The sequence below is a fragment of the Flavonifractor sp. An10 genome (assembly GCF_002161215.1).
GTDB classification, from domain to species: Bacteria; Bacillota; Clostridia; order Oscillospirales; family Oscillospiraceae; genus Flavonifractor; species Flavonifractor avistercoris.
The window spans coordinates 112,781-228,123 of record NZ_NFMB01000001.1 but is presented as its reverse complement, the minus strand read 5'-3'; the positions used below and the strand labels follow the sequence as shown (position 1 = coordinate 228,123).

The window sequence follows — 115,343 nt, the reverse complement described above, 5'->3', positions numbered from 1 at the left end:
CTGCATGATCTGCCTCCTGTTGCTGTGGCAACCGACAAAGTAGAATGGATTTGTTATGGTTAGCAATAACTAACCTATATTATACCGCTCTCGCGCTAAACTGTCAAGGAGCGGGAATGGAGGATCTGTATGAACGGAATCGGTCTGGACTGCGGGAACACCACCGTCAAACTGGTACTTCTCTCCCCGACGGGAGAACTGCTTTGGTCCAAAACCGCCGCCCACCGGGGCAGCGCGATCCCGGCGGCCCGCCGGCTGCTGGGGGAGCTTCTCCAGTGGGACAGCGGGGTCTGCGGTTGTCCGGTGGTCCTTACCGGCAGCGCCGGGGAGCGGCTGCTGGAAATCTGTCCCGGTCTCTCCAATCTGGGGGATATCCCCGCCATCCACCGGGGGGTGATCCTGCTGGCGCCGGAAGCCCGGTCCGTCATTGAGATTGGCAGCCAGAGCGCCCGTTTCCTCACCGGTTTTGGGTCGGAACTTCCCCCGCAGTTTGCGGTCAACGAGCACTGCGCGGGCGGGACTGGCTCCTTCTTTGAGGATCAGATGTCCCGGCTGGGACTCCGCATCGAGGACTACTCCAATCTCGTGGCCCAGGCCGAGTCCATCCCCCGCCTGTCTGGCAGGTGCGCAGTCTTTGCCAAGACCGACATCATCCACCGTCAGCAGGAGGGCATTCCCACGCCCGACATCCTGCTGGGCCTCTGTTACGCCATGGTGCGTAACTACAAGGCGGTCATCGTCCGGAGCCTCCCGGTGGAGAGGCCGGTAGCCCTGTGCGGCGGCGTGGCCCAGAACGCCGGCGTGGTCCAGGCTGTCAAAGCAGTATTCGGCCTGGAGGAGGAAGATCTGATTATTCCGGATCCGTTCCTCCATGCTGCCGCTGTGGGAGCCGCCCTGGCCGCTCAAGAGGCAGAGACCTGCTCCATGGGGGAACTGCTGGCCAGCCTGTGCGGGCAACCGGCTGCAGCGGGTCGGCTGGTGCGGCGTTCCCCCCTATCCCAGCCCGCCGGCGCTTCTCTGACAGACCCCGCCTCCTCTGGCGTGATCCCGCTGGAGGGCTGCGCCCTGGGTATCGACGTAGGATCCACCAGCACCGACCTGGTGCTCATGGATCCCGACGGCGGCCTGATCGACTTTCAGTATCTCCGCACCGCCGGGGACCCGGAGGGGGCGGTGCGCCGGGGACTGGAGCATCTCCGGGAGCGGTTTGGAGAACTTCCTCTTCTGGCGGTGGGCGTCACCGGCTCCGGCCGGGAGCGGATCGGCCGGCTGATTGGCGCGGATGCGGTGCGGGACGAGATCACCGCCCAGGCCCGGGCCGCCGTCCACTGGGTACCGGACGCAGATACGGTGTTTGAGATCGGCGGGCAGGACTCCAAGTACATCTCTCTGCAGGGCGGTCAGGTGGCGGATTTCCAGATGAATAAGATCTGCGCCGCCGGCACCGGCTCTTTTGTGGAGGAACAGGCCGCCCGCATGGGTATCCCGCTTGAGGAGTTCGGCCCTCTGGCCCTCACCGCCCAGGCGCCAGTGGAACTGGGCGAGCGGTGTACCGTATTCATCGAGACAGCCATCCAGTCAGCCCTGGCCCAGGGAGCCTCCCAGGCAGAAGTGGCCGCCGGACTGTGTCAGTCTATCGTCCGCAACTACCTGCACAAGGTGGTGGGCAGCAAGCTGGTGGGGCGGCGGATCGTCCTCCAGGGCGGCGTGGCCTACAACCCTGGGATCGTGGCCGCCTTTCGCCAGGAATTTGGGGACCGGCTCACCGTCTCCCCCTGTTTTTCCATCAGCGGGGCTTTCGGCGTCGCCCTGCTGGCCCTGGAGACAGCGGAGGGTCCATCCCGTTTCCACGGCTTCACCGGCCAGGGAGAGGAATCCCCCGCCCTTTCTCCAGAGGTCCAGCGCAACATCGCCTTCTACCAGCGGGGACCGCAGCTGCTTCTGGAGGGGTACGATCCCGCGCCGGTCCCCAGGCGCAAGACGGTGGGGGTACCCTTTGCCCTGATGATCCACAAGTTCTTCCCCATGGCCAACGCCTTCTTCCGGCATTTGGGGTACAACGTGCTCCTCTCCCCACCCACCAATGAGGAGATCATCCGTCTCTCCCAGCAGACCGCCCAGGCGGAGACCTGCTACCCAGTGAAACTGATCCACGGCCACATGGCCTGGCTGGCGGAGCAGGGGGTGGACTACATCTTCCTCCCCTCCATCCACACCATGAAGCATGAGACCTCACGAGTGGAGCACAACTACGGCTGCGTATATATGCAGACCGCACCCCGGCTGGCCGCCCGGGCGCTCCGGCTGGAGGAGCGGGGCATTACCCTGCTCAATCCGGTATTTGACCTGGATTTTGGCCAGGAGGCCATGGCATCCGCCATGCTGGGCCTTGGAAAACAACTGGGCATTCCCAAGGTGCGCTGCCTTCCCGCCCTGATGTCCGGCGCCCAAGCTGTACGGCGGCACACCGCCGCAGTGGAGAAACAGGGGCGGGACTTGCTGGCCTCCCTGGGGCCGGAGGACAAGGTGCTGGTGCTCATCACCCGGAACTACGGCCTCTCGGACCCGGTTCTGAATATGGGCATCCCCCGGCTGCTGCTGGAGCGGGGGTACAAGGTCCTCACCCTGTCCCATCTGCCCGCCCACGACCTGGACCTGTCGGCGGATCACCCCAATCTGTACTGGCCCTTTGGCCAGCATATCCTGTCCGGGGCCAAGCTGGTGGCCCATCACCCCAACCTGTACGCAGTCTATCTCACCAACCACGGCTGCGGGCCGGACACCACGCTCTCCTACCTGTTCCGGCAGGAGATGGGAGACAAGCCCTATCTGCACATCGAGGTGGACGAGCACTTCTCCCCGGTGGGGGTCATCACCCGGATTGAGGCATTCCTCCAGAGCCTGGAGAGCCGGCCGGTCCGGCCGCTGCCCGAGGGGTTCCGGCTCACGGCCGTCCCGTCCCATCCCACTACCGTGGCTACCGCGCCGGATAGGGCCCGTGGTCCTCTGTATGTGCCGGACCTTCCCCCATTCACTCCCTATCTGCTGGACTACTTCCACCGCGCCCACGGGCTGGACGCCTGCGCCATGCCCCTGGGGGGCCGTTCGCTGGCCCTGGGACGGGCGGAGACCTCCTCCAAGGAGTATCTGCCCTTCCCTGCCCTTTTGGGCGGAATTTTAGACATTGTCCATCGGGAAGCCGGCCCCTTCCAGGCGCTTCTGCCCGCCACCCAGGGGGCGGAGGCCGACGGCCAGTACCCCTGGGCGGCGGAGGCGGTGCTGCGCCGCCGGGGACTGGAGCGGGTGACGCTGGCCGCCCCGGTGCTGGAGCGGCTACCGGAGACCGCCTTAGATCCGGACCTGCTGCTGCGAGCGATCCTGACGGGGGATGTCCTGCTGTGCGCCCCGCCTGACCAGCGAATGGAACTGGAGCCGGCCCACATCCCAACTTGGGAGGAGCTGGAGACCCTGGCCCAGGGGATCGGCGCCCTCCTGCCCTCCGGACGGGCGTTGGCCGCCGTAGGCGAGCCCTTCACCCTCTTCGCCCTCCACGACGGGGTGCTGGACACGCTGGAACAGGAGCACTGGCAACTGCTCCGGGCGCCGCTGGGGGAATATCTGTGGTTCCTTTGGCGGGATGCGGGCAGTGCTCTGGCCGGCCTCTGGGCCAAACGGATGGCGTCCCTAGGCCCGCTTCTTGGTGCGAGGAACAGTTTTTCTCCGGATCTGGAGGCTCTGCGCGAAGAGGCGGACCGGTTGCTCCCTGGATTTGCCGGGGCCAACGGGCGCTATCGTATCGCCAAGGCCCTGGAACTGGGTCGCCGGTCTTCCGGTGTGCTCACCCTGGCTCCCCGGTATGAGAATACTGCCGCGTTGCTGGACATGACCGGCGCGCTGGAAGGTATCCCGCATTTCCATCTGGCCATGGACAACGACTGGGATGAAGGGGCCTGGTCCCGTCTGAATTCCTTTTTGTATTATCTGAAGTAAACCAAGTTGAACGTCTTGACCACCGGTAGATGTCTTTCTGACGCATCGCTTGCCCTGCCGTCTCGAAACGGGTATCCCCGTTCTGACCATTGCTTACCTCTGTCTTAAGGTTATCGTTGGCGCGATGGTTAAATCAAATTTTCTCGTAAGATCACTCTACCTGCAGAGCCGGTGTCCATCCTTCCTTAAAGAGCAGCAGCGGATGGACAAAGCCATCCGCTGCACGCTGTTATTGCGCCTGTCGAAAGAAATCTGCCAGCGCCGAAAGAACCTCCTGGCTCTCCGGAAGGTCTGGGTCAACTGCGCTGAAGGCATGGACCAGCCGTTTGTCTGCGGGATAGTCCACCAAGCGGTAGGCTGCGCCGGACCTCTCCAGGGCGCCGGCAAAGTCTACTGTATACTGGTGGAGCATATCATTTCGGCTGGTTACCAGGAGGGACGGCGGAAAATCTCCCAGGCACGTCCACTGCCCCGGGTCCAGATAGGGTGCAAACGCACCCTTCCTCCAATCGGGGCCGTACAGGTACCTGGGCATGGTGAGGCCCACCTTGTCCCGGCGGGTGGTGTAGAACATCCCGCTGATAAGGCCAAGGGCCCGGATCTCCGCTTTAGGTGCCTGAACGCCAGCGGCGGCCGCCATAGCTGGACACCGCTGCATGGCTGTGAGGTAGGCGATGAGGTAAGCGCCGGCGCTGTCGCCCACCAGGAAAATGCCGCCGGGCTTGCCGCCAAAGTCCGGGGCCAACCGGATTGCCTCGTCCATGGCCGCAGAAATATCTGCACAGGCGTCAAAGACCCGGTGCTCCGGTACCAGGCGATAGTCCGCGCTATATACCAGAAACCCTCGGCGGCACAGTTGGGCATTGAACCAGCGATTGTACGTCTTGCTGCCCATGGCCAGGCCGCCGCCATGGACATCCAGCACCACCGGCAGCGGCCCATCCGTCCTCTTGGGCCGATAGACATCCATGCGGTGGGCAGGCTCGGTATCCGGCAGGTAGGGGATGTCCCGGATCTCCTCCACATCTTCTGGAAAGGACCGAGCCGTCTGCAATTCCCCGCAGATCCGGTCAAACTTTGCTCGTTCGTTCAAGAGCAGCCGCGCAATGAGCCCCATGGTGTCTTCCTCCCCAACCTGACTTTACTGTTATCATAGCACGGATGTCAACGAAATGCGATGGTTTTCCCTTGCGGATTTGTCTTGAAATCGGGTTGCCGCCGCCGGAAAACCGTGGTATGATTGCGGAAAAAGGAGGTGGACGGTATGCCGCAGACAGAGCCGGCTATGGCATCAAAGGAAACAGTGCTTCTGCCGATCCGTCATGCGCCATATACCAAACTTCGGGATATTCTCCAGTTGAAGACCGTTGCGGAGCTGCGCTCCTTGGCGGGGCTGCATGGCGTCCGGCGCATCTATCAAATGCGGAAGGACGGCCTGGTCACTGCGATTTTTGACGCCATGCTGGTTCAGGACCGCATGGAAAACATCCTCTTTCTGTTGGACAGCGCATCCTGGCGACGGCTGCTGAAGATCGCAGAGTGCGGTTCATGCGAGAGCCGTGGTTGCAGCGTGAATAACGATACTGTTCTCCTCGAACTTTGCTACCTACAGGCATTTCTCCAAGATAGCGTGGTCACCTATGTGATGCCAGACGAGGTACGCTCTGCTGTGTTGGTTCTGACTGAGAACGGGTTCCAAGCCCGCAAGGAACGCTCCGATCTGATACATGCCTACGCGATGGCCGCAATCAATCTGTACGGTGTGATTGCAAAGGATGACCTGCTCAAAATCTTCAGTATGCAGAATCGCCCGGCGCTCACTGAAGAAGAACTGGACCTCGTCCTGCTCCGGCAAATCGCCCGGGAGTGCGGCTATGTGCTATTGGGGTCTGAGATCGCCAGCGAGGCGTTTTCCTACAATCAGTATCGAGACATTCCGGATCTTCTGGCCCGGGTCGGCAATAAGCCAAGGTATATTCCCACAAAGACGGAGTTCTTAAAATATGCCAATTCGGATTACTATGAGCCGACAGCATACACACAGGAATTGGAGCAGTATCTGCGCACTTCCTGCCATCTGGATAGACAGCGGCTGTCGGAATTGATGATAGAACTGCATTATGCCATTGTCCTGGAGGCGCCAATGCAGCGCCTGCTGGATCTTTTCGTCGAGTATGGGGTCGAGTTGTCGGCGGGTGAACTGCATACGATTTCCAAGTTGCTGGTGGAATTGTCCAACCACACAAGGCTGTGGTCCAATAACGGACACACGCCGTCGGAACTGGCTGGAAGGCCCCCGGTGGTCGGGCGTGCAGATCACAAAAGCAAGAAGATCGGCCGCAATGACCCCTGCCCCTGCGGAAGCGGCAAGAAGTACAAGCGGTGCTGCGGCAGGTAAGCGCGTACTTCTGCGCACCAGGAACGCAATACAGCGGGGTGCTGTGCCTGGTGGCACAGCACCCCGCTGTTGCTCTCTTTATGCCCGCAGGCGGAAGGTCTGCGGTGCGAATTTATAGACCAGGATGCTGGCAATAATGGAGTACACCACGCAGAAAGCGATGCACGCCGCGCCGAACACCAGGATCGGCAGCCGGACATTGATCAGGGCGTAGCACACCACATAGGTGAGTACCATCACAATGCGGTAGGTCCCGCTCTTCATCTCCGTCCCGGCCGTGTAGGGCTGCAGCAGGTAGTAGACGGTCAGATAGTGGATGGAGAAGAAGGCGCTCATGGCCAGAATCGTGACCAGCAGCACCACATAGTTGAGGGGATTGTCCGTCCCGCCGGATACATAGAGGATCAGCGCCAAGCCGCACCCGATCACCAGGGCCGGTACAGCGTTGATCTTCACGATCTCCCGCAGCCGGATCTGGAACAGCTTGAGGACGAACCCGGGCTGCTTGTAGAAAGAGTAGGTCAAAAGGCTGTGGTCGCAGTTCATAAACAGCGCCTGGGTAAAGCTGGTACCCCGGTTGATCAGATACATGATGAAAGCGAAATACGGCAGCCAGGTCATGACCATCTCATTGATGTCCGCCTTGGTACCAGGCTGCATCATCATGAGCAGCACAGCGCCGCAGCAGATGATCGTGCACACATAGGTGATGCGCAGGGCGGATTTCCAGAGGATCTTCCGATGCCGTTTGACAAACAGGTCGTTGAGGAACTCGAACCCCTTCTTCCGGCTGGTGATGGAGGTGTCCGCCGAGATATTCTTTTCGTTTGCCGTCTTGACCGCCGCTCTGGCCTTGTCCATTTGGCCGGGGATCTGGGAGAGCAGTTCCTGATTCATCTCCCGGTAGCAGAGGAAATTCACTACCCGCCGGAGGCTCAGAAGACCGGCCGGGATCCAGACCAGGAACAGGGCCGTCGAGGCCCAGAACGGCAGAACAAATCCCACCGCGGGCGGCACATAGGCCAAGACCAGCAGGAGCGCTGTCAGGAACCAGGCTATCTTCTGGAGGTTGTTTTCGTTGCGGACATAGCCGTGTTTCTCATAGTCACGCAGAGAATCGGCGGCCACCGTTATTTTCACGCCGGCGATACAGAACGGGATCAGCAGGCACAGCCACAGGGGAACGCCCCGGTCCATGCCAAACAGGATGGTGAGGGGCAGAAATCCCACCACAACTTTCAACAATGCGTAGCCGTAGTTGGCCAGGGTGTAGGACCGGGCATTCATCCGCAAAAGGATCATAGCATAGTACTTGTCCCTAGTGGGATTGAAGATGCTGGTGTTCATGTAAGAGCCGATCAGCGTCAGGAAAAACAGGATGTGCAGGAAACTGAGGCCCGCCGGCGCCCGCTCATAGAGGAGCCCTACACCGCAGACCATGGTGAGGAAGTACAGGAACTTCCCCAGAAAGATGGAAACGATCTCCCACAACACCGAGATGACGTTGGCAAAGATCTTCAGCCCACGCACCCGGTAGAGGGTCTCCGGCAGCACCTGTTTCAAAAGCGGGATCTGCTTGAGAGAGTGAAGGATGCCGTTGACCCGGTATGTATTTTTCAGGGAGAATGAGATACGCAGTGTTTTAAGCATAGTTCTCCTCTTTCAGCGCCGCGATGATCTTCTCCTTGAACCCGTGGTCGTCCAGGTTGGACTTCTCCACCACCTCCAGTTCCCCATGGCTGAGCAAGACGATCTCATCACAGAGATCCAGGGCCAGGTCCAGGATGTGGGTGGAGAAAATGGTGATCCGCCCGTCCTTCAGGGACCGGAGCAGGTTCTTCATCTCCTCGGCCACCACCACATCCAGGGAGGTCAGCGGCTCGTCCAGGAGCAGGATGTTCGGCTGAGCGATAATGTTAATCAGCATCTGCATCTTGTTCTTCATGCCGTGGGAGTAGTCCTTCAGGAGCTTGTCCCGGTCCTCTGGAGCGATACTCATTTCCTCAAAATACCCATCCAGGGGCTTTGGGTTCCGGATGGATGCAGAGTTGATGTCCATGAAGAACTTGAGGAACTCCCGGCCGGTGAGAAACTCCGGCACCGTGGGCGTGGAGAGGACATACCCGATATCCTCTGCTGCCACTTCCCTGCGCACGCCGTTCTCCTCTATGGAAAAGCTGCCGCTGTCGGCCTTGATGTCCCGGTTCAGGCAGTTGAAAAGCGTCGTCTTACCGGCGCCGTTTCGGCCCAACAGGCCGTAGATCTTCCCCTCCTCAAACGTAAAGTCGATGTCCTTCAAAACCTCTTTATGCTCAAAGCGCTTGGCGAGGTGCTCGATGATAAACTTCATGGTTTACTCCTCAATGTAGATTTTGTCCCAGCGACGGCTCACTGGATTCGGAAACCGTTGGAGGTCTTCTGGAAGACATATTCCAGCATGGCGTCGTGGTCAGGAAACTCCACCTCCTCAAACCCATCCTCCAAATGGAAGGATACGATATGCTCCGTCCAGTTGATCCAGAGCAGTTGGGGTATCTGCGCATCAGGGTCATCATCCATACTTATTTTTCTCCTTGTCCTCTCTTGTTCCCAAAAATACTTGGCTTGGCGTATCCGTCTACATGGGCACGCTGCCCACCAGCCGCTCAATCTCCTGCTGAAGGCCGTCCCGCTCCTGCTCCGCCTGTTCCGTCATCTGCCGCAGGCGGTCCAGGACAGCACAGATCTGCGCCCGGGTGGACTCCACCTGTGCCTGGGCCTGATTGATCCGGTCCAGCACCGCCCAGTCGGCGAAGATGCCGTCAAAGATATAATCGGCCACCCGGAGGAAACCATCAATATTGACCTGGAAATCGGCGCTGATGGTCACGTCGGCCAGTTCCGTCCGGAAGGTGCGCAGCTGCGACTGCAGGTACTCCACCGACTCTTGGGCGTCATCCAGACGGCTGTGCTTGGCCAAGTCGGCAATCAGGCCGCCGCCCACCAGGTCCCAAGTGCCCCAGTTTTCCGCGCTGTTCAAGCTCTCCAGGATCTGATCGGCCGTCATCAATGCGGCATTGCCGGCAGCGGCCGCCTCCCGCAGTTCCCGCTCCTGGCTCTCCAGATAGGCAGAGCGCTCTTCCAAAGCGAGGATCTGCTCGGCCACAGCGCCGCCGGCGGCTTTCACCGCCTGGGTCTTCTCCCGGAGCAGCGCCGCATAACGCTCCTCGCAGCCATCCAAGGCTTTCAGCTCCGCCTGGCACCTGCGAAGGTCCTCCTCCACGCCGGCCAGTTCCCGGGCCGCCGCGTCATACTGCACCCGGGCGGCATAGGCCTCCTGTCGTTCCTGCGTCAACTTTTCATCCATCTTTCCTACAACATTGTAGAAGAAGGCAGCCAGGCTCCGGCCCTCCAGCCGGTCCACATCCGCCTGCTCCTCCTGCATGGCCTGTTTCAGTTCCTCTGCTCTTGCGGCGTAGGTATCCCGCTGGCGCAGCAGTTCCGCGGCCGAGGCCTCCAGTTTCCGTTTGCGGGCGCACTGGGCGAGCAGTTCCTGCAGCTGCTGGTCATAGTAGTTCATCCCTTATCGCTCCTTTCCCTTTCCAACGCCTCATGAAATGCCATCACAGCTGAGAATGAAAATATAGTCTGTGCGTTAACCGAAGGATTTGCTAAACTGAATACAGCAGGCGTAGTCCGGTTGCACCTTGGTGGATTTTCACCCCGTTTGTTCAACGTGGACGAGTTGCCCAAGAGAACAGCAGTATGTTGCGTCACATAAGTGAAGAGCACGAGTAGCAAAGTTCGGATACCCACCCGGGCAATTCCCAGCCTGCATAATTCAGGGAGGGATTTGATGCAAGACATATTGACCTGCGCCATGGGACTGGATATTCATCGTGACGTTATTGTTGCCTGTCTTGCCAAAGGTGAACTGGGCACCGATCCGGAAATCGAGATTCGCTCCTTCAGCACACTTATCCCGGAAATGCGGAAACTGCGGGATTGGGTGTTGGAAGCAGAGTGCCGCTATGTCGCTATGGAGAGCACCGGGATCTACTGGCAGCCTATTTACGAAATGCTGGAGCCATGTTTTGATGGGCAGATCAGCATTCTGGTCGTGAATGCCCGCCACATGAAGAATGTGCCTGGGCGCAAAACGGATATGCGGGACGCGCAATGGATCGCCACATTGCTCCGTGCCGGATTACTAAAGGGAAGTTTTATCCCAGATAAGACCTTCCGGGAACTGCGGCATCTGACCCGGTATCGTAAGAGCATCGTTCGCGACATTACCGCCCAAAAGAATCGCATCGATAAATTTCTGCAAAGCTCCGGTTTCCGCTTCACAGCGTTTCTGTCGGACGCATTTGGCGCTTCCGGGCGAAACATCATCCGTCATCTCATGGAATACGGAAATATTTCGCGGGAAGCTCTGGATCGGTGTCTGAAAACACAGACCCGGAAACGTATCGACGAAATACTGATTGCCTTGAACGGTTCGCTCTCGGAGCACCAGCGCGGCTTTCTTCGCATGATATTTGGGCACTTGGAAGCACTTGAACAGCACCGGCATACTGTGGAGGACGCTATTACGAAAGAGATCATAAAGCACGAAGAGGCATTGAGCCTCCTGTGCTCCATACCGGGTATTGATGTAACTGCGGCAGCAGCCATTATCGCGGAGATTGGTACCGATATGAGTGCCTTTCCGGATTCCCAGCATATATGCTCCTGGGCCGGTTTGAGTCCCGGTAACAACGAGAGTGCCGGAAAACGCAAGAGTGCTCACATTAACAAAGGTAATCCGTATCTGAAGAGTATGCTCTGTGAGGTGGGATGGGTCATCTCCGGAAAACGAAGCTTGTACCTCTCCGGTTGGTACTGGAGGATAAAACAGCGGAAGGGCGCTAAACGTGCAACGATTGCTTTGGCTCGCAAACTGCTGGCGCTGATTTACACGATGTTGAAGACAGGTTCTCCATACAACGAAGACTGTTTTGAGATCCGCAGAAAACAAAGTGAGCGCAAACGGGCCAGCCGTATGGTGAACGAACTGCAAAAGCTGGGGTACTTTGTGGTGGCACCAGGCTGATTCCCACTGTACCATACTTCGGCCGGCGACAGGTTTTGGCCTGCCGCTTTTTGTGCTGCGATGGTTTTTCATGAGGCGTTGAAAGCCTGTTTGTCAAGGTTCACGCCCTCGCTACTTATTTTCGTAGCAAGGTACAGTTCCATTTTGCAAAAGAGGGCTTCACCCAACTGTGAAGCCCTCAGCCGCCGCATTGGATCGGGAGCCCACCCCTTCAGGTAGATCTCTTGAAGGTCACCTGGACACCCAAGACCTGGGCATAAGCGGGATTCTTTCGGAGGTTCTCCATCAGGCGGATCGCCAGGAGTCTCGTTTTTGGAGCCATCGCCGTCACCTCGCTGCTGAAACTTCACAGGAGCGTCTGCTCTCTCTGCTTACTGGTATTCTATCATCCCGCCCCTACAGCTGCCAGAATCAGATTGACAAAATAAGATGCGCTATTTCCACTGCCGCGGCAAAATATCCGGTTCAATCCCGCTCCTGCTCCGCACGCTGGCGCTCATAGGCCTCATATTGCTCGGCGTTGATGGCGCCAGTGGCCAACATCCGTTCCGACCACAGCTGCAAGGTCTCCACCGCGATGGAGATGCGCTCCAGCTCCTCCCGGATACGGATGAAGTCCTCCAGCTCGTCATCACTGATGACGCCGTCGGCGGTAATCTCGATCAGCCGGTCCTTGCGCCGGTTCATGGAGTTGAGGGAGGCCAACATCTCCAGGACGATCTGGGAAAGGTCCTTGATCTTCACCTCCGGCACATACTCCTGCCCAATGGGGCACTGATTGGCGCAGTAGTAGTTGCACAGGCCGGGCTGCTTATACTTCTCCGCCATGGTCAGCACCTCGTCCGGGTGTGGCAGGGAGCGCTCATTCTCGATCTTCTCAATGCGCTCCGGCGGGATCGTCTCCAGCAGCTCGCTGGCCGTCTCCCGGGTCAGGCGCAGGGCCTCCCGGGTCGTCTGATAGATGTTCTTATTCTCTTTCGTGGATGCTCTCCCCATGGCTGGAACCTCACAATCCAAAATCTAAGTGCCATTATATGTGGTTCCGGCCGGAAAAGCAATTCCCACTTCTCACCTGCCTGTCAATCCAACTCGCTGAGCATTTTTCGGGTCCTGGCTACCCACGCCGTCACATGGTTTGCCGGTACACCGAACCGCTCCCCGATCTCTCGGTTGGTATATCCATCCATCAGCATCCGGATCGCCTGGAGTCCTTTGGCTGTCACCCCGGTGGCCTCGGTTTCTGCCCGCTCCAACCGCTGCAGTAGCGACATACATGCCTCTCGCTGTTCTGGTACATCATCGTCCAACACCGTGCAGGGCAGTTCAGCAGGGTCAGTGGCCACCTCCCGCCCCCGCCGGGTGGCACGCTCCAACTCGGTATAGATCTCATTGCGGATCAGACGGTAGGCGTAGGTGGAAAAGGCCACCGTGTGCCCCGGCTTATCTGTTTGGGCCGCCTTGCACAGCCCCAGGCACCCGATTTGGAACAGGTCGTCATAGCCGAACATGCTCCCCGCGCCCAGTGTATGAACGCAGTCCTGGATCACCTTGCCTACCAGTCCCATGTTCTCCTCAACCTTGATCCGCTGCTCCTTCGTAAGCGGCGACAGCATATTATGCACCTCCTGATACTTTCCTCAATTTGTTTTGCTGCTCCATCCGCTCCTGGAGCAGTTTCCGGCTTTCATCAATAACCACCTGGCAGTAGTAGTCGCCCAAATGCCCGATGTGGGCATGGGACATGGGTGCCTGCACGACCACGCTCAGCCACAGGTACGCGCTTTTTTTGCTCATCAGTCCGGACTCGTAGAGCCGATTGAACTGCTGGTGCGCCTCATACCGCAATCGTCTCAACTTAGAGCCTGCCAAGCTGCCCATAGGCTCCAGCGTATCCGGATGCGCCATCACAAAGGAATCACAGGCGGGGTACCTGGAACAGACATAGGCCATGGCGCCGGGCCGGTGTGTCCTGCACAGGCCCTCCGCGCTGCGCAGGATTGCGGGGCTGCCGCAATGACAGCGCAGCCGGCCGGAGCCTGGCAGCACACTGCTCCTGCCGTGTTTTGATTTCTTGCTCATCTAAAAGCCTCCTCGCTTGGAAAATATCTCTGTGGTCCATACTCGTACTGGTCGTTCAGGGCCGGATGAAAACAAAAAGGCCGGAAGACCGCTGAAAAAAGACAATGCAGAGCCAAGCGCTGGAATAGTGGTGTCGCATCCAGCCATTGACTCTGCACTGTATTTCAGCGGCCTTCCGGCCACATTCTTTTCAGACAAGACCTGCGCGTTGTGGAGCCGCGGGACAGCGGCTCCGTAACGATTCCCCGCACTGCTCCGGCGGGTCTGACGCCCGGGCGCCCCGGCGTATCGAAAGCCTGAACGCAGTATCTTGCTATGGTGAAATTATAGCAGAAAACGCCTGAAAAGTCAACCGAAATCCTTGATTTTTCGATGATTTCAGTCACTTTTTTGCCAAACCCAGTTGTGGGGGATCAAACCCAGTATCGGGGAGCATGGTGGGGCTCAATAGTCCTCGTCCTCCTCATCTTCCTCGTCCCACTCTTCGTAAACGGGCTGCCGACGGCGCTTGGACAGGTAGAGGGCGATCAGTCCGCCTGCGGCACAGGCCAAGCCAAGGAGGAAGATAATCAGTGTCCCGATGGGGATTCTGCCGGACGAATCTGTCTGCTGCAGTGGGTCTGAAACGGTTGCCTGGCCGTCCTCTGCCGCCTGCTGAGGGGCAGGGGATGCGTCCTGGGCCGGGTCGGGGATGGGGACGGTGGAGTTGATGCAGCTGAGGGTGTAAGTAGTGCTGCCGCCCAGATCCATGGTCAGCACGCCGTTTTCATCCACCACAATTGGGGCAGGGAATACGCCGGCATCCGTGCGCAGTTCAAACTCCACACCCGCCCAGCGGGTGCCCAGCTGCAACACCAGCTGGTCCGGCTGTTGGGTAATCTGCGGCTCGGTGCCATCGGTGTCGGCCTGCGATGTGGGGCACAGCGTGGCCATCAGCATCACAACGGCAAGCAGCGACAGGCAGATACGGCTGGCCCTCTTCGCGTTTCTTCTTTTCATTCTCTGACTCCTTTACACAAATAAGCCAGGGTGAACGCGATTCCTGCGCGCTCACCCTGGCTCCAAACGGTATCCAATTTTACAGCATTTCGCCGTCCAGCAGAAAGTCCATCACATTCACAATCTTAATCCCGTTGATATCGGTGTCCAGCGGCTGATCCATCGTGATGACGACCTTTTCGTAGTTGTCCTGTACAGCTATCAGCGGTGCGAGTTCCCGCTTCCGCGTTTCAGGCGCGGCCATGGTCTCTGTCACCTGGATATACTTTTTGGGGCCATTGCTGGTTGCAATAAAGTCAATCTCTTTATCGTCCAGTTTTCCTATTGCCACTTCGTACCCGCGTCGAAACAGCTCCAGGTATACGATATTCTCCAGTAAATGGCCGGTGTCCCCACCCCGGTCGCCCAGCAAATAGTTGCGAAGGCCGGTGTCCACGATATAATACTTGCCCAATGTCCGCAGATAGTCCTTCCCTTTGACGTCAAACCGCTTGACCTCATAGAAGATATAGGCGTCCAGAAGGGCATCTATATAGGCCGAGATGGTCTGCACGGCGGGTCTGCTCTTGCGGCGTTCCTCCTCCAGAACCCCTTCTGTCACAAGCGTATTGCTGATGGAGCGGATGGAGGTATTGTTCCCGATATTATCAGCCAGGAAGAGGATGATTTTCCGTAAAAGCAGTGCGTCTGTAATGGCCCGCCGTTCCTTTCGGTGGCCGCGCTCCAGAATGTCGCGCACCACCACAGCGGAGTAAATGCCGTCCAGCAGCATATGGACCTTTTTTTGATCGAGGCCGGTTTCCGCGATGGCCGGCATCCCGCCGAAGCGGATGTATGCCCGGAACAGCTCCTGCAGATCCATCACCTGGCCCTGTCCATCGATGGCCCGCTTCCGCTCACCACCGGCAGGTGAACGATAGGTCTCCACCGTATACCTTTGGAAATCAAGGAACTCAGCGAAGGAGAGGGGCAGCATCTTCACCTCCACATACCGTCCGGACAGGTAGGTGGACAACTCGGATGAGAGCAAAAAGGCATTGGAGCCGGTCACATAGATGTCGCAGTCCAAGTCGACTCGAAATGAATTGATCGCATTCTGCCACTGGGGGACCTTTTGGATCTCATCAAAAAAGAGATAGAGCCTTTTCCCCTCCAGCTTCCGTTTCATCACCGTTTGGTATAGGGACTTGCTGTCCATATCCGCATATTGCATGGACTCAAAATTCATGGCGATGATCTGCGCCTCGGTCACACCGCTGTCCCGGAGATGGGCTTCCATCAGTTCTAACAGGCTGGATTTCCCGCAGCGCCGGATTCCGGTGACTACTTTGACAAGATCTGTATCCTGAAACGCGATCAGCTGCTCTAAATATCGTGTCCGCTTTCTGAGTTCCATAAACTCACCCCCAGCCATCATCTTACCACATCCCTCCCAAATTGTAAACTTGATAATATCAATGTGACAAACTTCGATATTTTATTTTTTTGTCATATCAATATTATTATCGTACCGTAGACATATGCGTGATGACGCCCCAGATGCGGTTGCTCTCGTGGTTGATGCCGAGGATGCGCACGGTGGCTCTGGCGCCCCGGGGTGGCCGGCCGCGCTTGGGGTAGGTACACAGGCAGTCGACGCCGCCGTCCATGGATACGAACACGCCGTTAAGATCCACCATGCTGACGGTGCCCACATACCGGTTGCCCACCACATACTTCTTCAGTGCCTTTTCGTAGGGATTTTCCATCGCCTGCTTGACCGATGCGGTGACTCTGGGGTGGCTGCGGTCGCTGCGGTTCACCCCCAGAACCTTGACCAGGACACGCTGGCCAGGCTGGTAGTGCTGTGCGGCATCCACCCATCGCTGGTAGGAGAGCTCCCGCAGCGGGATGTAGGTCTCCGCACCGAACAGGTCCACAAAGATGCCGGCTCGTATGACGGAGATGACGCGCGCCTCGGCTCGGATCCCCTCGTAGATCTGATAATTGCCGTCCCGGTCGGTGCGGAAGTAGTACTCCCTGCGCTTGAGGGCCATGGCCTCCAGGCGGCTGGCGGCCACCACATTGTTCTCCTGGTCAATCCCCTTGACAATGTAGTCCACCTCCGCGCCCAGCCGCTTGTTGAGCAGGTAGTGGAGCACATCGCCTCTGGGCTGGCCCCGGTAGTCCTCCGGCTCCTCAATGGCCTCCAGTACCGGGATGATGACCTTGAAGTCGCCGTGGTAGATGACCGCGTAGGACATCTCCGGGTTGTCGGCCAGCCGCTCCACGCCCTGGATCGTGCCGGTGAGGATCCGCTTGCTCTTGAATGACTCCACCAGATCCAGCAGGTCGCTGCGTAAGCGATCCGTATCTGTCTCCACCGTGCGCTCCGCATCAATGGAGACGACCCGCTGGCGGCGCCGACCGGGCATTCGGAGCTTCTGGGGCTGCCCGACGTCGCTCTGCTCCTCCTCCGATGGCGTTTCTGTCTCCGTTTCTGCGTCCGCTTCGGTTTCCTCCGCTTTCTTGCGGGTGTTCCGACGGCGGCGCTTTGGCGGCTGAGCATCGTCGGTGTCCTCAGTGGGCACCGGTTCCGTTTCAGACGGCATCTCCGGCTCCTGCGCAGGTTCCAGTTCTGGCCGCGTGGGCTCACCAGGCAATTGGTCCAGTTCCTGATCCATTTCCAGCCCAGTCTGGAGCACGGGCTCCGCATCTGGTTGAGTGAGGTCAGAGGGGGGCTCACCTGCTTCAGACCTAGTCTCGGGCGCTGGGATCTGGTCATCCATCGGTCCGCCCAGATCCAAGTCCGACTGGGGCGCATCTGGATCCAGCGTATTGGTCGCTTCAAGCTCCAGGTCAGCGAGGGCGGGCGGCAGCCGTTCCAGGTCAGTCTGGGGCACGCTCTCCGACTCGATCAGGCCGGTGTCAGCCACAGCCTGCTCCTCCTCGGGGACCTGGTCCTGCAGTTCCTTTTTCGTTTTTGCCATGGTGTTATGTCCTCCTATCATCTGTTGTTAGGTGGATCGATCCACCGTTAAAAATCAACTGGTGGGCGGCTGCTCTCATAGAGGGTCGTCGGCCGCCTGGCGGGTTTGGACGGTAATTCTGACGGCTGACTGGCAGGCGGCGGTTCTTTTGACTCAGGCTTTGAGTCAGCCGCTTTCTGTTCCGGCTTGGGGGCGGATGCCTCTGTGGGCACTGGCTCCTCTGGTACCTGCGGCCCAACCGGTTCTGACTGAGCAGCTTGCTGTGCAGGATGTGACTTATACTCCTGAATCCGACATCTTACGCACTCTTTTGCATAAGGGTGCGCAATGAAGTCAAATTTCTTTGCCTTGAGGATCTTCTGGCCGCGGATGATGATGAGTAGCTCGTCATTAGGTATCCGGAGTACCTCATCCGGTGTCAGCACGCGGCGCCGGCCGATGCCCTCGGTATAGCGGTACTGGGGGATGACCTGGGCCAGCGCGAGACTCTGGCGGGTGGTCATGGTGGAGTTGACCTCCACCGTCATATCGCCACTGCGGGCGCTGAAGTACTCTGCTGACACATCGTCCGTGGCGCCCAGCATAATTTGGGTGTCAGCATTGCCCAGCAATTCCGCCCAGAGGTTATTGGGGTACCGGTTCTGTAACTGCGGAAGGCTCTGGCAGACCATGATGATCTGTATAGCTCTGGAGCGGACCGTGCTCAGCCGGCGTCCAAAGTCGGGAATTACACCGATGTTGTTCATCTCATCAAGGATGATATTGACCGGCACCTTACAGCGTTGCTCAGGTGTGCTGTCCGCATAGCGGACGAGCCGGATGAACAGGAACGCAAAGAAAAGGGACGACAGGAACTCCAAGGAGGAATTCTGGTCGTCCAGGATGACAAAGTATGCGCACTTGCTCTTGCCAGGTTCAGCCAGGTCGATGTCCGACCGGCGAGTGATACGGCGTACTGACTCAGATTGAAGGACCTGGAGCCGGGTGCCAAGCCCCAGCACGACGCCAGTCCGCACGGTATCGCTGCCTTGGCTGAACAGGTTGTATGGCGCCCTGGCCGGATGATCCAAGGGCAGCCGGTCGAAGAGCATGGTCAGCTGTTTCTCAGTGTGCTGGGTGAGCATCTGGTAGACGGCGGCCAAATTCCTCTCATCCGGTGTTCGTGTGGTGTCCAGATCCACATAGAGGATCAGGCTCTTGAGCAGGTTAGCCTCGCCGTATAGTGATAGGTAATCCTTTGAAGTTATCGCCAGATTTTCCCCCACTCCACACCGGACATGCGGCTTTCACCGCATCCGGCGTTCCATCAATTGTGTTATCAGGCATTTAATCAATCACCAATAGAAAGTTGTTCAGATTGCCGCTAATTTTGCGGCAGTACGCAGATTGTTGATTTCGGTCAGTTGTTTTCTTGTTACAGTCAGTTGTTTACAGATACTCTTGAGAGCGGCAGCGTCCTGGTTGGTCAGCAAAGGGAGATACCGCCTATGAAGCAGCACCAGATTGCTGTATCGCTCCTGTCCGCCTTGCTCCTTTGGGACTTTCATGTGACACACGATGCTGTCCGGCTGCAAGAAACATTCGCTGCTAATGGCGCACTTGCCCTTCTGGGCAGACAGCAGGGAAAGCCTGCAATCAGCATATTCCAGGCTGTGGCCCTTTGGCGGATGTTCCCGCAGATATGCAAACAGGGTCGTATCCATCTCCAGATTATCGTGTATCTTCTTCCGACCCGTTGGAGAAAAGCAGCAGACAGCGGCGCTGATTCCGATTGCGGTTTTATACTTGATGAACGCAATGGGATAGATTGGCCGGTTGATACCAGACACATACCGCACCATTTGAGAAGCGCCGAAACGCTCCTTTTCGCTGTCCGTCATGGCACCGCCCTCCCGGACAAGCTGACAGCCGCTTTCCGTGTTCAGACGGTTGGTCAGCACTGTCATGACTCTGCGGTGGATTTTCCGGCAGTCCAGACTGATGCAGGTAGCAATCCTGTAGTAGTTCTGGATGCCCAACACCATTTCGTCAAACAGGCCGATTTCCTCTGACTGCGTTCGCCCTTGGGCTGGCTTTACAATGCGCTTTGCCTGCTCTCCGAGCTTGCTTTCTTCCAACTGTAGCTTTTTGTCACAGATATGGGACTTCACGACATATTTTCCACCCTTGCGGTACACCATGATTTTGAAGCCGAGAAACTCGGAGTAACGCTTTCGCACATTGACAATGCGTGTTTTCTCCGGGGAGACCTCCAACTTCAACCGTTCGGTAATCCACCTTGTGACAGCTTCCATGGTCTTCTTCGCGTCCTCTCGGTTCCGGCAGAAGATACGGAAGTCATCCGCATAGCGCACAATGAACATTTCTTTGAGATTGCTATTCCGCATTTTCTGGTAGCCCTTGCTCTTGTCAAAGACCTCGGAGGTGCGGATGGTGCGCCATGTTCCGTAGCGGTTTGCCACGGGGTGTTCCGTCCATTGGCTGTCGATCCAGTGATCCAGTTCATTGAGTACCACATTGGCCAGCAGCGGGGAAATGATTCCGCCCTGGGGCGTTCCCTTTGTCGGGTAAACGGTGCTGCCGTCCGGCATACGGATAGGAGCCTTCAGGATACGCCTGAGGACAAACAGAAGCTGTTTGTCCTGGATGCCCAGCGCCCAGAGCTGCTTGATGAGCTTGCTGTGGTTCACATTGTCAAAGAATCCTTTGATGTCAAACTCCAAAACATAGTGTAAATGCGCCCGTTGCAGCAGGGAGTAAGTACGGGAAATTGCGTGCTCCACTGACCGATTCGGGCGGAACCCATAGCTGTTGTTGCTAAACTTTGCCTCACAGATGGACTCCAAGATTTGTTTGATGCATTGCTGCACCAATCTGTCCCAGATGCAGGGGATACCCAGCGGCCTGGTTTTGCCGTTTGGCTTTGGAATGTCTTTCCGGCGCACTGGTTTGGGACGGTAGCCGTGTTCGCTGCCTGTGACGATTTTTCTGACCTTACCGATGACCTCAGCCGGTGGAAGCCGTCCGATGTCACCGATATTCTGCTTATCTGTTCCTGCTGTGTAGCTGCCTGTGTTGGCCTTGATATTCCTGTAGGCCAGCATGATGTTGTCCGGGCTTAATACCAGTTCCATCAGGCCGGTGAAAGTTTCTCCGGCTTTGCTTTTGGCGTACAGTTTGTCAAATGTCCGCTGCATACCGTAATACTCGGCGTGCCGCTGGGCGTCCATACACAGGACTTTTTTCCTTTCTTTTGGCATAAGGCATCACCTCCAATTTGGAAAAGTGACCCTTTTGGTCTTACTCGAATCCTTATGATTGGATTGAATAATGCCTGTTTCCACAATTCGACTTGTGACCATTCCTCCATCCTCATTACAGGGACTTCTTCGGTTCGATCACTACTTTTCAGCAGCGGTTCACCCGCTTATTGTTCTTCGCCGGGTTCTTTCTTACGAAAGCCGCTGCCTTTCCTCGTTCCGGTAATTCTATTTGTGCATCTATACCTTTAGGTTTCCGCTATGAGCCTGCCGGCTGGGATGTGCCTGTAACACAACATGGTCGTTCGTAGGGACAATTTCTACTAAACCACACCGGCTGCGCTTGAACGCACCCATACATTTCTATATGGTCTTCTTATAGACCCGTACATTCGCGGATTCGTCAGTCCGCCCGCTACGGCGAACATTCTAACCATGGGTATTTTATAGACCCTTGGCCTATAGGCAACACAGTCTGCCTCCAGACCGCTTTCGGCCACCGTTGGCGGCGGTTACGGTTGCTCTCAGCCGTTGTCGTGGGGCTTCGTACACCGGATTTGCAGCCGACGCACGCCCACCGAGGGCAGGCGTTTCAGGGCGTTACCCCGTCATTCCACCTGTCGAATTACCAGTTATCCAAACAACGCTATTTGTTGTTTGTCCGCTGACTTTTTACCGCCAGCGAACGAGTCGCACTATCCCAGAAGTGATCTCCCTTGCCATCCCCCTTGGTGTTGGCAATGATCACATCGGTCAGCACCTGAGCCATCAGAGTGTCGCCGCCCAGATCAAACATACAGTTCCAGGAATCGCCCCATTCTGGATTGAGCAGATTGTAGACCCGGACGGTGTAGCCGCGCTTTCGGAACAGCTCCGCTGTGTCGGCGTACATTTCCGACTTTGGATCCGACACGATCACCGACTCACCGCGCCGGATGCTCTGGAAGATCGCTGGGCGGATCACGCCTCTGGACTTCATAGTTCCGCTGGCACCGAATACAGCGATGTGCTTGTTGAGCCGCGTGTCCTCCGGCAGGCAGATGACGGAGCCCTGCTCTGTTTTTCCAAGGATGATCCCCCGGGCCTTTGCAACACTGGCCACCTCCAGGACCGACCTCATCTCCTTGTCGCTCATCCAACCGGATGTGCCATAGGTGCCCCGCTTGCTGCGGGTAAAGTTGCGGGGATCATAGTCCTTGCTTCTGAAGCGATCCTGGAGTCGGAGAAAGAGATACAGGCCGCCGGCCAGCACCGCCAAAAAGAGTGTGCATATCAGGCCGTTTATGGTCAGGGCGCTGCGCCAGCACACCAAGGGTGAAAAGAGAACGGGCGTCATGGTGGCGTTGCCGGCGAGTCCTCTGTCCGTCAGCCACTGCTGGTAGCCGAGATATACCTGGCTGACCAGCCCGCCCAGATAGAGCAGCGCCGCCGCACCGAGCAGGATGGCCAGTATGATCCCGGCGATTCGGACATATTTGGATTGCATCGCATCATCTCCTTCGTAGGTCATTCTCCTCCGGCAGCCCGAGACCCATCGCAAACTCCAAATCGGACATGGGAACCTCACGCAACTGCGCTCGGCCACCCATATATCCATTCACAAACTGGCTCTGCCAGGGGTAGCACAGGATCTCATACGGCGCGTCACTGTGCTCCAGCGCCTGCCGCACCCGCACCAGCCTAGCGATGTCGCCGTCCAGATGGGAGAGAATGAGGGTATCCCCGTTCTGAGCGTCGTATTCCATCACGCCCGGCCGCGCGGCCCGCATCTCCTCCGGGAACACCGCGGACAGTACTTGTTCCTTCCAGTCTGGGAGCGTCAGGATTCTCATGAGCCGAACGCCGTGCTCGGTCATCGGGATGAAATGCACATGAGGATAAATGCGGTCAAAGCGCAGCTCCATGCGCTTGCTTCTGTCGGACTCCAGCAGGGTCTGCAGGGCCAGCTCCATTCGCTCCCCAAGCAGGAGAGCATGGTCTGCCCGGGCTTGGCCCGCATTCATGCGAGTCAACTCCTCCAGGTGTCGGGCGGTTTTGAACTCGCCCATACCGCTCCACCGCATGACCGTGTTCCTCGTGTTGTAGACGGCGTAGCAATAGCCGGGTGTGAAGATCGCACCCGTGACCCGCGTGAAGATGGTCTTGCTCATCTCCGTGTGGTCCAGCTGCTTGACGAATCTGGCCGGGTAAAAGCAGGCATAATCGGGTACGACCTGACGGATTGTCCGTTTCTGGAGCGGAGGCAGCAGAAAGGCGCGCATCTCCACACCGGCCGTCAGACATATCGCCACCGACTCGGCAACTCGGTGGTTACGCTCCACATGTCCCGCACTTCCGGAAAAGCGGTGTCCGCCGGTGAGGAGCATATAGTGTGCAAGGGCTGCCGGGTGGATGGCCTGCAGGAGTGGAAGCGCACCCTTATACAGACGGATGGTCCGCCGGTCGCCCCTTCCGCTTGTGGTGAGCATTTTACAGGAGCCAAGGTCTGCCCCAGAGGGTAAGCGAAAACGCTGCACATTCTCCAACCGCCTGACCGTATCCTCCAGCGTCCGGCTGCTGCCCAACAGGTGCAGGGAGCGCATAGGGTATTCCCCGGTGACAGCCAGCACCAACAGCAGTCGGTACGCATGACTGCCCGACCGCAGCGTAATCATCTGGACTGCCCGGTGCCTTCCGATTTTAAGGCATGGCTGTTCCTCTCTTTGCCGCAAAACGGCTCCCGGTCGCGGCGGGGAACGCCTGATTTTTCAGGAATTTTCCGGCGCTTCGGATTTGCGTGGAAATGGGGCGTGAAAACGGGCTCAAAATCCCGTATTTTTTTAGCGCCATATTTTGCTCGTTTCATACAGCGTTTCATCCTCCAAATCGTCTGCCTGCTCCGCCTCAAGCCACATGGGGAACCTGCTTGCGGGAATCACATAGACCTCGGTTCTGTCCTCCGGCCCGGCGGCGCTGCAGTAGTAGTGGGAACAGTGGGTTGGCGCGTCATCCGGGAGCAGGTACAGCGTGATGATATCGGTCACCATATTGACCTCAATGTTGTCGTGGTCACGATAGGCGCGCTCCGGCCGGTCACGGCAGTACACATGCCGGTAGGCCAGTACGCATCGCTGGTACAGCGCCGGCGGCTTCCCCTCGAAGTACCGGCGCAGGGCGGGATAGAGGTATTGCTGGATGTAGACGGGAGATCCAGACTCCTTCTTGGGCAGCAGTGCCGGAAATTGCAGCCGGAACCAGCCGCGCCCGGCATAACCCATCTCCACCGGGATGGTCTCCTGCAGCATGCGCTCAGTGAGTTCCGCCGCTTTGGGATGGCCTGTATAGGCCGGAAGCGTCCTGGCCAGCAGGGTCAGCTTCTCCGCCTCTGCCGAGAAGGCAAAGGCGGAGCCAAATGTTCCTGCCATATCGCCCTGCTCCAGCAGACGGCGGGTGCGGGCCAGCGCGCCTGCAGCGCGCTCCAGCCGGCGCTCGGCCCCATCCAGGGCCCGGTTGAAATCAGACTGCGGCACTCCGATTCCCCCTTTCCTCTGTGAAAAACCGCACTTCGGGCACCTCCTGCCCATTGTAGTCCACGGTGGCGAACAGACAAGGCACTGAGGGAAGCACCAGCTCCTGCGCCATTCGGATATGGGGCAGGACGAAGATATACCGCAGATCCTCCTGGGGCTGAAGCAGACGAGTCAGGTGCTGCTCTCCCTCATAGAGGACAACAATTTCGTAGCCCATATCCTCCTTGAGGAAGAAAATCTGAGACGGATAGGTGGCGGGGTAGTGCGCCATAGGATCCACCTTGTCGATAAACTGCAGAAGTACCCATACCGCGAGGATCATACGCTGGTCCGGCTGGCACATGGGGTCCACTCCCAGATAGTAGCCTCCTGAGATCTCGTGGAGCATGACATTCCGCTTTAGACCTCGGATGATCTTCTCCGCTGTCTGGGGCGGCTTGTCCTTCAGGAGCCTGATGATTTGTGTTTTGGTCAGCGCCCCATACTCCGTCAGCCAGTGAATGATGTACTGTTCCTCTTGTAAAAGCATGGATGGAGGTTCCTCCTTCCTCTATGCGTATAATTTCCTTGAATATGTATTGCCCTGTTTATGCGTATTTCGCCCGGATAAAGAGCCAGCACCTGTTCCATGTGGTCCAGCAGAAGTCTGACGATGTCACCGTCCAGCTCTACATCGGCCTGCTCGGTCAAATAGGTGCGTATGCGGGAGATGCCCCAGGGTTGCTTGTAGGCACGGGGGAAAATCAGGGCGTCGAAAACATCAGCAACAGCAACCAGCCTGGCATGGGGGTGAATCTCACTGCTCCGCAGGCCCAAGTAACCGCTGCCGTCCAACCGCTCATGGTGCTGCAGTGCTACAACAGCAGCGGTTCGCATTGTGCCGTGGGTTCGGGTAAGGGTCTGGGCGCCGATAGCGGTGTGGGTCTGGATAATCTTCCGCTCGTCCGAAGACAGCGGGCCGGGCTTATACAGGATAGAGGGCGGAATCGCTGCCTTGCCGATGTCATGGACAAACGCGGACTGGGTAATCGTCCTGACCTCGGGTTCTGAGCAATCAGCCAGCCCTGCCAGCAGCTGAGACAGTGCCGCAGTACGGCGGCAGTGTGCCAGTTCAGCGGGAGACAGGGGAAGTGGGAAACACATAGTTCTGACCTCCTTGGTTTATTTGTGTTATCACCCAATGTGAGGACTCAGCTCTCATTTGGGCTATCCGCCGGTTCTGGTGCGGTTCCGCACTCCATCTCCTTTTCTGTTTCGGACGGGACCTGGGCCGAATCGGCTGCATCGGCCACAGCTTTCAATTCATTCAGCATGGCTTCCAGTTCAGCCCGGTCGGTGGTGATCATCTGCTGCTCTTCGCGGGAGGCCTTGATAATGACCGGAACTTTATTGCTGTTGCTGGATATCAGTGCCTCGCCGCGTTCGAACTGGGTGATGCTGCGGATCTCGGTGCGGGTCAGTTTCAGGACATCCTTGACGTACTCTGCCTCGTCCGGCTCCAAGTTCAGGATGATCTTTGTCTTGGAGTTGTTGAGAATGGACCTTCCGTAGCGGCCATCCTCCAGCCCGAAGAAGTCGGACAAGTCCTGTGTGGCTGCAACAGCGCCTCCGCCATAGCCGCGGATGATCTTGAAAATCTCCAAACAGAACTCGGCCGCCTGCTTATTTGCCGAACCGCCGATGAGTTTCCATATCTCGTCGATAAATACCATCTTCTTTTTGGTGCGGTCGGCCTTCACCTGGTCCCACACATAGTCCAGCGCGATCATCATACCCACAGGGAGCAGCTTTCCCTTGAGTTCGGAGATGTCCAGGACAACGTAGCGATTTCGCAAATCGATGTTCGTCTGGCGATTAAAGCTCTGGGCGCTGCCGGTGACGAAACGGCTGACGATAGTGGCCAGGCGGGTGGTCAGCGGGTTCTCCTTGAGGATCTCATAGAGGTCGCCCAGAATTGGCATAGTCTTGATCTTCCCGCCGGCCTGATCTTCATAGACAGAGCTGTTATCGTGGGTGATGCCGAATTTGGCGTAAGTCTTGACCAGGGCCTCATCCAGCATCTGCTCCTCTTCATTGGACATATCAGGAATCAGGAGAGAGAAGAAAATCATCAGCTGCTGGATCTTCCTGGCCAGCATGGAGTCGATGTCACTGTAATCCATCTCATCGATCAGCTCCATCTCTGGCGTCAAAGTGGGACGGATCTCCATGACATTGATACAGGCGCTGGAGCCGGGCGCCAGCTTGATATAGGTGCCTCCAATCTTGTGGCAGGCACGCTTGAACTCATGACCCTTGAGAGGCGCCAGGATAAAGCACTGGACGCCGCGCATCCTTAACCTCAACGCCATCACCTGCATGGTAAAGGTCTTACCAGCGCCCGAGGTTCCGCAGATGGTGAAGTTGGCGTTCTTATTGACCTTGGTATTGAACGGGTCCACGATGCACAGCGAGTTGTTGTGCCGGTTGAGGCCCAACAGGATGCCATTGTCATCGGAGAGCTCGAAGCTGGTGAACATGTAGGTGGAGGCTGCGCCGGATGTGAGCACATTGCGCTTGGCTTTCCGCTCCAGGCTGGGATCGATATAGAGAAACGGCATGGTGGAGCGCAGCGCAGCCTCCTGCTGGAACAGGCAGTCGCCCACCTGGATGTCCATGGACTTCATCAGGTCGGTCATCTGCTGTTTGCGCCACAGCAGTTCCTCATAGGTGGGGGCGGACACGGTGATGATCACCGTCATATAGAACAGATCCTCATTCCGGCTGGAGAGCCCCTGCTTAATGGAATAGCCGGCTTGGATGGAACCGGCCAGTTCCTCGTAGTCAGTTGAAGTGTCCTGCAGTTCCCGCAGTTTTGTGCGGTTAAGACGGATGCGCTGGGCAACTCGGTCAATGGTCTTGCCGCGGATCTCGCGGCGCAGATGCAAATCCACATCCACGCCCTCGCCCGCGTTGATGAGCGAGGACATCCAGCCGCCCCGCACCTGCTGAGGGAAGCCGTTTTTGCGTATGTATAGGTAGGTGTAGTAGATCCCGTCCATGATCAGATAGCCGGGGTGGGTCAGGTCGAGGCCGCGGGGCGCCACGAAGTTGACTGTCTGGATTTTAGGCACCGGGTCGATGCCAACGACCCGCTTTTTTGCCGCCATGGCGTCTACTACCACGCGGTTGAGCCGGTTCTGGAAGGGGTCATCCACGCAGGAGCGGCGGTTGAAGTACATGTATAGGATCTCAGCCACAAAGGCGTCCTCGTCCTTGGGCTGCACGATGCTGTTGCCGCACTGCGCGAAATAGGCCCTGGCGTTCTGCGCCGCCGTCTGCAGGGCGGCATAGACCTCGCCGTAGTCGTTCTCCGACTGGCGGTGCGCGGCCTCATACTGGAATATGAGGAAGAACCGGCGCGTCAGCGCTTCCCGGCTGCCCTCCTCCCGGATGAACCGAATGGTGCCCCGGCCCAGTTCACGGCAGGCCGGGACATCGTCCTGTTCGATGTCCGCCTCCAGACCGCCCAAGTACTTGTCGGAATCCGCCTTGCGGGTAACCGACTTGAACTGTAGGCGCATGGGAGAGATCTTCAGCCAACTGGCGAAAGTGGAGATGATGCCCCACTGCTCCTCATTGGAGCGGAGCAGGAAGTTGATGGGCTCAATCTCCAGGATTTTGATATACCGGCCATCGGTGGTCTCAACGATGCCGTTTCGGAGTTCTTTGATTGGGATGTAGTCCTGAACGAACTCCAGGTGCTCGGCCGCCTTTGGCCGGCGGCCTGGATCCGTTCGGAGGCGTGCGTTTCCTGCGCGTATTTGTTGTGCCATAGTGATATCCTATCCTCCTGAAATGAAGCCGGCGGCGCCGTATCCAGAACAGGAACATACGGGTGACGAACTGGAGCAGCGAGTCGCCGCCCAGCCCCATCAGGGCGAAGACTCCCAGAGGCAGCAGGGTCATGGTCATGACCACGACCTTGGCTGTGGCCGGGATATGGAGCCACATCAGCTCCGGATAACCCACGAGCAGGAGCAGAATGACCGCCTCTGCTGTGTTGCGGGTCTCCAGCATGCCGCCCAGCAGCTTGCCGGAGTCGGTATAATTGGGCGGAATGGTGTAGACATTGCTGTACTCCCTGTCATCCATCGGCTCCCGCCTCCTCTGCTGCGCTCACGGCCGGGGCCAAATCGCCCTCCAGGTCGATGTCGTTCCTGCGCCGGTACTGCGTCACATAGTCGGGTGAATTGAGCACCACGCCGGTGCCGCTGGCGCAGTGGACCCAGAGCATATTGCCGTCGGCGTCCTCGCCTGCATAGAGCAGCACGTGGTTGACCGGGACTGTGCCGGGCACAGCCATGAAGCCCAGATCGCCGGGCAACAGTTCCTCCTTGGTGATGGCGTGGGTAGCGTCCCACTGGTTCCAGGTTCCATCGTACAATGTCACACCCAGAGCTGTCTGATACACCCACTCCGTGAATCCCGAGCAGTCAAGCCCGTAGGGGCGGATGGTACCGGTGCTGCTGGAACCCGCCGCAGTCACCAGGCGCGGGGTGTTCCAATCGCTGTTCCAGCCCGGGGCGCTTTTCCCGCCCCAAAAATACGGGACGCGGCCCACCAGGGACAGTGCGCAGCGCATCAGCTCTTTGCGCTTTCCGCTACAGTCCAAGCTGGCCAGGAATAGGTTCAGCTCCGCATCGCTGATGGGCGGTACGCTGCCGTCACTGGTTGTTCCATACATGGTCATCTTCAGCGAGTTGGACATGTCGAGGATCGCTTCCCCGTAGGTGACCTGGAACTGGTCATACTGTGCACCGGTGTCCACGCCAAACGCGGTCAGGATGACCGACTGGTCGAATGGGTGGATAGTGCAGGCCACATAGTCCACCGTCTGCATCTCCGGCCCGTCATCGGTCTCCACCGTGACCTGGGCCTGCTTCACTTCATAGGTGACGGCATACATCTGGTCGGCAACCGCGTTGAGCTTGTTCTGGAGATCTGCCTTTGTGGTGCCCCGCTGTACCATGGAGGCGGAGTAGGCCGCCAGGACATAGCAGGTATCGTACTCACTGGAGACCAGCGCGTTGTTGACCAGGGCCTGCATGGACAGGTCATGGTCATAGCCGCCGTCCGCAATGATCTGATCCACCTCAGCCAGCGCGGCATCGTAACCGGCCTGAATGCAGTCGGAGACCACTGCCGACATATCGTCAAAACTTGCCGTCACCTCCGTGGGGCCGTTGGGATCGACCGTAGCCGGATCGGTGCGGAAGATGTTGTTGAAGACAATGGATGGCAGGGAGACCACGGCAATGATAATGAACAGCAGGAGCAGGCAGAGGAAAATGAGGACCTTGAAGAGCGTGTTGCGAAGGGACCATGCGGCGGACAGGATGGCCCCCCACGGGCCGCCCACCGCCGCCCCGGCGGCAATACCAGCCGCGGCCTTTCCGCCCTCCACACCGGCCTGCACGGTGGCCGCAGCGGCGTTGGCTGCCGCTTCTCCCGCAGCAGTTCCGGCCGCGCCTGCAGCACCGGCTGCGGAGCCGAACTGCCGCACCGCCTCTGCCGCCTGCCGCATCCCCTGCAGGTAATTGTCCTGGCCATCGCCAAATCGCTGTTCATCGGACATGGTGATCACCTCTCTTATGCTAAAATAGAGGGCAGGCACACACCCGTTTGGGAATGTGCCTGCCCGAAAATCAAGGTTTCTTTCTGTTTGGCGGTTTCCGTTCGTTGACCGGCCGCTTCTGAGGCTCTGTATACCGAGTGGGCGTGGCTTTATAGCGGATGGTCTCCACATTGACCGTCCGCAGCGTGTCCCCGTCATAGACCGCTTTCCCGTCCTCATAGACCGGCCGGCGCTCCACCGCCGGAGTGCCGGGGATAGCGTACCATTGGCTGCCCGCGCTGTCCTCATACACACGATAATCGCCGCGCGGTGGTTGAAACACCGTTCGGTCGTAGAAAGCTGTACCGCCGCCGTCCTCATGCCGCACCTCCAGGATGCCGTCACCAGCTCTGGAGCTGTCCACGGAGACCACTGGCCGGTCAAAGCCGGGCATGAACTGTGTAAACACCGCCTGATTGTACTGTGCGGCGGGCCCGGAACCGTCAGCCGGCGTCTGGGGATCAAACGGCGGGACAGCGGCCGCCGGTGTCATAGCGTACCAGTCCAGACCGTCTGCGCCCTGGATCACCTCATGCGGCGCATCCGGCTCCTGGAAATATGCACTGCTGTACCAGAGGGAATTGCTGCCGTTCGCGTAGGATGCCTCCATGGTACCCTCCTCCACCTGGCGCAGCTGTGTGCCCTCCGGCGCATTTGGAAAAGCCTCTGCGACCTGGGCGGCCTCGGATACATCGCCGGTAAATACGGGTGTGGCGTAAAAAGCGCCCATCCCATTGCCAGAAGCTACCTGGTACCACTGGCTCCCATCGGCCGCAGTGACCACCGTGTACGGGGTGCTGGGTCTCTCATGCTGCGTAGCGTGGTAGAGGTCTACCTTGGCCTGCTGGCCGTCTTGGGTGGTAGCGGTGGTGGTGATGCGGCCGCCAGTAATCTGAGTGCCGGAATAGGTCATGTTGGCCGCCGCTCCATTGCCCAAGTGGGGCAGATATCCCTTCAGACTGCGGTCTGCAATTTCGCCAGCAATGGTGCCGGAGACGTTGGGGGGACGGGTGGCTACGGAGGCAACCGAGTCTGGGGTCAATGTAGCGCCGTTGCGCGCCGCCATACCGCCAAACACCCGGCCGACAAATCCTACGCCGCCGCCTGCACCCATCCGGCTTCCGCCGTCTACAACGGCATCACGCACAAAGCTGTTAGGCTTATATCGACTCAAGAATCCAGACAGGATGCCGCCAGAAGAAGCTGCACCGCCTGCGGCACCTGTCGCCGCACCTGTACCGGCCTTTGCCGCCCCACCGAACACCGAGGCCGCGTTTCCACCGCCTTTGGCAAATCCGGTCAGCGTCCGGGCGGCCATCAGCATCTCCATGCCCATGCTGCTCCCTGTCTGCGCTACGGACAATCCCATGGCCGCCAGGTAGCTGTCGCATTTCTGGGCAATCTTCAGAAGGGCCAACGCGCAGAAGAACCAGAGAAAGATGTTGCCCTGCCCGGTGGTCAGCGCACCTCTGTTGGCGATGTACTGGCCCACTGATGAGTTGAATGCGCGGAGGAACCAGACATTGAGTACCAGCAGCAGAAGCTGGGAGCCGACCATACGGCACCAGCTCTGGAACACGCGGGAGGTGGCCTTCGATGCCCCCATCGCATAAGCAAGCGGAGAGGTATAGCAGAGCACACCCACCAGGACATACCGCTCTACCGCCTCCAGCAGCAATTTGAAGTAGTTCCAGGCCAACGCGATCATCAGGATGATGAGCAGAATCAGGCCCACCACCGTTACTACAGAAACCAGGGTGGCCAGGCCGTTGGTGAGTGCCTGCTCCACGCCCGCAAAAGTAAAGTCGCCCGGGTCGAGTGAGGCGTCCATAAGTGCAGTATAGGGCGCCCGCGCGATATCCAGGACAAGGCTGAAAATAGGCTTTGCATAGCCTATCAAGACTGCGAAAATGGTGCCGCGCGCCACGAGGGCGAGGGGGTTCTCCGTCTCAGAGAACGGCCCGCTGAATGCGCGGAAGAGCTGCCAGACTACGATCAGGAAGAGCAGCACCCAGGCCGTATACTGGATGATAGTATAGGCGCTGACCGCAAAGGGGAAGTACTCCTCCATCGCGGTCATGTCCGTGCCCAGGGCGCCGAGGAACACGCCGGAGATGGCGTCCATGATTTGGGTCATGATGCTGGCAACCCAATTGGCTATGCCCTCGAAAATCCAATCTAACATGATTTTGTTCCTCAAAGAGGGCGGGGGCGGACAATGCGCCGCCCCCGCCGCAGGTGGATGCTATCAATAGCCTGTCCGGGGCAGGGTCGGGGTCGGGCCGCCGCGGTAGATGATGGTCACCCACCGGTCGGTCGCCTGGATCCACTGGTTCTGCCACATGCCACCCACATCGCATTTGTTGGCAAAGCGGTACTCGTGGGCCAGTCCAGACAGGACATCACAGTAGATATAGGGCGTCTCCACCTGCTTGAAGCCGGCGGGAACCTGCCCGAAGAGGAAGGTGACCTGCGTTACGTACTCGTTGGAGGCCAGTCCCAGTGCCGCCGCAGAGGCATCCAGGGTATAATTCTGCTGCGAATTCAGGTTGTCAGCCAGCACACGCTGGGTATTGTTCAGGTTGGTCTGGTAAACAATCTTATAGTTGAGCCGTGCCGAGTAGGTTCCGGTGATGATCTTATCCAGCCGAACCGCGTCCGTGGGCAGCGTGTCGCGCCAGTAGAAATTACTCAGCGGGACGGTGGAATTGTTGCCGATGTCCTTGAAGGTGTATCGGATCTCCTGGCCAGGCACAACCTGTGTATAACCGCTCTTGCCAATGGAGACGTTGGTATAGACGCTCTCGTTCAGCCACTCCAGCTGGACGATCTGGCCCTCATGCTCCAGGTAAACGGTCACTTCCTCGCTGTTGACCGAATAGAACTGGGGGCTGGACACCTCTTTAATGATATAGCGGCCCAAGGGGAGCGGCTTGGAGACCGCCAGACCGCGGCTATTGCTCTCAATGGTGTCCACAAGGACATTGGCCTTGTTGTAGATCTCAAAGACCGCACCCTCCAGAGGGGTACCCGCCGGGAAACCGTTGATGGGATTGTCATCGGCGGACTTTTTCCAAATCTGGATCTGAGCCGTGATCGCCGCGTTGACCCACTCAACCTCCGCAGTGTGCCCCGGGCGCACATAGACGGTTTTGGTTTCTGTGTCTATGATATAGCCATCCGGCACCTCAAGCTCACGCAAATAGAAGCGGCCGCTGGTGTTGGCACCGTCCGGGAGATCATCGGCGGTGATGTGGACATAGCCGCTATTGTCGCTGACAAATTCGCCAATGGGGTTGCGGTTCTCATCGTAGAGCAAGAACTTGACCCCGTAGATGCCCTCGCCATTTTGATCCACCTTGTGAATGAGAATGCCGGACTTTTCGGCGTTGCTGACACGCAGCGTATATACGTTACCACCCTTTATTTCAAAGTAGTGGGGTGTACTGTCCAGAATAAAATCGGAATTTGCTTCCACCTCGACGGCGTAGTACGGGCCGTCTTCCAAAGCAAGAAATGCTCTGCCATTGCGATCCGTTGTGATTGTGTCCACGAGGGCGTCATCCATCCGACGGATCTCAAAGGTGGTGTTGGGAATCCGCTCCGAGGTCTTGCTCTCGTTTACCTTGATGAGTTCCAACCCACCCACCGGATCGTTATAGAACCACAGTTCCTGCGTGTCATCCGCCCGAACAACCACTGTCTGGCTCTGGGTGTCGGGGTCAATGGTGTAGCCCTCGATGCTCTGTACCTCAGTTACCACCAGTGTGCCGGTAACGTTGGAGAGGGCGATCTGTCCCTCGGAATTGGTCCAGTACAGGCCGTTGGAGGACAGTTTTCCGCCCTCGGCATCCACGAAGCTACCGTCGGCATAGGTGATTTTGAACTGGACGCCCTCCAAAGGCTCCTTGGTTACGCTGTCCAGTTTGTGGATGATCAGGTTCCCCAGGGGGGCATTCTCAAAAATAAGCTGGTTTGGGCTGTCCTCCCGGATAACAATGCTTTGAGGGGTACCATCTAACTGGAAGCCATCCGGGGCAGATACCTCACGGGCGATCACCGTCTGGCCCGGCTCCAGGCCGGATACAGTCGCCAGACCGTCCGAATTGGTGGTATAACGGCCGCTGTTGGGGCCAATGGGTGTGCCTGCGCCATCCGTCACCAAAAACTCCGCCCCGGCCAACGGCTGGCGATCCTCGCTGCTCCGCTTCAGGATGGTCAGGGTTGCCAGCGGCGTATTATAAAAATAGAGTTCCTGGGTATCGTCCGGATTGATTACCACCGTCTGGCTCTGAGTATTAGGGTCGATGGTGTACCCAGACGGCGCCTGTACCTCCGTTGCGATCACAGTGCCCGTGATCCCGGAGAGGACGATCTGGCCCTCGGAATTGGTCCAGTACAGGCCATTGCTGGAGAGCTGGCCGTTTTCATCTGGCAGGTAGGAACCGTCGGCATAGGTGATTTTGAACTGTGCCCCCTCCAGTGGGCTTTTGTCCACGCTGGACAGTTTGTGAACGATGAGGTTGCCCTGGGGCTGATTGCGGAACTCCAAGGTTATCCGAATGCGTGGGCTTGTCCGGCGTGATGAAAGTTTGGAAAATGATGTTATACATCAATTCCCCGTTGCCCGGCTTGTGACGCAGGACTGTCAATGCGTCATTGATCCGGTTCAAAAGCAGGCGAGACTTCCGGATGCTGAGAAGCCGGTGCTCCAGCTTCACATTGCCAAGGGCCACCTGAGTGTCCACCACGCTGAGCAGGGCGTCCAAATCCTTCAGGGGCTGCTCCAGTTCCTGGGCAATTTCTTTTGGAAAGCATTCAAGGGCCCAGACAATATCCCGGTAGTGCTTGAGCATGACCTGTGTATTGTGATACATGTTGCGGCGAAGCTCCTGTTCGGCTGCCCGCGCTTTCTCGTTGGGGATACTCGGATCCTCTACAAGCCCTCTGCGCTCCAGCAGGTCGCGCAACAGTTCGTTTTTTTCGGAATGGTTTTGTTCCGGCAGCTTACCACAAGGGCATGCCTTCAAATCTGCCATATTCGATACCTCCATCGTTCTGATCCACAGGCCCATCACGTGGCAGGCCTCCGTGGAAAAATTCAAGTTTTGGCGTGTCTGGAGTAATCCCTTGGCAGTCCTCCCTAACATACTCTAAAATCTCACATGGAGAAAAATACACGCGCGTAATATAGCGATCCTGATATGCAACGCGGCTTTCCTCCGATTTTGCTGGGGCAGCAAGATCCCGGTCCTGCAGCAAAACAGCACGGCTGTACCATGCGACCAGCTTGCAGATGCGGACGTGGTCGCTTGCTTGCTTTTCGTGCGCATTGCCGCCTTTTTTACGTATTTCATTCAAAATGCGTTCTACTTGCGCCTGGGATGGCAAAGAGAATCTCTCTCCAGTCGGATACGCTGCGTTGAGGATCAGACATCCGAAGGAACCTGGCAGCTTATATAGCGGGAAGGCATCCGCATGTTTTCTAAAAAAGCGCCAGACCTTCGTCTTCTCCCACCCCCAGCGCCTGCCAAGGGACTCCAGAGTTAAAACAGCGCCATACTGCCCGAATTGGACTGCAGGCGCCAAATGAGAAAACGCATTGCTCGGTTCCTTCCAAACTGTGTGGCACCAGATATCAAGCCATGCGTCTGACTCACCAAATTGATGATGCCGCTCTACAAGCCTCTGTGTGACGTTTTTGGGCAGGCATAGGAATCCCGTACCCCTCCGTCGCATAAATCGCCTCACGGCCCATGCAGGGCTCTCCAGAGCAGTTTGTGACCCAGTCTGTAACTCGATAGGTAAGTTTCTTCGTCTTTTCATCCAGCGAATAGGAAATGTATTCCAATTCCTCAAGGCAATCCATAACCTCCAAGGCTTTCTGTCGCCGTTTGATGCCCAGAATACTCTTGAGGCCGACAATACCACCTACCCAGCTCCCAGCACTCACATTGTTGATATGCCCACAGTAGGATGCCTTACCATTACGAAAGGCTGCACGGGAGGCCAGGCGAGCCCAAGCGCCCATGATACCTTTTCCGGGCGGAAGCTGATTGCGGGGCAGCTTGACCCATTGATATTTAAGCAGGCACTTCATCTCGCCTTCCTCCTTCCTCAATAGATTGAAAAAAGCCTCGCTCCGTGCTACACTGTAACCACGAAAGCGAGACCTGATTTTAATGCTATATGCGTGTGATAATTGCCACTATCTGTTCCTTAGAACGTCTGAGGAGACATGTCCTGACTGTGGAAAGCCCTCAATCCGCCCGGCGTCATCCGCGGAGCAAGAGGACTTTGAGAACCGGGCAAAAGTCAACCTATGGAAAGAAGACGTTGATTGCTGATATCATATGGTTACCCATATGACAAGCTAACGTAGGTTCACTTCATAGCCTCCTGATTTTCTTTATCGGCGTGTATCTCTTCCCCAATTAAATAGAACTACGCCCGAGGCTCAAGAGCCTCGGGCGTAGTTTATTGTATGAGATATTCTATGCTGGTGAAAACAGCCTCTCACCATGATAAAGGCCTCTGTTCTCCTGCATAGTAGCGTTTTGACTCCATTCACCGCAATGGTGCGGGAATTTCAACAAGCGCATTTGTATTTCCAGTGGTGATGCTATATCAGACCCTGTCTCAACTGGTGTAAAATTGGTTTAATTCCCTACTTTGCTTATACCGCAAAACGCTGGTTTTTCTAGGCATTGCAATGGTTTGTGGTTCTCAAATGTACTTTCAACGCTCTCAGGTACAAAAGACCGCACCTCGCCATGTTATATTCTTGAATAAAATATTATACCAAGAAACAGGGGCCATTGCAAACCCTTTTCCGCGAAAAAGCGGGGCGCGTCAATGACGCGCCCCGCACAGCTCATTGGGCTGATTGGCGGCTCGCTCCCGCTCGCAAAAGAGGCGGAGCGGGAGCGGCGGTTATTTGGCCTTCAGCTTTTCCATCCCGGCCTTGGCGGCCATCTGCTCCGCCCTCCCAAACCGCCCGCGCGGTTTGGGAACCCTGCGTCTTCCATCTGCGCGGGCGGAGTGAATCCGCCCGGCATCAAGATGTTCGCTCCGCGAACATGCTTGGCGCCGCTGTGCGGCGGCTCGCTCCCGCTCGCAAAAGAGGCGGAGCGGGAGCGGTGTTTATTTGGCCTTCAGCTTCTCCATCCCGGCCTTGGCGGCCATCTGCTCCGCCCTCCCAAACCGCCCGCGCGGTTTGGGAACCCTGTGTCTTCCATCTGCACGGGCGGAGTGAATCCGCCCGGCATCAAGATGTTCGCTCCGCGAACATGCTTGGCGCCGCTGTGCGGCGGCTCGCTCCCGCTCGCAAAAGAGGCGGAGCGGGAGCGGTGTTTATTTGGCCTTCAGCTTCTCCATCCCGGCCTTGGCGGCCATCTGCTCCGCCCTCCCAAACCGCCCGCGCGGTTTGGGAACCCTGTGTCTTCCATCTGCACGGGCGGAGTGAATCCGCCCGGCATCAAGATGTTCGCTCCGCGAACATGCTTGGCGCCGCTGTGCGGCGGCTCGCTCCCGCTCGCAAAAGAGGCGGAGCGGGAGCGGTGTTTATTTGGCCTTCAGCTTCTCCATCCCGGCCTTGGCGGCCATCTGCTCCGCCTCTTTTTTGCTGCGGCCCTTTCCCTGGCCGATGGGCTGGCCGTTGAGATCCACCTCCACCGAGAAGATCTTGGCGTGGTCTGGGCCCTCGGAGCCGATGAGCTGATAGCCCAGCACCTGGCCGCTCTCCCGCTGCACCAGCTCCTGCAGGGCGGTCTTATAGTCCCGGCTGGCGCTCTTCTCCTCCTCCTTGTCCAGGATGAAGCGCTGGATCAGCTTGCGGGCCGAGCCGATGCCCCCGTCCAGGTACACGGCGGCCAGCACCGCCTCCACCGCGTCGGCGGTGATGGAGGGACGGGTGCGGCCTCCGCCGGCCTCCTCGCCCTTCCCCAGCTTCAGATAGGCGCCCAGCTCCAGCACCTGGGCCACCTCCGCCAGGCTCTCCTCGCACACCAGGGCGGCCCGGGTGCGGGTCAGGTCCCCCTCCGGCAGGTCGGGGTGGGTGCGGTACAGGTAGTCGGCCACCACCATGCCCAGCACCGAATCCCCCAGAAACTCCAGCCGCTCGTTGCTCTGCACCCCTTTGGCCCTGTTCTCATTGGCATAGGAGCTGTGGGTGAGGGCGTTTTCCAGCAGGGCCCGGTTGGCAAACCGATAACCCAGCTTCTCTTCCAAGGCCTCCATGGCCGTTCCTTCCTTTCAAAGCGGGAGCCCCGCCGCCGGCGGGGCTCCCTTTCTCTCAGTTTCTTCGGTTCAGTCGTCCAGCTTGGACTTTAAGTAGCGAACCAGGTCGGCCACGGTGGCGATGCCGGACAGATCCTCATCCTCCATCTCCTCCAGGCCGAACTCCTCCTCCAGGGCCATGGTCAGCTCCACGATGTCCAGGGAATCGGCGTTCAGATCCTCAAAGGTGGTGTCCATGGTGATGCTGTCCACATCCACGCTGAACTGTTCAGCCAGCAAGGCGGCAAGCTTTTCGAAAATCATGTTCATCTACTCCTGTCGCTTCCGTCGTCCCGACGGCTTCATTGCACTATGATAATAGGCAAGAATGGCCCGCCTGTCAATAGGTTGGCTCAAATTTTTTCCACCTTGTCCGACGGCAGCTTCATGTGGTCGATATTTTCGGTGATATCGTCGATGATGCCGGAGGCGGCGAAGGTCTGTGCCTGGCGGATGGCGTTCTTGATGGCGAAGTCGTCGGAGGAGCCGTGGGCCTTGATCACCGGCCTGGAGATGCCCAGCAGGGCGGTGCCCCCCACCTCCCCGGCGTCCATGGACTTCTTGAGGCTCCGGATGCCGTCAGCCACCAGCACAGCCGCCAGCTTGGTGAAAATGTTCTTGGTGAACATGGCCTTGAGCTGTTTCGCCATATAGCCGCCGGTGCCCTCCATGGTCTTGAGGAAGATGTTGCCGGAGTATCCGTCGGAGACGATCACGTCCACCTGGCCGTACACCGCCTCCCTGGCCTCCACGTTGCCCACAAAGTGGATGCGCCCGGCCTTGTCCGCCTCGGTGAGCAGGGCGTGGGTCTCCCGCTGGAGGTCGGTGCCCTTTGAGGGCTCCGCCCCGATGTTGAGCAGGCCCACCTTGGGCTCCGGCCGCTTGAGCACCCGCTCGGCGTAGTAGGAGCCCATGAAGGCGAACTGGAGCAGGTATTCCGGCGTGCCCTCGGCGGTGGCGCCGCAGTCGATGAGCACCGCCCCGCCGCCGCCGGTGGGCACCACCGGCGCCAGGGCCGCCCGGCGGATGCCCCGGATGCGCTTGACCATCAGGGTGGCCGCCGAGAGCAGGGCCCCCGTGCTGCCGGCGGACACGAAGGCGTCCCCGTCCCCGTTTTTCAGCAGGTTCAGGCCCACGGTGAGGGAGGAGTCCTTCTTCTCCCGGAAGGCGGTGGCCGGGTTGTCGCACATCTCCACCACCTCGGAGGCGTGGACAATCTCCAGCCCGGGAGGCAGATCGTCGATGCCGTCGTCCTTGAGCACCTTGAGGATGTCCTCCCCGCGGCCCACCAGGATGACCTCCACCCCCAGCTCCCGCACGGCGGCCAGGGCACCCCGCACGTTGGATACCGGCGCGTTGTCCCCGCCCATGGCGTCTACGATGATCTTCATTCCGTTCCCTCTTTTCTGTGTTCTCTTGCGTGGTCTTTACCGGCCGGACGGCCGCCATTTCCCCGCGGCGGCCCATGGTACGTTTGCACGGCCGCCATATATGGCGGCCCTACCTTTCATTGTCCGTAGGGCCGGCATACATGCCGGCCGCCTCCCCCCGCAGGGGCCGCGGCTCATCCGTCAGGCCCAGCAGATAGTCGGCGGATATATTGTAATGTTGCGCTAGCTGCACCAGTTTGTCAAGTGTTGTCGTGCGGCGGCCCTTTTCCATGTCGCTGATCAGCGTGGCCGTTCCGCCCACCACAGCCGCCGCCTCCGCCTGGGAGTCCCCGTGCTTCTGTCGGATCTGGCGCAGGCGGCTTCCAAATATTTCTCTGGAAAACATAGGACTTCCCCCTTGACAATTCAGCGAAATGCTGATATTCTGTTTTCAGCATTTCGCTGATCGAAGGTGATCGAATTGAACGACTTCCTGGCTGAACTTCTGGACTATGAGATCGAAGCCCACCACCTGGATTTCCGGGAGCTCCCCGGCCATCAGGAGCGGCTGGAGCGCATCTGCGCCTGCCACGAGCGGATCCAGCGCGAGCTGGGGCTGAATTTCCTGGATCAGCTGGGCGAGCTGCAGGGCGAGGAGACCGATCTGGATCGTCTGGCCTGCTTCCGCCACGGGTTCCGGCTGGCCCTGCGCCTGGTGTTTGACCTGCCCCGGTGACGGCGGGCCGTAGGGCGGGGGCTTGCCCCCGCCGGGCGCACACACAGGTGCGCCCCTCCGTCGCAGGGCGCGGCATCTCTGACGCGCCGGGATCGCTTCCCGCCGGTTTTGCGGCGCGTCCAGGAGGCCGCGCCCTACATGTCCAGGGTATCCAGAACCTCCAGGGCTCGCCTGCTCAATTCCGCGTTTTTATTTCTTTTGCCCTTGACCCTGTAGCCCAGGGGCGGGATCAGGCCGAAGTTGATGTTCATGGGCTGGAAGTCGCTCACGCTCCCGTTGCTGATATACAGGGCCAGGGCCCCGGTGGCGGTCTCCTGGGGGAAGTCCACGGGGGGCTTCCCCTCCAGCCGCCGGGCCAGCTCCACCGCCGCCAGGTAGCCGGAGGCGGTGGACTCCACGTACCCCTCCACGCCGGTGATCTGCCCGGCGAAGCAGATGCGCGGCTCCTTCTTCACCCGGTAGTAGCGATCCAGCAGCCGGGGGGAGTCCAGATAGGTATTGCGGTGCATGACCCCGTAGCGGACGAACTCGGCGTTTTTCAGGGCGGGGATCATGGAGAACACCCGCTTCTGCTCCGGCCACTTCAGGTGGGTCTGGAAGCCCACCAGGTTGTAGATCGTGCCGTCGGCGTTGTCCCGGCGCAGCTGCACCACCGCGAAGGGCTCCTTCCCCGTCCTGGGATCCCGCAGGCCTCGGGGCTTCAGCGGCCCGTAGCACAGGGTCTGCTTCCCCCGGCGGGCCATGACCTCCACAGGCATGCAGCCCTCAAAGACGCTCTTGTCCTCGAAGCCGTGAACCTCCGCCTCCTGGGCGGCGCACAGCTCCGTCCAGAAGGCGTCGTACTCCTCCTCGGTCATGGGGCAGTTGATGTAGTCCGGGGTGCCCTTGTCGTAGCGGGAGGCGAAAAAGGCGGACTCCATGTCCACGCTCTCAAAGGTGACCAGGGGTGCGGCGGCGTCGAAGAAGTTCAGGTAATGGCTCTCGGGAAAGAAGTCCTTGATCGCCTCGGCCAGGGCGTCGGAGGTGAGGGGGCCGGAGGCCACGATCACGTTCCCCGACTCCGGCAGGGCGGTGACCTCCCCCTCCGCTACCGTGATCAGGGGGTGGCTGCGCACCTTCTCCGTGACGGCCCGGGCGAAGCCGTGGCGGTCTACCGCCAGGGCGCCCCCCGCCTCCACCCGGTGAGCGTCCGCGCAGGACAGGATCAGGGAGCCCATGCGGCGCAGCTCCTCCTTCAAAAGGCCCACCGCGTTCTCCAGCTGGTCGGAGCGCAGGGAGTTGGAGCACACCAGCTCTCCGAACCAGGGGCTGTGGTGGGCGGGGGTCATCTTGGCGGGCTTCATCTCCCGCAGCTCCACGGGGATGCCCCGCTCTGCCAGCTGCCACGCGGCCTCCGAGCCCGCCAGGCCCGCGCCGATTACGATAACCGATTCCATGGGTTCCTCCTCTGATGGGGTTCAGCGGATGAAGTCAGTCCGCTGGAATTCCTCCTTCTCCGGCAGGCCGTACCGCTCTCTGCCCAGGGCGATGCTCTTCACCAGGAAGGACATGTTGCGGGCCAGGGTGCGCATGGTCTGCAGGCCCTCCGCATCCTGGCGGGCCTCGCCGGCCACCCGTCCGTGGATGCTGTTCCAGTACTGGCTGGAGGCCACCGGCATGCCGCTGATGGTGAAGAACTTGTTCAACTCGTCAAAGGTTGCCGACAGGCCGCCCCGACGGGCGGCCACCACGGCGGCCCCCACCTTCATGGACTTGTCAAAGGGGGTGGAGTAGAACAGCCGGGTCAGCAGGGCCACCAGGGTGGCGTTGGCCGAGGCGTAGTACACCGGGCTGCCCACCACCAGGCCGTCGCAGGCCTCAAACTTGGGGGAGAGCTCATTGACGATATCGTCGAACACGCACCTGCCCATCTCCGCGCACCGGCCGCAGGCGATACAGCCCCGGATGTCCCGGTTCCCCACGTGGATCAGCTCGGTCTCCAGACCCTCGGCGGCAAACACCTTCTCCATCTCCTCCAGGGCGGCGGCGGTGTTGCCGTGGGGCCTGGGGCTTCCGTTGAGCATCAGGATTTTCATGGTCTCTCCCTTTCTCCGCCGCCGGGCTTACTCCGCCGGGGTCTCCCCGGCCGGAGCTTTTTGGGCGGCGGTCTTTTTTGCGGTGGTTTTCTTCGCGGCGGCCTCCTTTTTGGCCGGGGCCTTTCTGGCGGCGGTTTTGGTCGCCGCCTTCTTGGCGGGGGTCTTTTTCGCCGTGGTCTTCTTGGCCGCCGTCTTTTTGGCGGGCTTCTTCTCCTCCACCGGCGGCTCCCCCTCTGCCGGGCTCTCCGCCGCGGCGGTGGCAGTCTTTTTCCGGTAGCCCCGCTGATCCTCCGGCAGGAAATTGGGGCACTCCGGGTTGATGCAGAAGGGCTTCTTGAAGCCCCGGCCCGACTTCTTGAACAGGGTGTGGCCGCACTCGGGGCAGGTCTCCTTCACCGGCACGTCCCAGGTCATGAAGTCGCACCGCTTGGACTCGTCCTTGTTGGAGTTGTTCTCACAGCCGTAGTAGGCGTACCCCCGCTTGGAGGTCTTTTTCAGGATCTTGCCGCCGCACTTGGGGCACTTGCCCGGCATCTCGATGACGATGGGCTGGGTGTGGTCGCACTCCGGCCAGCCGGGGCAGGCCAGGAACCGGCCGAACCGGCCCGACTTGTACACCAGGTTGCGGCCGCACTTGGGGCAGATCACGTCGGACACCTCGTCGGGCACCTTGATGCGCTCCCCGTCCAGATCCTGCTCGGCCTGCTGCAGCTCCTTCTCAAAGCCGCCGTAGAACTGGCCCAGCAGGCTCTTCCAGTCCACCTTGCCGGTCTCCACCTCGTCCAGCTGCTCCTCCATATTGGCGGTGAAAGCGGTGTCCACGATGTCGGTGAACTTGTCCTTCATCAGTCCGGTGACCACCTCCCCCAGGGGGGTGGGGCGGAGGTTGCGGCCCTCCTTCACCACGTACTCCCGATCCAGAATGGTGGAGATGGTGGGGGCGTAGGTGGAGGGGCGGCCGATGCCCTTCTCCTCCAGGGCCTTGATCAGAGTGGCCTCGGTGTACCGGCTGGGGGGCTGGGTGAAGTGCTGCCCCGGGGTGAGCCCCTTCAGCTCCAGGCCCTCCCCCTCCTTCAGATCGGGCAGGGGGGACTGGAAGGCCTCCTCCTCCTCGTCCCTGCCCTCCACGTACACGGCGGTGTAGCCGGAGAACTTGAGGGCGGAGTGGGTGGCCCGGAAGGTGTAGCCGGCGGACTGGGCGTCGATGGACACGCTGTCGTACACGGCGGAGGCCATCTGGCAGGCCAGGAACCGGCTCCAGATCAGCTTGTAGAGCTTGTACTGCTCGGCGGTGAGGGACTTCTTCACGTCCTCCGGCGTCAGGTTCACGTTGGAGGGCCGGATGGCCTCGTGGGCGTCCTGGGCGCCGGACTTGGTCTTGTACACCCTGGGCTTGCCGGGGTAGTAGTCCTCGCCGTACCGGGACAGGATGAAGTCCCGGGCGGCGGCGGTGGCCTCGTCGGACAGGCGGAGGGAGTCGGTACGCATATAGGTGATGAGACCCACGGTGCCCTCCCCCTCGATGTCCACGCCCTCATAGAGCTGCTGGGCGATGGACATGGTGCGCCGGGGGGTCATGTTCAGCTTGCGGCTGGCCTCCTGCTGGAGGGTGGAGGTGATGAAGGGGGGCGCCGGGTTGCGCTGCTTGTCCTGGCGCTTCACGCCGGTGACGGTGAAGGGGGCGGCCTGTACCGCCTCCATGACGGCGTTGACCTCCGCCTCGCTGTTCAGCTCCACCTTCTTCTCTTTTCCGTAGAAGCTGGCCTTGAACTGCCCCAGGTTGGGGGCGATGCGGGCCAGATCCGCGTCCAGAGACCAGTACTCCTGGGGGACGAAGGCCTTGATCTCCGCCTCCCGTTCACACACCAGCCGGGTTGCCACCGACTGCACCCGCCCGGCGGACAGGCCCCGGCGGATCTTCTTCCACAGCAGGGGGGAGATCTGATAGCCCACGATGCGGTCCAGCACACGCCGGGCCTGCTGGGCGTTGACCAGATCCATGTCGATGGCACGGGGGTGGGCGATGGAGTCGTTGACCACCTTCTTGGTGATCTCGTTGAAGGTCACCCGGTAGGTCTTGTCGTCGGGAATGTTCAGCATTTCCTTCAAATGCCAGGAGATGGCCTCCCCCTCCCGATCCGGGTCGGTGGCGAGGAAGACCTTGTCACTCTTCTTGGCGGCCTTTTTCAGGTCGTCAATGACCTCCTCCTTTCCCTTGATGGGCTGGTAGTCCAGGGCAAACCCGTGATCCACGTCCACGCCCAGCTTGCTCTTAGGCAGGTCGCGGACGTGGCCCATGGAGGCCTTCACCTCGTAGCCGGGGCCCAGATATTTTCCGATTGTCTTGGCCTTCGCCGGGGACTCGACGATCACCAGATTCGATTTTGCCACAGTACGATACTCCTTACGTGATGATAACGCGCCAGCGGGCGCGGAACAGACGCTATTGGGTCTCGGGGAACCGGACGGCGGCGGTGAACCGCCGGCCGGGCAGCTCGGTGAGGTATCCCCCCGCCTGGAGCAGGGTGAGGGCTGTGTTCACCCGCCGGGCGGGGATCTCCGTGCGGCCCACGATCTCATCGGGCACCAGGGCCTTATCGCTGAGCAGGAAAAAGATCTGACGCTGCTCATCCCCCATCTGCTCCAGCTCCGACCGGGGGCGCAGGGGCAGGGCGTCCTCCCTCTCCTCCTCCGGCTTGGGCCCGGGGGCCGGACGGGCGGGCCCTGCGGGCCTGGCGGCCGCCAGGCGCTCCCGCTGCTCCCCCGGCGTCAGATGGGGCGCCTGCCGCAGCTTATGGGGAAAGCGTCCGGAAAATTCCACCAGAATGTCCTGGGCGGAGCGGGTCAGCTTGGCCTCGCCCCGGGCGATCAGGCCGTTGGTGCCCGCGCTCATGGGCGCGTCCGCCGGCCCGGGGACGGCGAACACCTCCCGGTTCTGATCCAGGGCCCGCCGGGCGGTGATCAGGGTGCCGCTGTGCTCGGCGGCCTCTACCGCCACCACGCCCACCGACAGCCCGCTGAGAATCCGGTTGCGGATGGGGAAGCGCCACCCCTCCGAGGCGGTGCCCGGCGGATTTTCCGACAGGACGCAGCCGGCGGCCATCACGTCCTCGTACAGCCCCCGGTTCTGGGGCGGATAGGGCACATCCACGCCGCCGGCCAGCACCGACACCACCGTGCCGCCGCCCTGGAGGGCGCCCTTCAGGGACGCGGCGTCCACCCCCTGGGCCAGGCCGGAGATCACCAGGGCGCCGGAGCGGGCCAGCTCCAGGCTCAGCCTCCCCGCCATGTTCACCCCGTAGGGGGTGCAGTCCCGGGAGCCCACCATGGCGATGGCCAGCTCCTCGTCAAACCGGGGCAGCTTTCCCTTTCCATAGAGCACCAGGGGATAGTCGTGGAGCTGGCGCAGCCGCTCGGGATAGGCCGCGTCCTGGCAGGTCACCAGGAAGATGCCCAGCCGGTCGCAGTCGGCCAGGATGTGCTCCGCCCCGGCCAGGGACTTGTCCGCCAGGGAGCGGCACAGCCTGCCCGGCAGTTGGAGCAGCTCAAACTCCTTCTCGTCGGCAAAGTACACCGCCTCCGCCGTGCCGAACCGGCGCAGCAGGGCCGCGGCCGTCTCGGGGCGGAGCCCCTCCCGGCCGGTGAGCCACAGGAGATAGGGTAAGGTCGCCATGGTTCTGCCTCCCTTTTCCCACGGAGGAGATCAGCGCAAGCCCTCCCACAGCACCACGGCGGCGGCCGCCGCGGCGTTGAGGGACTCGCACCGCTCCCGCATGGGGATTTTCAGCGTCTTTTCACAGGTGTCCAGCACCGCCTGGGACACCCCCCGGCCCTCGCTGCCGATCACCACGGCGGCCCTGTCCAGAGGGATCTCCCGCACGTCCGACGTGTCAGACCGCAGGGCGGTGGCGTAGAGGGGCATGCCCGCCCGGGCCAGCAGGGCCCGCAGCCCGTCCAGCTCCGCCTCCCACACCGGCAGGCGGAAGCAGGCCCCCATGGTGGCACGCACCGTCTTGGGGGAGAACGGCTCGGCACAGCCGGGCAGGAGGAACAGCCCCTCCGCCCCGAAGGCGTCGGCGGTGCGCCAGATGGTGCCCACGTTGCCGGGATCCTGCACCCCGTCCAGCACCAGGTACCGGCCGGGGGACAGCGCCTCCGGCGGCGTCAGGGCCGGGGTGCGGCACAGGGCCAGCATGTTCTGGGGGGTGTCCACGGTGGACACATAGGCCAGCAGCTCCGCCGGCAGCTCCACCACCCGGGTGTGCGCCGGCAGGCCGGCGGGGGCGGGGGTTCCCTCGGCCGCCGCCAGCAGCTCCACCTGAGCGCCCCAGCGCAGGGCCTCCCCCACCAGCTTGTCCCCCTCGCAGAGGAACAGCCCCTCCGCCCGCCGGGCTTTCTTATCCGTGCCCAGCCGCCGCAGGCGGGTGATCAGCGGGTTGCGGCGGCTGGTAATGCGCTCCATGCTCACAGCTCCTGGAGACGGTTGATGTCCTCGGTGCGGCCCAGGATCACCACCGCGTCGCCGCTTTCCAGCCGGAAGGAGGCGCCGGGGGCCACGGTGAGGGCCTCCTCCTCCCCCCGGCGCACGGCGATGATGGTCACCTTATGCCTGGCCCGCACGTCCAGCTCCTGGATGGTCTTGCCGCTCCAGGACTTGGGGATTTTGGTCTCCACAATGCCGTAGTCGTCGCTGAGCTCGATGAAGTTGAGCACGTTGGAGCTGGACAGGCCCTGGGCCAGCTTGACGCCCATGTCGTACTCGGGGAACACCACCCGGTCGGCGCCGATCTTCTCCAGGATCTTCCGGTGGATGTCGCTCTGGGCTTTGCAGATCACCCGCTTGACCCCCAGCTCCTTCAGGTTCAGGGTGATGAGGGCGGAGGTGCCCACGTCCTCGCCCACCGCCACCACGGCGCAGTCGTAGTTGCGCACGCCCAGGGCCCGCAGGACGGCGGGATCCCGGGCGTCGCCGGCCACCGCATGGGTGACCTTATTGGCGATCTCCTGGACATAGGACTCCCGTTCGTCCAGGGCCAGCACCTCGTGGCCCAGCTCGCTGAGCTCCAGGGCCACGGCACTGCCGAACCGGCCCAGGCCGATGACAACGAAGGTTTTCATGCTTGCACGTTCCTTTCCTGTGTGTCGGCCGGTCAGCCGATCATGACATTGATCTCCGGGTAGTGGAGCTTGGCCGGCCTCCGCTTGCCGGTCATAAGCGCGATGGAGAAGGACAGGATGCCCACCCGGCCCAGGTACATTAAAACAATCAGGATGCTCTGGGAGATGCGGGTCAGCTCCGGCGTGATGCCGGTGGTGAGGCCCACGGTGCCCATGGCGGAGGCCACCTCATAGGCGCAGTTCAGGTAGGGCAGGCCCTCCACCGTGGAGATCACCATGGAGGCGATCAGAAACACAAAGAGAACCACCAGGGTCAGGGTCATGGCGTTGAGCACCTGGCCGAAGGGGATGGCCCGGCCCCGGAAGGTGACCTGCTCCCGGCCCCGCAGGTTGGCCCGCAGGGCCAGCAGCAGCACCGCCACCGTGGCGGTCTTGATACCGCCGGCGGTGGAGCCGGAGGAGCCGCCGATGAGCATCAGGATGGTGGACATGGCCTTGCTGCTCTCGCTCAGGCCCCCCTGGCCGATGGCGTCAAAGCCGGCGGTGCGGAGGGTCACCGACTGGAACAGGGCGTTGAGGGCCTTTTCCCACACGGGCATGTCCCCCAGGGTGGCCGGGTTGTGGTACTCCTCCAGGAAGAAAAAGGCCGCGCCGCCCACAATCAGGAGGCCGGTAATGAGCAGCACCATCTTACTGTACACCGACAGCCTGCCCCAGCAGCGGGCCCGCAGGATATCCTCCCAGACAAAGAAGCCCAGGCCGCCGATGGCGATCAGCGCGGCGGTGGTGCCCAGCATGATGGGGCTGTCCTGATAGCCCGCCAGGCTGGAGAAGGCCCCGAAGCGCCCCCCCAGCAGGTCAAAGCCCGCGTTGCAGAAGGCGGAGACCGAGTGGAACACCGCCCGCCACAGCCCGCCGGCCAGGCCGAAGTCGGGCACCAGCCGGAGCGACATGAGCACCGCCCCCGCCCCCTCCAGCAGGAAGGTGCCCATCAGGGCGTGGCGCACCACCCGCACCACCCCGTCCATGCTGTCCAGGTTGAGGGTGGACACCATGATAAGCCGCTCGGACAGGCCGATGCGCCGGTGAAGGGCAAAGGAGATGAGGCTCACCACCGTCATGAAGCCCAGCCCCCCCAGCTGGATCATTGCCAGGATCACCACCTGCCCAAACAGCGTCCACTGCGTCCAGGTGTCCACCAGGATCAGCCCGGTGACGCAGCTGGAGGAGGTGGCGGTGAACAATCCGGTAAAAAAGCCGGCGCTCTGCCCGTCCCGGGAGGCGACGGGCAGGGTGAGCAGCAGGGCGCCCACCAGAATGATGATGGCGAAGGAGGCCGCCACAATCCGGGTGGCGTTGAGGCTCCGGCCCCGGACAAACCCGTTCCGCAGCCAGAGGGCGCATCGTTTCAGCACGGTGAGATCCTCCTATGTGAAGGTAAAAACAAATTGACGCAGAAAAGCATGCCGAAGAAGGGGGTCTCCTTCGGCATGCTGCTGCGGATTTAGTCCAGGGGTTTCATGGTCGGGAACACCCCGCCGGTCTCTTCATCCGGTTTCATCACGGCCTGATGTGTTGAAAAAGCACCATTTTTACGAGGGTTTTCTAACTTTTTGGGTTCCATAGGATGTCCTCCTGTGCCGTCTGGTTCGGGGCAAAAGTTGTAGAAAAATTGTAGAAAGTTGTATTGGCACAAAATCGGCTCAATATCGACTTCAAATTGGCACAGCGAATGGTTGCATTGTTTGAAAAGACGCCATTGTAAAATTGCCCCATTTGCAGGAAAGCCTGTATGAGTCCCGCACAGGATTGCCTTGCAGATTCATACAGAAACAAGTATAGCATAAGCCTCAAAGATGTTCAAGTCAACGGTTTTTTCGTTGGCGCACTCAATTTCATACCTTATATATAAAAAGGAGAAAGCCATGCCAACCTATCAATTACAAATTAAACAGATTGTGGACTACCCACGCTGCCGGATCTACCAGCAGTTTATCCGCTTTCTGATGGAGGACCGGAGCATTCGCGTAAGCGGGGGCTCCGGCCTTTTTTGCGGCACTTTTGATTGTCACGCATTACAAGTTAGATCCCTATTCGGGCTGCTGCCGGGAAGGTTTACTACACCGCGCGCATGAACAGTACTTGCTGCGCTTTGGGCTTGATCTTCTGTACGGAAACTAGCAGGTCGCCACTTTTGAACCTACACTCCCTCCCTCGATGGAGAATTGAACAAGGAGGTCTTACTATGAAAAAATTTGTTGAAAAAGATGTCGCAGAGAATCCTCTGTACCATAATACCTGGAAACTGCTGAAAAAATACCGCGATGTGGTTTGGAGCTTGGAGATTTCCGTCCAGCATGTTCGGGCCAAGTTCGAGATCGAATACGGCACTTCCATCGAGGAATTTCTGGATTCCGTCTACCTAGCTGGCGCAGACCTGAACGGGGGCAACATTGAGCACCATGCCAAGTGCATGGAGCGCAGCCACAAGATGCTGAAGCTCCTGGATTCGGCAGTCGAATTGCTCCGTATCCGGCATAAGAACGGCGAGGCATATTACTGGCTGCTGTACTACTCCTTCCTCTCCCCTCAGCAGTTGAAGAATGTGGAGGAAATTATCGAGAACCTGCGTCCGCACATCCGGGACATCTCCTTCCGCACCTACTACCGCAAGCGGCGGGAGGCCATTGACGCCCTCAGTTCAGTGCTGTGGGGCTACACCTCCAAGGACAGTCTGGATGTGCTGGAACAGTTCTTCCCGGGCACAAAGCCTGCCGGGAATCGCGCAGACAACCGTTAACTTAGAGCTAATTTGATTCGCGTCCCCAAAATATATTTAGCAGCACCTGTGGAGTGACAATTCGCTGCTCCACAGGCTTGTTTTTTCTCATTGACCTTTTGGGCGTATACATTATATATTTTTCCATAACAAGTTGTTTTTTAGTTCTCCCGTCTAAGATTTTAGCTTTGCGTTGGATTTTTATGCCATAGGAAAATTCTATGGTGCTTTTTTAAGAGAAAAATCATCCCGAAATGATTCCAAAATCCAATGTTTTTTCTTCTATAGTCAGCCAAAAGGTCGCCGCCCATAGTTTTCTCCCTCCGGGGTATCCGGGCGGCATAGAGGGCTACTTTTCCCCAAAAACAAGCACTTTTTCAGACCACCGAAAGGAGGTGATAAAATGGCGGTATTTCGGATCGAGAAAACCCGCGACTACACGGTGATGTCCAACCACCACCTGCGCAACGCAGGGCTGTCGCTGAAATCCAAAGGGTTGCTCTCCATGATACTGTTTTTGCCGGAGGATTGGAACTACATCACCAGAAGCCCATCCAAAATCTGCAAGGATGGCACGGACAGAATCGGTTCAGTTCTAAAGGCGCTGGAGCGAGCTGGGTACATAGTCTGCAACCGTATACGGGACAGTAAAGATAAGATCATGGATGGGGAGTATGTTATCTATAAGACGCCCCATCCCCCGGACACGGGCCAGCCGTGTGAAGACGAGCCGGATACGGCTTGTCCAGATACTGAAACCCCGGATATGGATAACCCATAGGATAACCCATATCTGGAAAGAGGTGATGCAAGTGCAGGAAGAAACCGCTCTGTATACAGTTTCCCCCTGTTTGATTTTTATAACGACTCGATAATTGAGGGAATCATTTTAATCTGTAATAGCAAATGTTCTTCCCAGTACCCTCCCGTTTCAGTTCGCCGGATGCCACCAATTTCCGCAGCACCCCTTCGATGGAGCTGATACTGAGTGAAGGGCACAATTCCCGAATGTCCTGCTTCGTAAACCGGCCGATTTTCTCCATGGTCGCCCGGCGCACAGTCTCCAGGGCAGGGAGCTTGGTCTCCACCAGAGCAAAACGATCTTCAAAATCCTTGTAGGCGGAAAGAATGGTCCCCAGCAGATACTTGATGAACGGAACCACATCTTCGGTGCCTTCATGCCATCCGATTTGCGCCTGGCCCAGGACATCATAATAGAGATCCTTGTTTTTTGCAATCTTGGCCTCCAGTGAGATATATTTGCCTACATAGAACCCGCTGCGATAGAGCAGCAGCGTGGTCAGCAGGCGGCTCATTCTGCCGTTTCCGTCGTTGAAGGGATGAATGCAAAGAAAGTCGTGGATGAACACGGGAATAACAATCAGCGGCTCCACTTCCATATTCCCAATGACCCGGTTGTACTCCTCGCAGATCCTGTCCAGGGCCTCCGGGGTTTCATAGGGGGCCAGGGGCGTGAACAAGGTCTCCACATGGCCGTCGGGATAGGTGGCGCTGATGTAGTTCTGCACGCTTTTGGTCCTGCCCGCCATGGGATTGTTCATGTGGCTGTAGAGGATCTTGTGGAACTGCAGGATGTAGTTCTGGGTGATGGGGATGGCGTCGAAGTTCTCGTGGATGAGGTTCAGCACGTCCCGGTAACCTGCGATCTCCTGCTCGTCCCGGTTTCTCGGCGCTGTTTTCTCCTCTACAAGCTGCCGGATACGGGTGTTTGTGGTCACGATGCCCTCAATGGCATTGGATGCCTCGGTGCTCTGCACCTTTGCGATCTCTACCAGTTTCTCCAATTCCTCTGGCCGCTGTTTCAGGTACAGTTCCTGCTTTCCGGCTTCTTTATAGATCGCCGCGACCAGGCCCAAAATCTCTGAGTCCCACTTCTGTTCCCGGATCGCAGAGTAGTTGAATGCACGCATACCCTTATCCCCCTCTTCATTTCCTTAAATTTTACCATAAAATAAGGGAAAGTTCAACTCCAGGAGAAAACTTTCCCTTATCAGTATATCAATTTTAAGGGATACTATACGTCTGTAAGGGAAATCAATTCTGTTTCCGCCATAGGTCTGCTGCTGTAACGCTTTTCATGCCCCACAGCCTTTTGAACTCAATAATCGCTCCGATTTTTCCTCTGCCGCAATCTTCCGATGGAGGTCCAGCAATTCCTGCTTCATCTGCTCTCCGGTCAATTCCCCTCGGACCCACTTCTCTGACAGGAGCTTTGCATCCGCAGAAACCGGTACACCCTTGATCGCGTTGATCGCATCTGCGGTTTTGACGGCCACAAGCCTTTTATGGAAATTTTCTCTCATTGTTTGTTCAACTCCATATCGTAATAGCAGAACGGGACCGCCAGCGTACCGGCGGTCCCGTGTCTTTTCATCCAAGGATTTTCATTTGTAGTAAAATTGTTGTAACTGTAGTAAACCTGATTTCTCACAGACCCAGGCTTCATGCGGGTTTGCGGGCTGTCCGTCAGTCTAATGGCTTCATCGTGGGGAACACCCCGCCGGTCTCTTCATCCGGTTTCGTCACGGCCTGACGTGTTGAAAAAGCGCCATTTTTACGAGGTTTTTCTAACTTTTTGGATTCCATAGGATGTCCTCCTGCTCCGTCTGATTCGGGGCAAAAGTTGTAGAAAAGTTGTAGAAAGTTGTATTGGCACGAAATCGGCTCAATGACGACTTAAAATTGGCACAACGAATGGCTACATTGTTTTCAAAGGGAACATTTTGAAAACCGCCCCACTTACAGTAAAAACTGCACGAACTTTGTATAGGATTGCCAAGCAAATCCATACATAAACAAGTATAGCATAAGTCTCAAAGATATTCAAGTCAACGGTTTTTTCGTTGGCGAACTCAATTTCATACCTTATATATAAAAAGGAGAAAGCTATGCCAACCTATCAATTACAAATTAAACAGGTGGTGGACTACCCACGCTGCCGGATCTACCGGCAGTTCGTCCGCTTTCTGATGGAGGACCGGAGCATTCGCGTAAGCGGAGGCTCCGGCCTTTTTTATTTTACGGTACTTTGCAGTTACGCAAACTTCCGCACCTCATACCGCCGCATCGACGGCATCAGCTATACCGTCTACCCCGGCGAATGGGTCTGCACCCTCAAAGAACTGTCCCAATGGTTCCGCACCCGGTTCCAGTGCCAGGCGCTGGCCGAGCTGGAACGGCTACAGAAGCAGCACCTCATTTCTTTCCAGGCCCTGGGCCGCGGAAATGTAGTCCGCTATAAGATCTGCGACTGGGCGCGGCATAACACGGTCCTGGAATACAATGCCCCCTGCCAGAAGGACACCGGCTTTTTCTTCCTGCCGGTTTCTGTTGCTACCGATCTTATCAGTTCAGACCGCTGCTCCGAGATGGACATTGTGCTGGACCTGTGGATCTCCGCCATCTACAACGACAATCAGGTGCAGGGATCAGACCTGGGGCCAGTGGTCTATTTCCGCAACGGCACCGGCAATCCCCTTGTTACCTACACGGAGCTGGCTGCCCGCTGGGGGCTGTCCCGGGCGACAGTCGGCCGTGTCCTGAAAAAGCTGGCCGCGCTGGACTATCTCTCCCTCATGTCCTTCCCGGGCCGGCATGGCAGCGTGATTTATCTGCAAAAATATCTGTCCACCATGTTTGAGATCTCGGATGTGATGGTAGATAAAGAGGAGGTCGCTATGACGCTTAACATACGCCTGGAACTCCCGAAGGAGGACAGCGCAGGCCACGACGCTCCTGCCTTGGAGCATGAGGTCATCGTTTCAGATGAACTCGCCAGCGTTTCAAAATCGCACATTGAAATTATCCTTCAGAAAATGGCGCAAATCCTGATGGCACAAGGGATTTCGTGCTTTGGCTGCCCGCTCTCTCGCTACAAGTTATATCCCTTATCGGGCGACTGCCGGGAAGATTTACTTCCCCGCGCGCGAGAGCAATCCCTGCTGCGTTTCGGCCTTGCTGTTCTGTGCGGGAACAAGCAGGTCACCACTTTTGAACTTACACTCTCTCCCTCGGTGGAGAATTGAACAGGAGGTCTTACCATGAAGAAATTTGTTGAAAAAGATGTCGCAGAGAACCCTCTGTACCATGATACCTGGAAACTGCTGAAAAAATATCGCGACGTGGTTTGGAGCTTGGAGATTTCCGTCCAGCATGTGCGGGCCAAGTTCGAGATCGAATACGGCACTTCCATCGAGGAATTTCTGGATTCCGTCTACCTGGCCGGCGCAGACCTGAACGGGAGTGACATTGAGCACCATGCCAAGTGCATTGAGCGCAGCCACAAGATGCTGAAACTCCTGGATTCGGCAGTCGAATTGCTCCGCACCCGCCATAAGAACGGCGAGGCGTATTACTGGCTGCTGTACTACTCCTTCCTCTCTCCCCAGCAGCTGAAGAATGTGGAGGAAATCATCGAGAACCTGCGCCCGCACATCCGGGACATCTCCTTCCGCACCTACTACCGCAAGCGGCGGGAGGCCATTGACGCCCTCAGCTCGGTGCTGTGGGGCTACACCTCCAAGGACAGTCTGGATGTGCTGGAGCAGTTTTTCCCGGAGCCAAAAGCCACCGAAAAAAAGGCGGGCAAATAATTGGCACACTTCGGGATTGAAATTGGCGCGTTCCTGCCCTTGAGCCGTAAATCCCTATGTGTTAGACTGAATATGCTCAAACTTGTATCCAAAACTGAACGGGCGGCGAACAGCACCTTTTCCAAGGTGCTTTTTTGCTGCCTAAATGGTCTTTGGCCGGAGAAGGAGTCCACATCTGCACGACGGATGCGGGCTCATTCTTTGCTTCTTTGAGCGACGAACATCACATTTGGATTGGAGGTCCGCAAATTGAAAAAACTGAAAATTCTTCAACAGCAGCGGCGGGAAGACGATAGCAGCCCGCCTCGTCGAGTTTCCATCGGCCGGATCGCCTATACGGCGTTCCTCTGTGTGACGATGGCAATGATGTTCTGCCAGCCGGCCTTTGCCGCAACCGATGTTTGGACGAAGGCCAAGGAGATCATGCAGGATGTCTACACGCAGATCCTCGCCATCTCCACCATTGCGGCCATCGTGACCGCCTCGGTGGCGCTTCTGCTCATGAACTTTTCCCGCTCCGGCCGGACAGTCGATGAGAGCCGGGCATGGCTGAAGCGTATCTGCATCACTTGGGCCGTCCTCAATGGTCTTGGATTCATCATGGCTTATGTGACGCCTCTGTTCTCTGGTGGTCAGTGGACAGGCTGATTGCCGCCGCAATATACCCACTGGAAGGAGGCGTAAGCTATGGGTATCCTGGATGGCATCGTTGAATGGATCGCGGAGCAGGTAATGGCCGGCCTTGACCTTGTGACCACTTCGGTTTTGGGCGCTCTGGGCTGTGACATGGCTGTGTTTCTGCGGTACTTTCCCGCTGCCGAAACGATGTATAGCGTCTTTGTGGCGCTGGCTGTCGGCATTATCCTGCTGAATTGGGTCTGGCAGCTGTTCAAAAACTTCGGTCTGGGCGCAGGGATTGAGGCGGAAGATCCGGTCAAATTGAGCATCCGGTCGGTCATTTTCATCCTGCTGGCGCTCTTTTCCGATGAAATCGTCAACATTGTCCTGACCATCGGCGGCACACCGTACCGCTGGATCATGGATTCGGAGCTTCCGCCCCTCAGCTTTGCCGATTTTAACTCGGTCATGCTGGTGATCATCGGTGTCTGCGCCAATGGCGCTGTGGCGTTGATCACCCTGATCCTCGTCATCATCCTGGCCTGGAACTACCTGAAATTGCTGCTGGAGGCGGCGGAACGGTATGTTCTGCTGGGCGTGCTGGTCTATACGGCGCCGGTCGCTTTTTCAATGGGCGCAAGCCAGACCACATCGAACATTTGGAAATCCTGGTGCCGGATGCTGGGCGGGCAGATTTTTCTGCTGATTATGAATGCCTGGTGCCTGCGCCTGTTCACGAGCATGGTTGGCTCTTTTATTGCCAATCCGCTCTCTTTGTAAGGAGGGGCGCTTTGAAAAAATTTAAGAAAATTTTGTTCCTCGCGCTGATGATTGCGACTCTCTCCTGCCTGTTCTGCCAGCCGGCTTTTGCCATTTCCGAGGAAGAGGTGCAGGCCCAGGTAGACGCTGTGGGCAAGGAGACGGTTTCCGGCAATGTCCTGATCTGGTTCATGTGCGCGATAGGCTTTCTGAAAGTCTCGCAAAAGATTGACTCATTCATGGCAAGCCTGGGCGTCAATGTGGGCCACACCGGCGGCAGTATGCTGGCTGAGGCCATGATTGCGGCCAAGGGCATCGGCGGCTTTAAGAACTTCTCCAGTCACCATTTTGGCGGCGGACGCAGCAGCAGCTCCACCCATGTCAATGCCAATGGCGGTGGTGGTAAAGGCGGCGCCGCCGGATTTGGCGCAGGCTTTGCCAGCGGCGGTCTGGCCGGTGTGATCAAGCGGAATGTCACGAACAATGCCGTCAAAACGGCCACAACGCCCTCGGACGCCAAGCCTTCCGGCCTGGGCGGTCTTGTGGGCGGCGCTGCAGGCGGCGTCGGCGGCCACATTTATTCTTCCTCGGTGAGCAAGGGCGGTGATTTCGCCAATCATGTCGTCGGCTCTGTGGCAACCGGGAACATCACCCAAATGGGCACGATCACCGGCGAAAAGGCTGTTGAAGCCCTGCACTCCTATATGGGCCACACGGCACTTGGGCCTGGGGCAGAGAATATCCCCACCTACCAGAATGTCGAGATCGGCGGCGGCCGTATCACCGGCACGGAGGTCACGCCGGAACACCCGGAGGGCATTGCCTTCGGTATGTACCATGCGGACCAGTATGTTGCGCCGGAGGGCCAGTACACGACAGTTCACGCCGCAGACGGCACCGCCTGGTATAAGCAGTATGCGGTGGACGCAGTGGATAAGACGCCCTACATGGCCCCGGACGGCTCGATTGCCTACAACGAGTCCATTGTAAAGAAGCTGCCGCCCACCCCAAAACGAAAGGATAAGATCTGATGGCTGAAGAACGCAAGGACAGCTTTGCTGAAACGGTAGACACTGCGGCCTCCGCAGCGCATACGGTCAAGAGCGCCATCAAGGCCGGCAAGGCGATTTCCGGCGCGGCCAAGGGCGCTGCCGCCGGCGGTCCCTATGGGGCTGTGGCCGGGGCGGTTTGGGCCGGGCGCAAGCATATCGGCAAGATCATCGCCGTCATCATTACTCTGCTTTTGCTGCCGGTCCTGTTTGTTTTGATGCTGCCCGGGCTGATTTTCGGCGGTTTGATCAACGCTTTTTCACCGGCGGATACAGAACAGCCTATCTTAAACAGCGAAACTGCTATCGTGGAGAGCGCCAACGACATCACTTTTACCATCAACTCTATCTTGGGCGAGGCGCTGGACGATGTGATGACCCGCATTGAAGCAGACTTTGCTTCTTCCGGCGCTGACCAGATGGAGGTCAAAAATCCCTATTCGGCCGGCCCCGTCTATAACGCCAATCTCATCGTCTCGCAGTATTGCGCTGCCCGGGATGAGGATTTTGAGAGCATTTCGCTGGATGATCTGGCCGCTGTCCTGCGGGAGAACAAAGAGCATCTCTACTCTTATACCAGCGTGCGGGAGAGCCGTGAGGTCACATCGGAAGACCCGGAGACCGGGGAGGAAACCACAACCACCGAGATCTGGATGGTCTACACCATCCGCTACAACGGCGAGTCTTATCTTGCTGACCATATTTTTGCGCTTACGGACGAGCAGAAAGAGCTTGCCTCCGATTATGCCTCAAACCTGAGCATGTTCCTGGGGGACGGCCTGCTGCAGAACCTGACGGAATGGACTGGAAACAGCATCCCCTCTCTGGGCGATGTTACCTTTACAGACGGCGTGACGCCGGTAGTCTATTTCAACCAGCTGGACGAGCGTTATGCCAGCCAGCCCTACGGCACCGACAATATCGGCGGCTACGGGTGCGGGCCTACCGCTATGTCCATTGTGGTATCCTCCCTCACGGATGAAACTGTGGACCCGGTGGCGATGGCTCAGTGGTCTTACGAAAACGGCTACTGGTGCAAGAGCAGCGGCTCTTATCACGCTTTGATACCCGCCGCCGCTGAGGCATGGGGCCTGCCGGTATCCGGCTGCACGACTTCCGAGCCCCAGCGGATACTGGACGCCCTGGCTGAAGGAAAGCTGGTGGTGGCGATTATGGCAGAGGGCCATTTTACTTCATCCGGGCATTTTATCGTTCTCCGTGGCGTGAAAGACGGTCAGATTATGGTGGCGGACCCGGCCAGCTACAAGCGCAGCGAACAGCTCTGGGATCTATCCATCATCCTAAACGAAGCAAGCCGCCGTGCTGGAGCAGGCGGTCCTTTCTGGATCATAGGCTGACCTGCCCCTCGGCTGCGGAAACGAGGTAATACATGAGCAACAAAAACGACCATGATACTTATATCATACCGCCGAATTTTATAGAAACAGGCACTTTTTTCGGCGGTATGTTCCGTGCGCGGAATGTAATCGAGGCCGGCATCCTGGTGTTTGCCATCGGGGCGCCGGTTTTTCTGTTCCTTCCGTTTGGGCTGACCACCCGCATCATCATTTTGTGCCTGACTGCTCTTCCGGTGGGGCTGGTCGCTTTGATCGGCATATCCGGGGAGAGCCTTTCGCAATTCCTGGTCATTTTTTTGAAATACCTGCGGAACCGCCGCGTTGTCGGCGGTGATGGTGCGCAGCCGGAGGAAAAAGCGGCGCCCTCCAAATCGGCAGGCAAGCATCTCAAACAGCGGCCTCCCAAGGAGAAAAAGCCCAAGGCCCCGAAGCGCCGGCGGTCTGGCGAGGCAGATTTCCCGGCTGAGTTTGATGAAGTGCGCGGCTATGAGATCCGTGAAAAGCTGCGGCCCAAGAAAAATTCCAAAAAGGAGCGTCCTGCCAAGGCCAATAAGGCGAAAAAGAAAGCAAAGGAGCGCCCTGAAAAGGAGCGCCTGCCTAAACGCCCTGCCCATGTCAAGGAGCAGAAGCCCGCCTGTCTCAATCCGGTGGCGGATTATCTGCCCATCGAGAAGGTAGAGAACGGCATTATCTACACCAAGGACCATCGGTTTGTCAAGGTGGTCGAGGTGGTCCCTATCAACTTTATGCTGCGGAGCGCCCGGGAGCAGAGGAATATCATCTACTCCTTCGTTTCGTACTTGAAAATCTCGCCCGTCAAGCTTCAAATCAAGGTCCTGACCCGCCGCGCGGACATCAACCGCCACCTGGACACGGTGCGCCGGGAGATGGCCCATGAGGAAAACGAGCAGTGCCGCTTGATGCAGGAGGATTACCTGAACTTTGTGCAGCAGGTCGGCTCCCGTGAGGCTGTTACACGGCGGTTCTTCCTGATTTTCGAGTATGAGCCCTGGGCCAATACCCGGCGGTCGGAGCAGGAAGATGAAGCAATCCAGTCCCTCCAGAGCGCCGTCCATACGGCCTCCAATTATCTGCGCCAGTGTGGAAACGAGGTCATCGCCCCTGAAAACGAGGATGAATTTACCGTTGATGTCCTCTACAACCTGCTGTGCCGGAACGAGAGCGCCGTCAAGCCGCTGTCGGTACGGGCGCAGGAGGTGGTGGCGCAGTATATGGAGCACGGGCGGGAGAATGAAATAGACCATATCCCGGCAGCGGAGTTTGCCGCCCCCCGAAGCATTGATTTTTCCCACGGGCGCTATATCTGCATGGATGGATTGTACTATGCCTATCTGCTGATCCCCTCGGACGGGTATAAAACGCAGGTGCCCGCGGGCTGGCTGAGCCTGATCGTCAATGCCGGCGACGGCATCGACATGGATATGTTCCTTGCCCGCCAACCTAAAGAACGCATCATCCAGCGGGTGGGCCAGCAGCTCCGTATCAACCGCTCTAAAATCAAAGACGCCAGCGACACAAACACCGATTTTGATGACATTGACGGCGCTATTCGGAGCGGATATTTCTTGAAGGAAGGTCTTGCCAACAACGAAGATTTTTATTACCTGAATCTGCTGATTACTGTGACAGCCCCCTCTGTGGAGGATTTGGAGTGGAAAGTCAGCGAAATGAAAAAACTCCTGCTGTCGCAGGATATGAATGTCAGCGCCTGCCATTTCCGTGAAGAGCAGGCGTTTCTTTCTGCCCTCCCGCTGGTTTCCATGGAAAAAGGGCTTTACGAGCGCGGCAAGCGCAACCTGCTGACGGGCGGCGCGGCCAGCTGCTATCCCTTCACCTCGTTTGAGATGTGCGATGACAATGGCATTCTTTTGGGAGTCAACAAATATAACAGCTCTCTGATTATCGTGGATATTTTCAATTCCGCGATCTATAAGAACGCCAATATGGCGATCCTGGGCACCAGCGGTGCCGGTAAGACCTTTACTCTTCAACTGATGGGGCTCAGGATGAGGCGCAAGAACATCCCCGTTTTTATCATTGCGCCGCTAAAAGGGCACGAGTTCCACCGGGCCTGTGCCAATGTGGGCGGAGAATTTATCCAGATCTCCCCGGCCAGCCCGCACTGCATCAATGTCATGGAAATCCGCAAGGTGGATCGGTCGGTCAATGAAATACTGGATGGCCCCGGTATCCAACTCTCGGAACTGGCGGCGAAGATCCAGCAGCTGCACATTTTCTTCAGCTTACTCATTCCCGATATGAGCCATGAGGAGCGGCAGCTTCTGGATGAGGCGCTGATCCGCACCTACAATGCCAAAGGCATTACCCATGACAACGCCTCTCTGGAAGACCCGGCCAATCCGGGCCACTACCGGGAGATGCCGGTGCTGGGCGACCTGTATGAGATTTTGAAGGCCGCCCCGGAAACCACACGAATGGCCCATATCCTCAACCGTCTGGTGAACGGTTCCGCCAGCACCTTTAACAAGGCCACCAATGTGCGGTTGGATAACAAATACACCGTACTGGACATTTCCTCCCTCACCGGCGACTTGCTGACTGTGGGGATGTTTGTCGTGCTCGACTTTGTGTGGGACCGCGCCAAAGCTGACCGCACCGAGGAAAAAGCCATTTTTATCGACGAGTGCTGGCAGCTTCTTTCCGGCGCCGGCGCCACGGGCACCCGGCTGGCCGGCGATTTCGTACTGGAAATTTTCAAAACCATCCGCGGCTATGGCGGTTCAGCGGTCTGCGCCAGCCAGGACCTGAACGACTTTTTCAATCTGGACGAGGGCCGTTTTGGGAAAGGCATCATCAACAACAGCAAGACCAAGATCATCCTCAATCTGGAGGATGACGAGGCAGAACGGGTCCAGGAGACCCTGCACCTGTCCGACGCGGAAACGATGGAGGTCACCCACTTTGAACGCGGCAACGGCTTGATTTCCACCAATAACAACAACATCATGGTGGAGTTTAAGGCCAGCCCGCTGGAAAAGGACCTGATTACCACCGACCGCCGCGAGCTGCGTGAAATTTTGGAGCGCAAACGCCGCGAGCAGGAATCTGCGTAGGTTCAAATGATATATATGCGAGGTGAATCCCATGTTTTGATGTACCGCGCTGGGTGTGCGTCTATATGACGCCTTCCATGAAGAAAAGCGCCGGTTTGACGCCCAGATGGCGTCTTTCCGGCGTTCCAATATTCGATAAGGCGTTCCGATGACGCCTTGATGACGCCATTTGATAAAGGAGGTGAGCCCCCATGAAGACCAGGGCTGAAATCTATGGAAATGAGGCTGCGGACTTGCTGCGGACGGTCACAATGTACCCTGGCCTCAGTGAACAGCAGCTTCTTTGTTTTCACCCTGGCAAAGAAGATACGGCAAAGGCCCTGCTCTCCCACCTGGAGAGGCAGGGCCGCATTTTTCAAACAGAGAGCGGCGGCTATTTCCCGGCCGGCCAGTCAGCTAAAATTGACCAGGCGCTTGTCCGGGCAGTATGGGTCCTGCTGGACTTCATTCAGCGGGCCGATTACCATGCTCCCGCTGATTTTCCTGTCAAGCTCGTTTTCTTTGCCGATGGCGAACTCTACGAGGTGGCCTGCGTTGAGGACGGGCAGGAGGCGCTTGTCTGCCATGCCCTGCGGGGCAATAAGGGAGGCAGCCGCCGCATTATTCTGGTCGATACACCGGCGCAGATCGCCAAAATCGACTGTCCCGGCATTTCCGGGTTCTGCACCGTAGAGGAAAACGGCCAGACACACTATTTCAAGAAAGCAGGAGGCACATGATTGGACCGAAAACTTATATCCCGCCGGATCGGGAGCATTCTTGATGATATATCCCGGCTGAGCAACGCGCTGTATGCGATGGACACCACCGACATCCAGCGTTACCCCGATAACTATGAGACTCTTTCCACCGATGCCGCGCTGCGGGCAGAGCGTATCGCCTGCCGGCTGCGGCATCTAATTTATTCCAGCACGACGATCCGCAAGGGCGATTATCTTAAATCCGCCAGTGTGATGCACGGTATCACCATCACCTATGAAAACGAGGTTCTTGCGGTGACGCTGCCCAGCCTTCTGCCAAAGCGCAGGCAGCGGCAGAGCGCCGAGTTTCTGCTGGACCCCCTCTATTTTGCCCTGGAGCAGTACGCCAAAGAGAACACTTTGCCCCATTACCGGGAATGTGTTGTCTGCTTCGCCCAGGTGTATGACCAGGCGCTCCCCACCAGGCGGGTGCGCGACTATGACAACTTGGAGGAAAAGCAGATTTTAGATCTGCTGTCCTCTTTTGTAATGGCTGATGATACCGGCCTGCTGTGTGATGCCTATAACACCGCCGAGCTGGGCGAGCAGGACTGCACGATGATTTTCGTCATGGAGAAGCACCGCTTTCCCGGTTGGCTTGCAGAGCATAAATCAAGCCTGAAATCCATCTCGGATTTTTGAGCATTTTGGGCCCCTTGCGGCCCGACATCCCGCGAAGCCGCCGAAAGCCCCGGATTTTCAGGCTTGCGGCCACTTGGGAGAAGCTTTATTTTACCGAAGTTCTCAGTCATTACGGTAAAAATCCAGCACCGACAAAGGAGGTGATCCCTTGGGAAAAGCAGCCGCACTTTTCCACAGCCGGATACGCTCCCGTTCCGGCTTTTATCGCTGACCGCCATCTCTGGAGAGTTCCCAACCAGCCAGCTGAACCGTCTCCCGGCCAGCCCCTACTATTTGGAGGCGGTCGTGACCTCGCTTAAAAAGAGCGGGCTGCTGCGGACCTACTACCGCGACAGGCTCCGGGGCTATCGGCTGGGGGCAAAGGCCAAGGCCGCCCTGCTGGACGGCTGGCCAGAGCGTTTCTCTTCCTACCTGACCGGCGACACCGACACCAACCGCCTCAAGAGCGAGGTGAACCGGCGGCTCCGGCTCCACCGCCTCGCGGAAACCTATGTCACGATGGACAATGCGGGGATCGGGCTCTTTCAGGATGAAAAGCCGAAGGTCTTTTCGCCGCAGGGCTATTGTGGCGAAGCCATCGAGTATCCCGCCTTTTACAGTTCCCGTGAGGTCAAGGAAATGGGGATCGACACCACGCAGGTGCGAAGCTCCCGGTTCGCAGGGGTGCTTCTGGCGCCCACCGGCATTTTTGTCACCTACAACAGCAGCGCAGCCCTGATGAAATGGCGCTGCAAGTCTGAGATGCGGGTAAAGGCGCTGATGTGGAGTGTCCTGTGCCAACAGCGTCTGGCCAGTCAGTACCGCGCCGAAGATGTGCATGGGCTGGTGCTGGGCGAGAGCATGGAACTTGCCTACCAGATGCTCACCAGTACCGGCGGGGCCAAGCACGACTATTTCATGCTGGACGGCAGCTACGACCATTTTTATTTTCTCACAAATAACCACCAGGGGGAGGTGATCCTTGCTTTACTGTGTGACCCCTTGAAAACCGCAGAGCTTAACCGCATTCTGTCCCAGGGCTTGATTACCGGAAATGCCGGAAGGGCCATAGAGCAGGATGCCGCGGAGCGGGACGGCACGCCGGTGCTGTTCGGCTACTCCTGCGACTTGCCCCGGATCGCACGCTTTAACACCTCCCTCGACCTGATGGAGCGCCCCGGCACGCTGATCTGTTTTGACTTCCAGGCAGATGTGCTGCGCCGCTACTGCGGCGGCCGGGTCCGCTTTCAAACCATTGATTTCACAAAATTCGAGGGGAGGTTGTTCCCATAGACAAGAAGAAACTCATTGCAGGCCTGATCGCTACGCCGTTCGCCATCCTTGCGATTCTCTACGCAGGCGGCTTTCTGGGGCAGATATTGGGCAACTACGCGGCATGGAAACAGGGCGGCGGCATCCCCGGAGACGGCACATCTCCGGCGGCAGCGTCGCCCGATTTTATTACCTGCCTGACCTCTGTGCTCCATCCGCCCTATGGGGTGTACGGGGTGCTGATCTGCATTGGCCTGCTGGCGATCCTGCTGCTCATGGTCATGAGGATGGGCTACAGTGATACCGGCGAGTATGACACAGACCGGAACTTTGTCTATTCGGCCAAGGGCACCTACGGCACCTCCGGCTGGATGGGCCGCAAGGAAATGAAGGGTGTGCTGGATCTGGTGCCGGACCTGCGCAAGCACAAAGGTATTGTACTGGGGATGCTGGACGGGAAAGCCGTCTGTATTCCCGAGAATCCCCGCATCAACGGCAACCTGGCCGTGTACGGCTCGTCAGGCAGCATGAAGACCCGCTCATTTTGTATGAACCGCATCCTTCAGGCGGTGATCCGTGGGGAATCGCTGATCATTTCAGATCCGAAAAGCGAACTCTATGAAAAATCCAGCGAATACCTGCGGGATCAGGGCTATTGCGTCAAGGTTTTCAACTTGGTGCTGCCGGAAAACTCAGACAGCTGGAACTGCCTTTCCGAAGTGGAAGGGCAGGAACTGATGGCGCAGCTTTTTGTGGATGTCATTATCAAGAACACCAACAGCACCGGCAAGGGCGACCACTTCTGGGACTCCTGTGAGATGAACCTGCTGAAAGCCCTCGTCCTCTATGTGGACCAGAGCTATGCCAAAGAAAACAGGAATATCGGCGAGGTGTACCGGCTGCTGACGCTGAACGGGGAATCCGACTTGGATAGCCTGTTTGATGTTCTGCCGCCCACCCATCCGGCCAAAGCGCCCTACAGCCTGTTCAAGCAGGCCAGCGACACGGTGCGCAGCGGCGTCATCATCGGCCTTGGCTCCCGGCTGCAGGTGTTCCAGTCGGAGCTCATCAAGAAGATCACCACCCGGGATGAGATCGACCTGGAACTGCCCGGCCAGGAGCGGTGCGCCTACTTCCTCGTTACCAGCGACCAGGACAGCACCTTTGATTTTCTGGCAAGCCTGTTCCTGTCCTTCTGCTTTATCAAGTTGGTGCGATATGCAGACAAGAACTGTGAGGGCGGCAAACTGCCGGTTCCCGTCCATATCTTGGGGGAAGAGCTCACTGCCTGCGGGACCATTCCGGACCTCTCCCGCCGTCTCAGTGTGATTCGATCCAGAAACATATCCATGAGCTGTGTCTTCCAGAACCTTGCGGGTCTCCAAAACAGATACCCGCTCAATCTCTGGCAGGAAATACTTGGAAATTGCGACGCGCAGCTGTTTTTGGGCTGCACAGACAGCCTGACGGCGGAATTCATCTCCGAGCGCACTGGTCTGGCCTCTGTGTCAGTGTCCAGTAAATCCAAGCAGCTGGGTACCTGGCGCATCTCCAATTATACGCCGGAATACCGGGAGACCTCCGGCGTCGGCAAACGACCCGTCCTCACCCCGGATGAAGTGCTTCGTCTGCCGATTACGCAGGCGCTGGTCATTATCCGCGGCCAAAAAGCCCTGAAGGTAGAGAAGATGGACTACTCCAAGCACCCGGAATCCTCCAAGCTCCGCGACTGCAAAGCCTCGGCGCACATTCCTGAATGGCGAAAATTGGAGGAACAGGCGCAGCCGAAGCCTGCCGCCGCACCGTCCCCGCCCCCCAAGCCGCAGGGGACCGCCCCCAAAAAGCCGGTAAAGAGAAAGCCCAAGGCAGCCGGCACACCCGCCGGCGCCAAGCAGGCAGCTCCGGCCCCTTCCGCTGAGGCCCCGGACGGGATCATCACCACAGATAAGGACTCGATCCTTTCTTAAATTCACATCATAGGAGGTTTTTACTTATGGCAACCAAGAAAAAGGAATTGCTGGAGCAGGAAAATTCCGCTCCTGAGACCACGGTTCCCGTGGAGAACACTCCGCCCCCTGATGAAGCGCAGGCTGATATGGCGGCGCCTTCTGATGGCGGCGATTTGAATGAGCTGCTGGCCTCTATGGACCAGACTGATGAAGATGCTGCCCCCATGGCGGATGGCGGTACCCTCCCGGAACTTACCGAAAGCGAGGTGTTTAGTACGGCAGCTGCCGATACTGCGGCGGCAGACGCCCTCCCCGGCGAGGACGACACCGCTGTTCTGGCAGAGGGCCCTGACAGTGATGATGGCGAAGATACCTCTGCTGTTCCCGCTGATGATAGTGCGGTCGATGTCCCCGGTGAGCCTGTTTCTGAAGCGGCTGAGGAACCGGAACCGCCCAAGCCCAAGCGGGCCACCCGCAGGAAAAAGACCGCGCCGGCCGAAAGTATGGAGCCGGCGGAAGGAGTTCCCGCAGAAGCAGAGCCTCCTGAGCCGATGGCTCCCGTTGAGGAAGATGCGCCGTCTGATGATAGCGAAGCGGCTGCGGCAGAAACTCCTGCCGCTCTGGCCGAACCGCCGGCAGAGGCAGCCCCTACTCCCGCTTCTACTCCCAGGCGCACCGCCGCTCCCCGCCGCAGAGAGCCTTCGATCCTTACCATCCGCAGCCGGGAAGATGTGGAGACACAGGAAGACCGTGAGGACATCATCTGGCATGAGATCCACAACGCCTACCGCACCCGCCGCATCCTCACCGGCAAGCTGGGCGGCATTGAGCAGCTGGACAACCGCAAAACGGTGGCTGTGGTGGACTACAAGGGATTCAGAATCATCATCCCCCTGAAGGAAATGATGATCAACCTGGGCCGCAGCCCCTCCGGCCAGGAATACACTGACCTGATGCTGCGCCAGAACAAGATCCTGGGGAATATGCTGGGCGCCGACATTGACTTTGTGGTGCGGGGCATTGACTCCAAGACCCGCAGCGTGGTAGCCAGCCGCCGGGAGGCCATGATGCGCAAGCGCCAGACCTTCTATTTCGATTTGGACCCGGATGGGATGTACCGCGTCTACGAGGGCCGCATTGTCCAGGCCAGGGTCATCGCTGTGGCGGAAAAGGTCGTCCGTGTGGAGGTGTTCGGCGTGGAATGCTCCATTCTGGCCCGCGACCTTGCCTGGGACTGGATCGGCGACGCCCATGAGCGGTTTGCTGTGGGCGATGAAGTGCTGATCCGTATCCTCAGTGTACGGCGCAACAGCCTGGAGGACCTGGGCATCCGGGCCGACATCAAGAGCACTTCGGAAAACACTGACCGGGACAACCTGCAGAAGTGCCGCATCCAGGGCAAATACGCCGGAAAGGTCACCGATGTTCATAAAGGTGTGGTCTATGTCCGGCTCGCCAATGGCGTCAATGCGGTAGCCCACTCCTGCTATGACTACAGGATGCCCGGCAAGAAGGATGATGTGTCCTTTGCCGTCACCCGCCTGGATATGGAGCGGGGCGTGGCCGTGGGCATCATCACGCGGATCATCCGGCAGAATTTGTAATGCACAAAAGCCGCTTGGGAAGTGCCGAATGCGCACTTTCCAAGTGGCTATTTTTATTACTATGCACTGTTACAAAACTCTATTTTTTCTCAATGTTAATAACTCGTTGTGTCCAATTTCGGTAAAAGGCTTCTTCATGCGATACGAGCAGTACCGTTCCCTCAAAAGTTGAAAGGGCTGTTTTCAAAGCCTCTTTTGCCTGTACATCTAAATGGTTTGTAGGTTCATCCATAATTAAGAAATTGCAGGGAGTCAGAGTAAGCAGACACATTTTTACCTTTGCCTGCTCTCCACCGCTTAATGTTCCTATGGCCTGCATAGCGTGTTTACTGGAAATCCCACATCGCGCCAAATGTTTGCGGACATCTTTTGTCACCATATTGGGATAAGCATTGGCAACAATTTGAATGGGCGTCAATTCAGGTTCTTGCCACTCTAAATCCTGTTCAAAATATCCGATAGTAACCTGATCGGAAAATTTGAAATGGCCCTGCATAGATGGAATTTCCCCAATCAGGGTTTTTAACAGTGTCGATTTTCCAATCCCATTAAATCCAGTAATAACAACTTTTTGTCCTCCCTTAATGCTAAATTCAACGTTTGATAAAACGGGGTAATGGTAGCCAACTGCCAGATGTTTCACCAACAAGTGTTCTGTATTGGTTAATGGAAGTACGGGAAAATGGAAGTACGGAATAATTTCCTTTTGGTCTAAGGCCTCCATCTTTTCCATCCGGTCAAGCTGCTTTTGTCGTCCTCTCGCCATCTTTGCTTTTCTTCCCGCTATGTTCTTCCGTATAAATTCCTCCGTCTTTTTAATTTCCTTTTGCTGGGCCGCATATTGTCTTACATAATCTTCCCGCAGCAAAGTTTTCTTTCGCAAAAATTCGGAATATGTGCCATAGTATTTCGTGATAGTATCGTTATCAATATCACAAATGCGGTTCGCTATCTTGTCCAGAAAGCCATAATCATGGGAAACTACTAAAAAAGCATTTTCCAAAGCAGATAAATATTCTGCCAGCCATGTCACATGGTCTTTATCAAGGAAATTGGTCGGCTCATCCAGCAACAAAACATCCGGTTTTTCCAGCAGCAACTTCGCTAAAATTACTTTGGCTCGTTGTCCGCCACTCATTTCTGCAATCGAACGGTCAAGGCCAATAGCCAGAAGTCCTAACCCATTGGCGACACGCTCAATGGCTGTATCTATCGAGTAAAAATCGTGGGCTTCAAGCTGCTCCTGATAATGGGCGGCCAGTTCAAGGCTTTTCATATCGCCGTCAGCAGCTTTTTCATAGAGCTCCATTGCCTGTGCTTCCATATCAAATAGCTTTGAGAAAGCAGATTTAAGGAATTCCTTCATCGTTAGGGAATGGTCAATTTCCGCATATTGGTCTAAATAACCAACCGTAGTATTTGGTTGCCAGACGATACGCCCGCTGTCTGGAATGATCTGCTCCGTACAGATTTTGATTAAAGTGCTTTTGCCGGTTCCGTTCTGTCCGACAATACCAATATGTTCCCCCTTGTTGAGTGTAAAGCCTGCATTTTTGTATAGCACATTCTCTCCAAAAGAGTGTGTCAGTCCGTCAATTTCTAATAAGCTCATGTTTATCAATCCTTTCCTGTATATTCTGGACAAAAGAAAACGGCAGAAAGCAAAGATACATAAGTGTATCTGCCTTCTGCCTCTGGCATAGTAGCTCAAAAACAAAAGGCTATGGACAAAACATTGTCCATAGCCTCATACACATTATAACTGCATGGGAAGCCACTTTCTAAAAATGGGTATAAAATCCCCTTTGATGGCTTCCCGATGAAATCTAAATGCGTCGTTTATACGCTATACTCTGCACAATGTTTCATCGGTATGGATTGTACAGAGTCGATTCTCTTTTTACGCTGATCGGTTAAATGAAAATTCATATTCATGGCTCTATCTCCTTTTGAGAGGTATAACCCCTATTTTTAATAATACTATGGAAAACATGGTTTGTCAATCATGATACGCCGTTATTGCCCTGCTCCTAATAACAACGCATTTTACAAATTAGATATTGCCTTTTTTTTAAAATATGCTGTATTTAATTTTGAAAATGTGCTATACTGATATTTAGAAAGGGGCGATCACATGAATCTGAAGAAAATAAGTTTTGGAAACTTCAAATGTCTTTATAAGGCATCTTTTGAGCCGGGAAAGGTCAATGTATTTATCGGAGCCAACGGCTCTGGTAAATCCACCATTCTGGAAGGAATCGGTTTGTTAAGCGCGGCCATGACTGATCGGGTTGATGCTGCCAGTCTCCAGCGCAAGGGAGTTCGTCTCAGTGTTCCTGCCCTCTATAAGTCAAATTTCAAGAGCATCAACCGGCTAAAGTCTACCGTTGATCTTTCTTTGGAATGGGATGATGGTAGCAGCTCGGATGTGTACCAGTATGATGTTCACTTAACTACCCCTACGGATACAGAGTACTGGAAATATCATTCTGAAGCATTTTTCCAGAATGGCGAAAGGTTATGGGGACGCAGCAACGCCTCTTCCCAGCAGAGTAACAATTATATTGGTTTCTTTCTCATTGATGATGCGATCAACTTGAATGCCAGCCGAAAAATTGCAGAGGATTTTTCGGCATATGGTATTTTTCAGCCTAACACAATTACATTGCGCGGTACTGCACCTGACACGACCCAAACGACCCCGATTGGGTTGAACGGCGGCCGCCTCGCAGAAGCTATTAAGGCATTGATCCACTCCGAGGATGATGAAGTGTTTTTCGGAAATCTCTATATGGACGACATTCTCGATATGATTGACTGGGCCGCTGACATTACAGTGGCTGCCCCGAAGAAAAGCAATATCAACGCCAATGTTCCAACTACTCGTGATATTATCGAGTTCACAGACCGCTACATGAAAGACACCGCTCAGTTTACCGGCTACGATGCAAGCGAAGGCGCTCTTTATGTACTATTCATGCTTGCACTGGCAATGCACCCGCAAGGTCCATCCATTTTTGCAGTAGACAGCTTTGATCACGCATTAAATCCGCGCCTGGCAAAAAAAATGATGGAGGTCTTCTGCAATCAAATTTTGCAACAGGGCAAGCATGTTTTTCTGACTACCCATAATCCGCTTGTCTTGGATGGATTGGATTTGAACAATGACAATATTCGCTTGTTTGCAGTGGATCGTGATTCCAACGGCTACGCCCAGATCCAGCGTATCAAAGTTTCTCAGGAACTGATCAATGAAGGCCAGCCGCTGTCCCGGCTTTGGATCAATGGCCGGTTGGGAGGTGTGCCTACTCTGATATGAAACACATAGGAATTGTTTGCGAAGGTCCCACCGATTATATTATTTTGAAAGGTGTTATTGACCAGATCACTGGGGCAAAAAACACATATGTCATGCTCCAGCCAGAAAATGACCTGACCGGAAAATACGGGAACGGATGGAAAGGCGTCTGGAAATGGTGTTATGACAATGCATCTATCCGTAAGGAATTGATGAAGGGCATCCAGCCGGCTCTGGATTTTTTAGTTATCCAAATGGATGGTGATGTATCACGGAAAGAAAAATCTTCTCATTGCTGGTGCGAGACGACACAATGTGTTCATAAGGGAGAATGGAATCCTTTAGAGTGCGATATTACCCCCGAAGGGCGAGCTGTCTGTCCCATCGTTCTCCCGTGCCCGGGGCATACTGCTTCTGTAGCAGGATATGTGTCCCACCTCAAAGGCCTCCTTACCACATGGCTCAAAGAAACAGATGATACCTGTATTGTTATCCCATGTGACAGTACTGAGGCCTGGATTGTTGCAGCATATGATCAAACCGATGGAATTGAGACGATTGAAGAGCCGTGGGAACATATCATTGCACACGGGAAATATTATCACAACATTCGGATTCCAGGCCAGAAAAAGCGCACCCGCATATTTGAGCAGTTTGTACCTACTGTCTGTGAGAACTGGTCCAAAGTAACCGAACTTTGCCAGAGCGCACATGATTTCGAGGAATCTCTTTTGGCACTTGTATAAATTCTTCAGCCGCATAAAGGCCGCATGGGATGCAAAACCCCATGCGGCCTTTATGTTTTGCCCTTGAAATCAAATTTCTATGAGCCTGATCTCTCGCCCCTGAACATGGGCATCGCGCAGCGTGAACAGCGTCCCCCCTTTGTCCCGTCCATCATACACCGCAATCACACGTTGCGACTGGGCAACCATATAGCGATTGCGGTTCATGTAGCACGAAGGAACATAGTGGTCGGAGATCACTTTCACGCCATCGCAGGCATGGCGAGTGTTCTTATAGCATTTGAAAAGCTGTAAGAACACTCGTCTTTTTTTGTTGCTTTTGTTGCTTTCATCCGGCGATAGTGGATGGGGCGTAGTTGACGACTACGCCCTTTCTTGTGTTTACGGACACCTCCGGCGCGGGTAGCGGGATCAGCTCCGGGATCTCAACGACCCCTACGCAGTTATAGTGAATACGGAGCCGCTGTTCCCACACACCGTCTATCTTCTCGGCGTTGAACACTTCGATCTTCTCGATGAGCTCGTTCAGCATCCGGGGAGTCAGCTTGCGGGCGCGGGTGTATTTGCGGACCAGGGAGATGAACATAGTGAGCGACCACGGCGGCAAGGGCGTTCTCGTCGCCGCTTACGGCTGCCAGGATCACCGGCACCGGAATCGACTTCACTTGTCCGGCCATTCAAATCCCTCCTTCATCAGGTACTCGCGCAATTCTTTCAGCGTAACGAGCCGCCGCTTGGATACGGTCTGATGGACGATGTTCAGCTTCTCGCTGATTTCACGGTCCGTCATTTCCAGGAAGTAGGCAAGCAGGATGACATCTCGCTTGCCCTCCGGCAGCTGCGCCAAGGCGTCAGCCAGAAGATCGCCGGTCACGACTACCGGGAGTCCCAGCACTTCAAAGACATGCTCGCTCATAAAGTGCTTGTCCCACACGGCGGTCTGCTCCAGTTCAGAAGCTGTCAGCTCGCCCAGGGATTTCTCCTGGGATTGGAGACTGGCAAGTTCGCGCTGGATGTACCGGGCCTCATTCTTCAAAACCTTGACGCAGAAAGCGCCAAACTGATTTTGAATACGCTGCTCATAGGAGTCTTTCATTTTCTCACCTCCCTTCGCGCCGCACGGGTGCGGGGTGGTGATCTCCTCCCTTTCGCCTCAGTAATGCAAGGCTTGCGATTTTGGCAACCGCGAGCGGGAAGAAATTTTTATGAAAGGCTCCGCTGTATAGCGAAGGCCCGCATAAACAGCAAAAAGCGCCTGTCTGCAAAACGCAGACAGGCGCAAATGAACTATTAAACGCTTTTATGTAATCATACAGTTCATACTCATAAGCAGAATGTGCCCCGGTGGTGACCGGGCTTTTTTTGATGGTGCGGGTATTGTCTTATTTTGTCGAAATTCTCCTTGCCTCACGGCGGCTCCCTCCTAAAGCCGCCATAATCTTTAGCGTGTGGTCGTCGTTCCTTTTGGGGGACAAAAAGCGGCGGCCTTGATATTCAAAGCCGCCGCGATAAAAGGGCATGGATAGTGTCTGCTGAACGACGGCTTTTTTTCTTTTGCCGTCGCCCGGCAGATAGATTTCAGCTATGACTGTTCTTGTAAGATAGTTTGTGCCTCACTCTCGCTTATGTAGCCATATTGGATCATTTTCTGGACAACATACTCTTGACGTTGCTCTGCCAGTTCCGGGTTTGCGGTCAATGAATAAATCGAGGGCGCATTGGGAATACCTGCCAAAAGTGTACATTCATAATCCGTCATATCTATGGGGGCTTTCCCAAAATATCCTTGACTTGCATCGTAAATACAGTAGTAGCCGTCTCCGAAATAGATGGAATTGACATACAACTCTAAAATCTCGTCTTTCGTATAGGCGTTTTCCAGTCGGAAGGCCATAAACATCTCAGCAATCTTACGGATAAAACTTTTTTCCTGCGTGAAATACAGGTTTTTGGCAAGCTGCTGTGTTATGGTGCTGCCACCCTCACGCAGACTCCAAGAGGTCAGATTATTCCAAGCGGCTCGGCCTATGGCAATCAGGTCGATCCCAAAATGCTGTTCAAAACGGTGATCTTCTACCGCCACAACGGCGTCCAAATAAATCTCCGGGATTTCAGCAAGGGTAGTATAATTGGGATCGGCTTGAATCTCTGCGACTTTCTGATCAAGAGGTTGCTCGGCAAGTGCATCACGGTACATTTTATAACCAAATCCGCCCAAAACACTGCCAGCAACGAGCATGGCCAGCATCGCTAGAGCGAAGAAGCGAAATAGGAACTTTCTTATTCTTTTCATACTGCACCTGCCTTTCCGTTTGAAATAGCGTCTATGTCATAGGCTCCGGCTTACGAATTGCCACCGTATTGTTCCTGCACGGCGGCAGGCATTTCATCAAATTGCACTTCCGCCCAGGTGACAACGCCTCGGAATGGAGCCACCTTCAGACATAGATATGCATCGTCAGTGAGAATTCGGCTCGTTTCAAAGCTCAGTTCTCTTTCTGCCCCGGTCTCGTCGTAGGTACTTAATGTGTAGCGATAATTCATCGCTCCATGCGGTGCAATCTCGGTTACACAGTCATTATCAATTTGCGTGTAGTAGTCCGAGCTTCTCTGTGTAGCCAGAAAAGCAACGATGATAAACGCTACCAACAAAATAGCTATGGAAGCAATGATGATTGTTTTTTTCTTTGCGTTCATAATGAGTACTCCTTATTCAATCTCAATGGATACGGTTCCGTCCGCCTGGTCGCCCCACACTCCGATATAAGTGCTTGTGCCATCCACTTCAACTGTGCCATCGTACTCACCGCTCTCCGAGAGAAGAATGGTCGGATCATCTGCACCTGAGCGAAGAAAAACCGCTGCCTTGCCACTTTCGAGAGAAAGAGAACAGGTGATGTGGAGTGTACTTCCCGCTTCGCGCTCCAGGGTAGTACCACCAAACAAAATCTCTGTACCTGCAAAATCGGAATACGTTGCTTCATAGGACCCCGTGTAATCATCTGCACCGTTCTTTTTGTGGCCTTGCAGTTTACTTTGGGGCGTCAGCGCAGCAGTCCCCGCATCATCAACAAATTTGCCAAAGGCTTCCAAGATGCTGTTTTTTGCCTGACCGTCATCAGCTTCGGATAAAGCATCAAGGGCCTGATTAGTGCCATCCGCCAATCCGTTCAGTACAATATCCGTGCCATCCGTCAATCCACTTAACACAGCATCCGTACCGTCTGCCAACGACTGCATGACCGTTGAGCATCCAGACAGGCTGACGACACAAAGAAGCGCACAAAGAAAAACGCAGATTTTACCTTTATAGTTTGATTTTCGCATGAACTCTCTCCTTTCGTTAGGCGCGACGCCTGCCGCGACCTTTTTTGGCTTTTTTCTTTTTCGTATTGCTCGCCTTTTTGCTGGGGCGGGAAAGCAGCAATATTGCCATCGTCAAAACCAACACTGCCGCTATGCCTGCCAGCGCCAGCAAAGTGCTTGGGGCCTGTGTAGCGCCGTTATACGCCTGCATATCAAAACCGGCGAGAATCAGCGCCGCCGAAAACGGGTAGGCAGAGAGCAGGAAGCCGCTCTTGAAGAACAAAATGCAATACCCCAGGAAGAACGTCAGAAGCGACCCGCCCAGGTAGGCCCCACGCATCTGGCCGAAAATCAGGATCATCGGCATACAGACCAGGCTGGTATTGAAAGCGGCTGCGACTAACTGCACGCCCTGCCGCAGCAGAACAGCGGCAGAAAGCCCATCCAAACCAGCGAGCGTGCCGGTCAGAACCGTTACGGCTACACTATAAATCCCAAACAGGATTGACAGGAAAATCGTGACGATCAGTTTCCCGCCCAGCAGCTTTGGGTATGATACCGGCACCGTCAATAGATTCTTCATGGTGTCATTTGTATTCTCACGGTCGATCAGCCAGCCGCCGATCATGACAAGCGAGATTGGCAGAAAAATCTGCGTGTTTCCCCAAATCACATTGGCAAACAGTTTGACAAAATCAAAGTTCTGATCCCGCATCTCCGGGTTGATAATCAGCTGGGTGCCATACTGCACGACAGGGCAGAGCGCCAGAGCCACAATACCAACCAGCAGGATCTGGCAGCGCCGCAGCTTGCGCCATTCTCCTTTTAGAATACTCCACATGACTTTACACCTCCTTAACAGCTCTGACGCTTATAGACCAGCGCGATCAATGTCAGGAACACCGCCGACTCCAGGATAACGACCAGGAACGCCTGAGGCGTTGTCACAAAGTAAGGACTGATCCGTTCCATCAATTCCGTCATCTGTGCGCTGGAGCTGGATGTGTCCAGATACTGAAAGAACCAGCGGAAGGTCAGCGGTCCAGGTAACAGCGTACCCGCATTGAACCCAAAGGGCTGCATGATGAAATAGTCGTTGGTGCCAAAAATATAGTTGACCGCCGTATAGAAGAACGTGATGATTACGGAGATAATGTAACTACGGTTCAAAAGCACCACCAGGAGGACGCAGGGCAACGCCCCGGCCCACATCATAATTCCCTGTCCGATGCCTACAAAAAACAGCTTCCAAAAGCCGACCGGCTCCAGCCCGGATGCCAGCACGATAGCCAAATTGACCAGGCCGCCGACAGCCATAAACGCGACGGAAAACAGAAACAGCAACGTCATCTTCGCCAAGGCCAGCGCAGGTTTGCTCACGGGAACAGTCATCAGGTTCTTTAGGGTATCGTTGTCCTGTTCTTCAAAGAGCAGATTCGATGCCAAAACCACCACAGCGGGCATCAGAAGCAGATAGGCGCTCAACTGGAACAGAGTGGACATCAGGCGATCCACCGCTTCCGCGCCACTTGAAAACTCCTGCATCTCCGGCAGAAACAGCGCACATCCCAAGGGGATCAAAGCCGAAATGGCCGCAGCCGCAAAGAACAGGGGCTTTCGTTTTAGCTTGGCAAACTCACAGCGCAAAAGTTTAAGCAATGCCCTCACCCCCTGTAACCTGTTTGAAGTAATCTTCCAGAGTGTCCTCATATGACAATGCCTTTCGGTGTCTATCTGCGTTACTACTTCTGCTATAATTGGCGCAAAACTTTGAGACTATCTTTTTTGCTCTCTCTGTTTTTCGAGCTGACCCAACTCAGCGGCCTGTATTTTGTCTATCCAGGCAGCTACCGCCTGTTTGACGTAGACGACCTGATCGTCAACACTGCGGGCAGCATGATTGGATTTGCCTTGGCCGGGCCAGTGAGCCATCTGCTGCCTACCCGACAAGAATTGGATACCGTTAGTTTCCGGCGGGGTGCGTCCATCTCCTTTACGCGGCGTGTTTTCTCATTTCTGGCCGATATGGCTTGCCTGACCTTTGCATCAGGTATTCTGGCCGTAGTTGTGGTCTCGTTTGGAATCACTCTCTCCATTCAATGGATGCCAGTTCTATTTATTGCCTACTTTGGGCTGCTGCCCATTTTGCTCCACGGTCAGACGCCCGGCAAACGGCTGACCCGCATGAAAATCATGCAAAGGAATGGCGATGCGGCACATTGGTATCAATATTTTCTGCGCTATGGCCTGCTGATTGCAGGTCTGGTCGGAGCACCATATTACTTGAACCGGCTACTATTTATTCTGATGGACGTATTGCATCTGGACAGTTTAGCATCACTCGTACTGCATGGGTTACTGATCGGTGGGTATTTGTTCTGGCTATTCTTTGCCGGGATTCGTATGGCCCTGCACAAGCCCTTGTTCTATGAGCGATGGTCACGGACAAAATTGGTAAGCACGGTGAAACACACATCGAATTGAGCATTGGCTTGATATTCATACTTTTTTGCGTCTAACAAAACTTCAAAAAGCATTTATAATGCCAAAAATCAGGGATAGGGCGAATGGCTAAAAACCATTCGCCCTATCCTTACTTTTGCGCTGTATTTTTTGCCCGTTATCTGCAATATGAATTATATTGGTGTGTTTGTCAAACGAAAATGTGAGCAAAAGGGCCCCAAAAAAGTGAGCACCTTCAGCACCAGATTTCATGTCGTGAGCAATGCTTTTCCCAAGTACCAAATGCTCACCTTTTGAGTACCCGGAAAGATGAGGGCCTTTTGCAAGAGTGGGTACCCTGGGGGGCCTAATGCTCACATCAGTCCCCTGGGGGGGGCCAAACGCTCACATCGGTGTCCAAAGCCCTTTTGCACTAATTTTGAGTACCCTAAGTGTATGCTCTCTGGCGGTTTAGGGACTGGGTAAGCCGGTAGCTCTCCCCAGAGAAAATCACAATATGGCTGTGGTGAATAAGCCGGTCAACAAGTGCCGCAGTCAGGCGGTTGTCGCCAAAGACGGTGTTCCACTGAGAGAACTCCAGGTTTGAGGTAATAATCAGGCTCTTGCGCTCGTAGCAATCGGAAATCACTTGGAACAGCAGTTCAGCGGCATCCTTGTGCAGAGGGACGAAACCAATCTCGTCAATCACAACAAGCTCTACCTTTTTCAGCGTATCCAGGTAGTTGTTCAAGGTCCCCTTGGTGTTCTTCTCCAGCAGGATGTTTGCCAACTCCGCCGCAGTAAAGAAGCGGACACGCCGCCCCTCCTGGCAGGCTTTCAAAGCAATAGCCGTAGCCAGATGGGTCTTTCCCGTCCCAACGCTCCCCATAAAAATCAGGTTTTCTTTTGGGGCAAGGAAATGGAGGTCGGTCATGTATTCCTGTGTCAAGCCGCCAGGAAGTTCAATGGCGGAGTTCCACACAAAATCATCCAGTGTCTTCATCACCCGGAAACCAGCCGTCTTTACCATGCGGTTAATCCGGTTGGCCTCTCGTTCCTGTAATTCCAGCGTCAAGAGGTCGGTCACATATTGCTCGGTATTTTCGTAGGGGACGCTCCGCCAGCCTTTCGCCATGCCGCCCAGCTTCACTTGCCGCATGAGCTGTTCAATCTGTTCAGCCATGAGCCTCACCTCCCATCAGGCCATCATAGGCTGAGAGGTTTGGATTGTAGTTCAGCAATGGGGCTCCGGAGAGTTTAAGCGGATCTGGGCGGTACTCCTTCTTGGCAATCATGTAATAACACTGCCGCAGGCTGTCCACATCGGCCCGGCCATTGGCGGCTGCCATTTCCAGAGCATCATCACAGAACTCAGAGTTTCCGTCAGCAACGATTTCGCTGAGAAGTTGCAGGGCGCTCTTCCGCTCTTTTCCCTTGGTGGAAGCAAGATAATCCTGCCACCGTTGCGGCATTTGGTGGAAGAAACGGGTATGCTCAATCGCTCCTGGCTTTTTGCAGAGGGTGGACACATACTGCGTCCAGTCGTAGACCTCATCATTGGTTTTGTAGCTTCTGGGAAAGCGTCCAACCGGTCTGTGGTCGTGGTAAAACGCTACATGGTCATAGAAGATTTTGGCCTGTACTTTTTCGCCGGCCAGCATGGGAGATAGCCCGTATTTATTCGTCTCAATCGTTGCAAAGCCTGTTTTACTCACGGTAAGCGTCGTTTACCACAACGGCCCGTGGGTCGGCGGCCTGTATCTCTGCAAGCCGCGCTCTGTCCTCTGGATATCGCCCCCGGCGCAGACTTCGGGACAAAGCTCATGGGGATGCTCGACACCTTCCCCAAAGCCTTTGAAACCTACTGGCCGGGACTGGGCGGCATTGACCTGCTGGTGGGCCTCGCCGGTGCGGCTGGGGTGTATCTGCTGATACAGTCCAAAATCAAGCAGGCAAAGAAATTCCGGCGGGATGCGGAGTACGGCACCGCCCGCTGGAGTGCATAATTTTAAGTGTAAAGGACACCTACATGGACGCACAGGAGGTTATGCACATGACTGATTATAGCAAAATTACCGCCCTTTACTCCCGCCTTTCCGTGGGCGACGAGGACAGGGACGGCGGTGAGAGCAACAGCATACAGAACCAAAAAATCTTTTTGGAGAACTATGCCAGAGGACAGCACTTAACCAATATCCGGCACTACATTGACGATGACGAAAGCGGCAGATTTTTTGACCGTTCTGCCTATTCCCGCATGATGGACGATGTAGAAAACGGAAAAATCGGTGTCTGCATTATGAAAGACCTGACGCGCTGGGGGCGCGACTATCTCCAAGTTGGCAACGCTATGGAGATATTCAGACGGAACAATGTGCGCTTTATCGCGGTCAACAACGGGATAGACAGCGAGAAGCCCGACACATTGGAGTTTGCGCCCTTTATCAACATCATGTCGGAGTGGTACGCAAAGGACATCAGCAAGAAAGTAAAGACCGGCATTAAAACGAAGGGCATGAGCGGAAAGCCGATTGCCACCGAAGCCCCCTACGGCTATATGAAAGACCCGGACAACAAGGATTTTTGGATAATCGACGAGGAAGCCGCCGAGGTTGTGCGCCTTATTTTCCGTCTGTTTATCGGCGGGAAGAACCGCAACCAAATCGCCGTATATCTGACGCAGGAGCAAATCCCTACCCCTACTTTCTACATGAAAGACCGGGGACGGGGAACGTGTAAAAACAAGGCGCTCAATGAGGATAACCGCTACAAGTGGAACAAAGTCACCTTGACCCATATCCTCACGCGGCAGGAGTATTGCGGCGATGTAGTCAACTTCAAGACTACAAAGCATTTCCGGGACAAGCGGAACCACTATGTAGACCGGAGCCAATGGCAGATAACCGAAAATGTGCATGAGCCGATTATTGACCGCGCCGACTTTGAAACCGCACAGCGGATTTTGGAAAACGCGCCCGTCAGACGCCCCAACGGGGACGGGGAAATCCACCCTTTGTCGGGCTTGCTTTTCTGTAAGGATTGCGGCGCAAAAATGCACATCCGCATAGATTACAGGAACGGCGGCAAGCGGCATGTTGCCTATTGCAGCGAGTATCACAAGGGGAAAGCCAAAAACCCCAAGTGCCATTCCCCACACATCATCGACGCGGACTTGCTCATGCAGACCGTCGCGGAAGTGCTGAAGAAAATCGAGGACTACTCTATCAGCAACCGGGCGGAGTTTGAAGCCTTAGTGAAAAAGAACCTTGCCATGCAGCAGACCGACCAGACCAAGAAGCAGCAGAAACGTATCCCGCAAATCACGACACGCCTTGAACAGATTGACAAGGTGCTGAATAAGCTCTATGAGGACAACGCCCTCGGCACTATCCCGCAAGACCGCTATGAGCAAATGTCGCAAAAATATTCGGAAGAATACTACACACTGAAAACGGAGCTTGCCACACTCCAAGAGCAGCTATCCGCTTATGAGAACGCGGGAGGGCGGGCGCAGAAGTTTTTGAAGCTGACGGAACGCTATGCCGCCTTTACTGACCTGACCCCCGCCATTCTCAACGAGTTTATCAGCCGGATTGAAGTGCATGAGCGCGACAAGAAAAGGGCAAAACAGGCTGTTCAGCACATCGGGATATATTTTAACTATATCGGCAGATTTGAGAACGAAGTGACGCAGCTTGCAGAGCCTACGGAGCAGGAAGTCCGGCAAATGCGGGAGGAAATCGAAGAAGCCCAAAAGGAAAAGAGCCGCGCCTACCACCGGCAGTATTCAAGGGAGTACCGGGCGCGAAACCTTGAAAAGCAACGGGAATATGACCGCATGAAAGCGCGGGAATACCGGGCAAGGAGAAAGGCGCAGGCCGCCGCCGCAGCACCCGCACAGTAAAACAGAATACCGACAACTAAGAGGGATTTTCCGGGCTACGGGAAATCCCTTTTTCGCGCCCGGAGAAAGGAGCCGCCTATGGCAGAACAGACCCCCGACAGTATCATCACGACACAGAAGAACGGACAGACCATCGTTGCGGAATTGTTTTTCAATCACAGCGGCACAGAAACATTCCGCGACAAGCTGCTCAAAGTGATACTTGCCGACAGCTTGCAGGACGGTCAAGAGCCGGAAAAATCGGAAATTTTGCGATAACAGCCGCCCCGACGATACATTCCCCGTCCGGGCGGTTTTTATCGTCAAAAACGCCGTTTTCTCCAAGTCAAGAGCCGGAGAAAACACCCGAAAAATGCCCCTATTGCGTAACAGGGGCGCAGAAAGGAGAGTTTATGCGAACAGGGCTTCCCAAGCAAAAAAAGACCACAGACATCTGGTTTGATGAGAAAGACCCGTTGATCCATATCCGTACCCACAATACCGACTTGAAGAAGCGGCTTGCCGCCTATGCCGAGCAGCACCCCGATGTGTGCCGCCAGACCGACGCAGACCCGGAAACGGGCTGCATGGAGTTTGACATTGAGAAAGGCCGCTTCTCTTTCCGTCTGACCGCCCCATACAGCGAGGAACGGCGGGAAGCGGCGCGGCGGTACGCCAGAGAGAGCAACGCCGCCGACAGGCTGAAATAGAGTGGAAATGTTCATAGTTTTGTGCTATACTTTTTCTAAAAGCAGAGTAATACTGCGGAATTGATTGGAGGACAACACAATGGTTACATTTATGAGATTAAGATAAAACCGCGAGTTATGTTGCGGTTATCCGTATTGCATAACTCGCTTATTGAAGCAGAGATGTAATTACGGAGGAAAAACAAATGAATAATAATTTATCACGCTTTGCAGACAGCAAGGTTTATTTTCAATGCCCAATTTGCACAAAATCAATGGATATACAAGGCAATAGCCTAATTTGTAGACATGGACATTGCTTTGATATTTCAAGATATGGGTATGTAAATTTGTTGTTAAAATCATCGCCCAAAACCAACTACAGCAAGCGGTCTTTTGACAACCGGCACCAAATTTTGGAGTATGGCATGTATGATGTTGTGTTGGAGAAAATCATACAGTTTATTTCTGATACGCCATCTATAAGAAACATTTTAGATGTTGGTTGCGGCGAGGGTTTCTATGCAAGGCAGATACAGCAAAGAACAGAACGAAACATCTTTGCCTTTGACTTGTCAAGGGAGGCAATACAGATTGCATCAAAAAAAGACAAGCGCAAAGCAGTGAAGTGGTTTGTTACTGACTTATCAAAAATCCCTTTGAAAGACGGAAGTATGGATTGTATTTTAGACATATTTTCGCCTGCACACTACAAAGAATTTCAGCGATTGCTATCTCCTAACGGATATGTTGTGAAAGTAATTCCTACGAAAAATCATTTGAGGGAAATCAGGACTAAAGTGCAAGCACACTTGAAAAATCCAGATTATTCAAATGAGTCTGTCGTTGAATATTTTGAGAAATATCTTAAAACCATTTCAAGAGAAACGGTTTCAGCCACCGTACAGTTGTCATCAGAACAAAGAATGTCGTTTATTGAAATGACGCCGCTTCTCTTTTGCGTTGAAAAAGATTGCGTTGATTGGCGTACTCTCACACATTTGACAATCGAAGCTGATGTTTTAATAGGAATGTATTAAAGGGCGTATTGATATTTAATATTCCCATTTATTGAGCAGAACGGAGTAAACCAAACACCCTAATCAAAAGGACAGCCGAGGAAATCGACTGTCCTTTTTCTATGCCGACAGGTAGAAAGGAGTGACCACCCATGACGAAACCGAGAGAAAAAAACCGCGAGGAATTGCAAGCCGAGATTGAGGACGGGAAGAAGAAAATCCGGCAGCTTGAAAACCGGGAAAAGGTGTTGCGGCAAAAGTTATCCCAAGAGGAACGCAGGACGCGCAGCCATCGGCTGATCGTCCGGGGTGCGGTCTTTGAGAGCATTGTGCCGGAAGCCAAGACCATGACCGACGAGGAAGCCGCCGCCTTTCTCCGGCTTGCCTTGACGAGCGAGGAAGCGCGGGCTTATCTGAAAAAACGCACCAAGGGCGGGAAAAGCGAATAATCCCTTTGGCACAAAGGGCGCACTTATACACCCTTACGGGTGCGTGCGCTCTGCCGAGGGCTTGTCGGCACAGAGAGAAAGCCGCTTGCTTCCCTCTCTGACCGACATTGGCGGCTTTGCCGCAACAAGGGGCTGCACCCCTTGCGCCGCTTACGCGGCTATCCCTGCACACCCACAAAAACAGTACACCCGCCGTTGGCGTCTGTACCATTTTTGCGGGTTTTATTATCCTATCCGGGAGGTGATACCCATAGCCATCTACCATTGTAATATCAGCATTGTCAGCCGGGGCAAGGGCAAATCAGCCGTTGCCGCAGCCGCCTACCGAAGCGGCGAAAAGTTGACAAATGAGTGGGACGGAATGACCCACGACTACACCCGCAAAGGCGGTGTTGTCCATACGGAAATCCTACTGCCGCCCAATGCCCCGCCCTCTTTCTCTGACCGTTCAACCTTGTGGAACAGCGTGGAGCTTTACGAGAAAGCCGGGAACGCCCAGCTTGCCAGAGAGATTGACGCGGCGCTTCCCATAGAGTTATCCAGAGAGGAACAGATCCGGCTTGTCCGGGAATACTGTTCCTCTCAATTTGTTTCCAGAGGAATGTGCGTTGATTACGCCATTCACGACACCGGCAAGGGCAATCCCCATTGTCACATCATGCTTACCATGCGCCCCCTTGACGAGCGCGGCGCATGGGCGGCGAAGTCCAAAAAGGAATATGACCTTGATGAAAACGGCGAGCGTATTCGCTTGCCAAGCGGCAAATACAAGGCCCGCAAAGTTGACCTGACCGGCTGGAACGACAAGGGCAACGCGCTTTTATGGCGCAAGGCATGGGCGGATATTTCAAACGCCTACCTTGAACGCGCCGGAAGCCCGGAGCGCATCGACCACCGCAGCAACGCCGAGCGCGGCATTGACGAGCTGCCCACCGTCCACATGGGCGTGGCGGCCTGTCAAATGGAGAAGAAAGGCATAGCCACCGAGAAAGGCGAGCTGAACCGGAATATCCAAAAAGCAAACCGCCTTATCCGGGAAATCCGGGCGCAGATTGGAAAGCTCAAAGAATGGATTGGCGAACTGTTCAAGGCGCGGGAAAACGCCCCGGAGCAGCCCCCGCAATCCCCCGGCCTTGCAAATCTGCTGATGAAGTATTTAAGCGTTCAGAGAGAAAAGAGCCGGAAGTATTCGCAGAGTTGGCAAAGGCAGCACACCGCCGACGAACTGAAAACCGTTGCAAAGGCGGTCAACTATCTTTCCGAGCATGGCATTTCCACCCTTGACGAGCTGGACGCTGCCCTTTCCTCTGTCAGCGACCAAGCCGACGCTATCCGGGAGGGCATGAAAACCGCCGAGAAGCGCATGAAAGAATTGCAAAAGCTGATTGAATACGGGAAGAACTACACCGAGTACAAGCCCATTCACGACGAGCTGAAAAAGCTGAAAAATGGCTGGACGAGCAAGCGCGACAAGTACGAGGAAGCCCACCGCGCCGAGCTTACGCTATGGAACGCAGCGAGCCGCTATCTCCATGCAAATCTGCCGAAAGGGACAAAGAGCTTGCCTATCGCTGAATGGGAAAAAGAGTACGCCACCCTCAGCGGGCAGAGAACAGCGGAATATACCAAGCTGAAAGAAACCCGCGCCGAGGTTGCCGAGCTGCACAATATCCGCAAGTGCGTTGATATTGCGCTGAAAGCCGACCAGCCGGAGCAGACCCGCACCAAGCAGCACGACTTAGAACGATGAAAGGAGTTGAGATTTTTGTACTACACCCAAGAACAGATAGACCGGGCGAACCAAGCCGACCTTGTTTCTTTCCTGCAATCACAGGGCGAGCAGCTTACCCGCGCCGGGAATGAATACCGCTGGAAACGGCACGACAGCTTGACCGTCCGGGGAAACAAGTGGTACAGGCACAGCCAGAGCAAGGGCGGCGGCCCCGTTGATTTTGTTATGGAGTTTTTCGGCAAGAGCTTCACCGAAGCCGTAGAACTTCTCACAGGAGAAAAGGGAGCCGCACCGCCGCCGGACAGACCTTGCCCCGCGTCCCTATCCGACTTCCGGCTACCACCCCCAAACAGCGACAACCGAACAGCGAGGAACTACCTCACAACAGCCCGCCGCATTGATGAAGATGTGACGGGCTTTTTCTTTGCCCGCGGCGATATTTACGAGGACGCAGCCCACCACAACGCCGTATTTGTGGGGCGGGACGAGGACGGAATACCGCGCTACGCCCACAGCAAAGGAACGGCGGGAAACTTCCGGCTTGATGTGAAAGGCAGCGACAAAGCCTTTAACTTCTGTTACCGGGGCGAGGGCGAAAGATTGTTTGTCTTTGAAGCACCCATTGACCTGATCTCTTTCCTCTGCCTGTTCAAAAAGGAATGGCAGAAGCAAAGCTACCTGTCATTGGGCGGCGTGGGAGAAAAAGCCCTGCTCCGCTTTCTCTCTGACCGTCCGAACATCAAGACCGTTTACCTCTGCCTTGACAGCGATGAAGCCGGGAACGACGCTTGCAGCCGCCTTGTAAAGCTCATGCCGGAGGGCTATACCGTCCACCGGCTTATCCCTCTTTTCAAGGATTGGAACGAGGTATTGCAGCACCGGGCAGAAATCACAGACGGGAAGTATATCCGGGAAGCTGTTTACGGCTTGAAAGAGCCGCCGCAGGAAGAAACCGTCGAGATTATCCGCATGAGCGAGGTTGACACGCAGACCGTTGAATGGCTATGGGAGCCGTATATCCCGTTTGGGAAAGTAACCATTGTGCAAGGCAACCCCGGCGAGGGCAAGACCACCTTTGCCCTACGCCTTGCCGCCGCTTGTACCAACCGCAAGCCGTTCCCCCACATGGCAGCGCATGAGCCATTCAATGTGATTTACCAGACCGCCGAGGACGGTTTGGGCGACACCATCAAGCCCCGCCTTATGGAAGCCGAAGCAGACCTTGACCGTGTTCTTGTCATTGATGAGAGCAAGCAGGGGCTTTCCCTTTCCGACGAGCGCATAGAGAGAGCTATCCGGCAGACCGGGGCGCGGCTGATTATCCTTGACCCCATACAGGCGTACATGGGCGAAAAGACCGACATGAACAGGGCAAACGAGGTGCGCCCCATGTTCCGCCGCCTTGCCGATGTTGCCGAGCGTACCGGGTGCGCCGTTATCCTTATCGGACACTTGAATAAAGCCGCCGGAGGACAGAGCGCATACCGGGGCTTAGGTTCTATTGACTTCCGCGCCGCAGCAAGGAGCGTCCTGCTGATTGGGCGCGTGAAGCGGGAGCCAAATGTGCGCGTTATCGTCCATGACAAATCTTCCCTTGCGCCGGAGGGCAAGCCCGTTGCCTTTTGCCTTGACCCGGAAACGGGCTTTTCGTGGATAGGCGAGTATGACATTACCGCCGACGAGCTGCTATCCGGCGCGGGCGGCAACACGGCCACCAAGACCGAACAGGCGGAACGGCTGATACTTGACCTGCTTGCAGACGGGAAAGAGCTTGCCAGCGAGGAAATTGTAAAGGCCGCAGCCGAAGCCGGAATATCTGAAAGGACGGTGCAGAACGCCAAGCGCAACATGGGCGGTGTTTTGGATGCAAGGCGCGTCGGCGGTCAATGGTACAACTTCATCAAGAAGAAGCAGCCGCCCGAACCCGCAAGCTGAAAACGCAAAGTGCAGACCCTTTGCGCTTTGCACTTTCGCGCTTTCACTTTGATTGTGCGTCAATAACTCAAAATAGCACTTGACAAAACGCTTCATGGGGAACAAAGGAGGATATAAAGCCGTTTGTAGACCCCAAATTTCAGAACAATGTTATTCTGACCGGGACGGAGTTTCTTACCATGAACACCCGCCCGAGGATACCCGCCAACGCCCGCAACTTAAACGCCTGCGTCATCGGCTCGTCCGGCTCGGGCAAGACAAGGTTCTGGCTGACCCCGCAGCTCCTTCAAGCCCATTCCTCCTATGTGGTGGTGGACCCGAAGGGCGGCACCCTCGACCAGTGCGGGCGGTTCCTGCAACGGGAGAAATATAAGGTGCGGGTGTTCAATAGTATCGACTTCTCCAAATCCATGCACTACAATCCGCTGGCCTACATCAAAACGGAAAGCGACGTGCTGAAATTCGTCACCGCCCTGATCGCCAACACCAAAGGCGACGGCAAGGAGGGCGACGAGTTCTGGACCAAAGCCGAAACCCTTTTGTACTGCGCCCTTGTGGCCTACATCGTGTTTGAGGGGCCGGAGGAAGAACGCAACATGAATACGCTGGTGGAAATGATAAACAGCATGGAGGTCCGGGAGGATGACGAAACCTTCAAAAACGCGGTGGACTATATGTTTGACGGGCTGGAGCGCCGGAGTCCCCAGCACTTTGCTGTGAGGCAGTATAAGAAGTACAAGCTGGCAAGCGGAGATGTATGCTCTAAGTGACTTCTTAATCATGGTTTTTGTCATGGTTAGTGAAGCAGTCACTTAGAGCATTTTCATTTCAGGAGGTACAGCCATGAGAAACGAGAAAATCACCCCTCTGTATGAGCGTTTGAGCCGCGATGATGAGTTACAGGGCGAGAGTAACTCCATATCGAACCAGAAAAAGATGTTAGAGGACTATGCCCGCCGGAATGGGCTACCGAACCCCACCCACTTCACCGATGACGGTGTATCGGGAACCCGTTTTGACCGTCCCGGCTTTCTGGCGATGATGAAGGAAGTCGAGGCCGGACGAGTGGAGGCCATTGTTATCAAAGACATGAGCCGCCTGGGGCGTGACTATCTGAAAGTCGGCCAGGTTATGGAGATTTTGCGGCAGCGCGGCGTCCGGTTGATCGCCATCAACGACGGTGTGGACAGTCTGAAAGGCGATGATGATTTTACCCCGTTCCGCAATATTATGAACGAGTTTTACGCCCGCGACACCAGCCGGAAAATCCGCTCCGTGTTCAAGTCCAAGGGCATGAGCGGCAAGCACCTGACCGGCACTGTCATTTACGGCTATCTGTGGGACGAAAAGCGGGAACACTGGCTTGTGGACGAAGAAGCCGCCGAAGTGGTACGCCGTATCTTTTCCCTGACGATGGAGGGCTATGGCCCCTATCAAATCTCCAAGCTGCTGTCCGAGGCAAAGGTTGAAATCCCCGCTGTCCATCTGGCTCGCTTTCACGAGGGCGTAAACAGGTCAAAGCCGGTCAAAGACCCCTACGGCTGGGGATCGTCCACCATCGTGAACATCCTGAAAAAGCGGGAATACCTGGGCCACACCATCAATTTCAAGACACGCAAGCACTTTAAGGACAAGAAAAGCCACTATGTTGACGAAAGCGAGTGGACGATTTTCGAGAACACCCATGAGGCCATCATCGACCAGGAAACCTTTGACAATGTGCAGCGCATCCGGGCGAATGTCCGGCGCTACCCGGACGGCTGGGGCGAGGCCCATCCCCTGACCGGCCTGATGTACTGCGCCGACTGCGGCGGCAAGATGTATGTTCACCGAACCTACAACGGAAAACGCGACCCGCAGTTTACTTGCAGCCAGTACACCAAAGTCCCATGCGGGACGCTCTGCGGCACACAGCACCGCATCCGGGCCGAGGCCGTCCTGACCCTGATAACCGATATGCTCCGGGCCATCGCGGAGTATTCCAAGAATGACCGGGCCGAGTTTATCCGCACTGTTCAGGAAACGCAGGCCGCCCAGCAGGCCGCCGACATATCCAAGAAGCGGAAACGGCTGGCCGCCGCCCAAAAGCGGGCCGGGGAACTGGAAAAGCTGATTTGCAAAATCTATGAGGACAACGCCCTGGGAAAGCTGCCGGATGCCCGGTATGAAGCCCTGGACGCACAGTATGCCAAAGAGCAGGACACTCTCCATGCGGAAATCACGGAACTGGAAAAGGCCGTTACCGGCTATGAGCAGAGCCGGAAATCTGCGGAGAAGTTTATTGCCCTGATTGATAAGTACGAGAACTTCGACACGCTGACAAACACCATGCTCAACGAGTTTGTAGAGAAAATCCTTGTCCATGAACGCGCCCGGAAAGGCAGCCAGGACACCACGCAGGAGGTTGAAATCTACTTCAACTTTGTGGGCCGGTATATCCCGCCCGCCTTGCAGCCGGTTCCCCTGACCCCGGAGGAACAGGAAGAACTGCGGAAGAAGGAGGTACGCAAGGACAGGCTTCACCAGAACTACTTGCGCCGCAAGGCCAATGGCAAACAGAAGGAATGGGAAGAACGCTACAACGCCAAGCGCAAGGCCCAGGTGGAGTCAGCAAAGGCCGCGATCCGGGCCGAGGACATGGAAAAGGGCGTTTTTATCCCCGTCAGCCAGTTACCCAGGCAGGAGCCGCGCAAGGCCACCATATCGGCCAGCGCCGCAGTTTAATCATCACAGTGCAAAGGAGGACGAACATGAACGAATTGACTTACACCCGCTACGGGGATTACTACATCCCCGACCTGAAACTTTCCGAGCAGCCGGAGGCCCCCATCGGCAAGTATGGCCGTATGCGGCAACGCTATCTGAAGGAACACCGGCCTGGCCTTTACAGCAGCTTGATTTTGAGCGAAAAGCTGTACCCGCACCTGTTGGAGATTGACCGGGCAGCGCATGAACGAATGGACGCCATGCTGCCCCGCATGATGGCGGCGGCAGGCGTCACCGAGGAATTGAAAGCCCGTGACCCCATGCGCTGGGTGGGGCTGATGAACACGCTGAAAGCGCAGGTGGAGGAAATTATTCAAGACGAACTGATTTACAATTAGTTTTTAGGCAGAGGCTTTGGTCTCTGCCTAATTTTATAATCATTTCGACACATTTCCTGCCTTGTACTATTCGAGAAAACGAATTATAATGTTAAGGTTGGAGGTGCAATATGGACTATATGACATTAAAAGAAGCTGGCGAAAAATGGGGCGTGACCCCTCGTTGGATAAATTATTACTGTTCTTCGGGCCGCATTCCCGGCGCTGTGAAAATGGGGACTGTCTGGCTCATTCCTAAGAACGCAGAAAAGCCCATTGATGGCAGGACAAAAAAAGCAAGGAGCAATCGCAATGGAAAATAGGATTATATTGATTGAAGATGACGAAGAAATCAGAAGCATGGTGAAAGACTATTTGTCAGGAGAATTTCAAGTGCTTTCTTTTAGTGATGGTAAAACAGCTATTCATACTATCAAGAATTATGATGAATACTCTCTTGCACTCATAGACCTTATGCTGCCAGATATGAGTGGTATGGAGATTATTAAGACTATTCGGCAGGTCAGCACGATCCCGATCATCATTATCACCGCAAAGGACAATGATACCGATAAATCGTTAGGGCTGAATTTGGGGGCCGATGATTATGTTGTAAAGCCATTTTCTCTGATTGAGCTTACTGCAAGGATTAAAGCCAATATTCGGCGTGCCAGAACCTATCAAGCCATGCCAAACGATGCAGGCGTAAAGATTAAGGATTTAGAGATTGACCCAATCAGTCATACTGTTAGCCGCCAAGGAACTCTGATAGATTTAACGCCCATTGAATTTGAAATTTTGTATCTGCTGGCAACCCATCCGGGACGGGCTTTCTCGAAAGAACGCTTGTATGAACTTATTTGGAAAGAGCCATATTTCGGTAATGAAAACGTATTAAATACCCATATCAATCGACTGCGCCTGAAACTGAAAAACGGTGAAGAAGATACGACAACCTATATTAAGACCTTATGGGGAATAGGTTACAAGATGGAGGATAAATAAATGTGGGTTCTGTTTGCTGCGCTTTCAGCCGCTTTGCTGCTCATCTGCATTTGGCAGAGAATACAGTATAGGAAATTGCAAAAAGAAATCAACTATATCAGTAACCGACTGGAAACGCTTTCTATTACTTCTGAAAATGGCTTTGTTCTTCTCCCTACCGATCATGCCTGCATGAAAAAATTAGGGGCTGCGATTAACACATTGCTTCAAAATTTCTACGAAAAGAAGTCAGAATATGAACAGGCACAAAAGGCGATGGCACAGGTTCTTACCAATATCTCACATGATATTCGTACCCCTCTGACTGTGCTGAAAGGAAACAGTGAAATGTTAGCTGCTAAAGTGGATGATGTATCTGTGCCGGAGGTCATTCATACCATGGCTACCAAAATTGACCGTAAAGCAGATGATTTGATAACAACGATAAACGACTATTTTACAATGTCCAAAATTGCTTCCGGCGATCTTCCTCTGAAACTGCAAAAGGAGAATGTTTCAAGATTATGCCAAGACACCATTTTGGAATATTATGATCTGCTTGAAAAGCAGCAATTTGAGGTGGATATACAGATACCAGCCACGCCGATTTATGCAGACACAGACCGGGACGCCTTGCAGCGTATTTTGAAAAACCTAATAGACAATGCAATCCGGCATGGGGGTGATGGAAAGTATATTGCCCTGCGTCTTACAGCAGAAAAAGGAAAAAGTGTCATTGAAATAGAGGATCACGGGAAAGGAATGTCGCCACAACAGCAAAAGCAGATATTCACAAGAAACTATACGACTGCCCCGAAATCATCAGGAAATGGTCTGGGATTGGCGATTGCAAAGAAACTTTCTATGCAGATAGGAGCAGAATTGCAGGTTCACAGCATACAGAATGAGCAAACGGTTTTCTCGGTCATTTTGAAAAGTTAGAAAAAAGTTAGATTTCAGGCAGAGAAAAGAGAAGTCTGTTTTGTATAATGGGAGCCGTACAGGAGGAATACAAAATGGATTATATCATGGAAACCGTAGGGCTGCGAAAGTCCTATAAAGGAAATGTCGTTGTAAACGATGTGAATATCCATGTTCCCAAAGGGGCTATTTATGGCTTTGTCGGGCCGAACGGTGCCGGTAAAAGTACGGTAATGAAAATGATCCTGAACCTTATCCAGCCAGAAGCCGGAGAAGTTCAGCTTTTTGGAGAGAAAGTCACCGATCAAAGTTATGAAGTTTTCAAACGGGTGGGTTCCATTATCGAAAATCCGTACTTTTACGAGAAAATGACGGCCCGGCAAAACTTAGAGCTTCATTGCGACTATATGGGATTTCCCAATAAAGAGCGCATTGATGAAGTTCTGCAAATGGTTGATCTGCAAAATGTAGAGGGAAAGCAAATCCGCCATTATTCATTAGGTATGAAACAGCGGTTAGCAATCGCAAGAGCTATCCTTGCAAAGCCAGAATTTCTAATTTTAGATGAACCGATTAACGCATTAGACCCCGAAGGTATCCGCGAAATGCGGAACCTGTTCCAGCGGCTTAATCAGGAAGATGGAACGACCATTTTTATTTCCAGTCATATCCTATCCGAAGTTGATCTAATTGCTGATACGATTGGAATTATTCAACATGGCAACCTACTGGCAGAACTGCCCATTGAGGAAATCCATAAGCATCAAACGGAGTATATCAGTCTACAAGTTGATGATGTAGCCCATGCAGCAACTTTATTGGAACAGATGGGCATTACAAACTTTAGCATATTGGATAAAGAGTTCATCCGGATTTATGACTCGAACATTTCTGGCAAAGTTTTGTCAAAAGCCCTCATTGAAAGTGGTGTTGGTTTAGAGAGCTTAGGGCGTAAACAGGACACTCTGGAAGATTATTTCTTTCAGCTCACAGAGGAGGGAAAATAAAATGGCACACCTTATTAAACTGGAATTGAAAAAATTTGGGACTGCTCGAAATATAATTTTTACGTTTGCCGCAATCCTTTTCAGCATACTGTTCATTACTGTATCTTTGTGGGATAGTATGACAGACCCGGAGCAAACCAAAGACACGTTTGAAAGTACATATCTTGTTATTGGCTTGCTGATGTCCTTTATTTTCCTTGTGTACTCGTCGGTTTTAACTGCACGTCTGGTAATTGGAGAATATAGTCAGCGGACAATCACGATTATGTTTTCTTATCCTTTGAACCGCATGAAATTGATTGCCAGCAAATTGATTATCATTATGGTTTATACGGCAATTTCAATGGCGATTGGATATATTTGTTGCAGCGGTTATATCGTGCTTGTGGACAGATTTTTTGATATGCTGGAGGGAACATTCCAAATTTCCATGCTTCAGACATGGATACCAATGGCAATAACTGCGGTAGTTGTATGCACGGTACTATCGCTCTGGCCATTTATCATTGGCATGATCCGAAAATCTGTTCCCACCACAATCGTAACTTCATTGATTGTCATTGTGTTCCGGCAACTCATTATCAGTAAAAATACAACATATCAGGAGTCCTTGCTACAAATCCTTTTGATTGCAATCATTACGTTTGGAATGGCTTTATTTATTTTCAAGAAGAAAGTACCAGAACTATATTAATTCCATCTGTCGGGCGACGGCAAAAGAAAAAAAGCCGTCGTTCAGCAGCCCTTTGACACGCCCATACGACCAGGGGGCTGTCGGGAAATAGATAGTTCCAAACAGGGGCAGGTGTGACTCATGCGAGTCACGCCTGCCCCTGAAATTTATCCTCAAAAAAGAGAAAAAGATGACTAACGACAGCCATCTTTCTCCCCGTTCCATGTTATAATGGAACTATGCTAACCAAAGATTATTATAATGACTTTTTTGAAATTGGGCAACAGAAAATTAACTTCAGTTTCTTCGAATTGAGGCTACCCGACGACGATCCAGTCTATACCCTGAAAAAAGTGATGGAGGAATTAGATTTTTCAGGCCTGCTGGCCTGCTATTCGGATAAGGGAAGAACCGGGTATAATCCAATCATGCTGTATGCTGTTGTTACCTACGCAAACATGCGCGGGGTCAGGGCTGTTGACCGTATTGTAGATTTATGCCGGAGAGACCTTGCTTTTATCTGGCTGACCAAAGGGCAGAAGCCCCAGAGGGATGCTTTTTACGATTTTAAAGGAAAAAAGCTGACGGAGGAAGTCCTGGACGATCTGAATTACCAGTTCATGCGCCGCCTGGAGAAGGAAGGCCTTATTACGCTGAAAGAACTTTACATTGATGGGACCAAAATCGAAGCGAACGCAAACCGGTACACCTTTGTCTGGCGGGGCAGCATCAACTATCACCTTGCCGGCCTGCTGGACACCATCGATGCCCTTTATGCAAAGTACAATGCCTTCCTGCTTGAGAACGGCTATGGCCCCAAATACGATCTTGGGGATGCCCATATGTTCGTGATCGAGGGGATGGACAAAGTCCGGAAAGTTATCGAAGAAAACAGGAAGCGGAAACTGACAAAGCATAAGAAGATCTCCAATAACACGATCCTTGAGATTGATTCCTGTTCCCCTCTTGAGATCCTGAAGCTGCAGAAGAACCTGGTGCGGATCGCAGAAGGGGAAGGGATCGGATTCGTTTTCGGAAAAGGGAAGCATAAGCCGGAAATCCAGAAACTCTACGAGGAACTGGAAGAATGCGGCAGGCGCCTGATGGAGTATAAGAAATGCTTTGAGATCATGGGGAAAGACCGGAACAGCTATTCGAAGACGGATCTGGAAGCAACGTTTATGCGGATGAAAGAAGACCATATGCTGAATGGGCAGTTAAAACCGGCATATAACGTCCAGATCGCGGTAGAGAATTACTTTATTGTCCACGGATATGTCAGCAATGACCGGACAGACTACAATACGCTGGTCCCCGTCCTGGAAAAGCACAGGAAAGCGTTTGGAGACACACTGGAGGCAGTAACTGCCGACAGCGGATACTGCTGCGAAAAGAACCTGGTGTATCTGAAAGAGAACGGGATCCGGAGCTATATCAAGCTGCAGGACCATGAGAAGAGGAAGACACGGGCATACAAAGAAGACATTGGGAAGTATTACAACATGACATACGCCGTCTTTGAAGATGAGCATTATTATATCTGCCATGATGGAAGGGAACTGCACCATATCCGGACAGAAAGCAAAGAGCAGGACGGCTATACGCAGACGATAGAGGTATATGGCTGTGAAGACTGCAGCGGCTGTGAGCATAAATCCAAATGTCTATATAAATACAATGCGGAAAAGAATCCTGATCGGAATAAAATCGTGAAGGTCAACGAACGGTGGGAAGAACTGAAGGAAGAGTCCCATGCGAATATCCAGAGCGAGGAAGGGATCCTGAAACGTCAGACCCGTTCGATCCAGACGGAGGGCCACTTTGGAGATATCAAGGAAAATGAAAACTTCCGTCGTTTTAACTACCGGTCAGAGGAGAAAGTATATAAAGAATTCATGCTGTATGCGATGGGCAGGAATATCATGAAATACCACCGGTTTTTACAACATGAAATCGAAAAATATGAAGGGAAAAAGGGGCAGAAAGCAGCTTAGCTGATGGAGCGCTTCAAAAAGTCCAAACAAGGGGTTTTTGCGCCCAAAAACAGGGCAGTGAAAAAAGGAAGAGACACCCTCACAGTGAATTCAGACCTGAAAAAGCCTGAATTTTGTGGAAGTGTCTCTTTCCCGCATATCAGGGGCTAAAAATCGGTATTAACCGACAGCCCCTTCTTTTATGCCCTCAATAAAGGAGTGACGCCCATACGCCAACACGGCGGCTTTAGGAGGGAGCCGCCATGAAGCACACTGACTGCCGACAAATTCAGACGATATTTGCGCTACCGTCAAAAAAAGCCCAACCACCGAACAGGCCCCGTCTGGCAGCCGGTGCGAAAATTGTCATTCTGTAAGTGAATATTGGAGTTTTTGCGCTCGAATAGCTTCATGCTGTCCGGGCGTTTTTTCATATTTATGGGGCTTGAACATCGGGTCAGCATGGCCCGAATCCTGTCCCCGGTGCCGCTCCCCGCCGCCCCGTTCAGATTTTCCCGCAAAAAATCTGAACGGAGGAAAGGCAGATGGAAGTCACCATCCATTACAACGGACAAGCTGTGGCCGTAGAGGTCACGCTGGAAGTCTATGAATTTCTTGACCGGGCCGACCACAAAGCCGAAAACCTGTCCCATGAGCAGCGGCGGCACTGGGATGGCCGGGAGTTTGACGAATACATAGTTGCCACCGAGGGCGTGGGTATCTACGGCGAAACGCCGGAGGATTACCTGTGCCGCAAGGAAACGCTGGGCGAGCTGACGGCCGTCCTGGACACCTGCACCGAGGCCCAGCGCCGCCGGTTCCTGCTCTATGCCCTGGACGGGCTGACCCTTGCGGAGATCGGGACGGTGTGCGGCTGCTCCAAAGTGGCCGTGTATCAGAGTGTGGAGGCAGTCAGAAAAAAATTTATAAAATTCTTTGAAAACAGGCTTAACGAATGACCTGTTTTCGGGCTACCAAGTGAAAGGGATTGTTTCCCTTATCCCAGGGGAGGCGGACAGCGGACAAGCTGCCCGCCTCTCCCATTTTCAGGAGGTAAGCCTATGAAAACAATCAATCTGCGGTGGATTTATCCCCACTACCGGCACGACGAGTTTGTAGAGGTCAGCGACGAGGTCTGGGAGGCCATGCGGCAGGCCCAGCGCGAGATGAACAACTATGAGCGCCGGAAGGTCTACCACCGCGCCTGGTACTCCCTGGACGCATATAGCTGGGCGGAGAACTATGCGCTGGAACACGGCAGATCGCCGGAGGAAATCTTTTTGGAGCGCGAGGAACGGGCCGCCCATCTGCGTCTGCTGGCCGCCTTGCCGGAGGCCCTGGCCCATGCCACCCCCACACAGGCCCGCCGCGTCCGGGCCTACTACATCGTCGGTATCAACCAGCCGGAAATTGCCCGGATGGAGGGCGTACACAGCAGCAAGGTCAGCGTTGCCATCCGGCGGGGCCTGCGGAATATGCGCCGTTGCTATGACGGCCTTTTTCCGTCAGAGTGAGGGCGGGCCTATGCAGACGATCAACCTCAAGCAATATTACCCGTTCTGTACCGAGGACACCTTTGTGGAGGTGTCGGATGAAATCGCCGAGGCGTTCCTGCTGGACAAGCGGGCCGAGGCCGCCAGGGAGCGTAAGATGTACCGCTACAAGGCGTTTTACTCCCTTGACTGTGACGACGGGATCGAGAAGGCCGCCATCGGCTGGGCGCAGCCATCGCCGGAGGATTGCCTGATGGAAAAGGAGGCACAAGCCGAATATGCCGAACTGCTCCGGCGGCTCTATGAGGCCCTTTCCTCTTTGCCACCAGCGCAGGCCCGCCGCGTCCATGCCCGGTATATGCTGGGGATGAAAGTAAAGGACATTGCCGCGATGGAGGGTATCACTCCATCCCAGGCGGGGAAGTCCATCCATGCGGCGCTCCGGCGGCTGCGCCGGTACTTCATACGCCGGAAATGGACAAGCGGCCTATGAAAACCATCAACCTGAAAAAGTATTATTATCCCCTCTACGAAACGGACACCTTCATAGAACTGCCGGACGAGATTGCCGACGCCATCGCAGAGGAATGGCGCACCGACCACAACTCCGAGCAGCGGCTATGGAGCCATACTTACTCGATGGACTATTCCCCCGGCCTGGAATACCACCTGCTCTATCATGCCCTCTCCGCTGAGGACACTCTGCTGGAAGAAGAAACGCGCCAGGAACAGGAAGAAGCCCATGAATTGATGTTGCAGCGGCTCCGGGAGGCCCTTGCCACCCTGACGCCGCGGCAAGCGAGCTGCCTTCATGCCCGGTTTTGGGAGGGCAAGCAGTTTAAGGGGATTGCCGAGGCCGAGGGCTTCACCACATCAGCGGCCGTTGTCACGGTTCGCAACGCCATTATCAAGTTACAGAAATATTATATCAAGCGCGGCTGGATGAAGCCGCCAAAGGAGGACGCGATATGCACAAAGAAATCACCGCCCAAGCGAAACAGAAAAAAGACGAGCGCGAAGAAGTCCTGAAGGAGATCCGGCAGCTTGAGAACCGCCAGAAGATTTTGGAGAACAAGCAGCGTAATGAGGAACGCAAGGCCCGCACCCGCCGCCTGATTGAACGCGGGGCCATTTTGGAGGGCATTTTCCCTCTGGCCGCCGACCTTTCCGGCGTGGAGGTCAAGGCGTTCCTGATTGCCCTGTCCCATCTTCCGGGGGCGGCGGAACTGGCCGCAAAACTGCCGACATCCGGGGACAAGCCGTAAGTCCCTTGTTTACAAGGGCGCATTATCCGAGATATTCAACTATCCGAGGAAATTTTCAAATAGTGGCTATATATAAGGATTTCAAAGAAATTTCCTCGGATAATCTTTCTCTACATGATACAGTTAAAGTCACCAAAGAAAACAGGAGGCTTTAACCATGAGACAAAAAACAAATGAAAACAAATCAACATCTTGTGTGTATCAGGAACTGAATCCAGAGATGGACGCTTTCCTTGCGGGATATCTTGAAGATGGGCGGCACAGAGGTTTGCGGGAAAGCACCATCCATCTCCATGACAAGATCGGCCATTACTTTTTATCCGCTGTAACTGAAACAGGCTGTTTGAAGCCACAGGAAATGGATGCCCACAGTATAGGGGCTGCCTGCCTGAGAATCCGCAGCAGGTGGTATCTTTCACATATCCGCACTTTTCTCCGGTATGCTTATCATTCCGGATATACCGGCAGGGATTACAGCGGTGTCGTCCCTCTCTTTAAAAGGCCGCAGCCGTACCCCTCTGTTTACACGGCAGAGGAAATCCTGAAGATTGAAAACAGTGTTGACCAGGATTCTCCGCATGGGAAACGTGACTACGCTGCTCTGCTCCTTGCGACACGCCTTGGAATCAGGAGCGGCGATATTTCATCCATGACGTTTAAGGAGCTGGATTTTGAGGGGAATTTAGTCCGGCTTACGCAGCACAAAACAGGCATTCCCATTGAACTTCCCATGGTTCCAGATGTAAAAGACGCTTTAAAGAGATATTTACAGGAAGAACGTTCCGACTATGACAGCCCATATGTGTTCCTGCGCATTGTCCCGCCTTACAGCCATATCTCTGTTCAGGCAATCACTAAGATTGTAAGGACTGCCATAGCGGCAGCCGGGATTGACCCTGACGGGCGAAAACAGGGCCCCCATGCTTTCCGCTCATCCCTTGCAAGCTCCATGGTCAATGACAACATCCCTTATGAAGTGGTAAGGAAAACTCTAGGGCATACAGACCAGAACGCCATCCGTTCCTATGCCCGGCTGGATTTGGAACAGCTTCGGGGATACGCCCTCCCGGTAATGGAGGCGGCGGGCACATTCGCCGCTTTCCTTGAGGGGAGGTGCTCCCTGTTATGAAGGAGTTTCAGTCCGTTTTCAGAAACGAATTGGAAGAATACCTGAAAATCAATCAGGGTACTGTCAATGAGGACACCTTGCGGAATACACGCAGAGTATTGCTTTCCTTCGATTCATCGCTGGCGGAAGAAAATACAAATGTGATTTCAGAAGCGGCAGTGAATCGATGGATCAGAGAAATCCGCCAGACAAACGCAGCCAAAACGGTCAGCGACAAGGTAAGTTATCTCCGTAAATTCCTGCGGTATCTCCAGTATAAAGGTTACCGTGTTTTTATGCCGGACTGCCCCAAAACATCAGACAGCTATGTCCCATATATCTTTTCAGACGAGGAAATACAAATCCTTCTGGCCCGCGCCGACAGTTGGGCCGACAAACATACAGACCCGAAAATCTGTCAGACCGACATGGAGTTCTGTATGCTGCTGCGGATGCTCCTTGGGTGCGGGTTCCGGCTGGGTGAGCCGCTCGCCGCCAAAGTCAAAGATATAAATTTCCAAAGCGGAACCATCCTGATCCGCCATGCTAAAAACAATAAACAGCGTGTCATCCCAATGGATGTGACCCTGACGCAGATGCTGGAAAGATACTGCATCGCTATGGGGATCAAAACAGAGCCGGAAAGCTATCTGTTCCCGTCATCCAAAAACAAAGGGGCTGCCGTCAGCAAAGGGACTTTTGATTTACGCTTCCGGAACCTTTTACAGGAAACCGGCCTGTATGTTCCGGGCAAGGCCCATTCAAGAGGCCAGTGCCTTCATTGTTTCCGTCACTATTTTGCCATCCATTCCTTTGCGCAGGCAGAACAGAACGGACGGCCAGCGGAAGATTCTGTGCCCTTCCTGTCGGTCTATCTTGGACACCATGACATGGATGAGACAGAAAAATACCTGAAATTCAGCGGCGACATGTTTCCGGAATATATAGAGCTGTTTGAAGATTTTGCTTCCGGCGTATTTGCGGAGGTGGCATATGAGGAATAAAAAACTTCCTGAATTCACGTTCCTCCTGGAACAGTTTTTTACGGAATATATGCCGCTCTCATCAGGGCTTTCCCCTAATACCGTCAGATCCTACAAGCATTCTTTCCGTCTCCTGTTCCAGTACATCCATCAGGTCAAAAAGAAAGAAGCCGGTGAGATACTGTTCCGGGATCTGGATTATGAGACAGTTGACGGATTCTTACGGTGGATTGAGACAGAACGGGGATGCTCGGTATCCACAAGGAACCTCCGGCTTTCAGCGCTTGCTTCTTTTGCCGCTTATGCACAGAACAGGAACTTTGAAGCGACGACTGTGTTTGCCAATGCGGTCAGGAGGGTGCCTGTAAAAAAGAAAGCCATTCAGCCGAGGACTATCTTTACCCTTAGCGAAGTGTCCGTCCTGCTCCGGCTCCCAGACCCTGAAAAACGCCTTGGATTCCGTGACCAGGTTCTTTTGAACCTGATGTATGCCAGCGGGGCAAGGGCACAGGAAATCTGCGACCTCAAAGTCAGGGATTTCTTTAAGGAAAAAAATCTGTATAAACTGACAATCACTGGAAAAGGGAATAAAACCCGCAGGATCGTAATCGCAAGCCCCAGCGGAATCCTTCTGGAACGGTATCTGATAGAAACAGGGCGTGCCGGACAGGCAGATGCATATATCTTTACCAGCCAGACCCATCCGCAGATGACGATTTCCTGCATCGAAGAGATTTATAAAAAGTATGTTGCCATTGCGAGGGCCGAGAACCCGGGAATGTTTTTGGAAAAACGCTATACCCCACATACCATGCGGCATACAACCGCCACGCATATGTTAGAGGCCGGGATTCCAATGATGGCAATCAAGAACTTCCTCGGGCATTCCTCAATCTCTACGACCGAACGGTACGCTGAGCTTTCACAGGGGACTGTGAACAGGCATATCCGGGATTGGAACGAGAAATGGTTCTCCCAGCAAAAGGAAAGTTCTGTAAAACGGAAAAAGGAGAATCAGTTGCCGGACTTTCTAAAATAGTTGTTACATTATCCGAGGAAATTTCTTTGAAATCCTTATATATAGCCACTATTTGAAAATTTCCTCGGATAGTTGAATATCTCGGATAATGCGCCCTTGTAAACAAGGGACTTACGGCTTGTTCCCGGATTTCGGCAGTTTTGCGGCCAGTTCCGCCGCCCCCGGAAGATGGGACAGGGCAATCAGGAACGCCTTGACCTCTACGCCGGGAAGGTCGGGGGCCAGAGGGAAAATGCCCTCCAAAATAGCCCCGCGTTCAATCAGGCGGCGGGTGCGGGCCTTGCGTTCCTCGTTGCGCTGCTTGTTCTCCAAAATCTTCTGGCGATTCTCAAGCTGACGGATTTCCTTCAGGACTTCTTCGCGCCCGTCTTTTTTCTGTTTCGCTTGGGTGGTGATTTCTTTGTGCATATCGCGTCCTCCTTCAGCGGCTCCATCCAGCCGCGCTTGATATAATATTTCTGCAACTTGATAATGGCGTTGCGAACCGTGACGATGGCCGCTGATGTCGTAAAGCCTTCGGCCTTGGCAATCTCCTTAAACTGCTTGCCCTCCCAAAACCGGGCATGAAGGCAGCTCGCCTGCCGGGGCGTCAGGGTGGCAAGGGCCTCCCGGAGCCGTTCCATCATCAGGGCATGGGCGGCCTCCTGTTCCCGTTCCGTTTCTTTCTCCATCAGAATATCTTCCGGGGAGATGACCTGTTCCGGGAAATGGTGTTCTATGCCGGGGGAAGCGTCCAGAGAATAACAGTGATAGTGCTGCTTGGCGTCATTTGCGTTCTCTGCGCGGCTTTCCTCCACAATGGCGTCTGCAACCTCGTCCGGCACTTCCACAAAAGTGTCCTTCTTGCAAATCGGGTAGTAGTATTTTTTCAGGTTGAGGGTTTTCATAGGCCGCTTGTCCATTTCCGGCGTATGAAGTACCGGCGCAGCCGCCGGAGCGCCGCATGGATGGACTTCCCCGCCTGGGATGGGGTAATACCCTCCATCGCAGCAATGTCCTTCACTTTCATCCCCAGCATATACCGGGCATGGACGCGGCGGGCCTGCGTTGGGGGCAGAGAGGAAATGGCCTCATAGAGCCGCCGGAGCAGTTCGGCATATTCGGCCTGCGCCTCCTTTTCCATCAGGCAATCCTCCGGCGATGGCTGCGCCCAGCCGATGGCGGCGTTCTCAATCCCATCGTCGCAGTCAAGGGAGTAAAACGCCTTGTAGCGGTACATCTTGCGCTCCCTGGCGGCCTCGGCCCGCTTGTCCAGCAGGAACGCTTCAACGATTTCATCCGACACCTCCACAAAGGTGTCCTCGGTACAGAACGGGTAATATTGCTTGAGGTTGATCGTCTGCATAGGCCCGCCCTCACTCTGACGGAAAAAGGCCGTCATAGCAACGGCGCATATTCCGCAGGCCCCGCCGGATGGCAACGCTGACCTTGCTGCTGTGTACGCCCTCCATCCGGGCAATTTCCGGCTGGTTGATACCGACGATGTAGTAGGCCCGGACGCGGCGGGCCTGTGTGGGGGTGGCATGGGCCAGGGCCTCCGGCAAGGCGGCCAGCAGACGCAGATGGGCGGCCCGTTCCTCGCGCTCCAAAAAGATTTCCTCCGGCGATCTGCCGTGTTCCAGCGCATAGTTCTCCGCCCAGCTATATGCGTCCAGGGAGTACCAGGCGCGGTGGTAGACCTTCCGGCGCTCATAGTTGTTCATCTCGCGCTGGGCCTGCCGCATGGCCTCCCAGACCTCGTCGCTGACCTCTACAAACTCGTCGTGCCGGTAGTGGGGATAAATCCACCGCAGATTGATTGTTTTCATAGGCTTACCTCCTGAAAATGGGAGAGGCGGGCAGCTTGTCCGCTGTCCGCCTCCCGCTGGGATAAGGGAAACAATCCCTTTCACTTGGTAGCCCGAAAACAGGTCATTCGTTAAGCCTGTTTTCAAAGAAATTTATAAATTTTTTTCTGACTGCCTCCACACTCTGATACACGGCCACTTTGGAGCAGCCGCACACCGCCCCGATCTCCGCAAGAGTCAGCCCGTCCAGGGCATAGAGCAGGAACCGGCGGCGCTGGGCCTCGGTGCAGGTGTCCAGGACGGCCATCAGCTCACCCAGCGTTTCCATGCGGCAAAGGTATTCCTCCGGCGTTTCGCCGTAGATACCCACGCCCTCGGTGGCAACTATGTATTCGTCAAACTCCCGGCCATCCCAATGCCGCCGCTGCTCATGGGACAGGTTCTCGGCTTTGTGGTCGGCCCGGTCAAGAAATTCATAGACTTCCAGTGTGACCTCCACGGCCACAGCTTGTCCGTTATAATTGATGGTGACTTCCATCTGCCTTTCCTCCGTTCAGATTTTTGCGGGAAAATCTGAACGGGGCGGCGGGGAACGACACCGGGGGCAAGGTTCGGGCCATGTTGGCCCGATGTTCCGGCCCCACAGGTATGAAAAAGCGCCCGGACAGCATGAAGCTATTCGAGCGCAAAAAACACGGTATTCAGTTACATTGTGACAATTTTCGCACTGGCTGCCAGACGGGGCAGGTTCGGTGGCTGGGCTTTTTTTAACAAATTAGGCGGATGAACGATGCAAAGAAACACGGCGATACCTCCATGATACCGCCGTTCCAGACATTATGGGCGTGTTAAGCAGCCTGCCCTTCGGCGGTTTTTTCTTTTCTGCCGCCGGGCAGTACATTCTTTCCTCAATTTCTTATATCTTAGCCTATAATCCTCACAAAATCCTCACAGCATAACAGCGTTTCGACATAATAACACGCTGAAATCTCGCAAGTTTGTGACAATTAGAAAACCGAAGGCAGAATGCCCCCGGTTTTCTAATGGATTCAGTCGCTTATTTAGATGTCCTTATTCAGCTACCTATGCCGGACAAACTCAATTTTGATGAAGCCTTTCAATAATGCTGCTTTTGGCAAATTGTCGGTAAAGAATTGTGGGAATAATTACTGTCAAGCAGATAAGAAACGGATAAACAATCAACATCGGCCAAATTACAAAGTGATAAGTGAAGAACCAGAAACTACTTGCTATCGCCTGCACAATGATTAGAGAGAACAGCACCCCAACGATCAACGAGGCTATAATTGTTCCCACAGCATAATACAAGCCCTCATAGGACAACATCCGTTTGAGCTGTCTGCCTGTCATGCCAATACTTTGGAGCATAGCAAATTCTTTTTGCCGCGTAATAATGCTTGTCAATACCGAGTTGATGAAATTAACTATACCGATCAGACCAATAATAACACTTAAAGCACCGCCGATTGTAATAATAAGGGATGTCATGCTATTAAAAGACTGAACATAGGTTTCTTTCGATTCATAGTCCATACTTGGCTCAATATTTTCCACATAGTTGCTTAAAAAGCTGTTCATATCGCTGTCCGTCCCGTCCTTAACATTGAACGGAAAACTTACCAAAAGGAGATTGAGGCAGAGCGGCTTGAACTGTTCTGTGGGCAAATAAAAACGTGCCGCGCCCGTGTTTCGCTCTGTATCGGTATTTTCATTGATAAGAACTTTTGCCATAACGGTAAGGTCAAAGCTGTTATCCAGTGTACCGGCTAACCCGTTCATCTTCCAGTGATGAAAGGTGATCGTATCTCCAACATGGATAGATGGATTGTCAATTATATTCCCATTGTCATCCATTGTAAGCGCGTACAGCGTGTATTTTCCCGTTTTAAGAGCGTCCCAATCAATTTCGCCCTCGACTACATCCATCGAGTTTAGAAGAAAATCGTCTGCCCCATACAGAGCAATAAGAGGATTTCCATATTCGTCCTTGTTGTAATTTGTTACGGCGTCTGTTTCAGCGGAAAATCTTTCTTCTGTCACCTTGCTGGAATATAGTCTGCCGCCATCCTCGTAGGCGTCCTGTTGTTGGACTGCACTGATAAAGGTTTCGGACAAGTATGTTTCACTGCGGGCGAAGTTATAGTTGAAATAGTCCGCGGAAGAAATGATAAAATCCTTGTTTAAGAACTTCTCAACATACTTATCAATATCAAAACCACTGGATAGAGTAAATACGGTGTTAAACAGTACCAAGCTCAATGTCATAGACACGATTACAAGGATTGTTCGTTTTCGATTTCTCCCCAAATTTGCCAAGGCCATCCGATGAATTTTTGCGCCGCTGGTTGATTTTTTTACAGCCAGACGCTTCTTTGTTTGAAATGCGCCTGCGTCATTTTCTGTGTAGCGGATAGCCTCAATCGGTGAGATCGCTCCCGCTATTTTAGCTGGTTTTCGCACACTGATAGAAACAGTAACAAAAGCAAAGATAGCCGAGCCAATGAATATCAGCGGATTTACTGTCACCACAACGCCAGCGTCGGAAGTATAAGTTGTGCCGTTCATCAGAGCCGGAACTAAAGCGCGGCCAATGAAAAAGCCGATAATCAGGCCAATGGGGATACCTACCGCAGACAGAAGCAGGGCCTGTTTGTTGATAATCTTTTTGATCTGCCGCCTCGTGGTTCCCAATGTTTTAAGCTGCCCGTAAGACTGAATATCTTGAATAACAGAGATTTGAAAAATATTGTAGATAATCAAATAGCCTGTTGCCATAATCGCGAGTATTCCCACAATACCGGCAATAAACAGGGCGGAATTTTCACTGATAGGGCTGCTTTGATAAGCGGGACTGACACGGGCGACAATATAGTTTTCGTCTGTGGGCTGTCCTCCAAGCGTGTCACAGGTGTAGCCGGTTTCTGTAAGGAGCTGCTGCAATTTTTCTTCTACGGAGCCGCTGCCACGGAACATGATATACGCCGTCACAATGCCAGAATAATCATTGTCCACAGGATAGGTATAGGTGAGTAAGTCGGCATGGCTATCTATAAAGGCTTTCGATATGATAATACGTCCGATATTACTTAGGCTGTCTGTTTCCCAAAAGCCGCACAGTGTAAAATCAGTTGTGTACTTCTTGCCCTTGATTTCATAATCAAGGGTGACTGTCGCGCCGATTTCAGCCGGAACCCCCAATGCCTCTAATGTCTTTGTGTCGGCTATGATCTCATTTTCAGCTTCGGGGCGGTGTCCTGTTGTCGGCTCGTATCTGGCAAATTCCAATGCGGTATCATCCATATACCACATATCAGAACGCCATTTCGCAAGCCCCGGATTGTTAAGATGGTAAGAAACTGCCTTTGTATAGGCAATTCGGTCAATCAATTCGTTGCCCTTTACATCATCAAAAACTTCGTCACTAATGTAGTTGAGAACAGCTTGACCGTCCCCGCCCATCTTTCGGATATTTTGGTCTTGCACCGTATCAATTAAACCGGAACCCAGTGTGAAGATCGTTGTGAACAAGACGGTTGTAAGAATAATGGCAACAATAGCAATGATATTCCTGCTTTTGCTGGCCTTAAAGTACCGCCTGGACAATTTCTTAATAATGGGTCTGTTATTGTTGCCAAATAAAATATCGTTCATTTTCAACACCCCCATCATTCAGAAATTTTCCCATCCTCAATACGGATAATCCGATCTGCAAGCTGGGCGATCTCGTTGTTATGGGTAATCATTACAAGGGTCTGGTGAAATTTCTGGCTGCTTACTTTCAGCAGGCCAAGAACATCATTACTCGTCCGGCTGTCGAGGTTGCCCGTCGGCTCGTCCGCTAAAACAATCGCCGGTTTCGATACCAGAGCGCGTGCAATCGCCACGCGCTGCTGCTGGCCGCCAGAGAGATTATTCGGCATATTGTTCAGCCTATCTTCCAGGCCCAACATCCGAACAACTTCCTGCATATAGTTATTGTCCACCTGATCGCCGTCCAATTCCACCGGCAGAACAATGTTTTCATAGACATTGAGGACGGGGACAAGATTATAATTCTGAAAGATGAAGCCCATTTTCCGCCTTCGGAAAATGGTAAGCTGCTCGTCTTTCAGGGTGGACAAGTCCCTGCCGTCCACAATGACCTTGCCGGAAGTAGGGACATCCAATCCGCCGATCATGTTCAGAAGTGTGGACTTGCCGCTGCCGGATGTACCGACAATGGCGACAAATTCTCCCTGTTCTACCGAAAGGGAAACGCCATCCAAAGCCTTCGTAATGTTTGGCTCTTCACCATAGTATTTTTTCAAATCTGTTGTTTGTAAAATAGGCATAAGTGCTACCACCTTTCTTTTTGATGGTTCCATTGTAAAATGCAATCCTCACAGAAATGTCACAACGGTTCTTGAATTTCCCTTGAAAACGCCTTGAAATGTCACAATCCTGTGACATTTCAAGAATGGGGCAGGAAAACTGAAAAAGTGGAGCCGGTGCCGAGTTCCGAAGATACGCGGATAAAGCCGCCTTGCCGGGTGATAATTTCACGGGCCAGATACAGACCAATCCCAATACCGGGGGCGTCATGTACGCTGCTTTCACGATAGAACCGCTTGAAAATCGTCCCTTGATGCTGTTCGGGAATACCAATGCCTGTATCAGAAATATCAATCTTCACATACATTTCCAAACTCACGACAGCCACATGGATTTTCCCGCCCTCTGGCGTGTACTTTACCGCGTTATCCAGAATGTTGAACAGGGCTTCGGTTGTCCATTTCCGGTCATGGGCCGCAGTGACCGTTTCCGGGCAATCCACTGTGACTGCAATCTTTTTCTGCTCGGCGTGCAACAGAATACCGCCCAGCGCCGCGGCAAGGGTATCATAAATGGCCTGCGGCTGCGGCTCCAAAGAAATCACGCCGGTTTCAAGACGGGAAGTTTTAATCAGCGCCTGCATGAGAAAATCCAGCTTGTCGAGCTGGCTGTCCATAGCAACAAGAAATTCTCTCTGCTTTTCCGGCGTCACCGTCTGATCCAGCAGCGTCGCGTCCAACATTTTCAGGTTTGCAATCGGCGTTTTGACTTGATGGGATATATCCGAAATCAATTCCTGCAAGTCGGCCCGTTCCTTTGCAATGCTGCTTTTGCTTTCCCGCAGCACTTCATAGAGACGGGAAAGGCGGTGCTGGATTTTATAAAACAGGTTTTCTTCCTCGGTGTACTGTGGCGGGGCCTGATCTGCTGACATCATATCGTCAAGCAGCTTGCACAAGGCATCTGAAAACAAGGTTAGTTTACGGCGTATAAAGGTCAGAAATATGGCCATACATCCGATAACACTGGCCACATAGAGCAGTACACAAACCAGTGCAAATGTGTTTTGCGTCAAATAATACACGACAGACAGTAAAAACAACGAAAGCAAAACAAGTACCGCGCAGATGGCAACACAAGCCTTATTTACTGATAACTTTACTGTTTTCATTTGTTCCAGCCTCCAATCCACATGTAGCCCATGCCGTACACTGTCTTGATGTACTGGCGGCCTTCTGTTTCGATTTTTGTTCGTACCCGGCTGATGGTTGAAGTCAGGGCGTGTTCATCCACAAAGTTTCCGTCAATATCCCACAGCTTTTCCAATAGCACCTGCCGGGTCAAAACGATCTGCGGATTTTTCGTCAGCACCTTCAAAAGACGGTACTCCATCGGGGTAAAGGCGATGCTTTCCCCGTGAAGTAGGGCGGTCATTTCCGTAAAATTGATAAACAGATCGCCGTCATTGTAGCAGTCTCCGCCAGACTGTTTTCGGATACGGGCCAGCAAAGCGGACACCTTTTTCTGGAATACGCTCATGGGAAAGGGCTTTGTCACATAATCATCCGCCCCCAGCTCGTACCCTTTCAGCATATCGCTTTCCATATCGTTAGCCGTGAGGAAAATGACCGCTGTGTCCGGGTGCCGTTCTTTTATATCCCGGCAAAAATCAAATCCGTTTCCGTCCGGCAGATTGATGTCAAGGACAATCAAATCATATTCCTGTTTTTTACACAGACGTTCCGCAGCACTTTTTGTCAAAGCAGCAGCGACCTCATAGTCTGCGGCAGACAGGTTATAGCAAAGGGTATTATTCAAAAGGCGGTCATCCTCGACCACTAAAATTCTCATGCGCTCACATCCTTTTCTTTGTAGAGTATCACCCAAATGTCACAGAAACCTCGCAAAAAACAAGTTCCCAAAAAATATTTTACCGCATATCAGGAATGACAACAAGCAGCACGATTTGATAAAAGGTGCGGAGAATATTCCCCGCACCCTTCATCACTCCATAATGATTTCTGTAATAATTATTTCCTCCGCCTGCGCTTTCAATGTGTTTATCAGCCCCACCCAGCGCATGGGGTCACGGGCCTTCAAATCCTCGGTCACGCCCGCCGCCTCCATCATGCGGGGCAGCATGACGTCCATGCGCTCCCGCGCCGCCCGGTCAATCTCCAACAGGTGCGGATACAGCTTTTCGCACAAAATCAGGCTGGTGTAAAGGCCGGGGCGGTGTTCCTTCAGGTAGCGCCGCCGCATACGGCCATACTTGCCGATGGGGGCCTCCGGCTGCTCGGACAGTTTCAGATCGGGGATGTAGTAATCTCCGCAACGGGTATAAGTCAATTCGCTCATGTTCATTCTCCTTTGCACTGTGATGGTTAAATTGCGGCGCTAGCCGATACGGTGGCCTTGCGCGGCTCCTGCCTGGGTAACTGGCTAACGGTGGTAAAAATGCCCTTCTCCATGTCCTCGGCCCGGATCGCGGCCTTTGCCGCATCCATTTTTGCCTTGCGCCTGGCGTTGTAGCGTTCTTCCCATTCCTTCTGCTTGCCATTTGCCTTGCGGCGCAAGTAGTTCTGGTGAAGCCTGTCCTTGCGTTCCTCCTTCTTCCGCAGTTCTTCCTGTTCCTCCGGGGTCAGGGGAACCGGCTGCAAGGCGGGTGGGATATACCGGCCCACAAAATTGAAGTAGATTTCAACCTCCTGAGTGGTGTCCTGGCTGCCTTTGCGGGCGCGTTCATGGACAAGAATTTTCTCTACAAACTCGTTGAGCATGGTATTTGTCAGCGTGTCGAAATTCTCATACTTGTCAATCAAGGCAATAAACTTCTCCGCAGATTTCCGGCTCTGCTCATAGCCGATAACGGCCTTTTCCAGTTCCGTGATTTCCGCATTGAGAGCGTCCTGCTCTTTGGCATACTGTGCGTCCAGGGCCTCATACCGGGCGTCCGGCAGCTTGCCCAGGGCGTTGTCCTCATAGATTTTGCAAATCAGCTTTTCCAGTTCCCCGGCCCGCTTTTGGGCGGCGGCCAGCCGTTTCCGCTTCTTGGATATGTCGGCGGCCTGCTGGGCGGCCTGCGTTTCCTGGACGGTGCGGATAAACTCGGCCCGGTCATTCTTGGAATACTCCGCGATGGCCCGGAGCATATCGGTTATCAAGGTCAGGACAGCTTCGGCCCGGATACGGTGCTGTGTACCGCAGAGCGTCCCGCATGGGATTTTGCTGTACTGGCTGCAAGTAAACTGTGGGTCACGCTTGCCGTTATTGACGCGATGGACATACATCTTGCCGCCGCAGTCGGCGCAGTACATCAGGCCGGTCAGAGGGTGGGCATCGCCCCAGCCGTCCGGGTAACGCCTGACATTTGCCCGGATACGCTGCACATTGTCAAAGGTTTCCTGGTCGATGATGGCCTCATGGGTATTCTCGAAAATCGTCCACTCGCTTTCGTCAACATAGTGGCTTTTCTTGTCCTTGAAGTGCTTGCGGGTCTTGAAATTGATGGTGTGGCCCAGGTATTCCCGCTTTTTCAGGATGTTCACAATGGTGGACGATCCCCAGCCGTAGGGGTCTTTGACCGGCTTCGTCCTGTTTACTCCCTCTTGAAAGCGTGCCAGATGGACAGCGGGGATTTCAACCTTTGCCTCGGACAGCAGCTTTGAGATTTGATAGGGGCCGTAGCCCTCCATCGTCAGGGAAAAGATACGGCGTACCACTTCGGCGGCTTCTTCGTCCACAAGCCAGTGTTCCCGCTTTTCGTCCCACAGGTAGCCGTAGATAACGGTGCCGGTCAAGTGCTTGCCGCTCAAGTATCAGTTTCTCGGCTTGCTCGGTCTTGGTGGCGGTGTTCCCGCCCGCGCCGGATAGCAGCTCGTCGGCGGTTATGTCGTATTCGCCTATCCATGAAAAGCCTGTTTCCGGGTCAAGGCAAAAGGCAACGGGCTTGCCCTCCGGCGCAAGGGAAGATTTGTCATGGACGATAACGCGCACATTTGGCTCCCGCTTCACGCGCCCGATCAGCAGGACGCTCCTTGCTGCGGCGCGGAAGTCAATAGAACCTAAGCCCCGGTATGCGCTCTGCCCTCCGGCGGCTTTGTTCAAGTGCCCGATAAGGATAACGGCGCACCCGGTACGCTCGGCAACATCGGCAAGGCGGCGGAACATGGGGCGCACTTCGTTTGCCCGGTTCATGTCGGTCTTTTCGCCCATGTACGCCTGTATGGGGTCAAGGATAATCAGCCGCGCCCCGTTCTGCGTGATTGCCTTTTCTATGCGCTCGTCGGAGAGGGTAAGCTCCCGCTTGGCTTCATCAATCACAAGCACGCGGTCAAGGTCGGCTTCGGCTTCTATCAAGCGGGGCTTGACGGTATCGCCCAGCCCGTCCTCGGCGGTCTGGTAAATCACTGGGAATGGCGGCAAGGGCTTCATTCCCGGCAGCGTTCCCCCGGTGGTGCAGGCGGCGGCAAGGCGTAGGGCAAAGGTGGTCTTGCCCTCGCCGGGGTTGCCTTGCACAATGGTTACTTTCCCAAAGGGGATATACGGCTCCCATAGCCATTCAACGGTCTGTGTGTCCACCTCACTCATGCGGATAATCTCGACGGTTTCTTCCTGCGGCGGCTCTTTCAAGCCGTAGACCGCTTCCCGGATATACTTCCCGTCTGTGATTTCCGCCCGGTGCTGCAATACCTCGTTCCAGTCCTTGTGAAGCGGCACAAGGCGGTGGACGGTCAAGCCCTCCGGCACAAGCTCCGCAAGGCGGCTGCAAGCGTCGTTTCCGGCTTGGTCGCTGTCAAGGCAGAGGTAAACGGTCTTGATGTTCGGGCGGTCAGAGAGGAAACGCAACAGGGCTTTTTCTCCCACGCCGCCCAATGACAAATAGCTCTGCTTCTGCCACGCCTTTTTGAACAGGCAGAGGAAAGAGAGCAGGTCAACGGGGGCTTCAAAGACAAAAAGCCTGTCACCCTCGCCTCGGTAGCAGAAATTAAAGGCTTTGTCGCTGCCTTTCACATCAAACCGGAAGTTTCCCGCCGTTCCCTTGCTGTGGGCGTAGCGCGGTATTCCGTCCTCGTCCCGCCCCACAAATACGGCGTTGTGGTGGGCTGCGTCCTCGTAAATATCGCCGCGGGCAAAGAAAAAGCCCGTCACATCATCATCAATGCGGCGGGCTGCTGTGAGGTAGTTCCTCGCTATTCTGTTGTCGTTGTTTGGGGGCGGTAGCCGGAAGTCGGAAAGGGACGCGTGGCAAGGTCTGTCCGGCGGCGGTGCGGCTCCCTTTTCTCCTGTGAGAAGTTCCACGGCTTCGGTGAAGCTCTTGCCGAAAAACTCCATGACAAAATCAACGGGGCCGCCGCCCTTGCTCTGGCTGTGCCTGTACCATTTGTTTCCCCGGACGGTCAGGCTGTCGTGCCGTTTCCAGCGGTATTCATTCCCGGCGCGGGTAAGCTGCTCGCCCTGTGATTGCAGGAAAGAAACAAGGTCGGCTTGGTTCGCCCGGTCTATCTGTTCTTGGGTGTAGTACAAAAATCTCAACTCCTTTCATCGTTCTAAGTCGTGCTGCTTGGTGCGGGTCTGCTCCGGCTGGTCGGCTTTCAGCGCAATATCAACGCACTTGCGGATATTGTGCAGCTCGGCAACCTCGGCGCGGGTTTCTTTCAGCTTGGTATATTCCGCTGTTCTCTGCCCGCTGAGGGTGGCGTACTCTTTTTCCCATTCAGCGATAGGCAAGCTCTTTGTCCCTTTCGGCAGATTTGCATGGAGATAGCGGCTCGCTGCGTTCCATAGCGTAAGCTCGGCGCGGTGGGCTTCCTCGTACTTGTCGCGCTTGCTCGTCCAGCCATTTTTCAGCTTTTTCAGCTCGTCGTGAATGGGCTTGTACTCGGTGTAGTTCTTCCCGTATTCAATCAGCTTTTGTAATTCTTTCATGCGCTTCTCGGCGGTTTTCATGCCCGCCCGGATAGCGTCGGCTTGGTCGCTGACAGAGGAAAGGGTAGCGTCCAGCTCCGCAAGGGTGGAAATGCCATGCTCGGAAAGATAGCCTACTGCCTTTGCAACGGTTTTCAGTTCATCGGCGGCGTGCTGCCTTTGCCAACTTTGCGAATACTTCCGGCTCTTTTCTCTCTGAACGCTTAAATACTTCATCAGCAGATTTGCAAGGCCGGGGGATTGCGGGGGCTGCTCCGGGGCGTTTTCCCGCGCCTTGAACAGTTCGCCAATCCATTCTTTGAGCTTTCCAATCTGCGCCCGGATTTCCCGGATAAGGCGGTTTGCCTTTTGGATATTCCGGTTCAGCTCGCCTTTCTCGGTGGCTATGCCTTTCTTCTCCATTTGACAAGCCGCTACGCCCATGTGGACGGTAGGCAGCTCGTCAATGCCGCGCTCGGCGTTACTGCGGTGGTCGATACGCTCCGGGCGTCCGGCGCGTTCAAGGTAGGCATTTGAAATATCCGCCCATGCCTTGCGCCATAAAAGCGCGTTGCCCTTGTCGTTCCAGCCTGTGAGGTCAACTTTGTGTGTCTTGTATCTGCCGCTTGGTAAGCGTATGCGCTCGCCGTTCTCGTCAATGTCATATTCCTTTTTGGACTTCGCCGCCCATGCGCCGCGCTCGTCAAGGGGGCGCATAGTAAGCATGATATGACAATGGGGGTTGCCGCTGTCGGTGTCGTGAATGGCAAAATCAACGCACATTCCTCTGGAAACAAATTGAGAGGAACAGTATTCCCGGACAAGCCGGATCTGTTCCTCTCTGGATAATTCTATGGGGAGTGCTGCGTCAATCTCTCTGGCAAGCTGGGCGTTCCCGGTTTTCTCGTAAAGCTCCACACTGTTCCATAGGGTAGCGCGGTCAGAGAAAGAGGGCGGGGCATGGGGCGGCATTTGCTCGTTTTTCAGATATACGGCGATTTGGTTGCGGTTCTTCCCGCCGATAAACAAACGGAAAATAAGGCGCACAACCTCGGCGGCTTCCTCGTCGATTATCCAAAAATCCTTGTTGTCCGGGTCTTTGACATAGCCGTAGGGGGCTTCGGTGGCAATCGGCTTTCCGCTCATGCCTTTGGTCTTAATGCCCGTTTTCACTTTCTTGCTGATGTCCTTTGCGTACCACTCCGACATGATGTTGATAAAGGGCGCAAACTCCAATGTGTCGGGCTTCTCGCTGTCAATGCCGTTGTTGACCGCGATAAAACGCACGTTGTTCCGTCTGAATATCTCCATAGCGTTGCCGA

107 protein-coding genes and 2 pseudogenes (1 of these 109 cut by a window edge) are annotated in these 115,343 nt (G+C 55.1%); 47 read left to right on the top strand and 62 right to left on the bottom strand.

What is annotated here, in order from left to right:
• The first annotated feature begins 129 nt into the window (after positions 1-129).
• Positions 130-3,990, top strand: coding sequence for an acyl-CoA dehydratase activase (locus B5E42_RS19930; RefSeq protein WP_087236082.1), 3,861 nt, complete (start codon positions 130-132; stop codon positions 3,988-3,990).
• 229 nt (positions 3,991-4,219) lie between these two features.
• Here the strand turns inward: B5E42_RS19930 and B5E42_RS01160 are convergent, their stop codons facing one another.
• On the bottom strand, positions 4,220-5,107 hold the full coding sequence (locus B5E42_RS01160) for an alpha/beta hydrolase (RefSeq protein ID WP_087236080.1): 888 nt from the start codon (positions 5,105-5,107) through the stop codon (positions 4,220-4,222).
• A 147-nt stretch (positions 5,108-5,254) separates the two neighbouring features.
• Here B5E42_RS01160 and B5E42_RS19925 point away from each other — a divergent pair, with 147 nt between their 5' ends.
• Positions 5,255-6,388 carry an SEC-C metal-binding domain-containing protein gene (locus B5E42_RS19925; protein WP_087236078.1) on the top strand — a complete coding sequence of 378 codons (1,134 nt, stop codon included), beginning with the start codon at positions 5,255-5,257 and terminating at the stop codon, positions 6,386-6,388.
• Positions 6,389-6,466: 78 nt separating this feature from the next.
• On the opposite strand, the gene B5E42_RS01150 is transcribed toward B5E42_RS19925, so the two are convergent.
• The 4 genes from B5E42_RS01150 to B5E42_RS01140 are packed head-to-tail and all read right to left on the bottom strand — an operon-like array spanning position 6,467 to position 9,947.
• On the bottom strand, positions 6,467-8,038 hold the full coding sequence (locus B5E42_RS01150; RefSeq protein WP_087236076.1) for a hypothetical protein: 1,572 nt from the start codon (positions 8,036-8,038) through the stop codon (positions 6,467-6,469).
• On the bottom strand, positions 8,031-8,738 hold the full coding sequence (locus B5E42_RS01145; RefSeq protein ID WP_087236074.1) for an ABC transporter ATP-binding protein: 708 nt from the start codon (positions 8,736-8,738) through the stop codon (positions 8,031-8,033). The genes B5E42_RS01150 and B5E42_RS01145 overlap by 8 nt, the downstream gene beginning before the upstream one ends.
• A 38-nt stretch (positions 8,739-8,776) precedes the next feature.
• Positions 8,777-8,947: a hypothetical protein gene (locus tag B5E42_RS19070; protein ID WP_162613885.1), complete on the bottom strand. Its 171-nt coding sequence runs from the start codon at positions 8,945-8,947 to the stop codon at positions 8,777-8,779.
• 58 nt (positions 8,948-9,005) lie between these two features.
• Positions 9,006-9,947: a hypothetical protein gene (locus B5E42_RS01140; protein ID WP_087236072.1), complete on the bottom strand. Its 942-nt coding sequence runs from the start codon at positions 9,945-9,947 to the stop codon at positions 9,006-9,008.
• Between the two features lie 276 nt (positions 9,948-10,223).
• Here B5E42_RS01140 and B5E42_RS01135 point away from each other — a divergent pair, with 276 nt between their 5' ends.
• Positions 10,224-11,462 (top strand): IS110 family transposase, encoded by a 1,239-nt coding sequence (locus B5E42_RS01135; protein WP_087235867.1) that lies wholly within the window; start codon positions 10,224-10,226, stop codon positions 11,460-11,462.
• A 465-nt stretch (positions 11,463-11,927) separates the two neighbouring features.
• Here B5E42_RS01135 and B5E42_RS01130 read toward each other — a convergent pair whose 3' ends face one another.
• The 13 genes from B5E42_RS01130 to B5E42_RS01070 form a co-directional block, all read right to left on the bottom strand.
• Entirely contained in the window at positions 11,928-12,458 is a 531-nt protein-coding gene (locus tag B5E42_RS01130; protein ID WP_087236069.1) for an XRE family transcriptional regulator, read from the bottom strand.
• 83 nt (positions 12,459-12,541) lie between these two features.
• On the bottom strand, positions 12,542-13,075 hold the full coding sequence (locus tag B5E42_RS01125) for a sigma-70 family RNA polymerase sigma factor (RefSeq protein ID WP_087236067.1): 534 nt from the start codon (positions 13,073-13,075) through the stop codon (positions 12,542-12,544).
• 1 nt (position 13,076) lies between these two features.
• Positions 13,077-13,541 (bottom strand): zinc-finger-containing protein, encoded by a 465-nt coding sequence (locus tag B5E42_RS01120; RefSeq protein ID WP_087236064.1) that lies wholly within the window; start codon positions 13,539-13,541, stop codon positions 13,077-13,079.
• 444 nt (positions 13,542-13,985) lie between these two features.
• Positions 13,986-14,540, bottom strand: a complete 555-nt coding sequence (locus B5E42_RS01115; RefSeq protein ID WP_087236062.1) for a hypothetical protein — start codon at positions 14,538-14,540, stop codon at positions 13,986-13,988.
• A gap of 79 nt (positions 14,541-14,619) precedes the next feature.
• Positions 14,620-15,936, bottom strand: coding sequence for an ATP-binding protein (locus B5E42_RS01110; RefSeq protein WP_087236628.1), 1,317 nt, complete (start codon positions 15,934-15,936; stop codon positions 14,620-14,622).
• A 106-nt stretch (positions 15,937-16,042) separates the two neighbouring features.
• Positions 16,043-17,509, bottom strand: coding sequence for a S1 RNA-binding domain-containing protein (locus B5E42_RS01105; RefSeq protein ID WP_087236059.1), 1,467 nt, complete (start codon positions 17,507-17,509; stop codon positions 16,043-16,045).
• A gap of 47 nt (positions 17,510-17,556) precedes the next feature.
• Complete coding sequence (locus B5E42_RS01100; protein WP_255396974.1) at positions 17,557-18,774, bottom strand: type IV secretory system conjugative DNA transfer family protein; 1,218 nt, start codon at positions 18,772-18,774, stop codon at positions 17,557-17,559.
• An 87-nt stretch (positions 18,775-18,861) separates the two neighbouring features.
• Entirely contained in the window at positions 18,862-20,769 is a 1,908-nt protein-coding gene (gene ltrA, locus B5E42_RS01095) for a group II intron reverse transcriptase/maturase (RefSeq protein WP_087236057.1), read from the bottom strand.
• 646 nt (positions 20,770-21,415) lie between these two features.
• Positions 21,416-22,255: a type IV secretory system conjugative DNA transfer family protein gene (locus B5E42_RS01085; protein WP_242966972.1), complete on the bottom strand. Its 840-nt coding sequence runs from the start codon at positions 22,253-22,255 to the stop codon at positions 21,416-21,418.
• A 4-nt stretch (positions 22,256-22,259) separates the two neighbouring features.
• Positions 22,260-22,772, bottom strand: a complete 513-nt coding sequence (locus B5E42_RS19410; protein WP_242966971.1) for a hypothetical protein — start codon at positions 22,770-22,772, stop codon at positions 22,260-22,262.
• A gap of 647 nt (positions 22,773-23,419) precedes the next feature.
• Positions 23,420-23,614 carry a hypothetical protein gene (locus B5E42_RS18580; RefSeq protein WP_141242415.1) on the bottom strand — a complete coding sequence of 65 codons (195 nt, stop codon included), beginning with the start codon at positions 23,612-23,614 and terminating at the stop codon, positions 23,420-23,422.
• Complete coding sequence (locus B5E42_RS01075; protein ID WP_087236051.1) at positions 23,589-24,278, bottom strand: DUF6100 family protein; 690 nt, start codon at positions 24,276-24,278, stop codon at positions 23,589-23,591. The genes B5E42_RS18580 and B5E42_RS01075 overlap by 26 nt, the downstream gene beginning before the upstream one ends.
• A complete protein-coding gene (locus B5E42_RS01070; protein WP_087236049.1) occupies positions 24,265-24,807 on the bottom strand; it encodes a DUF5697 family protein in 543 nt (180 codons plus the stop codon). The genes B5E42_RS01075 and B5E42_RS01070 overlap by 14 nt, the downstream gene beginning before the upstream one ends.
• A gap of 23 nt (positions 24,808-24,830) precedes the next feature.
• On the opposite strand from B5E42_RS01070, the gene B5E42_RS19405 reads away from it, so the two are divergent.
• Positions 24,831-25,328 carry a hypothetical protein gene (locus B5E42_RS19405; RefSeq protein ID WP_242966970.1) on the top strand — a complete coding sequence of 166 codons (498 nt, stop codon included), beginning with the start codon at positions 24,831-24,833 and terminating at the stop codon, positions 25,326-25,328.
• 140 nt (positions 25,329-25,468) lie between these two features.
• On the opposite strand, the gene B5E42_RS01060 is transcribed toward B5E42_RS19405, so the two are convergent.
• The 12 genes from B5E42_RS01060 to B5E42_RS01015 all read right to left on the bottom strand — a co-directional run bounded on the left by B5E42_RS01060 (position 25,469) and on the right by B5E42_RS01015 (position 39,987).
• Positions 25,469-27,841, bottom strand: a complete 2,373-nt coding sequence (locus B5E42_RS01060; RefSeq protein WP_343214170.1) for a hypothetical protein — start codon at positions 27,839-27,841, stop codon at positions 25,469-25,471.
• Between the two features lie 121 nt (positions 27,842-27,962).
• Positions 27,963-28,412 (bottom strand): hypothetical protein, encoded by a 450-nt coding sequence (locus B5E42_RS19400; RefSeq protein ID WP_242966969.1) that lies wholly within the window; start codon positions 28,410-28,412, stop codon positions 27,963-27,965.
• On the bottom strand, positions 28,405-29,895 hold the full coding sequence (locus B5E42_RS01055; RefSeq protein WP_204244359.1) for an NlpC/P60 family protein: 1,491 nt from the start codon (positions 29,893-29,895) through the stop codon (positions 28,405-28,407). Before B5E42_RS01055 ends, B5E42_RS19400 begins: the two co-directional genes overlap by 8 nt.
• Before the next feature lie 70 nt (positions 29,896-29,965).
• On the bottom strand, positions 29,966-32,119 hold the full coding sequence (locus tag B5E42_RS01050) for a hypothetical protein (RefSeq protein ID WP_087236042.1): 2,154 nt from the start codon (positions 32,117-32,119) through the stop codon (positions 29,966-29,968).
• Positions 32,120-32,182: 63 nt separating this feature from the next.
• Positions 32,183-34,432, bottom strand: a complete 2,250-nt coding sequence (locus B5E42_RS01045; protein ID WP_087236041.1) for a SpaA isopeptide-forming pilin-related protein — start codon at positions 34,430-34,432, stop codon at positions 32,183-32,185.
• Positions 34,362-34,973: a hypothetical protein gene (locus tag B5E42_RS01040; RefSeq protein WP_242966968.1), complete on the bottom strand. Its 612-nt coding sequence runs from the start codon at positions 34,971-34,973 to the stop codon at positions 34,362-34,364. The genes B5E42_RS01045 and B5E42_RS01040 overlap by 71 nt, the downstream gene beginning before the upstream one ends.
• Positions 34,942-35,523, bottom strand: coding sequence for a hypothetical protein (locus B5E42_RS19395; protein ID WP_242966967.1), 582 nt, complete (start codon positions 35,521-35,523; stop codon positions 34,942-34,944). The genes B5E42_RS01040 and B5E42_RS19395 overlap by 32 nt, the downstream gene beginning before the upstream one ends.
• A 67-nt stretch (positions 35,524-35,590) precedes the next feature.
• Positions 35,591-36,034 carry a hypothetical protein gene (locus tag B5E42_RS19390; RefSeq protein ID WP_242966966.1) on the bottom strand — a complete coding sequence of 148 codons (444 nt, stop codon included), beginning with the start codon at positions 36,032-36,034 and terminating at the stop codon, positions 35,591-35,593.
• Between the two features lie 1,463 nt (positions 36,035-37,497).
• A complete protein-coding gene (gene rnc / locus B5E42_RS01030) occupies positions 37,498-38,172 on the bottom strand; it encodes a ribonuclease III (protein ID WP_087236039.1) in 675 nt (224 codons plus the stop codon).
• Positions 38,173-38,241: 69 nt separating this feature from the next.
• Positions 38,242-38,475 carry an acyl carrier protein gene (gene acpP / locus B5E42_RS01025; protein WP_087236036.1) on the bottom strand — a complete coding sequence of 78 codons (234 nt, stop codon included), beginning with the start codon at positions 38,473-38,475 and terminating at the stop codon, positions 38,242-38,244.
• A gap of 89 nt (positions 38,476-38,564) precedes the next feature.
• Positions 38,565-39,602, bottom strand: coding sequence for a phosphate acyltransferase PlsX (gene plsX / locus B5E42_RS01020; RefSeq protein WP_087236034.1), 1,038 nt, complete (start codon positions 39,600-39,602; stop codon positions 38,565-38,567).
• A gap of 109 nt (positions 39,603-39,711) precedes the next feature.
• Positions 39,712-39,987, bottom strand: a complete 276-nt coding sequence (locus tag B5E42_RS01015; RefSeq protein ID WP_087236032.1) for a helix-turn-helix transcriptional regulator — start codon at positions 39,985-39,987, stop codon at positions 39,712-39,714.
• Positions 39,988-40,062: 75 nt separating this feature from the next.
• Here B5E42_RS01015 and B5E42_RS01010 point away from each other — a divergent pair, with 75 nt between their 5' ends.
• Complete coding sequence (locus B5E42_RS01010; RefSeq protein WP_087236030.1) at positions 40,063-40,317, top strand: DUF6809 family protein; 255 nt, start codon at positions 40,063-40,065, stop codon at positions 40,315-40,317.
• 134 nt (positions 40,318-40,451) lie between these two features.
• Here B5E42_RS01010 and trmFO read toward each other — a convergent pair whose 3' ends face one another.
• From trmFO to B5E42_RS00975, 7 genes are read right to left on the bottom strand one after another with little or no spacing between them, the layout of a single operon-like run.
• Complete coding sequence (gene trmFO, locus B5E42_RS01005) at positions 40,452-41,753, bottom strand: methylenetetrahydrofolate--tRNA-(uracil(54)-C(5))-methyltransferase (FADH(2)-oxidizing) TrmFO (protein WP_087236028.1); 1,302 nt, start codon at positions 41,751-41,753, stop codon at positions 40,452-40,454.
• Positions 41,754-41,774: 21 nt separating this feature from the next.
• Entirely contained in the window at positions 41,775-42,392 is a 618-nt protein-coding gene (locus B5E42_RS01000) for a flavodoxin family protein (RefSeq protein WP_087236026.1), read from the bottom strand.
• A gap of 27 nt (positions 42,393-42,419) precedes the next feature.
• Entirely contained in the window at positions 42,420-44,783 is a 2,364-nt protein-coding gene (topA, locus tag B5E42_RS00995) for a type I DNA topoisomerase (protein ID WP_087236024.1), read from the bottom strand.
• Between the two features lie 52 nt (positions 44,784-44,835).
• A complete protein-coding gene (dprA, locus tag B5E42_RS00990) occupies positions 44,836-46,065 on the bottom strand; it encodes a DNA-processing protein DprA (protein ID WP_087236022.1) in 1,230 nt (409 codons plus the stop codon).
• A gap of 30 nt (positions 46,066-46,095) precedes the next feature.
• Positions 46,096-46,854 (bottom strand): RNA methyltransferase, encoded by a 759-nt coding sequence (locus tag B5E42_RS00985; protein WP_087236020.1) that lies wholly within the window; start codon positions 46,852-46,854, stop codon positions 46,096-46,098.
• A gap of 2 nt (positions 46,855-46,856) precedes the next feature.
• Entirely contained in the window at positions 46,857-47,510 is a 654-nt protein-coding gene (locus B5E42_RS00980; protein ID WP_087236018.1) for a TrkA family potassium uptake protein, read from the bottom strand.
• 32 nt (positions 47,511-47,542) lie between these two features.
• Positions 47,543-48,925 (bottom strand): potassium transporter TrkG, encoded by a 1,383-nt coding sequence (locus B5E42_RS00975; RefSeq protein ID WP_087236016.1) that lies wholly within the window; start codon positions 48,923-48,925, stop codon positions 47,543-47,545.
• Between the two features lie 830 nt (positions 48,926-49,755).
• Between B5E42_RS00975 and B5E42_RS00970 the strand changes: the two genes are divergently transcribed.
• Entirely contained in the window at positions 49,756-50,310 is a 555-nt protein-coding gene (locus B5E42_RS00970; RefSeq protein WP_087236014.1) for a hypothetical protein, read from the top strand.
• 382 nt (positions 50,311-50,692) lie between these two features.
• Positions 50,693-51,067: pseudogene (locus B5E42_RS00965) on the top strand (helix-turn-helix domain-containing protein); the annotation flags it as partial.
• Between the two features lie 106 nt (positions 51,068-51,173).
• Here B5E42_RS00965 and B5E42_RS00960 read toward each other — a convergent pair.
• Both B5E42_RS00960 and B5E42_RS00955 read right to left on the bottom strand, forming a co-directional pair.
• Positions 51,174-52,220, bottom strand: coding sequence for a Fic family protein (locus B5E42_RS00960; RefSeq protein WP_087236012.1), 1,047 nt, complete (start codon positions 52,218-52,220; stop codon positions 51,174-51,176).
• Between the two features lie 165 nt (positions 52,221-52,385).
• Positions 52,386-52,613, bottom strand: a complete 228-nt coding sequence (locus B5E42_RS00955; protein WP_087236010.1) for an antitoxin VbhA family protein — start codon at positions 52,611-52,613, stop codon at positions 52,386-52,388.
• Between the two features lie 585 nt (positions 52,614-53,198).
• Between B5E42_RS00955 and B5E42_RS00950 the strand changes: the two genes are divergently transcribed.
• The 12 genes from B5E42_RS00950 (at position 53,199) to B5E42_RS00895 (ending at position 67,967) form a co-directional block, all read left to right on the top strand.
• Positions 53,199-54,335 carry a helix-turn-helix domain-containing protein gene (locus B5E42_RS00950; protein ID WP_087231558.1) on the top strand — a complete coding sequence of 379 codons (1,137 nt, stop codon included), beginning with the start codon at positions 53,199-53,201 and terminating at the stop codon, positions 54,333-54,335.
• 15 nt (positions 54,336-54,350) lie between these two features.
• Entirely contained in the window at positions 54,351-54,902 is a 552-nt protein-coding gene (locus B5E42_RS00945; RefSeq protein ID WP_058963687.1) for a hypothetical protein, read from the top strand.
• Positions 54,903-55,151: 249 nt separating this feature from the next.
• On the top strand, positions 55,152-55,550 hold the full coding sequence (locus B5E42_RS00940; RefSeq protein ID WP_204217826.1) for a fimbrial protein: 399 nt from the start codon (positions 55,152-55,154) through the stop codon (positions 55,548-55,550).
• A 39-nt stretch (positions 55,551-55,589) separates the two neighbouring features.
• Positions 55,590-56,300: a hypothetical protein gene (locus tag B5E42_RS00935; protein ID WP_006573828.1), complete on the top strand. Its 711-nt coding sequence runs from the start codon at positions 55,590-55,592 to the stop codon at positions 56,298-56,300.
• A gap of 11 nt (positions 56,301-56,311) precedes the next feature.
• Complete coding sequence (locus B5E42_RS00930) at positions 56,312-57,310, top strand: hypothetical protein (protein ID WP_087236008.1); 999 nt, start codon at positions 56,312-56,314, stop codon at positions 57,308-57,310.
• Positions 57,310-58,686: a C39 family peptidase gene (locus B5E42_RS00925; RefSeq protein ID WP_087231549.1), complete on the top strand. Its 1,377-nt coding sequence runs from the start codon at positions 57,310-57,312 to the stop codon at positions 58,684-58,686. The genes B5E42_RS00930 and B5E42_RS00925 overlap by 1 nt, the downstream gene beginning before the upstream one ends.
• Before the next feature lie 32 nt (positions 58,687-58,718).
• Entirely contained in the window at positions 58,719-61,781 is a 3,063-nt protein-coding gene (locus B5E42_RS00920; protein ID WP_087236007.1) for a PrgI family protein, read from the top strand.
• A gap of 191 nt (positions 61,782-61,972) precedes the next feature.
• A complete protein-coding gene (locus tag B5E42_RS00915) occupies positions 61,973-62,500 on the top strand; it encodes a DUF5697 family protein (RefSeq protein WP_087236005.1) in 528 nt (175 codons plus the stop codon).
• Entirely contained in the window at positions 62,501-63,163 is a 663-nt protein-coding gene (locus B5E42_RS00910) for a DUF6100 family protein (RefSeq protein ID WP_006573834.1), read from the top strand.
• Between the two features lie 243 nt (positions 63,164-63,406).
• On the top strand, positions 63,407-64,435 hold the full coding sequence (locus tag B5E42_RS00905) for a hypothetical protein (RefSeq protein ID WP_204217828.1): 1,029 nt from the start codon (positions 63,407-63,409) through the stop codon (positions 64,433-64,435).
• 83 nt (positions 64,436-64,518) lie between these two features.
• Positions 64,519-66,381: a type IV secretory system conjugative DNA transfer family protein gene (locus B5E42_RS00900; RefSeq protein ID WP_343214169.1), complete on the top strand. Its 1,863-nt coding sequence runs from the start codon at positions 64,519-64,521 to the stop codon at positions 66,379-66,381.
• A 26-nt stretch (positions 66,382-66,407) separates the two neighbouring features.
• Positions 66,408-67,967, top strand: coding sequence for a S1 RNA-binding domain-containing protein (locus B5E42_RS00895; protein ID WP_087235998.1), 1,560 nt, complete (start codon positions 66,408-66,410; stop codon positions 67,965-67,967).
• Between the two features lie 79 nt (positions 67,968-68,046).
• On the opposite strand, the gene B5E42_RS00890 is transcribed toward B5E42_RS00895, so the two are convergent.
• Positions 68,047-69,579 (bottom strand): ABC-F family ATP-binding cassette domain-containing protein, encoded by a 1,533-nt coding sequence (locus B5E42_RS00890; RefSeq protein WP_087231533.1) that lies wholly within the window; start codon positions 69,577-69,579, stop codon positions 68,047-68,049.
• A gap of 522 nt (positions 69,580-70,101) precedes the next feature.
• On the opposite strand from B5E42_RS00890, the gene B5E42_RS00885 reads away from it, so the two are divergent.
• Both B5E42_RS00885 and B5E42_RS00880 read left to right on the top strand, forming a co-directional pair.
• Positions 70,102-71,286 (top strand): ATP-binding protein, encoded by a 1,185-nt coding sequence (locus tag B5E42_RS00885; RefSeq protein WP_087231530.1) that lies wholly within the window; start codon positions 70,102-70,104, stop codon positions 71,284-71,286.
• Positions 71,283-72,011 (top strand): hypothetical protein, encoded by a 729-nt coding sequence (locus B5E42_RS00880; protein WP_087231527.1) that lies wholly within the window; start codon positions 71,283-71,285, stop codon positions 72,009-72,011. Before B5E42_RS00885 ends, B5E42_RS00880 begins: the two co-directional genes overlap by 4 nt.
• 328 nt (positions 72,012-72,339) lie before the next feature.
• Here the strand turns inward: B5E42_RS00880 and B5E42_RS00875 are convergent, their stop codons facing one another.
• The 7 genes from B5E42_RS00875 to B5E42_RS00840 all read right to left on the bottom strand — a co-directional run bounded on the left by B5E42_RS00875 (position 72,340) and on the right by B5E42_RS00840 (position 76,985).
• Positions 72,340-72,543 carry a DUF4368 domain-containing protein gene (locus tag B5E42_RS00875; RefSeq protein ID WP_242962721.1) on the bottom strand — a complete coding sequence of 68 codons (204 nt, stop codon included), beginning with the start codon at positions 72,541-72,543 and terminating at the stop codon, positions 72,340-72,342.
• A gap of 129 nt (positions 72,544-72,672) precedes the next feature.
• On the bottom strand, positions 72,673-73,107 hold the full coding sequence (locus tag B5E42_RS00865) for a sigma-70 family RNA polymerase sigma factor (RefSeq protein WP_087231524.1): 435 nt from the start codon (positions 73,105-73,107) through the stop codon (positions 72,673-72,675).
• A gap of 486 nt (positions 73,108-73,593) precedes the next feature.
• Positions 73,594-74,304, bottom strand: coding sequence for a biosynthetic peptidoglycan transglycosylase (locus tag B5E42_RS00860; RefSeq protein WP_087231521.1), 711 nt, complete (start codon positions 74,302-74,304; stop codon positions 73,594-73,596).
• Between the two features lie 50 nt (positions 74,305-74,354).
• Positions 74,355-74,708 carry a YxeA family protein gene (locus tag B5E42_RS00855; protein ID WP_087231518.1) on the bottom strand — a complete coding sequence of 118 codons (354 nt, stop codon included), beginning with the start codon at positions 74,706-74,708 and terminating at the stop codon, positions 74,355-74,357.
• Between the two features lie 12 nt (positions 74,709-74,720).
• Complete coding sequence (locus B5E42_RS00850) at positions 74,721-75,338, bottom strand: hypothetical protein (protein WP_087252957.1); 618 nt, start codon at positions 75,336-75,338, stop codon at positions 74,721-74,723.
• A 16-nt stretch (positions 75,339-75,354) separates the two neighbouring features.
• Entirely contained in the window at positions 75,355-76,158 is an 804-nt protein-coding gene (locus B5E42_RS00845) for an ABC transporter permease (RefSeq protein ID WP_087231513.1), read from the bottom strand.
• A gap of 14 nt (positions 76,159-76,172) precedes the next feature.
• The gene (locus B5E42_RS00840) at positions 76,173-76,985 is read right to left on the bottom strand and encodes an ABC transporter permease (protein ID WP_242962729.1); all 813 of its coding nucleotides are present in this window, start codon (positions 76,983-76,985) and stop codon (positions 76,173-76,175) included.
• A 42-nt stretch (positions 76,986-77,027) separates the two neighbouring features.
• Between B5E42_RS00840 and B5E42_RS00835 the strand changes: the two genes are divergently transcribed.
• A complete protein-coding gene (locus tag B5E42_RS00835; protein ID WP_242962720.1) occupies positions 77,028-77,801 on the top strand; it encodes a VanZ family protein in 774 nt (257 codons plus the stop codon).
• A gap of 406 nt (positions 77,802-78,207) precedes the next feature.
• Here the strand turns inward: B5E42_RS00835 and istB are convergent, their stop codons facing one another.
• Complete coding sequence (istB, locus tag B5E42_RS00830; RefSeq protein WP_087231493.1) at positions 78,208-78,942, bottom strand: IS21-like element helper ATPase IstB; 735 nt, start codon at positions 78,940-78,942, stop codon at positions 78,208-78,210.
• Positions 78,935-79,474, bottom strand: a complete 540-nt coding sequence (locus B5E42_RS00825; protein ID WP_140400329.1) for a hypothetical protein — start codon at positions 79,472-79,474, stop codon at positions 78,935-78,937. Before B5E42_RS00825 ends, istB begins: the two co-directional genes overlap by 8 nt.
• Before the next feature lie 108 nt (positions 79,475-79,582).
• Here B5E42_RS00825 and B5E42_RS00820 point away from each other — a divergent pair, with 108 nt between their 5' ends.
• The 25 genes and pseudogenes from B5E42_RS00820 (at position 79,583) to B5E42_RS00695 (ending at position 101,995) form a co-directional block, all read left to right on the top strand.
• Positions 79,583-79,765 (top strand): hypothetical protein, encoded by a 183-nt coding sequence (locus B5E42_RS00820; RefSeq protein ID WP_242966965.1) that lies wholly within the window; start codon positions 79,583-79,585, stop codon positions 79,763-79,765.
• Between the two features lie 47 nt (positions 79,766-79,812).
• Entirely contained in the window at positions 79,813-81,663 is a 1,851-nt protein-coding gene (locus B5E42_RS00815) for a recombinase family protein (RefSeq protein WP_206197938.1), read from the top strand.
• A 78-nt stretch (positions 81,664-81,741) separates the two neighbouring features.
• Complete coding sequence (locus tag B5E42_RS00810) at positions 81,742-81,921, top strand: transposon-encoded TnpW family protein (RefSeq protein WP_005930684.1); 180 nt, start codon at positions 81,742-81,744, stop codon at positions 81,919-81,921.
• A 134-nt stretch (positions 81,922-82,055) separates the two neighbouring features.
• The gene (locus B5E42_RS00805) at positions 82,056-82,352 is read left to right on the top strand and encodes a hypothetical protein (protein ID WP_005930687.1); all 297 of its coding nucleotides are present in this window, start codon (positions 82,056-82,058) and stop codon (positions 82,350-82,352) included.
• A gap of 185 nt (positions 82,353-82,537) precedes the next feature.
• Positions 82,538-83,371: a methyltransferase domain-containing protein gene (locus B5E42_RS00800; protein WP_002584969.1), complete on the top strand. Its 834-nt coding sequence runs from the start codon at positions 82,538-82,540 to the stop codon at positions 83,369-83,371.
• 131 nt (positions 83,372-83,502) lie between these two features.
• Positions 83,503-83,799 (top strand): DUF3847 domain-containing protein, encoded by a 297-nt coding sequence (locus B5E42_RS00795; RefSeq protein WP_016147288.1) that lies wholly within the window; start codon positions 83,503-83,505, stop codon positions 83,797-83,799.
• Between the two features lie 250 nt (positions 83,800-84,049).
• Positions 84,050-85,549, top strand: coding sequence for a MobQ family relaxase (mobQ, locus tag B5E42_RS00790; protein WP_275535622.1), 1,500 nt, complete (start codon positions 84,050-84,052; stop codon positions 85,547-85,549).
• Between the two features lie 15 nt (positions 85,550-85,564).
• Entirely contained in the window at positions 85,565-87,466 is a 1,902-nt protein-coding gene (locus B5E42_RS00785; protein ID WP_035393622.1) for an AAA family ATPase, read from the top strand.
• An 86-nt stretch (positions 87,467-87,552) separates the two neighbouring features.
• Positions 87,553-88,218, top strand: a pseudogene (locus tag B5E42_RS00780) (type IV secretory system conjugative DNA transfer family protein); the annotation flags it as partial.
• A gap of 91 nt (positions 88,219-88,309) precedes the next feature.
• Entirely contained in the window at positions 88,310-90,190 is a 1,881-nt protein-coding gene (locus B5E42_RS00775; protein ID WP_087235996.1) for a recombinase family protein, read from the top strand.
• Between the two features lie 26 nt (positions 90,191-90,216).
• Positions 90,217-90,570 (top strand): TnpV protein, encoded by a 354-nt coding sequence (locus B5E42_RS00770; protein ID WP_087235993.1) that lies wholly within the window; start codon positions 90,217-90,219, stop codon positions 90,568-90,570.
• A 110-nt stretch (positions 90,571-90,680) separates the two neighbouring features.
• On the top strand, positions 90,681-90,872 hold the full coding sequence (locus tag B5E42_RS00765) for a helix-turn-helix domain-containing protein (RefSeq protein WP_087235991.1): 192 nt from the start codon (positions 90,681-90,683) through the stop codon (positions 90,870-90,872).
• Positions 90,862-91,554, top strand: coding sequence for a response regulator transcription factor (locus B5E42_RS00760; RefSeq protein ID WP_087235989.1), 693 nt, complete (start codon positions 90,862-90,864; stop codon positions 91,552-91,554). The genes B5E42_RS00765 and B5E42_RS00760 overlap by 11 nt, the downstream gene beginning before the upstream one ends.
• Entirely contained in the window at positions 91,555-92,475 is a 921-nt protein-coding gene (locus B5E42_RS00755; RefSeq protein ID WP_087235987.1) for a HAMP domain-containing sensor histidine kinase, read from the top strand. It abuts the gene before it with no gap.
• 74 nt (positions 92,476-92,549) lie between these two features.
• On the top strand, positions 92,550-93,461 hold the full coding sequence (locus B5E42_RS00750; RefSeq protein WP_087235985.1) for an ABC transporter ATP-binding protein: 912 nt from the start codon (positions 92,550-92,552) through the stop codon (positions 93,459-93,461).
• A gap of 1 nt (position 93,462) precedes the next feature.
• A complete protein-coding gene (locus B5E42_RS00745) occupies positions 93,463-94,155 on the top strand; it encodes an ABC transporter permease (RefSeq protein WP_087235983.1) in 693 nt (230 codons plus the stop codon).
• A gap of 218 nt (positions 94,156-94,373) precedes the next feature.
• The gene (locus B5E42_RS00740; RefSeq protein WP_087235981.1) at positions 94,374-96,128 is read left to right on the top strand and encodes an IS1182 family transposase; all 1,755 of its coding nucleotides are present in this window, start codon (positions 94,374-94,376) and stop codon (positions 96,126-96,128) included.
• A 524-nt stretch (positions 96,129-96,652) separates the two neighbouring features.
• Entirely contained in the window at positions 96,653-97,066 is a 414-nt protein-coding gene (locus tag B5E42_RS00730; protein ID WP_087235979.1) for a sigma factor-like helix-turn-helix DNA-binding protein, read from the top strand.
• Between the two features lie 102 nt (positions 97,067-97,168).
• Positions 97,169-97,621, top strand: coding sequence for an RNA polymerase subunit sigma-24 (locus B5E42_RS00725; protein ID WP_087235962.1), 453 nt, complete (start codon positions 97,169-97,171; stop codon positions 97,619-97,621).
• 10 nt (positions 97,622-97,631) lie between these two features.
• Positions 97,632-98,093, top strand: a complete 462-nt coding sequence (locus B5E42_RS00720) for a sigma factor-like helix-turn-helix DNA-binding protein (protein WP_087235977.1) — start codon at positions 97,632-97,634, stop codon at positions 98,091-98,093.
• A complete protein-coding gene (locus tag B5E42_RS00715; RefSeq protein WP_087235975.1) occupies positions 98,090-98,629 on the top strand; it encodes an RNA polymerase subunit sigma-70 in 540 nt (179 codons plus the stop codon). The genes B5E42_RS00720 and B5E42_RS00715 overlap by 4 nt, the downstream gene beginning before the upstream one ends.
• A complete protein-coding gene (locus B5E42_RS00710; RefSeq protein ID WP_087235973.1) occupies positions 98,569-98,865 on the top strand; it encodes a DUF3847 domain-containing protein in 297 nt (98 codons plus the stop codon). Before B5E42_RS00715 ends, B5E42_RS00710 begins: the two co-directional genes overlap by 61 nt.
• 157 nt (positions 98,866-99,022) lie before the next feature.
• The gene (locus B5E42_RS00705; protein WP_087203495.1) at positions 99,023-99,994 is read left to right on the top strand and encodes a tyrosine-type recombinase/integrase; all 972 of its coding nucleotides are present in this window, start codon (positions 99,023-99,025) and stop codon (positions 99,992-99,994) included.
• A complete protein-coding gene (locus B5E42_RS00700; protein WP_087203496.1) occupies positions 99,991-100,977 on the top strand; it encodes a tyrosine-type recombinase/integrase in 987 nt (328 codons plus the stop codon). Before B5E42_RS00705 ends, B5E42_RS00700 begins: the two co-directional genes overlap by 4 nt.
• On the top strand, positions 100,967-101,995 hold the full coding sequence (locus tag B5E42_RS00695) for a tyrosine-type recombinase/integrase (RefSeq protein WP_087235971.1): 1,029 nt from the start codon (positions 100,967-100,969) through the stop codon (positions 101,993-101,995). The genes B5E42_RS00700 and B5E42_RS00695 overlap by 11 nt, the downstream gene beginning before the upstream one ends.
• Positions 101,996-102,106: 111 nt before the next feature.
• Here the strand turns inward: B5E42_RS00695 and B5E42_RS00690 are convergent, their stop codons facing one another.
• The 13 genes from B5E42_RS00690 to B5E42_RS00630 form a co-directional block, all read right to left on the bottom strand.
• On the bottom strand, positions 102,107-102,403 hold the full coding sequence (locus B5E42_RS00690; protein WP_087235969.1) for a DUF3847 domain-containing protein: 297 nt from the start codon (positions 102,401-102,403) through the stop codon (positions 102,107-102,109).
• Positions 102,343-102,882, bottom strand: a complete 540-nt coding sequence (locus B5E42_RS00685) for a sigma factor-like helix-turn-helix DNA-binding protein (protein ID WP_087235965.1) — start codon at positions 102,880-102,882, stop codon at positions 102,343-102,345. Before B5E42_RS00685 ends, B5E42_RS00690 begins: the two co-directional genes overlap by 61 nt.
• Positions 102,879-103,340 (bottom strand): sigma factor-like helix-turn-helix DNA-binding protein, encoded by a 462-nt coding sequence (locus B5E42_RS00680; RefSeq protein WP_087235964.1) that lies wholly within the window; start codon positions 103,338-103,340, stop codon positions 102,879-102,881. Before B5E42_RS00680 ends, B5E42_RS00685 begins: the two co-directional genes overlap by 4 nt.
• A gap of 10 nt (positions 103,341-103,350) precedes the next feature.
• Positions 103,351-103,803, bottom strand: coding sequence for an RNA polymerase subunit sigma-24 (locus tag B5E42_RS00675; protein WP_087235962.1), 453 nt, complete (start codon positions 103,801-103,803; stop codon positions 103,351-103,353).
• Positions 103,804-103,906: 103 nt separating this feature from the next.
• Complete coding sequence (locus B5E42_RS00670) at positions 103,907-104,320, bottom strand: sigma factor-like helix-turn-helix DNA-binding protein (protein ID WP_087235959.1); 414 nt, start codon at positions 104,318-104,320, stop codon at positions 103,907-103,909.
• Between the two features lie 560 nt (positions 104,321-104,880).
• Entirely contained in the window at positions 104,881-107,454 is a 2,574-nt protein-coding gene (locus B5E42_RS00665) for an ABC transporter permease (protein WP_087236626.1), read from the bottom strand.
• A 14-nt stretch (positions 107,455-107,468) separates the two neighbouring features.
• Positions 107,469-108,134, bottom strand: a complete 666-nt coding sequence (locus B5E42_RS00660; RefSeq protein ID WP_087235957.1) for an ABC transporter ATP-binding protein — start codon at positions 108,132-108,134, stop codon at positions 107,469-107,471.
• Positions 108,135-108,253: 119 nt separating this feature from the next.
• Positions 108,254-109,285 carry a HAMP domain-containing sensor histidine kinase gene (locus tag B5E42_RS00655; RefSeq protein WP_087235955.1) on the bottom strand — a complete coding sequence of 344 codons (1,032 nt, stop codon included), beginning with the start codon at positions 109,283-109,285 and terminating at the stop codon, positions 108,254-108,256.
• Positions 109,282-109,965, bottom strand: a complete 684-nt coding sequence (locus B5E42_RS00650) for a response regulator transcription factor (protein ID WP_087235953.1) — start codon at positions 109,963-109,965, stop codon at positions 109,282-109,284. Before B5E42_RS00650 ends, B5E42_RS00655 begins: the two co-directional genes overlap by 4 nt.
• A 153-nt stretch (positions 109,966-110,118) precedes the next feature.
• Complete coding sequence (locus B5E42_RS00645; RefSeq protein WP_087235951.1) at positions 110,119-110,472, bottom strand: TnpV protein; 354 nt, start codon at positions 110,470-110,472, stop codon at positions 110,119-110,121.
• A gap of 26 nt (positions 110,473-110,498) precedes the next feature.
• Complete coding sequence (locus tag B5E42_RS00640) at positions 110,499-111,857, bottom strand: DUF4368 domain-containing protein (protein ID WP_242966964.1); 1,359 nt, start codon at positions 111,855-111,857, stop codon at positions 110,499-110,501.
• On the bottom strand, positions 111,754-113,640 hold the full coding sequence (locus B5E42_RS00635) for an AAA family ATPase (RefSeq protein WP_242962718.1): 1,887 nt from the start codon (positions 113,638-113,640) through the stop codon (positions 111,754-111,756). Before B5E42_RS00635 ends, B5E42_RS00640 begins: the two co-directional genes overlap by 104 nt.
• Positions 113,641-113,655: 15 nt before the next feature.
• Positions 113,656-115,343 carry the 3' portion of a MobA/MobL family protein gene (locus B5E42_RS00630; protein WP_087235949.1) on the bottom strand. It continues 310 nt past the right edge of the window, so the window shows 1,688 of its 1,998 coding nt (coding positions 311-1,998); its start codon lies off the right edge, out of view; the stop codon is at positions 113,656-113,658.

Coding starts and splice junctions, on each gene's coding strand:
- B5E42_RS01050 (WP_087236042.1), bottom strand. CDS start 32,119: ATGTTAGATTGGATTTTCGAGGGCATAGCCAATTGGGTTGCCAGCATC.
- B5E42_RS00695 (WP_087235971.1), top strand. CDS start 100,967: ATGAGGAATAAAAAACTTCCTGAATTCACGTTCCTCCTGGAACAGTTT.
- B5E42_RS01125 (WP_087236067.1), bottom strand. CDS start 13,075: ATGCTGTCGCCGCTTACGAAGGAGCAGCGGATCAAGGTTGAGGAGAAC.
- B5E42_RS00750 (WP_087235985.1), top strand. CDS start 92,550: ATGGATTATATCATGGAAACCGTAGGGCTGCGAAAGTCCTATAAAGGA.
- trmFO (WP_087236028.1), bottom strand. CDS start 41,753: ATGGAATCGGTTATCGTAATCGGCGCGGGCCTGGCGGGCTCGGAGGCC.
- B5E42_RS00655 (WP_087235955.1), bottom strand. CDS start 109,285: ATGAAAACAGTAAAGTTATCAGTAAATAAGGCTTGTGTTGCCATCTGC.
- B5E42_RS00835 (WP_242962720.1), top strand. CDS start 77,028: ATGACAATGCCTTTCGGTGTCTATCTGCGTTACTACTTCTGCTATAAT.
- B5E42_RS00645 (WP_087235951.1), bottom strand. CDS start 110,472: ATGAGCGAATTGACTTATACCCGTTGCGGAGATTACTACATCCCCGAT.
- B5E42_RS01040 (WP_242966968.1), bottom strand. CDS start 34,973: ATGGCAGATTTGAAGGCATGCCCTTGTGGTAAGCTGCCGGAACAAAAC.
- B5E42_RS01135 (WP_087235867.1), top strand. CDS start 10,224: ATGCAAGACATATTGACCTGCGCCATGGGACTGGATATTCATCGTGAC.
- B5E42_RS00885 (WP_087231530.1), top strand. CDS start 70,102: ATGAATCTGAAGAAAATAAGTTTTGGAAACTTCAAATGTCTTTATAAG.
- B5E42_RS19390 (WP_242966966.1), bottom strand. CDS start 36,034: ATGAAGTGCCTGCTTAAATATCAATGGGTCAAGCTGCCCCGCAATCAG.
- B5E42_RS00650 (WP_087235953.1), bottom strand. CDS start 109,965: ATGAGAATTTTAGTGGTCGAGGATGACCGCCTTTTGAATAATACCCTT.
- B5E42_RS19925 (WP_087236078.1), top strand. CDS start 5,255: ATGCCGCAGACAGAGCCGGCTATGGCATCAAAGGAAACAGTGCTTCTG.
- B5E42_RS00690 (WP_087235969.1), bottom strand. CDS start 102,403: ATGCACAAAGAAATCACCACCCAAGCGAAACAGAAAAAAGACGGGCGC.
- B5E42_RS00920 (WP_087236007.1), top strand. CDS start 58,719: ATGAGCAACAAAAACGACCATGATACTTATATCATACCGCCGAATTTT.
- plsX (WP_087236034.1), bottom strand. CDS start 39,602: ATGAAGATCATCGTAGACGCCATGGGCGGGGACAACGCGCCGGTATCC.
- istB (WP_087231493.1), bottom strand. CDS start 78,942: ATGGCTGAACAGATTGAACAGCTCATGCGGCAAGTGAAGCTGGGCGGC.
- B5E42_RS00730 (WP_087235979.1), top strand. CDS start 96,653: ATGGAAGTCACCATCCATTACAACGGACAAGCTGTGGCCGTAGAGGTC.
- B5E42_RS01145 (WP_087236074.1), bottom strand. CDS start 8,738: ATGAAGTTTATCATCGAGCACCTCGCCAAGCGCTTTGAGCATAAAGAG.
- B5E42_RS01055 (WP_204244359.1), bottom strand. CDS start 29,895: ATGTCCGATGAACAGCGATTTGGCGATGGCCAGGACAATTACCTGCAG.
- acpP (WP_087236036.1), bottom strand. CDS start 38,475: ATGATTTTCGAAAAGCTTGCCGCCTTGCTGGCTGAACAGTTCAGCGTG.
- B5E42_RS00740 (WP_087235981.1), top strand. CDS start 94,374: ATGCTAACCAAAGATTATTATAATGACTTTTTTGAAATTGGGCAACAG.
- B5E42_RS00890 (WP_087231533.1), bottom strand. CDS start 69,579: ATGAGCTTATTAGAAATTGACGGACTGACACACTCTTTTGGAGAGAAT.
- B5E42_RS00680 (WP_087235964.1), bottom strand. CDS start 103,340: ATGCAGACGATCAACCTCAAGCAATATTACCCGTTCTGTACCGAGGAC.
- B5E42_RS00865 (WP_087231524.1), bottom strand. CDS start 73,107: ATGAAAGACTCCTATGAGCAGCGTATTCAAAATCAGTTTGGCGCTTTC.
- B5E42_RS00765 (WP_087235991.1), top strand. CDS start 90,681: ATGGACTATATGACATTAAAAGAAGCTGGCGAAAAATGGGGCGTGACC.
- ltrA (WP_087236057.1), bottom strand. CDS start 20,769: ATGCCAAAAGAAAGGAAAAAAGTCCTGTGTATGGACGCCCAGCGGCAC.
- B5E42_RS00770 (WP_087235993.1), top strand. CDS start 90,217: ATGAACGAATTGACTTACACCCGCTACGGGGATTACTACATCCCCGAC.
- B5E42_RS01000 (WP_087236026.1), bottom strand. CDS start 42,392: ATGAAAATCCTGATGCTCAACGGAAGCCCCAGGCCCCACGGCAACACC.
- B5E42_RS00850 (WP_087252957.1), bottom strand. CDS start 75,338: ATGCGAAAATCAAACTATAAAGGTAAAATCTGCGTTTTTCTTTGTGCG.
- B5E42_RS01070 (WP_087236049.1), bottom strand. CDS start 24,807: ATGCTTTTACAAGAGGAACAGTACATCATTCACTGGCTGACGGAGTAT.
- B5E42_RS00700 (WP_087203496.1), top strand. CDS start 99,991: ATGAAGGAGTTTCAGTCCGTTTTCAGAAACGAATTGGAAGAATACCTG.
- B5E42_RS00710 (WP_087235973.1), top strand. CDS start 98,569: ATGCACAAAGAAATCACCGCCCAAGCGAAACAGAAAAAAGACGAGCGC.
- B5E42_RS01015 (WP_087236032.1), bottom strand. CDS start 39,987: ATGTTTTCCAGAGAAATATTTGGAAGCCGCCTGCGCCAGATCCGACAG.
- B5E42_RS00805 (WP_005930687.1), top strand. CDS start 82,056: ATGCGAACAGGGCTTCCCAAGCAAAAAAAGACCACAGACATCTGGTTT.
- B5E42_RS19400 (WP_242966969.1), bottom strand. CDS start 28,412: ATGGATGACAGGGAGTACAGCAATGTCTACACCATTCCGCCCAATTAT.
- B5E42_RS00660 (WP_087235957.1), bottom strand. CDS start 108,134: ATGCCTATTTTACAAACAACAGATTTGAAAAAATACTATGGTGAAGAG.
- rnc (WP_087236039.1), bottom strand. CDS start 38,172: ATGGAGGCCTTGGAAGAGAAGCTGGGTTATCGGTTTGCCAACCGGGCC.
- B5E42_RS00760 (WP_087235989.1), top strand. CDS start 90,862: ATGGAAAATAGGATTATATTGATTGAAGATGACGAAGAAATCAGAAGC.
- B5E42_RS01110 (WP_087236628.1), bottom strand. CDS start 15,936: ATGGAACTCAGAAAGCGGACACGATATTTAGAGCAGCTGATCGCGTTT.
- B5E42_RS01105 (WP_087236059.1), bottom strand. CDS start 17,509: ATGGCAAAAACGAAAAAGGAACTGCAGGACCAGGTCCCCGAGGAGGAG.
- B5E42_RS00815 (WP_206197938.1), top strand. CDS start 79,813: ATGACTGATTATAGCAAAATTACCGCCCTTTACTCCCGCCTTTCCGTG.
- B5E42_RS19405 (WP_242966970.1), top strand. CDS start 24,831: ATGCGTATAATTTCCTTGAATATGTATTGCCCTGTTTATGCGTATTTC.
- B5E42_RS00880 (WP_087231527.1), top strand. CDS start 71,283: ATGAAACACATAGGAATTGTTTGCGAAGGTCCCACCGATTATATTATT.
- B5E42_RS00715 (WP_087235975.1), top strand. CDS start 98,090: ATGAAAACCATCAACCTGAAAAAGTATTATTATCCCCTCTACGAAACG.
- B5E42_RS00795 (WP_016147288.1), top strand. CDS start 83,503: ATGACGAAACCGAGAGAAAAAAACCGCGAGGAATTGCAAGCCGAGATT.
- B5E42_RS00810 (WP_005930684.1), top strand. CDS start 81,742: ATGGCAGAACAGACCCCCGACAGTATCATCACGACACAGAAGAACGGA.
- B5E42_RS00705 (WP_087203495.1), top strand. CDS start 99,023: ATGAGACAAAAAACAAATGAAAACAAATCAACATCTTGTGTGTATCAG.
- B5E42_RS00960 (WP_087236012.1), bottom strand. CDS start 52,220: ATGCGTGCATTCAACTACTCTGCGATCCGGGAACAGAAGTGGGACTCA.
- B5E42_RS18580 (WP_141242415.1), bottom strand. CDS start 23,614: ATGAAACGAGCAAAATATGGCGCTAAAAAAATACGGGATTTTGAGCCC.
- B5E42_RS00980 (WP_087236018.1), bottom strand. CDS start 47,510: ATGAAAACCTTCGTTGTCATCGGCCTGGGCCGGTTCGGCAGTGCCGTG.
- B5E42_RS00670 (WP_087235959.1), bottom strand. CDS start 104,320: ATGGAAGTCACCATCAATTATAACGGACAAGCTGTGGCCGTGGAGGTC.
- B5E42_RS00665 (WP_087236626.1), bottom strand. CDS start 107,454: ATGAACGATATTTTATTTGGCAACAATAACAGACCCATTATTAAGAAA.
- B5E42_RS00875 (WP_242962721.1), bottom strand. CDS start 72,543: ATGCTGAACGAGCTCATCGAGAAGATCGAAGTGTTCAACGCCGAGAAG.
- dprA (WP_087236022.1), bottom strand. CDS start 46,065: ATGGCGACCTTACCCTATCTCCTGTGGCTCACCGGCCGGGAGGGGCTC.
- B5E42_RS01120 (WP_087236064.1), bottom strand. CDS start 13,541: ATGAGCAAGAAATCAAAACACGGCAGGAGCAGTGTGCTGCCAGGCTCC.
- B5E42_RS01085 (WP_242966972.1), bottom strand. CDS start 22,255: ATGCAATCCAAATATGTCCGAATCGCCGGGATCATACTGGCCATCCTG.
- B5E42_RS01150 (WP_087236076.1), bottom strand. CDS start 8,038: ATGCTTAAAACACTGCGTATCTCATTCTCCCTGAAAAATACATACCGG.
- B5E42_RS01115 (WP_087236062.1), bottom strand. CDS start 14,540: ATGAAAAGAAGAAACGCGAAGAGGGCCAGCCGTATCTGCCTGTCGCTG.
- B5E42_RS00855 (WP_087231518.1), bottom strand. CDS start 74,708: ATGAACGCAAAGAAAAAAACAATCATCATTGCTTCCATAGCTATTTTG.
- B5E42_RS19930 (WP_087236082.1), top strand. CDS start 130: ATGAACGGAATCGGTCTGGACTGCGGGAACACCACCGTCAAACTGGTA.
- B5E42_RS00720 (WP_087235977.1), top strand. CDS start 97,632: ATGCAGACGATCAACCTCAAGCAATATTACCCGTTCTGTACCGAGGAC.
- B5E42_RS01130 (WP_087236069.1), bottom strand. CDS start 12,458: ATGGGGAGAGCATCCACGAAAGAGAATAAGAACATCTATCAGACGACC.
- B5E42_RS00860 (WP_087231521.1), bottom strand. CDS start 74,304: ATGAAAAGAATAAGAAAGTTCCTATTTCGCTTCTTCGCTCTAGCGATG.
- B5E42_RS01160 (WP_087236080.1), bottom strand. CDS start 5,107: ATGGGGCTCATTGCGCGGCTGCTCTTGAACGAACGAGCAAAGTTTGAC.
- B5E42_RS00755 (WP_087235987.1), top strand. CDS start 91,555: ATGTGGGTTCTGTTTGCTGCGCTTTCAGCCGCTTTGCTGCTCATCTGC.
- B5E42_RS00970 (WP_087236014.1), top strand. CDS start 49,756: ATGAAAAAATTTGTTGAAAAAGATGTCGCAGAGAATCCTCTGTACCAT.
- B5E42_RS00955 (WP_087236010.1), bottom strand. CDS start 52,613: ATGAGAGAAAATTTCCATAAAAGGCTTGTGGCCGTCAAAACCGCAGAT.
- B5E42_RS00745 (WP_087235983.1), top strand. CDS start 93,463: ATGGCACACCTTATTAAACTGGAATTGAAAAAATTTGGGACTGCTCGA.
- B5E42_RS00895 (WP_087235998.1), top strand. CDS start 66,408: ATGGCAACCAAGAAAAAGGAATTGCTGGAGCAGGAAAATTCCGCTCCT.
- B5E42_RS00685 (WP_087235965.1), bottom strand. CDS start 102,882: ATGAAAACCCTCAACCTGAAAAAATACTACTACCCGATTTGCAAGAAG.
- B5E42_RS19070 (WP_162613885.1), bottom strand. CDS start 8,947: ATGGATGATGACCCTGATGCGCAGATACCCCAACTGCTCTGGATCAAC.
- B5E42_RS00950 (WP_087231558.1), top strand. CDS start 53,199: ATGCCAACCTATCAATTACAAATTAAACAGGTGGTGGACTACCCACGC.
- B5E42_RS00775 (WP_087235996.1), top strand. CDS start 88,310: ATGAGAAACGAGAAAATCACCCCTCTGTATGAGCGTTTGAGCCGCGAT.
- B5E42_RS00725 (WP_087235962.1), top strand. CDS start 97,169: ATGAAAACAATCAATCTGCGGTGGATTTATCCCCACTACCGGCACGAC.
- B5E42_RS01140 (WP_087236072.1), bottom strand. CDS start 9,947: ATGAACTACTATGACCAGCAGCTGCAGGAACTGCTCGCCCAGTGCGCC.
- B5E42_RS00935 (WP_006573828.1), top strand. CDS start 55,590: ATGGGTATCCTGGATGGCATCGTTGAATGGATCGCGGAGCAGGTAATG.
- B5E42_RS00800 (WP_002584969.1), top strand. CDS start 82,538: ATGAATAATAATTTATCACGCTTTGCAGACAGCAAGGTTTATTTTCAA.
- B5E42_RS00925 (WP_087231549.1), top strand. CDS start 57,310: ATGGCTGAAGAACGCAAGGACAGCTTTGCTGAAACGGTAGACACTGCG.
- B5E42_RS19410 (WP_242966971.1), bottom strand. CDS start 22,772: ATGAATGCGGGCCAAGCCCGGGCAGACCATGCTCTCCTGCTTGGGGAG.
- B5E42_RS00915 (WP_087236005.1), top strand. CDS start 61,973: ATGAAGACCAGGGCTGAAATCTATGGAAATGAGGCTGCGGACTTGCTG.
- B5E42_RS01060 (WP_343214170.1), bottom strand. CDS start 27,841: ATGCGCCTACAGTTCAAGTCGGTTACCCGCAAGGCGGATTCCGACAAG.
- B5E42_RS00945 (WP_058963687.1), top strand. CDS start 54,351: ATGAAGAAATTTGTTGAAAAAGATGTCGCAGAGAACCCTCTGTACCAT.
- B5E42_RS00820 (WP_242966965.1), top strand. CDS start 79,583: ATGGGGATGCTCGACACCTTCCCCAAAGCCTTTGAAACCTACTGGCCG.
- B5E42_RS00675 (WP_087235962.1), bottom strand. CDS start 103,803: ATGAAAACAATCAATCTGCGGTGGATTTATCCCCACTACCGGCACGAC.
- B5E42_RS00845 (WP_087231513.1), bottom strand. CDS start 76,158: ATGTGGAGTATTCTAAAAGGAGAATGGCGCAAGCTGCGGCGCTGCCAG.
- B5E42_RS00985 (WP_087236020.1), bottom strand. CDS start 46,854: ATGGAGCGCATTACCAGCCGCCGCAACCCGCTGATCACCCGCCTGCGG.